This is a genomic window from Piscinibacter sp. HJYY11 (assembly GCF_016735515.1).
In the GTDB taxonomy this organism is placed as follows: domain Bacteria; phylum Pseudomonadota; class Gammaproteobacteria; order Burkholderiales; family Burkholderiaceae_C; genus Rhizobacter.
In genome coordinates this window covers 2,381,114-2,489,269 of sequence record NZ_JAERQZ010000001.1, presented here as the reverse complement: position 1 = coordinate 2,489,269, position 108,156 = coordinate 2,381,114, and the positions used below count along the sequence as shown (strand labels likewise).

Here is a 108,156-nt window from a genome sequence, read left to right as displayed (position 1 = left end):
TTCCTGCCCGGCATCGTGGCGCTCACCTGGGCCGGCTGGACGTTTGCGCAGGACTCGCTCGCCATCCGCGAGCAGACCTTCAACGCAGACCCGCTGCCGCTGTACCCCTTCAAGTTCATCATCCCCCTCGCCGGTGCGGTGCTGCTGCTGCAAGGGCTGGTGGAGATCGCGCGCTGCGTGATCTGCCTGCGCGACGGCGCCTGGCCCTCGCGTGAGGAAGACGTGGAAGAAGTCGACGTCGACAAGCTCAAGGAAATGGTCAACGTGAAAGACGAAGACATCGCCGCCCTCGACACCTACGCGCAGCGCCAGTCTCGCGAGGAGGGCCGGTCGTGATCAAGCTGCGACGCGAACTGTGGTTCGGCTTCATCCTGATGGGGATCATCATCGCCGGCGCGCTGGCGATGCTGGCCAGCGCCCCCGTCATCACCAACGGGCACATCGGCCTCCTGATGCTCTCGCTGGTGGTGGTGGCGATCATGCTCGGCTTCCCCACCGCCTTCACGCTGATGGGCATGGGCATGCTCTTCACCTGGCTCGCGTATGACCGCGACTGGCACAAGACGCTCGACCTGATGGTGCAGTCGGCCTACAAGGTGATGGCCAACGACGTGCTGATCTCGGTGCCGCTCTTCGTCTTCATGGGCTACCTGGTCGAGCGGGCCAACCTGATCGAGAAGCTCTTCAAGAGCCTGCACCTCGCGCTCGCGCGCGTGCCGGGCTCGCTGGCGGTGGCCACGCTCGTGACCTGCGCGGTGTTCGCCACGGCCACCGGCATCGTGGGCGCGGTGGTCACGCTGATGGGCCTGCTCGCCTTCCCGGCGATGCTGCGGGCCGGCTACAGCGTGTCGCTGTCGGCGGGCGCGATCACCGCGGGCGGCTGCCTGGGCATCCTCATCCCGCCCTCGGTGCTGCTGATCGTCTATGGCGCAACCGCGGGCGTGTCGGTGGTGCAGCTGTATGCGGGCGCCTTCTTCCCCGGCCTGATGCTCGCGGGGCTGTACATCGTCTACGTGATCATCATCGCCAAGCTCAAGCCGAGCATCGCGCCACCGCTCTCGGCCGCCGAGCGCGCGGTGCCGCTGCCGGCGCCCTTGGTGCAAGCGGGCCTGTCTGGCGAGCAGCGCGCGCTGCCGGCGCTGCTGAATGCGCTCAAGGGCCAGCGCAACCACGGCGTGCCCACCGGCTACCTGCTGCGCCAGCTCGCCGTGGTGCTGTTGCCGCTGGCAGTCTTCGTGCTCGCCTCGCTGTGGGGCCACCACCTCGCCACGCGGGCTGCGCCGGTCGAGGGCGCGACGGAGCTGCAGCAGATGGGCGTCGACAGCGCTGCGCCGTCGGCCACCGAGCGCAGCGGGCTGCAGGAGCCCGGCGGGCTGCAGGAACCCCAGAGCGAGGGCGGGCTGGCCGAGCCGCCGTCGGACGACAAGCCCGGTGGCCTGGCCGAGCCGCCATCGGAGCCGCAGGCGCTCTCGGAGCCTCCGGGCGCGCAGGCTTCCGAGCCCGCCAAGAGCGAGCCGTCCGCCAGCGTCAGCGAGCCGCCCGGGGCGGCGGCCGAGGCGGCCTCGCAGCCCGCCGCGGGTGCGGCCAGCGAGGCGCCGCGCGGCTACTGGGTCGGCTTCGGCATCGGTGCCGCCGCACTGCTCGGCTTCTACGTCCTGCTGAGCTTCAGCCGGCTCGAGATCTTCAAGATGCTGCTGTCGAGCTTCTTCCCGCTCGTGATCCTGATCCTCTCGGTGCTGGGCTCCATCGTCTTCGGCCTGGCCACGCCCACCGAGGCGGCGGCGGTCGGGGCCTTCGGCGGATTCATCCTCGCGGCGGCCTACCGGCAGCTCAACCTGCGCATGGTGAAGGAGTCGGTCTTCCTCACCGCCAAGACCTCGGCGATGGTGTGCTGGCTCTTCGTGGGCTCGGCGATCTTCTCGGCCGCGTTCGCGCTGCTGGGTGGGCAGGAGCTGGTCGAGCGCTGGGTGCTCGGCATGAACCTCACCAAGACCGAGTTCCTGATCCTCAGCCAGTTCATCATCTTCATCCTCGGCTGGCCGCTGGAGTGGACGGAGATCATCGTGATCTTCATGCCGATCTTCATCCCGCTGCTCGACAACTTCGGGGTCGACCCGCTGTTCTTCGGCCTGCTCGTCGCGCTGAACCTGCAGACCGCCTTCCTCAGCCCGCCGGTGGCGATGGCGGCCTTCTACCTGAAGGGCGTGAGCCCGCCGCACGTGACGCTGAACCAGATCTTCGGCGGGATGCTGCCCTTCATGGCGATCCAGGTGCTTGCGATCGTGCTGCTGTACATGTTCCCCCAGATCGGCCTGTGGCTGCCGCAGCTGCTCTACAAGTGAGCCGCGGGCGCATACTGCCGAGACGATGAGCCGCACGCCGATCGACTTCTACTTCGACTTCTCGTCGCCGTATTCGTACGTCGCGTCGGAGTGGATCGGCGCCCTCGCGGCGCGGCATGCGCGCACCGTGCGCTGGCACGCCATCCTGCTCGGCGCAACCTTCCAGGCGGCCGAACTGAAGAGCCCGGTGTCGCACCCGATCAAGCGCGAATACGCCATGCTCGACTTCGAGCGCTCTGCACGCTTTGCCGGCGTGCCGCTCACGATGCCGCAGCCTTTTCCGATCGCCACGCAAAACGCCGCCCGGCTCTTCTGGTGGCTGCAGGCGCAGGACGAGGGCCGCGCCATCGCGTGGGCGCACCACGCGTTTCGCGCCTACTTCACGCGCGGCGTGAACCTCAACGACCCGCCGGTGCTCGCCGCGCTGGCGCAGGAATTCGGTTTGCCGCAAGGGGAGGCCGAGGCCGTGTGGAGCGATGCGGCCTGGAAAGACAAGCTCAAGCAGGCGAACGAACAAGCGATCGCCGCAGGGGTGTTCGGGGCGCCGTTCTTCGTGATCGACGGCGAGCCGTTCTGGGGCAACGACCGGCGTGCGCAGATGGAGCGCTGGCTGGAGAAAGGCCCTTTCTAGACCTTGCGATCACGAATCTTCTGGAGGCATGTGCGATGAAGAGAACCGCCAAGGCCCTGGTCGATGACACGATGGCCCGCGTCACCACCTACACGGTGGAGCAGGCGCGCGAGATGCATGGGCAACCCGGTGTGCAGGTCGTCGATGTGCAGGATGTGCGCGAGCTGGAGCGCGAGGGGGTGATCCCCGGCAACGTGCCCGAGCCCGCCACCGACACCGAGTTCGTGCTCTTCGGCGACTCGGGCTGGCACTCGGCCCAGACCACGCAGGTGCTCACCGAGACCGGCGTGGCCCACACGCCGGCGCGCAAGGGCGCCGGCTGACCGTCAGGCCACTCAGGTCGCCCGCGCGGCCTGGGTGTCGACGCCGCACCAGGCGGCGTGCATGGTCTTCGGGCCGTCTGCGCCGCACCAGGCCGCCGGTGACCGGGGGGCGTCGGCGCCACACCATGCGGCGTTCTGCTGCGGCGCATCGGCACCGCACCACGCGGCCTGCTTGGCCTGGCGCTCGGCGCCACACCACGCCGCCAGGCCCTGGGCGCTCTCGGCGCCGCACCAGGTGGCCTGGCCGCCTGCAGCGTCACCGAACTCCCGGGCATACAGCGACTGCGTCATCTCGAAGGCCGACTGCAAGGCCATCGCATCCTCTTCGCCGCGCAGCCCGAAGTAGGGGTAGTGGTGCAGGAAGTAGCCGAAGATCGCCTCGCAATCGGCCGCGTACTTGCGCGTGTCGAGGATGTGCAGGTGCCAGAAGTGGTCCACCTCCTGGTCGGGCGCGAGCATCAGGTCGGGGTACTTCGCGTGCAGCGTCAGGTAGCGCTTGTAGGCCAGCGCGATGCGCTCGGCGTGTTCGGGCGTCCAGCCGTAGCCGTCTTCCTGGCGCGTCGCCTTGAACTTGATCGGGGTGAGATCGAGGGCGTCGATGGCCGAGAGCGTCTGCGCGAGGAGCTGGGGGTTCAGAGCAGTCATGTGTCCTCCATTGGCGATGTGTCGCACGCCATCGACACGACGACGTGTGACCGGGCCATGATGCGCCGCGTCGCACCGCAATAGCCACCCCCTAGAATTGACGTATACGTCAATCAGCATCCCTGGACGGTCCATGCCTGCACTCACTTCCAAGCTCAGCCCGAGGTCCGAGGAATTCAAGGTCAACGCCAGGGCCATGCGTGTTCTGGTGGACGCGCTGAATGCCCTGCTCGCAGAGGTGGCATTGGGCGGCGGCACGGGGCCCCGCGTGAAGCACGTGGCGCGCGGCAAGCTCTTGCCGCGCGACCGCGTGGAGATGCTGCTCGACCCCGACACGCCCTTTCTTGAAGTCGCGCCGCTGGCGGCGCATGGCATGTATGGCGGCGACGCGCCGGCCGCGGGTGTCATCGCCGGCATCGGGCGTGTGTCGGGTGTCGACTGCATGATCGTCTGCAACGACGCCACGGTGAAGGGCGGCACCTACTACCCGATGACGGTGAAGAAGCACCTGCGCGCGCAGGAGATCGCGCAGGCGAATCGACTGCCCTGCATCTACCTGGTCGACAGCGGCGGCGCCAACCTGCCCAACCAGGACGAGGTCTTCCCCGACCGCGACCACTTCGGCCGCATCTTCTTCAACCAGGCGCAGATGAGCGCGCAGGGCATCCCGCAGATCGCGGTGGTGATGGGCTCGTGCACCGCGGGCGGCGCGTATGTGCCGGCGATGAGCGACGAGTCGATCATCGTGAAGGAGCAGGGCACGATCTTCCTCGCCGGCCCGCCGCTCGTGAAGGCCGCGATCGGCGAGGTGGTGAGCGCCGAAGACTTAGGGGGCGGCGACGTGCACACGCGCCTGTCCGGCGTGGCCGACCACCTGGCGCAGAACGACACGCACGCGCTCGCCATCGCACGCAACGCGATGGCCCGCCTCAACTGGAAGAAGCCGCAGCCGCTCGCCTGCATCGCGCCGCGCGAGCCGCTCTTCGATGCAGCCGAGCTGCACGGCGTGATCCCCACCGACACCAAGAAGCCCTTCGATGTGCGCGAGATCATCGCGCGCATCGTCGACGCGAGCGAGTTCGACGAATTCAAGGCGCGCTATGGGCAGACGCTCGTCACCGGCTTTGCGCACATCGAGGGCATGCCGGTGGGCATCGTCGCCAACAACGGCGTGCTGTTCTCGGAGTCGGCGCAGAAAGGCGCGCACTTCATCGAGCTGTGCTGCCAGCGCAAGATCCCGCTCGTCTTCCTGCAGAACATCACCGGCTTCATGGTCGGCAGGAAGTACGAGAACGAAGGCATCGCCAAGCACGGCGCGAAGATGGTGACGGCGGTGGCCACGGCCAACGTGCCGAAGTTCACCGTCATCATCGGCGGCAGCTTCGGCGCCGGCAACTACGGCATGTGCGGCCGCGCCTACGACCCGCGCTTCCTCTGGATGTGGCCCAACGCGCGCATCTCGGTGATGGGCGGCGAGCAGGCCGCCAGCGTGCTCGCCACCGTGCGGCGCGACGGCATCGAGGCCAAGGGCGGCACGTGGAGCCTTGAAGAAGAGGCCGCGTTCAAGCAACCGATCCGCGAGCAGTTCGAGCGCCAGGCCGACCCGTACTACGCCACGGCCCGCCTGTGGGACGACGGCATCATCGACCCCGCCGACACACGCCGCGTGCTGGCGCTCGGCTTGAGCGCGAGCCTGAACGCGCCGATTCCCGATGCGAAGTTCGGCGTGTTCCGCATGTGAAGGAGGCCTGAGGTGAGCAGCTTGGACATCCAGCGCGACGGCACCGTCGCCCGCGTCTTCCTCAACCGGCCCGAGGTGCGCAACGCGTTCAACGACACGGTGATCGCCGAGCTCACCGCCGCCTTCACGACGCTCGGGCAGGACGGGCGGCTGCGCGCCATCGTGCTCGGCGGCCATGGCAAGGCCTTCTGCGCCGGGGCCGACCTGTCGTGGATGCGCGCGATGGCCGACTACAGCTGGGAGCAGAACCGCGCCGATGCGCAGGCGCTGGCCGACATGCTCTACACCGTGTGGCGTTGCCCGGTGCCGGTGGTAGGCCGCATCCATGGCGACTGTTATGCCGGCGGCGTGGGCTTGGCGGCGGTGTGCGACGTGCTGGTGGCCTCTGACGCGGTAGCGTTCTGCTTGAGTGAGGCCAAGCTCGGCCTGCTGCCGGGCACGATCAGCCCGTACGTGATCCGCGCCTTGGGTGAGCAGGCCTCGCGCCGCTACTTCGTGACGGCCGAGCGCTTCAGCGCAGCACAGGCGCACGCACTCGGCTTCGTGCACGAGCTGTGCAGCGCCGAGGCGCTCGATGCCAAGGTCGACGAGATCGTGGCCGCGCTCTGTGCCAACGGGCCGATGGCGCTGCGCGCCTGCAAGCAGCTCGTGCAGGACGTGGCCGGCGTGCCCGTCGACGAGGCCCTGCGTGCCGAGACCGCGCGCCGCATCGCCGACATCCGCGCGAGCGACGAGGGCCGCGAAGGGGTGCAGTCCTTCCTCCACAAACGCAAGCCTTCGTGGCTTGACGGAATGTGAACGGGTTGGATACCACGCAGCTTTTTGCCATCGCCGCGGCCCTGGGCTGGGCCAGCGGCCTGCGCCTGTACGCGGTGGTGTTTCTCACCGGCCTGGCCGGCACGCTCGGTTGGGTGCCGCTGCCGCCGGGCCTGCAGGTGCTGCAGAACCCGCTGCTGCTCGGCGCGAGCGGGCTGATGATGTTCACCGAGTTCTTCGCCGACAAGATCCCCGGCATCGACACCGTGTGGGACGTGCTGCACACCCTCGTGCGCATCCCCGCCGGTGCGGCGCTCGCCGCGGGCGTGTTCGGCATGGACGAGGCCTCGACGGCCGCGGCCGCCGCCGTGCTGGGCGGCCTGCTTGCGGCCACCAGCCATGCGGCCAAGGCCACCACGCGCGCGGCGGTCAACACCTCGCCCGAGCCGTTTTCGAACTGGGGCCTGTCGCTCGCAGGCGATGGTGCCGTGCCGCTGATGCTGTGGTTGTCGTGGGTGCACCCGTGGGTGTTCTTCGCGGGCCTCGCGCTCGCGGTCGTCGCGATGTTGGTGCTGATCTGGGTGCTGGCCAAGTTCCTGCGGCAATTGCTGCGGCGTTTCGCGCGCGCGATCCCAGCCTGAATGGAGACACGATGTTCAAAAAAATTCTGATCGCCAACCGCGGTGAGATCGCCTGCCGCGTGGCCGCGACCGCCAAGCGCCTGGGCATCCGCACGGTGGCGGTGTATTCCGATGCCGACGCGCGCGCCAAGCATGTGGCGGTGTGCGACGAGGCCGTGCACATCGGCCCCTCGTCGCCGAAGGAGAGCTACCTGCGCAGCGAGCGCATCCTCGCGGCCGCGAAGGCGACGGGTGCCGAAGCCATCCACCCCGGCTACGGCTTCCTGAGCGAGAACGAAGACTTCGCGCAGGCCTGCGCGGAGGCTGGCCTCGTGTTCATCGGCCCGCCCGCGTCGGCGATCCAGGCGATGGGCCTGAAGGCCGAGAGCAAGCGGCTGATGGCGAAGGCGGGCGTGCCGCTGGTGCCGGGGTATCACGGCGCCGACCAGGATCCTGCGCTCCTGCAGCGCGAGGCCGAAGCGATCGGCTACCCGGTGCTCATCAAGGCGAGCGCGGGTGGCGGCGGCAAGGGCATGCGCATCGTGGCGGCCGCGGGCGAATTCGCGCAGGCGCTCGCGTCGTGCCAGCGCGAGGCGCAAAACAGCTTCGGCGATTCGGCGGTGCTGATCGAGCGCTACGTGACCAAGCCGAGGCACATCGAGATCCAGGTGTTCGGCGACACGCAGGGAAACTGCGTCTACCTCTTCGAGCGCGACTGTTCGGTGCAGCGCCGCCACCAGAAGGTGCTGGAAGAAGCACCCGCGCCCGGCATGACCGAAGCACTGCGCCGCCAGATGGGCGAGGCTGCGGTGGCGGCGGCCAAGGCGGTGGGCTATGTCGGCGCGGGCACGGTCGAGTTCATCGCCGAACCCGCCACCGACGGCGGCCTGCGCTTCTACTTCATGGAGATGAACACCCGCCTGCAGGTCGAGCACCCGGTGACGGAGGCCATCACCGGCTTCGATCTCGTCGAGTGGCAGCTGCGCGTGGCGAACGGCGAGCCGCTGCCGGTGAAGCAGGAGGACCTGCGCATCCACGGCCACGCGATCGAGGCGCGCATCTGTGCCGAGAACCCCGACAAGCAGTTCATGCCGGCCACCGGCACGCTGCAGGTCTACCGCACGCCGCTGAGCAGCAGCTTCGAGCGAGCCGATATCCGCGTCGACGCCGGCGTGCGCGAGGGGGATGCGATCTCGCCCTACTACGACTCGATGATCGCCAAGCTGATCGTCTGGGGCGCCGATCGCGAGCAGGCGCTGGCCCGGCTGGATGCGGCTCTCGCCCAGACGCACATCGTGGGCCTGCACACCAACGTGGCCTTCCTGCGCCGTGTGGTGAAGAGCCGATCGTTCGCGCAGGCCGATCTCGACACCGCGCTCATCGAACGCGAAAAGGCGGTTCTCTTCGACACCCCACCGCTGGCCGCCGAGGTGGCCGCCGCCGGCGTGGTGGCGCATGCGCTGGCCGCCGAGCAGGCCTTGCAGGGCGACGACCCGTGGTCACGCCGCGATGGCTGGCGTCTCTTCGGTGGCGCACGGCGCCGCTTCGAGCTCGAGATCCAGGGCACGCACCAGACGGTGACCCTCGAGCGCGCCCACCGCGGCGGCGCGATGACGCTGGCCCTCGGCGAGCAGCGCTGGGCCTTCGCCGTGGCCTCGTCGGACGGTGAGCGCCACGAGGTGCAGCTCGGCGAGCGCCGCGTGCCGCTCGCCGTCTATGCCTTCGGCGAACGGGTGAGCGTGTTCGCACCCGACGGCGCGGCCACGGTGTCGGAAGTGGACGTGCTGGCCCACGCCGGTGAAGGCGCGGTGGAAGGCGGCAGATTGACGGCGCCGATGCCGGGCAAGGTCATCAGCTTCCTCGTGCAACCCGGCCAGGCGGTGACGCAGGGCCAGGCGCTGGCGGTGATGGAGGCGATGAAGATGGAGCACGCGATCGTCGCGCCACGCGATGGCAAGGTCGAGGCGCTGCTGTACGCGCCGGGCGATCAGGTGCCCGAAGGCGGCGAGCTCTTGAAGCTCAGTGCGTGAACGCTCAGCGGGTGACGACGCGCGGCCCGCGGCGCAGCCACTGCGTGGCACTGCGCCAGCTGCTTTCTTCCGGCTCTTGCGCGGGCGGGCGCGAAACGCCGAAGCCCGAGGTGTGGCGCGCCCATGCGGCGTCTTGCGGTGCATCGGCCTTCACGGCCACTTCGGGAGCGGCCAGCTTGCCGGCCTGCACGAACTGCCGTGCGAGCGAGACCAGTTCGCGGTTGCCCGAGGCCTGGCAGACGAAGAGCACCTCGCGGGCTTCGCCGGCATCGGACAGCATGGCCGGCACGTTGATCCCTTCTCCCAGGTCGCGCTTGAGGATGAAATGGATGCGTGCTGCGATGCGCAATTGAACTTGGTTCGACACAGGTCACTCCAGCAGTTGGAGTATCTTCATCCCGTGAGACAGGGGTCGCCATCCCTACTCGTGGGGGTCCGTGACTTCAGTCACCCATATTGAGGATTTGGTCATGTTTCCTAGCCATGTGACGCTCGTCGAGGTGGGCCCACGGGACGGTTTGCAGAACGAGAAACAACACGTCGCCGCAGCGCACAAGATCGAGCTGGTGCACCGCTTGCAGGCCGCGGGCCTGCGTGAGATCGAGGCCACCAGTTTCGTGAGCCCCAAGTGGGTGCCGCAGATGGCCGACAACGCCGAGGTGATGGCGGGCATCGTGCGCCAAGGCGGTGTGCGCTACGCCGTGCTGGTGCCCAACATGAAGGGGCTCGAAGCGGCGTTGCCGACCAAGCCCGATGAAGTGGTCGTCTTCGGTGCGGCGAGCGAAGCCTTCAGCCAGCGCAACATCAACTGCAGCATCGCCGAGAGCATCGAGCGTTTTGCACCGGTGGTCGCCGCGGCACACGACGCCGGCCTCAAGGTGCGCGGTGCGATCTCGTGCGCGCTCGGCTGCCCCTACCAGGGTGAGGTGAGTGCCGACGAGGTCGAACGTGTGGTGCGCCTGATGAAGGAGATCGGCGTCGACCATTGCGGTGTGGCCGACACCATCGGCGTGGGCACACCGCGAAAGGTGCAGCGCGCGATGGAGCGTGCGTTGAAGCACTACCCGCTGGTCGAGGTCAGCGGCCATTTCCACGACACCTACGGCCAGGCGCTCTCCAACATCTACGCCTGCCTCGAGCTCGGGGTGCACACCTTCGACGCGAGCGTGGCCGGCCTCGGAGGCTGCCCCTATGCGAAGGGTGCGACGGGCAACGTCGCCACCGAGGACGTGCTCTTCATGCTCAACGGGCTCGACATCTCGACCGGCATCGACCTCGATGCGCTGGTCGACGCCGGGGCGTACATCTCCGGGGTGCTGGGCCGCCCGCCGGTGTCGCGCGTGGGCCGTGCGATGCTGGCAAAGCGAGAGAAAGCGAACGCATGAGCGACATCGAACTGAACGACAAGCCGGAGGGCTTTCGCCGCGTCACGGCCCTGCTTGCCGAGAAGGGTCATCCGCACGCGCCGGTCTACCTCGACGTCACCGCACGCACTGCGCAGGAGGCCGCCGATGCGCTCGGCGTGCAGCTCGGCCAGATCGCCAAGAGCGTGATCTTCAAGCGCAAGCACGACAGCGCGCCGGTGCTCGTCGTCACCTCGGGCGACCTGCGCGTCGACGTGGAGAAGGTCGCTGCGCTCACCGGCCCGCTGGGGCGTGCCGATGCCGACTTCGTGAAGGCTGCGACCGGCTACTCCATCGGCGGGGTGTCGCCGGTGGGCCACCTCACGCCGCCGGTGATGCTGATCGACCGCGAGCTCGCACGTTTCGACGAGATCTGGGCTGCCGCCGGCCACCCCAACGGTGTCTTCAAGCTGACCCCCGCGCAACTGCAGGCGATGACCGGCGCACCGATGGCCGACGTCACGCCCTCGCCCTGACATGCCCGCCGCCACCGCACCCGTGCCGAGCCCCTGCATCAGCGTGTGCCGCATGCACCCGCAAAGCGGCCTGTGCGAAGGTTGCCTGCGCACGATCGACGAGATCGCCGCCTGGTCCACGCTCGACGACGACGCCAAGCGCCGGGTGTGGCGCCTCATCGAGCAGCGCCAGGCCGAACAACCCTTCTTCGACCTGCCCGCGCCATGAAGCACCTGCGTTTCAGCTTCGACCCGATCTCGCCTTACGCCTACCTCGCCTTCGAACGCTTGCCTCAGGTGCTCGAAGGCCTGAGCTACAGCGTGAGCCACGAGCCCATCCTGCTCGCCGGCCTGTTGCAGCACTGGGGCCAGAAAGGCCCGGCCGAGATCGCCCCCAAGCGCGACTGGACCTACCGCCAGGTGCTGTGGCTCGCCCATTCGCTGCAGCTTCCGCTGCAGATGCCGGCGGCGCACCCGTTCAACCCGCTCGCGCTGCTGCGCCTGCTGGTGGCCACGGCGCCGGCGGGCGGCACGCCCAACCGCTGGGCCTGCGAGCAGGTGCTGCACCACGTGTGGCGCGGCGGGGCCGATGCGACCGATGCCGGCCGGCTGGAAGCCCTGGCGCAGCGCCTCGCGCCGCAGCGTGACGTGGCGAGCGCGGAGGTGAAGGACGAGCTCAAGGCCGCGACCGCCGCGGCCGCCGCGCGGGGCGTCTTCGGCGTGCCGACGGTCGAGGTCGACGACAAGCTCTTCTGGGGCCTCGACGGCCTCGCGCTGCTGTCGGCCTACCTGCGCGGCGAGCCCTGGTTCGACGGGCCGGACTGGGCCTCGGTGTCAGCCATCCCGGCTGCCGTTCAGCGAAAACACTGATCTCGCAAGCCCTCGGGTTCTCGCATGAAGAAATGAACACTCAGGGTTGCCCCTGAGTTTGTCAGTTTCGTATCAGCGTCGTGTCAGGGCGGGGTCAGAGCCCGCCGTGACACTGCCTGATCCTCATCAATCGGGTGGGGTTCAATCGAGGAGAAATTCATGGCAGCTGCAAGCGCATCGAGCGCGCCGATGACCGGAGAGGAAAAGAAGGTCATCTTCGCCTCCAGTCTCGGCACGGTGTTCGAGTGGTACGACTTCTATCTGTATGGTTCGCTGGCGCCGATCATCGCCAAGCAATTCTTCGCGGGCCTGGACCCGACCTCCGCCTTCATCTTCGCGCTGCTCGCGTTCGCAGCCGGCTTCCTGGTGCGCCCGTTCGGCGCGCTGGTGTTCGGCCGCCTGGGCGACATGATCGGCCGCAAGTACACCTTCCTGGTCACCATCCTGATCATGGGTCTCGCGACCTTCATCGTCGGTGTGCTGCCGACCTACGCCTCCATCGGCGTGGCCGCGCCGGTCATCCTGATCGGCCTGCGCCTGCTGCAGGGCCTGGCGCTCGGCGGTGAGTACGGCGGTGCCGCCACCTATGTGGCCGAGCACGCGCCGCACGGCAAGCGCGGCGCCTACACCTCGTGGATCCAGACCACGGCGACGCTGGGCCTCTTCCTGTCGCTGATGGTGATCCTGGGCACCCGCACGGCGATGGGCGAACAGGCCTTCGGCGACTGGGGCTGGCGCATCCCGTTCCTGGTGTCGATCTTCCTGCTGGCCATCAGCGTGTGGATCCGGCTGTCCATGAACGAATCGCCCGCCTTCAAGAAGATGAAGGAAGAGGGCAAGACCTCCAAGGCGCCGCTGACCGAGTCGTTCGGCCAGTGGAAGAACCTGAAGATCGTGATCCTGGCGCTCGTCGGCCTGACCGCCGGCCAGGCCGTGGTCTGGTACACCGGCCAGTTCTACGCGCTCTTCTTCCTGACGCAGGCGCTGAAGGTCGACCCGTCGACGGCCAACATCCTGATCGCGGTGTCGCTCCTGATCGGCACGCCGTTCTTCATCGTGTTCGGCACGCTGTCCGACAAGATCGGCCGCAAGCCGATCATCATGGCGGGCTGCCTGCTGGCCGCGCTGACCTACTTCCCGCTCTTCGGCGCGCTGACCAAGGCCGCCAACCCCGAGCTGGCCGCGGCGCAAGCCAAGACCCAGGTGATCGTGACGGCGGACCCGAAGGAGTGCTCGTTCCAGGGCAGCCCGATCGCCCGCGAGATCGACTTCCGCACGTCGTGCGACATCGCCAAGCGCTACCTGGCGCAAAGCTCGGTCTCCTACGAGAACAAGGTCGGCACCGGCCCCGCCACCATCACCATCGGTGACAAGGTGATCACCGCGCCGGTGGGTACGGTGGTGAACTCGAAGTTCGACGAGGCCAGCGTCAAGTCGATCGCCGCCTTCAAGAAGGACGTGACCGACACGCTGAAGGCTGCGGGCTACCCGACCAAGGCCGCGCCGATCGCGTTCTTGAGCGGCCAGTGGTGGACCATCGTCGGCATCCTGACCATCCTCGTGATCTACGTGACCATGGTCTACGGCCCGATCGCGGCGATGCTGGTGGAGCTCTTCCCGACGCGCATTCGCTACACCTCGATGAGCCTGCCGTACCACATCGGCAACGGCTGGTTCGGCGGCCTGATGCCCACGACCGCGTTTGCGGTGGTGGCGGCCACCGGCAACATGTACAACGGCCTCTGGTACCCCATCATCGTGGCGCTCATGACCTTCGTGGTCGGCGTCCTGCTGGTGAAGGAAACCAAGGACGTGGACATCTACGCGAAGGACTGATGTCACCCCCGCGGCCCGTGCACCTGTCGTGCGCGGGCCGTTGAATCCCAACTCAAACTCAACTACCCGGAAGTACTCAGCATGTGGAAGATCGTTGTGGGTTTCGTCGCGATCGCGGCGCTGACGTTGTGGCTGCTCAGCAAGGGCGGCGACATCGACATGAGCGGTGAGAAGCACGGCATCGACACCTCGCACGCGCCTGCGGCGGCTTCCGCTCCTGCTGCTGCTTCTGCCGCTTCTGCCCCCAGCTCGGCCGCGTCGCAGTAACCAGAGAGCGACTCGCGCCTTCGGGCAACGCCGGCCAGTCCGATGGACTGAGCCGGCTTTTTGTTGCCTCGGCCCGTCTCAGGACGGCGCCGGCTTTGTCATGTCTGCACGCAACGCGTCGGGTGAGAGCCGCGCGACTTCACGCAGGCAGGGCAGGCACAGGCAGGCGCTGTAGTGCTCGCGCAGCAGCTGCAGGGTTTCGGCCGACAGGTCGATCGTGCCGCAGGCGCACGGCGTGGTGTCTCGCACGCCGCAGTGGAAGCCTCCGCCGCAGCGTGGGCAGCTTGCGTCGGCGGTGGAGCTCACCTCACGCGCGGCGACGGGCCAGCGCGGCTGTGGCGAGCGCCAGGCCGGCCAGCCAGACGAGGCCCAGCCCACCGCCGCCGGAGTCTCCGCCACCCCCACTGGCGGGCGGCGGCGTGGTGGCCACCTGGCCGGAAAGGGGCAGCACGCGGGTGAAGGTCGTGGCGCTGCCTTGCACGCGCATCGTCAGCGTGAGCGAGGCGGTGTAGGTGCTGGTGTTGGGCGCCGAGAAGCGCACCGAGACGCGGCAGGTGCTGGCCGTGGACACCGTGCTGGCCGCAATCGTCTGCGAGGTGCAGTTGTCAGACGTCACGTTGAAGCGTGCCGCGCCGCTGCCGGAAAGGGCCACGTTGGTGATGGTCAGCGTGCCGTTGGTGACGGCGTTGCTGAGGTCGACGTTCTGCGACAGCGTGTTGGTGTTGATGGCGCTCGGGCTGAAGCTGAGCGAGTCGACGCTGAGCTTGGGCGTGTCGGCGATGTAGGCCGCGATGTCCTGGAACTGCGTGGTGTTGAGCGCGCTGAACTGGCCCATCGAGCCGTTGTAGTTGCCGGCGATGGCGGCACCGAAGCGACCGGTGGCGCTGTTGAAGCTGACGGCGGTGAAGGGCGGGGTGGCCGTGATGGTGCCGGTCGCGATGCGGTTGCGCCGGTCGTGGATGGAGTGGCAGTTGGTGCACGAGCCGAGCTGCGCGTTGCCGGTCTCGCCGGGCGTGTCTTCGAAGAGCGCGCGGCCGGCGACCGGGTCGCCCGTGGTCTGGGCCCATCCGGGGCCAGCCCACAGCAGAAGGCACGCGAAGGCGGCGCCAGTCAGCAGCCAGCCGGTGGGAATGCGTTCGAGGAAGTTCATGCGAGCGGCGCACAGCGGCCGGTGATCGACGGTCCCCGGATTTCATCGCGCGCCCGATGCGGCGTCTGCACCAGGTTGTTACGCGGTGTTCGGGGCAGGGCGGGCATGTCGGTTGCCCGGTGTCACGCCCGGATGCGTCTGCTTACGTGGAGTGGCGGCCTGCCAACGCCTCGCAGCCCGCCGCTGGGGCTTTGTGCCGGAATCGCCAGGTGGCGTGCGTAAGCTCGCCCTTCGCTGCGGTCAGGTCGACCGGCGGCGCTTTCTCCCAGGAGTCACACACATGAACAAGATTTCTCTCGCCCTCGCCTCCTTCGTCGCCGCCGGCCTGCTGGCTGCCGGGCCTGCAGCGGCCCAGTCGTTCAGGCCGTCGTGGGCGGGTGCGTCGATCGGCAGCACCGACTACGGCACCGGCCTCAAGGTCTTCCTCGGCGGCAAGGTCACGCCCATCTTCGGCTGGGAAGGCCAGGTGGTGAGCCACGGCTCGGAAGACCTGCCGCTCGGCCGCAAGCACTCGGCCATGTCGCTGGGCGGCTCGGCCGTCGCGCGCTTCCCGCTCAACGCGCAGTTTGGTGCCTTCGGCAAGGCCGGCGTGCACTACCTGCGCGTCAAGCGCAGCGGCCCGGGCGTCAGCAGCGACAGCGACCTCGAGCTGGGCCTGGGTGCCGGCCTGCTCTTCAACTTCACGCAGACCGCCGCGCTTCGGCTCGAATACGAAAACATCGGCGGTGGCGATGGAGATTTCTTCTCCATCGGCCTCCAAGTCGGTTTCTGACAGCCCTCGGTCGACGAGCACGTCGACCGATCCCCGCGGGGATGCGGGCCGGCTTGGGACCGGCCCGGCGCTCGGCCAGCCGCGCTAGGTGAAGAGCGTCTTGTGCTGATCGCGCAGCACGTTCTTCTGCACCTTGCCCATCGTGTTGCGCGGCAGTTCGTTCATCACGAACACACGCTTGGGCACCTTGAAATTGGCGATGCGGCTCTTCAGCAACTGGAGCACCGCCGCATCGTCGAGTGAGGCGCCGGGCTTGGGCACCACGAGGGCCACGCCCACCTCGCCGAAGTCAGGGTGGGGCACGCCCACCACCGCGCTCTCGGCCACGCCGGGCATCTCGTTGATGAAGCCTTCCACCTCGGCCGGGTAGACGTTGTAGCCGCCCGAGATGATGAGGTCCTTGCTGCGGCCGACGATGGTGACGTAGCCACGTTCGTCGATGCGGCCGACGTCACCGGTCTTGAACCAGCCGTCTTCGGTGAATTCTTCCTTCGTTTTCTCGGGCATGCGCCAGTAGCCGGCGAAGACGTTGTCGCCCTTCACCTGGATGCCGCCGACCTCGCCGACGGGGCATGGGCCCTTGTCGTCTTGCACCCGCAGGCCGATGCCCGGCAGCGGGAAGCCGACCGTGCCGCCGCGGCGTTCGCCGTCTTCAGCGCGGTACGGGTTCGACGTGAGGATCGAGGTCTCGCTCATGCCGTAGCGCTCGACGATGGTGTGGCCGGTGCGCTCGCGCCATTCGTTGAAGGTCTCGATCAAGAGCGGCGCCGAGCCGGCCGTGAAGATCCGCATGTTGGAGCACGCTTCGCGCGTCAGGCCGGGTTCGGCCAGCAGGCGCACGTAGAGCGTGGGCACGCCCATGAAGACCGTGGCCTCCGGCAGGCGTGACACGACGAGCTTGGGGTCGAACTTGGAAAGCCACAGCATCTTGCTGCCGCTGATCAGCGCCGCCTGCGCCGCAACGAAGAGGCCGTGCACGTGGAAGAGCGGCAGCGCGTGGATCAGCACGTCCTTGCCCTGCTGCCAGCCCCAGTAGGCCGCGAGCGTCAGCGTGTTGGAGAGGATGTTGCCGTGCGTCAGCATCGCGCCCTTGCTGCGGCCCGTCGTACCACTGGTGTAAAGGATGCAGGCCAGGTCGTCGGCTTCACGCTCCACCGGCCTGTGCTGGTCGCTATGGTGCGCGGCGCGGGCGAGCAGGCTGCCGCTGCGGTCGTCGTCGAGCGTGTACACGTGCGTGGTGCCGGCCTTGAACGCGAGCTGGCTGATCCAGCCGAAGTTCTTGCTCGCGCAGACCACCACCGCCGGCTCGGCGTTGCCGATGAAGTACTCGATCTCGGCGGACTGGTAGGCGGTGTTGAGCGGCAGGTAGACGAAGCCGGCGCGCAACACCGCGAGGTAGAGCATCAGCCCTTCGACCGATTTCTCGGTCTGCACCGCCACCCGGCTGCCCTCGGGCAGGTTGAGCGAGGCGAGCAGGTTGGCCATCATCGCGCTGCCGCGCTCGAGGTCACGCCAGGTGTAGAAGCCCGGTGTGTCGAGCGTCTCGATCGCGGTGCGGTCGAGGTCCTCCGGAAAGCCGCCGCGAATTGCGGCAAAGATGTTGGAGTTGTGGCTCATGTCGCTATCTATTTCATTCGAGCGTGGCGCCTGACTTCTTCACGACCTCGCCCCAGCGTTTCACTTCCGCGCTCACGAAGCGGCCGAAGGCGTCGCCATAGAGGTTGGGCGTGTCGGTGCCGAGGCCGTTCCAGGTCTTCTTCAGCTCGTCGGAGCCGAGGGCCTTCTGCATCTCGGCGCGCATCGCGTCGATCAGCTCCTTGGGTGTGCCCTTGGGCGCCCACAGGCCGTACCAGGTGGCCACCTGGTAGGTCGGCACGCCGCCTTCGCCGCTGGTCGGCACGTCGGGGAAGCCGGGCGCGCGCTTGTCGCTCGCCACCGCCAGCGCCTTGATGCGGCCGCCCTTGATGTGCGCGGCCGAGGAGCCGAGGCCGTCGAACATCAGGTCGACCTGGCCGGCGATCAGGTCCTGCAGCGCCGGGCCGGCGCCGCGGTAGGGGATGTGCGTGATGAACGTCTTGGTCTGCAGCTTGAAGAGCTCGCCGGCCAGGTGGTGCGAGGTGCCGTTGCCGGCCGAGCCGTAGTTGAGCTTGGCCGGGTTCTTGCGCACGTAGTCGAGGAAGCCCTTGAGGTCGTTCACCGGCACCTTCTGCGGATTTACCACGATCACCTGCGGCACGCTGGAGATCAGGCCCACCGGGATGAAATCGGTCTCGATGTTGTATTCGAGCTTGGGGTACATGGCCGGCGCAATCGCGTGGTGCACCGCGCCCATGAAGAAGTTGTAGCCATCGGGTGCCGACTTGGCCGAGAGCGTGGCGCCGACGGTGCCACCGGCGCCGCCCTTGTTGTCGATGACGAACTGCTTGCCGGTGTTGCGGCTCATCGTGGCGAACAGCGGGCGGGCGAAAGCGTCGGTGCCGCCGCCGGCCGGGAAGGGCACGATGATGGTGACGGGCTTCGTCGGCCAGCCCGCCGCGGACTGCGCACGCACGAAGGGTGCGGCGAGCATGGCGCCGGCGCCCAGCGAGCCGAGGGTGATGAGGCGCCTGCGGCGCAGCAGGGGGTGCTCAGGGTGGGTCATGGTCGTCTCCTGTGGGGTGCGTGTGAGAGAGATCAAATCAAGGCGGCGACGGCGCGCGAATGCGCCACCTCGCCGTGCACGAACTGCTCGTGGCTGGCTTCGATTTTGTGAAGGTCGTAGAGGTAGTTGACCATCATGCCGAAGGATTGCTTCAAGCCTTTGCGCGACAGGTCCCCCATGGGGTTGAGGCGCTCCAGGCGCGCGCCGTTGTCGAGGTGGAAGCGGGCCACCGAATCACCGTGCGTCGTGGCCGCATGGTGCACGAGGTACGAGGCGCACAGCCGCGACAAGGCTTCGCTTGCCGGCTCGTCGAGCGCTTGCAGCTTGTTCGCGCTTGCGAGTGTCGAGAGGTCGCCGCCAGTTGCTTTGAGGAGCAGCTCGCGTGCGTCTGCCAGGCGCTCGGCCACGCTGCGCTTCAGGCCCTCGGGCGGCGGCGTGCCGGCCTGCAGCCACTTGGCGAAACCCGGGATGGGCGACAGCGTGCAGTAGCGGCGGATCTGCGGCAGCTCGCGGTGCAGCTGCTCGGCCACGCGCTTGATGAGGAAGTTGCCGAGCGACACGCCGCGCAGGCCGGGCTGGCAGTTGCTGATGGAGTAGAAGGCCGCGACCTTGAAGTCGCTCGGCGGCAGTGGCTGCGCGCGCTTGTCGATCAGCGGGGCGATCGCATCCGGCATCTCGGGCAGCAGCGCCACCTCCACGAAGATCAGCGGCTCGTTGGGCAGCTGCGGGTGGAAGAACGCGAAGCAGCGGCGATCGGGCTGCAGGCGGCGGCGCAGGTCGTCCCAGCCGTCGATCTCGTGCACCGCCTCGTGGCGGATGATCTGCTCCAGCAGCTCGGCGGGCGAGCGCCAGTCGACCTGCTGCATCTGCAGGAAGCCGGGGTTGAACCAGGACGAGAGCAGGTGGTGGAAGTCGCTCTCCAGCGCGCTCAAGCCCGGTTGCGCAGGCAGACGCGACAGCAGCTTGCGCCGCATCGCGACGATCTGTGCCGTGCCCCCCGGCGTGCGGTTGATGCGGCGAAGCAGCTCCTGCCGCGGCGGCTCGGCCAGGCGTGTCAGGCGGATCAGATTCTCCGGCGTGGGCTCCTGCGCGTAGGCCTGGGCCCCGTCGAGCACCGCCTGCGGGTCGGGGCTGAAGTCGGTGGAGAGCTTGTCGAAGAAGCCGGCCTGCTGCTCCTCGGGCAAGGCGCTGAAGCGCGAGACCAGCTGGCGCGCGATGGCCACGCTGTTGGCCTCGCCGCGCTCGGAGAGCAGGCGGTGGCAGTCGAGCAGCAGGCTGCGCAGCTGGCGGCCATCGGTCGCGCGGCGCGCGGCGGTCTTCAGTTCTTCAAGCATGTTGACTCCCCGTTTGATGAGCGCTTGCCTCCTGCTCGTCGGCGCGCAGGGCCTTCAACGCGGCCAGCTGCGCCATCAGGTGGTCGTGCATCAGTCGCTCGGCACGCGCGGCATCGCGCTGTTCGAAGGCGGCCATCAGCACGCGGTGTTCGTTGATCGAGTCCTCGATGCGGCCCGGCCGGTTGAGCTGGCGGCCGCGCAGCAGGCGCAGGAACGTGCGCAGCTCGTTGGTGGCGCGGTCGAGCCAGCGGTTGTCGGCGAGCGACTGCACCGTGCTGTGGAAGTCGTGGTTGGCGCGGTAGTAGCCGTCGATGTCGTGCGCGGCGGCGTGGCGCTCGAGCGTCTGGTGCAGCTGGCGCAGCCGGGCGATGTCGGCCGGCGTGGCCTTGCGCACCGCTTCGAAAGCGCAACGACCTTCCAGCAGGGCCATCACGGGGAAGAGCTCTTCGGCATCGTCTTCCGACATCTCGGTCACCCGGCAGCCCTGCCGCGGCACCAGTTCGACCAAGCCTTCGGCGGCCAGGACCTTCAAGGCCTCGCGCAGCGGCGTGCGGCTGATCTGCCATTGCTGGGCCAGGGCCAGCTCGTCGATCCAGTCGCCGGGTGCGAGCTGTCGCTCGAACACCATGTTTCGAAGGCGAGTAGCCACTTCTTCATGAAGTGATGATCGGCGTAGCGGTGTGACATCGACCATGGCATCGCCTGGGCAGGACCGGCTGATTCGGTGTCGCCAATCTACGCCTGGAAATTAATAATTACAACGAGGGTGAACCCCAAAACCCTGTTTGAGGCGTCAGTTCGGCTTGTGCTCCTGCCGGCGAGTTCTATGCTTGGTGCACTGCAACAAGAACCCGCCTCCCCATGGATGACCTGCGTGTGAGCGGCCCTGAACCCCAGGGCACCGTTCTCTACATCGAAGACCAGGACCTGAACTTCCTGCTGGTCCAGGCGCAGCTGGCGGCCACGCTGCCGGGGATCCACCTGATCCGCGCGGCGACCGGGGCGGAGGGTGTGGAGAAGGTCCGCAGCGAACGCCCTCAGCTGGTCCTGCTCGACATGCACCTGCCCGACACCGGCGGCCTGGAGGTGGTGCGCGCGCTCAACGTGGAGATCTCGCAGGGCCTGAAGGTCGCGCTGCTGACGGCGGACCACTTGTCGATGGACATCCTCAAGGCGATGAGCCTGGGCGCCTACGAATACTGGGTGAAGCCGATCAGCGCCACGCAGCTGGAGAAGGGCGTGCGCCGCGGGCTCGCCGCGGCGGGAGGGATTGACCCCGTCACCGGGGCGCGCCGCAATGGCGCCTCGCAGGGCGGCAGCGCGTCGCGCTATTGACGCTGTCGAGGGTGTGAACCCGGCCGCGCCGGCTCAGCGCAGCAGCGAGGCCTCGAGCCGCGTCACCATGTCGATGAGGCGTGGCCGCACCTCGTTGAGCAGGAAGTCCTTCGACAGGTTGAACGACGGCCCGCCGCAGTTGATGGCCATCGGCGGCAGCCCGCCGCCCGGCTGGAAGGCACGTGCGATGCCGTTCACGTCTTTCTGCCAGTCGCCGAAGGAGCAGGTGACACCGAGCGTGTTGTACTCGTCCATCGCACGGTTGATGCCGTCGCGGATGTCGGGCCAGGCCACTTCGTCGAGCTCTTGCACACGCTCCATGAAGTCCTGTCGTTCGCGGTCGGGGATGGCGGCGAGCCAGGCACGGCCGATCGCCGAGGTGGCAACCGGGATGCGCGAGCCCACGTCGAGGCTGAGCGTGAGGGCCGCCGAGCTGCGGCAGTTTTCCACGTAGATCATCGACAGCCGGTCGCGCGTGCCGAGCGACACCATCGAGCGCGACGCATCGGCCAGCTCCTGCATCATGGGCCGGGCGATCTGGCGCACGTCGAGCCGCGCGAGCATGGCGCTGCCGAGCGACAGCGTGGCGGTGCCCAGGCGGTACTTGCCGCTCTCCTCGACCTGGATCAGGTAGCCGAGCTTGGTGAGCGTGGAGGTGAGCCGCGACACCGTCGACTTGGGCAGCCGGCAGCGGGTGGCGATCTCCTGGTTGCCCAGCGCCTTGTCGCCCGAGCGGAAACAGGCCAGCACCTCGAGCCCGCGCGCCAGCGCCGTCACGAAATGGCGGTCTTCCTTCGGTTTGGGGGCGGAGCGGCTGCGTTCGATCCGGGCGTTCTTGGTCAGTGTGTCCATCGTCTGTCGGTCCCTGCAAAAGCGTCCAAAGTGGAACACAAATCCACAAATAGGAGCTTCTCGGATTCCCCAGTCCACCCGGGATGGGGTGGCGGGGAGCCTCGCGCTCCCGGGCTGAACGATCGCTTTTCGTCGGTGGAGACCACAAGTTGACAGCCTGCAGGCGTGAATGAACAATCGCCGTTCTGTTTTTACTTGCGGAATCTTGTTCCGCATTGCAGCACATCTCGCCGGGCGACGCAAGCACCCCGACCGAGGGCTGCGCCTCCCTAACGAGACGTCTGCATGGACCTGACCTTCACCCCCGAAGAACAAGCCTTCCGCCAGGAGGTGCGCGCCTTCGTGCGCGACAAGCTGCCCGCCTCGCTGCGCCACAAGGTGGTCAACAGCCTGCGCCTCACGCGCGACGACCATGTGATGTGGCAGCGCACGCTCCACGAGCGGGGCTGGGGCGGGCCCGGGTGGCCCAGGGAGCACGGCGGCCCCGGCTGGAACGCGGTGCAGCAGTACATCTTCGAAGAGGAATGTGCGGCCGCGGGCGCGCCGCGGCTCATCCCCTTCGGCATCAAGATGGTGGCGCCGGTGATCATGGCCTTCGGCTCGCCCGAGCAGCAGAAGCGCTTCCTGCCTGACATCTCGTCGGCCCGGAAGTGGTGGTGCCAGGGCTACTCGGAGCCGGGTTCGGGCTCCGACCTCGCATCGCTCAAGACCCGCGCCGTGCGCGGCTTCGACAAGGACGGCGACCACTTCGTCGTCAACGGCCAGAAGACCTGGACGACCCTCGGCCAGCACGCCGACTGGATCTTCTGCCTGGTGCGCACCGACCCGCAGGCCAAGGCGCAGCGCGGCATCAGCTTCCTCCTCATCGACATGAAGTCGCCCGGCATCACCGTGCGGCCCATCATCACGCTCGACGGCGCGCATGAGGTGAACGAGGTCTGGTTCGAGAACGTGCGGGTGCCCGCCGAGAACCTGATCGGCGAAGAGAACAAGGGCTGGACGTACGCGAAGTTCTTGCTCGGCCACGAGCGCAGCAACATCGCCGGCATCGGCATCAGCAAGCGCGAGATCGAGCGCTTGAAGCGTGTGGCGGCCACCGAGATGAAGAACGGCAAGCCTCTGCTGGAGGACCCGCTCTTCTCCGCCAAGGTCGCGCAGATCGAGATCGACCTGATGGCACTCGAGATGACCAACCTGCGCGTGCTCTCCGACGAGGCCAACGAGAAGGCCCCCGGCCCGGCCGCGTCGATCCTCAAGATCAAGGGCACGGAAATCCAGCAGGCGATCACCGAGTTGCTGGTGGCGGCCGTCGGCCCCTACGCCTTGCCCTTCAAGGCGGAAAACGAGAGCGACGAAGAGGGCGACATCGGCCCGCGTTATGCCGCCGGCCTCGGCGCCCACTACTGCAACATGCGCAAGCTCTCGATCTTCGGCGGGTCCAACGAGATCCAGAAGAACATCATTTCCCAACAACTGCTGGGACTGTAAACATGGACTTCTCCTTCAGCGAAGAGCAGCACCAGCTGCAAGACGCCATCAGCCGTTTCGTTCAAGGCGACTACAGCTTCGAGCGCCGCCACAAGATCCTGAAGAGCGCGGACGGTTGGAGCCGCGAGGTCTGGCAAGGCCTGGCCGACCTGGGTGTGCTGGCGATGAACATCCCCGAGGCCGATGGCGGCCTGGGTTACGGCCCGATCGAGACGCTGCTCGCCATGCAATCGGCCGGCCCGGCGCTGCTGTGCGAGCCGCTGCTCGACAGCGCCGTGATCGCGACCGCGCTGGTGCGTGACTTCGGCTCGCCCGAGCAGCGCGCCGAGCTGCTGCCCGCGATGGGCGGTGGCGAGCGCATCGTCGTGCTCGCGCATACCGAAGCGGCCGGGCGTGGCCAGCCAGTGTGGGTCGAGACGAGTGCGAAGAAGAGCGGTGATGGATACCTGCTCAACGGCCACAAGGCCGTCGTGTCGCTGGCACCTGCCGCAGACGAGCTGCTGGTCTCGGCGCGTATGAGCGGCCAGCCGGGGGAAGCGGACGGTGTCGCTGTGTTCCGCGTGTCCAAGGATGCGCCGGGCCTCGTGCTCAAGGCCTTCAAGACACTCGACGGTCGCCGTGCCGCCGACGTCGTGCTCACGGATGTGAAGGTGCCGGCCGCATCGCTGCTGGGCGCGCCCACGACCAGCGCCACCGCCGCGATCGATCGTGCCCTCGACATCGGCCTTGCCGCCCTCTGCGCCGAATCCCTCGGCGTGATGGAAGCCACCGTCAACGCCACCATCGAGTACCTGAAGACGCGCCAGCAGTTCGGCCAGCCCATCGGCCGTTTCCAGGCCTTGCAGCACCGCACCGCCGACATGCTCCTGCACCTGGAGCAGTCGCGCTCGATGGCCTACCTCGCCGCGATGCACTGCAACGTGGCCGACGACACCCAGCGCCGCAAGACCCTCTCGGCCGCGAAGGTGGTGATCGGCAACGCCTGCCGCTTCATCGGCCAGCAGTCGGTGCAGCTGCACGGCGGCATGGGCATGACCGAAGAGCTCAACGTCAGCCACTTCTTCAAGCGGCTGATGGCGATCGAACTCAGCTTCGGTGACACTGACACACACCTTCAACGGTTTGCCGCTCTCACCCAGCGCGACATCCCGCTCGCAGCTTGACGACAGGAGACAGACACATGGCCAACAAAGCCGCATTCCAGTGGGACGACCCCTTGCTGCTCGACCAGCAGCTCACCAGCGACGAACGCCAGATCCGCGATGCCGCGCGGGACTACTGCCAGGGCAAGCTCGCACCGCGCGTGCTCGAGGCCTTCCGCCACGAGAAGACCGACCCTTCGATCTTCCGCGAGATGGGCGAGCTGGGCCTGCTCGGCCCGACGATCCCCGAACAGTACGGCGGTGCCGCGCTCAACTACGTGTGCTACGGCCTGATCGCACGTGAAGTGGAGCGAGTCGACTCCGGCTACCGCTCGATGATGAGTGTGCAGAGCTCGCTCGTGATGGTGCCGATCAACGAGTTCGGCAACGAAGCGACCAAGCAGAAGTACCTGCCCAAGCTCGCGAGCGGCCAGTGGATCGGCTGCTTCGGCCTCACCGAGCCCGACCACGGCTCCGACCCCGGCAGCATGGTCACCCGCGCGAAGAAGGTGCAAGGCGGCTACAGCCTCACTGGCGCCAAGATGTGGATCAGCAACAGCCCGATCGCCGACGTGTTCGTGGTGTGGGCGAAAGACGAGGAAGGCGCGATCCGCGGCTTCGTGCTCGAGAAGGGCTGGAAGGGCCTGAGCGCCCCGGCGGTGCACGGCAAGGTCGGCCTGCGCGCCTCGATCACCGGCGAGATCGTGCTCGACAACGTGTTCTGCCCCGAGGAGAACGCCTTCCCCGAAGTGCGCGGCCTGAAGGGCCCGTTCACTTGCCTGAACAGCGCGCGTTACGGCATTGCGTGGGGCGCGCTCGGCGCCGCCGAAGACTGCTGGTTCCGTGTGCGCCAGTACGTGCTCGACCGCAAGCAGTTCGGCCGCCCGCTCGCGGCGAACCAGCTGATCCAGAAGAAGCTGGCCGACATGCAGACCGAGATCACGCTCGGCCTGCAGGGCTGCCTGCGCCTGGGCCGCATGAAGGACGAAGGCACGGCCGCGGTCGAGATCACCTCGATCATGAAGCGCAACTCGTGCGGCAAGGCGCTCGACATCGCCCGCCTGGCGCGCGACATGATGGGCGGCAACGGCATCAGCGACGAGTTCGGCGTGGCCCGCCACTTGGTCAACCTCGAAGTGGTCAACACCTACGAGGGCACGCACGACGTGCATGCGCTGATCCTCGGCCGGGCGCAGACCGGCATTGCCGCCTTCGCGAACTGAGGCGGCTCAGAGCGGGAGCTGGTAGCGCAACACCAGCCCCCGCCCTTCGGTCGACGGGTTGTCGGGGCCGAGACCGCGGCCGTTGGAGATGTGCAGCCAGCGCGCGCCGAGCGTCCAGCGGCCCGGCCCCATCTGCCAGGTGATCGACGGACCGGCCTGGAACATCCCGTTGTAGTGGGTGCCGCCGGCCGGGAAGCGGCGGTCGTAGAGCATCGGCGCGGCGCTCGCGTCCAGGTGAAAGCCACTCCGCACCCGCCAGCGCGCTTCGGCGCTGATGCCCAGCCCATGGCCGGGGCTGTGCAGGGTCTGCTCTGACAGCGTGTCGGTGAGCTGGGTGATCTCGCCTCGCGCGTGTTGCGCGACCAGGCCGAGGCGCAGCGTGAGCGGCCAACCGGCCACCTGCTTTTCGCGCAGATGCGCGGTGGCATTCGTGAGATGAAGCTGCCGGTTGGCGTGCAGGGGCTCGAAGCGTTCGAGCCCGACCTCCTGGATGTGCGTGGCCGGCGCATCGGCCAGCGTGAAGCCGCCGAACAGGCCGGTCAGCGTGAGAAGACCCCATGCCATGACAAAAGAACTCCGTGGTTGAGAGGCCTGCAGGGTGCCGGCAGGCGGCGCGGGGGTCTTGCCGCGTTTGAACGCTTGCTGGCCGAATTCGAAATCGGAACCGGGTTTCTAGAATTCCGCGGCGTTTCCACTCCCTCGGCGCCGCATGTCTTCGATCGAACTGCTGACGTTCCTGGCCGGCGCCTCGGTGGCCTTGTCGGTGGCCGTGGGGGTGGCGATGGCGGTGATGCCGGGCGTGTCACGCGCGGTGGTGGCCGTCGGCTGCCTGGCGGTGAGCGGCGCGGCCTACAGCCTCTTGCCCCTGCCGGCGGTGGTGCAGTCGACGGAAGAGCTGCGCTGGGCGCTGCGGGCCGTGGCCTGCTGCGGCGTGCCGCTGCTCTGGCTCGTGCTGCGCTTCCTGTTCGACGGGGTGAGCGACGCCCGTCCGGCGCTGGTGGGCAGTGCCGGCGTGGTGCTGCTCGTGGCGCTGGCCTCGGCCTGGCCGGGCCTGCGGCCGCTCTGGCTCGGGGCGCTGTCGGTGGGGCTGGCGGGCTTCGTGGTCCACATGCTGTGGCACCTGGCGGGGCGCCGCCGTGACGACCTGGACGAGTTCCGCCGCCGCATGCGCACGGCGCTGGCGCTGGCCTGCGTGGCCTATGTGGCGCTGGTGCTCGTGGTGTGTGCCGCCGGCCTGCGCAGGCTCGCACCGGTCGACGTGGCGGCCGCCTCCATCGGTGCCCAGACCTTGTTCAAGCTGTTCTGGCTGGCATTGGCCGTCGGCCAACCGAGCCCCTGGCGGCGCGTGCTGGACGTGGCGCGTGCCCCCGAGCCCCCGGTGCAGCAGGACCTGAGCACGGTGGGCGAGCACCGCAGCAGCGTCAACCAGGCGCTGGCCGCGCGGCAGGCCGAGTACGTGCTCGACACCGTGCGGCGCGAGGCGCTGTACCGCCGCCATGGCCTGGGGATTGGGGAACTCGCGACCATCGTCGAGCTTCCCGAGCACCGGTTGCGCAGCGTCATCAACGGCCACCTCGGCTTCAAGAACTTCGCGGCCTTTCTCAACCACTTCCGCCTGCGCGAGGCGGCCGAGCGCCTGCGTGACCCGGCGTTCGCACATCTGCCGGTGCTGACCATTGCGATGGACGCCGGCTTTGCCAGCATCGGCCCATTCAACCGCGCCTTCCGAGACGCCTTCGGTGCCACGCCCACCGACTACCGGCGCGCCGCGGCCTCTCCATCCGACGCCTGAACAAAGCGAAACCTTGGTGCGAATTGGGGTATTGCGCCAATAACTATACGTTCGTATAGTTACGGCCATGCCACGCCCGTCCCAAAACGTCGACCAGCTCCTGCTCGACGCCGGCCTCGAGCTCCTCCCGCAGACCGGCTGTGCCGGCCTGTCGGTGCGCAAGCTCGCCGACCACGCGGGGGTCAACCTCGGCATGTTTCACTACCACTTCAAGAACAAGGACACCTTCATCCGCGCCGTCCTGCAGCGGGTCTACGAAGAGATGTTCTCGGCGCTCACCTTGAAGGTGGACCAGAAGCGCCCGGTGCTCGACAACCTGCGGGCGGTGCTCGCGGTCCTGGCCCGCTTCGGGCGCGAGCAGCACCCGCTGTTGTTGCGCATGGCCGCCGACGCGATGGCGGGCGAGGCCGCGGTGATCGAGTTCTTCAGTGCCAACCTGCCGCGGCATGTGGCGGTGGTCTTGAGCCTGGTGATGCAGGCGCAGCGTGAAGGCCTGATCGTCGACGCCCCGCCGCAGGAGGCGATCGCCTTCCTCGCCGGTGCGGTGGGTGCGCCGGTGCTGATTGGCGGTGCGCTGGGCTCGCGCGCGCCGGCGCCGGTGGTGGCCGCCATCGAGCACCACGTGCTCTCGGATGCCGCAGTGGCGCGGCGCATCGACTACGCACTGCGCGGCCTGGCTGCGTGAGGAGGTTCACGATGACATGGCTCTTCAAACACCTGCTGAGCGGCGCGGCCGTGGGCGCCATTGCTGCCTGCACGGCCTCGGCACCCACGGGTTTTGCCGGTTATGCCGAAGGCGAGAGCGTGCGACTGGCCGCGCCCATCAGCGGCACGCTCACCAAGCTGCACGTGCAGCGTGGCGATGTGGTCGCGGCGAGCGCACCGGCCTTCGTCCTGGAGCAGGACAGCGAACGTTCGGCGCGCGAAGAGGCGCAGGCGCGTGTGCGCCGCGCCGAGCAACAGCTGGGCAACCTGCAGTCCGGCAAACGCCCCGACGAGATCGCCGCCCTGCGCGCGCAACTGGCGCAGGCGCAGGCGGCCTTCAACCTCTCGACGCGCGAGCTCGCCCGGGCCAGCGAGCTGGTGGCACAGAACTTCACCTCGCCCGCCAGCCTCGACGAAGCGCGTGCCGCGGTCGCACGCGACCAGGCGCGCGTGAACGAACTCCAGGCGCAGATCCGCCTCGCCGGCCAGGGCAGCCGCGTGCAGGAGATCGCCGCCGCGCAGCAGGAGGTGCTGGCCGCCAAGGCGCAACTCGCGCAGGCCGACTGGCGCGTGCAGCAGAAGACCCAGCGCATGCCCACGGCCGGCGACGTGACCGACGTTCTGTACCGCGAAGGGGAGTGGGTGCCGCAGGGCAGCCCGGTGCTCACCTTGTTGCCACCATCACAGGTGAAGGCGCGCTTCTTCGTGCCCGAGCCCGTGCTCGGCAAGCTGCAGCTCGGCCAGGCCGTCACGCTGCATTGCGATGGTTGCCCCGCGCCCATCAACGCCAAGGTGAGCTACATCGCGCGCGAAGCCGAGTTCACCTCTCCGCTCATCTACAGCAAGGAAAACCGGGCGACGCTCGTGTACATGGTCGAAGCTCGACCTTCGTCGCCGGATGACGCCAGGCGCCTGCACCCTGGGCAACCGCTGGAAGTGCGCCAGTGAACGCTCCACCGGTCATCGACGTGCGTGGCCTGACCAAGCGCTTCGGCGACCGGGTCGTCGTCAACCAGTTCGACATGCGCGTGCCACGCGGCCGCATCTACGGTTTCCTCGGCCCCAACGGCAGCGGCAAGACGACGACGATCCGCATGCTGTGCGGCTTGCTCACGCCCGACGAAGGCGAGGGCACCTGCCTCGGCCATGACATCCGCACCGAGGCCTTGAAGATCAAGCGCGAGGTCGGCTACATGACGCAGCGCTTCGGCCTCTACGAAGACCTGAGCATCGAGGAGAACCTCGACTTCATCGCACGTGTCTACGGCGTGGCCGACCGCAAGCGCCAGGTTGCCGAGACGCTGGAGCGCCTGGGCCTCACGACACGCGCGCAGCAGCTCGCCGGCTCGCTCTCGGGGGGATGGAAACAGCGCCTCGCCCTCGCCGCGTGCCTGATCCATGCGCCCCAGCTGCTGCTGCTCGACGAGCCGACGGCCGGTGTCGACCCTGCGGCGCGCCGTGATTTCTGGGACCAGATCCACGACCTGGCCGCCGATGGCCTGACGGTGCTCGTCTCCACGCACTACATGGACGAGGCCGAGCGTTGCCACGAGCTCGCCTACATCTCCTACGGCCGACTGCTCACGCGCGGCACGGTGGCCGAGGTGATCGCCGGTGCCGGCCTCGTCACCTGGGCGATCAGCGGGGAGCGGGTGGTCGACGTGGGGCATCGACTTCGGGCGGCGGCTGGCATCCGCACGGTGGCTCCTTTCGGCGCGACGCTGCATGTGAGCGCCGACAGCGAAGAAGCGCTGAAAGCCGCCACCGCCACGCTCGGCGAGGGCCTGCGCATCACGCCCATCGAACCCAGCCTCGAGGACGTGTTCATCGCGCTGATGCAGCAGGCGCAAGACAACTTCGCTGCCCCGCCATCATGAGCTGGGCGCGCCTGCTGGCCATCCTGCTGAAGGAGCTGCGCCAGGTGCGCCGGGACCGGCTCACCTTCGGGATGATGGTCGCCGTGCCCATCGTGCAGCTGATCCTCTTCGGCTTCGCGATCAACAGCGACCCCAAGCACCTGCCGCTCGCCGTGGTGGTGATGGACCAGAGCGAGCACACGCGCAGCTTCGTGGCGGGCCTCGAGAACTCGCGCTACTTCCGCGTGTCCGAGCGACCGGCCACGGTGCAGCAGGCCGACGAGCTGCTGGCCCAGGGCGCGGTGCAGTTCTCGCTCGTGATCCCGTCCGACTTCTCGCGCCGCCTGCTGCGCGGCGAGCGGCCGCCGCTCCTGCTGGCCGCCGATGCCACCGATCCTTCGGCCACCGGCGGCGCCATCGCGGCGCTCACGCAGGTCGCCCAGCGAAGCCTGGCACGCGACCTCACCGGCCCCTTCGCCGCGCTGCGCCCCACCGAGCTGCCCTTCGACCTGCGCGTGCAGCGCCGCTACAACCCCGAGGGCGTGACCGCCTACAACGTGGTGCCCGGTCTCATCGGCGTGATCCTCACGATGACGATGGTGATGATGACCTCGCTCGCGATGACACGCGAACGTGAGCGCGGCACGATGGAGAACCTGCTCGCCACGCCCGCCACGCCGCTGGAGGTGATGCTTGGCAAGGTCGCGCCCTACATCCTCATCGGCTACGTCCAGGTGGCGGTGGTGCTGGTGGTGGCGCGGCTGCTGTTCGACGTGCCGATGGTCGGCAGCCTGGGGCTGCTCTCGGCGGTGCTCGTGCTCTTCATCGCGGCCAACCTGGCGGTAGGTTTTACCTTCTCGACCATTGCCAAGAGCCAGCTGCAGGCCATGCAGCTGACGTTCTTCTTCTTCCTGCCCTCGATGCTGCTGACGGGCTTCATGTTCCCGTTCCGCGGCATGCCTGGCTGGGCCCAGGCCATCGGCGAGGCCCTGCCGCTCACGCACTTCCTGCGCGTCGTGCGCGGCATCCTGCTCAAGGGCAACGACGCGGCACAGATCCTGCCTCAGCTGTGGCCGATCGCCCTCTTCATGCTCGTGGCCGGGGCGGTGGCGCTGGCGCGCTACCGCCAGACGCTGGATTGAGTGCTACGCCAAAACGAACGACCGTTCGCTTCCGTTATCATGCCGCCCGCTGTCCGCGGGCACCTGGTTTTCAGAAGGTGCGGCACCACCAACAACACCAACGAGGGTTCCAAGCATGCATCGGATCGTGATCGTGGGTGGCGGGGCGGGAGGCCTCGCGCTCGCCACACAGCTCGGCAAGAAGCTCGGGCGCAAGAAGCTCGCAGAGATCACGCTGGTCGATGCCGCCCGCACCCATGTGTGGAAGCCGCTCCTCCACCAGCTGGCCGCCGGCAGCTACGACACGCACGCCGAAGAGATCGAGTTCCTCGCGCAGGCGCGCTGGAATTGCTTCCGCTTCCGCCTGGGCAGCCTGGTGGGCGTGGACCGGGCGAAGAAAACGATCCAGCTCGCCGCCAGCTACGACGAAACCGGCATGGAGATCACGCCGGCCCAGGAGCTCGGCTACGACACGCTGGTGATCGCGGTCGGCAGCCAGACCAACGACTTCGGCACGCTGGGCGCGGCCGAGTACACGATCAAGCTCGACAGCCCCCAGGCGGCGAAACGCTTCAACAACCGGCTCATCAACGAATGCATCCGCGCACAGAGCGTGCCGCGCGTGCCGGGCATGGGGCGCCTCACGGTCACCATCGTCGGAGGCGGGGCCACCGGTGTGGAACTGGCGGCCGAGCTGCATGCGGCCGCCCGCGTCCTGGCCCACTTCGGCCTCGACAACATCCACCCGGAGAAAGACCTGCAGATCGTGCTGGTGGAAGCGGCCCCGCGCCTGCTCTCGCAGCTGCCCGAGCGGCTGAGCGAATCGGCGGTGCGCGAGCTGCGCAAGCTCGCGATCGAGGTGCACACCAACGAGAAGGTGGTGGAGGTCACGGCCGACACGGTCAAGATGGCCAGTGGCAAGGTGATCCGCTCCACGCTCACGGTGTGGGCGGCGGGCGTGAAAGCGGCCGACTTCCTGAAGACGCTGGGCGGCGAGCAGCCGCTCGAGACGAACCGGCTCAACCAGCTCATGGTCAACGGCAACCTGCAGACCACGCAGGACCCGGACATCTACGCCTTCGGCGATTGCGCGGCCTGCCAGCAGCCGGACGGCACCTGGGTGCCGCCGCGCGCGCAGGCGGCCTACCAGCAGGCGATGTACCTGGTGAAGGCGCTGCCGCGGCTGATGAAGGGCGAGCCGGTCTCGCCCTTCGTCTTCCGCGACCAGGGCTCGCTGGTCTCGCTTTCCGAATATTCCTCGGTGGGCAGCCTGATGGGCAGCCTCACGCGCGGCAGCCTCTTCATCGAGGGGCGGCTTGCGCAGCTGATGTACTGGTCGCTGCACAAGCAGCATCAGCTCGCGCTCGGCGGCCTGCGCAAGACGGCCATGATCACGCTGTCGGAGATGCTCGACCGCACCTACCGGCCGCGCATCAAGCTGCACTGAGCGGCTTCAACTCATCCAGCGTTTGGTCGCGTCTTCCACCACGGCCGAGAGCGGCATGCCGCCCTTGCGACGGCTGCGCAGCCATTGCGCGTCGTTGCCCTCGTGCAGGGTGTCGCGGATGAGCTGGCTCGCGTTCAGCGCCTGCAGGTCGAGTGCATGCTCGTCGACGCGTGCGAGCGTGCGCAGGATGTCGTCGCGCAGCTTCTGACGTGTCTTCGTCTTCGGGTCGACGATCTCGCCGTCGAGGCCGAAGCGGCAGGCCTGGAAGCGGTTGAAGGTGTAGACGAGGTAGTCGTCTTCCTCGGGCTCGAAGGGCTTCTCTTCGCGCAGGTAGCGGCAGATGCACTGCAGGTAGCAGGCGAGGGCCGCGGCCTTGTCGACGGTGAGGGGCGTGTCGCACACCCGCAGCTCGATGGTGCCGAACTCGGGCTTGGGGCGGATGTCCCAGTAGAAATCCTTCATCGACTGCACGACGCCGGTGCTCGTCATCTTGTCGAAGTAGACGCCGAACTCGTCCCACGAGCGCACGAACGGCGCGCGGCCCGACAGCGGGAAGGCGAAGACGGAGTTGAGGCGGGCCGAGTCGAAGCCGGTGTCCACGCCCTGCACGTAGGGCGACGAGGCCGAGAGCGCGATGAAGTGCGGCACGTAGCGCGACAGCGCATGCAGCAGCCAGAGCGCGGTGTCGCCGTTCTCGCAGCCCACGTGCACATGCTGGCCGAAGACGGTGAACTGCTTGGCCAGGTAGCCGTAGAGCTCGCTGATGTAGTGGAAGCGGTCGGTCGGGTAGATCTGCTGCTCGCTCCAGTGCTGGTAGGCATGCGTGCCGCCACCGGCGATGCCGATGTTGAGCTTGCGCGCGGCGCGGCTGAGCTGCTGGCGCAGGTCGGTCAGCTCGGCGACGAGCGGCGCGTGCTGGCGCTGGATCGAGGTGCCGATCTCGATCATGCTGCGTGTGATCTCGGGCTTCACGTCCCAGGCGCCGGTGTGGCGCTCGAGCTCGCGCAGCAGGTCGTCGGCCTGCGGCGAGAGGTCGTGGTCGTGCATGCTGACGAGCTGCAGCTCGAGCTCGACGCCGAGCGTCAGCGCTTCGGAGGTGGTGAATTCGGCCAGTGACATGTCAGCTTCCCTTGGCTGCGGGTTGCGGGCACTCGTCGGCGAGCGACTGCAGCGACCACTTGGTGAGCACCGGGCCGACCAGGTGCGACAGCGTGGTGGCGATGAGCAAGGCCTGCAGCACGCCGCCGGCCACACCCGGGAATTGCGAGGCCCAGCCGAAGGTGTTGCCCGCGAGCAGCACGGCGAGGCTGCTCATCGGCTGCAGGGTGAGGGTGAGCGCGGCCGCCTGGCGCCAGCTGAGGGCGCTCAGCCGGGCGAGCAGGGCCACCGCGACACCCTTGCCCACCACGCGGGCCGCGAGAATGGCGATGACCCAGGGCCACAGCGTCGAGATGCCGTCGAGCGTGAAGAGCATGCCGAGTGCGATGAAGAGCAGCACGGTGAGCACCGCGCCGGCCGAGCCGAGCTGGGGCTCCACCGTCAGCATGTGGCCCATCTTCGAGCGCGCGGCCATGCCGGCGATCAACAGCGCGAGCAGCGGCGAGAGTTTCCATTGCGCCGCCACCATCGCCGCCAGGATCACGAGCGCGATCTGCAGCACCGGTGCGGCGGCAGCGTCGCGCAGCGGCTGGTTGAGCTTGGCGAGCAGCCAGCCGGCGAAGATGCCGAGCAGGAATGAGCCGCCGATCACCACCACGGCGTCGGTGATCACCGGCACCAGCTCATTGCCGATGTTCACGCTGCCGGCGGCGGCCACCACGTTCCAGGCTTTCAGCGCCAGCATGGCGAGCGCCGTGTTGATGGCGGTGATGATGAGCAGGCGCTCGGTGACCTGGCCACGCGAGCGCACCTCGTGCACGAGCACGAGGGTGATCACCGGCGACGTCGACATCGCCACCGCGCCGGCGAGCCAGGCCGAAGGCGCAGGGGCGCCGAGCGAGACGAGGGTGGCGGCCACGCACAGGCCGGCGAGCACCCCTTCGAGCACGCAGGTGAACGCGAGCCAGGGGTTGTCGATCAGCCAGCGCGGGCGAATGCGGCTGCCGAGCTCGAACACGAGCACGCCGATGGCGAGGTCGATGATCGGCTTCCACGGGTCGAGGTCGGTGCGGTCGAGCAGGCGCAGCGCGAGGGGGCTCGCGAGTGCGCCGGTGATCATGTGGCCCAGCATGCGCGGGGCGCGCAGCTTGCGGTGGAGCAGCTCGGCCAGCGCCACGGCGGCGAGCATCACGAGGGCGAAGCCGAGCACGGGGTCGGCGCCGCGCAGGCCCTCCAGCGTCCACAACGGGGCCGCAGAACCGGGTGAGCTTGAGAGCCAGCTTTCCAATGCAGTCATGCGGACAGGGTGGCAGGCAGCAGGCCTGCTCTTATTGGAAGGAGCGGCGGATCGTAGCGGAGCCCTGCGACACGGCAGCCGGGTGTCCAAGCACAGCAAAGGGGCTTGTCTTTATGATGCCGGCCCGCTCTTGAAATCGATCGCCGCGCCCCTACGTGCTGGCGCGGCCCATCGGTCAGAACCCCAGCGTCACACTGAACATCATGGAAAAAAAGACCCTTTCCTTCCAGGCCGAGGTCAAGCAGATCCTGCACCTCGTCACGCACTCGCTCTACTCCAACAAGGAAATCTTCCTGCGCGAGCTGGTCTCCAACGCATCGGACGCGTGCGACAAGCTGCGCTTCGAGGCGCTCAACAACTCCGCCTTGTACGAAGACGCGCCCAACCTCGAGGTGCGCGTGAGCTTCGACAAGGCGGCGAAGATCATCACCATCCGCGACAACGGCATCGGCCTCTCAGCCGACGAAGCGGTGGCCAACCTCGGCACGATCGCCAAGAGCGGCACGCGCGAGTTCATGGCCAAGCTGGAGGGCGACCAGAAGAAGGACGCCCAGCTCATCGGCCAGTTCGGCGTGGGCTTCTACTCGGGCTTCATCGTGGCGGATCGCATCACGGTCGAGTCGCGCCGTGCCGGTTTGCCAGCCGACCAAGGCGTGCGCTGGAGCAGCGAGGGCAGCGGCGACTTCGAGGTCGAGACCTTCACCAAGCCGACGCGCGGCACCGACGTGATCCTGCACCTGCGCGAGGGCGAAGAAGAATTCCTCAGCAGCTGGAAGCTGCGCTCGATCATCAGCAAGTACTCCGACCACATCTCGCTGCCGGTGCTGATGCAGAAGGAGGAGTGGGACGCCGAAAAGAGCGAGCAGGTCGTCAAGGACGAGTGGGCGCCGATCAACAAGGCCGCGGCGCTGTGGACCCGCAGCAAGAGCGACATCACGCCCGAGCAGTACGAAGAGTTCTACAAGCAGATCAGCTACGACACCGAAGCGCCGCTCGCGTACACGCACAACCGCGTGGAAGGCCGCAGCGAGTACACCCAGCTCCTCTACATCCCGGCCAAGGCGCCGTTCGACCTGTGGAACCGAGACAAGCGCGGCGGCGTGAAGCTCTATGTGAAGCGCGTCTTCATCATGGACGACGCCGAAGCGCTGATGCCGGTGTACCTGCGCTTCGTGAAGGGCGTGATCGACAGCGCCGACCTGCCGCTCAACGTCAGCCGCGAGCTGCTGCAGGAAAGCCGCGACGTGAAGGCCATCCGCGAAGGCTCCACCAAGCGGGTGCTGTCGATGCTGGAAGGCCTGGCCAACAGCGAAGACGAAGCCGAGCGCACGAAGTACGCCAAGTTCTGGAAGGACTTCGGCCCGGTGATGAAGGAAGGCGTGGGTGAGGACCACGCGAACCAGGAGCGGCTGGTGAAGCTGTTCCGCTTCGCATCCACGCACGCGGACGAAGGTGTGTCGCTCGCCGACTACCTGGGCCGCATGAAGGAAGGCCAGGAGGCGATCTACTACGTGACGGCCGACACGCTGGCGGCGGCGAAGAACAGCCCGCAGCTCGAGATCTTCCGCAAGAAGGGCATCGAGGTGCTGCTGCTCACCGACCGTGTCGACGAGTGGATGCTGAGCCACGTCTACGAGTTCGAGGGCAAGCCCCTGCAGAGCGTGGCCAAGGGTGCGATCGACCTCGGCAAGCTGCAGGACGAAGCCGAGAAGAAGCAGGCCGAGGAAGTGGCGACCGCGTTCAAGCCCGTGCTCGATCGGCTGAAGGACGTGTTGAAGGACCGCGCGAAGGATGTGCGTGTGACCACGCGCCTCGTCGATTCACCGGCCTGCCTGGTGGTGGAAGAGGGCGACATCAGCGGTCACCTCGCGCGCATGTTGAAGCAGGCGGGCCAGAACGCGCCGGCGCAGCAGCCGACCCTGGAGGTCAATGCCGACCACGCGCTGGTGAAGCGCCTGGAAGGCAGCGCGCATTTCGACGAGCTGGCGCACATCCTCTTCGACCAGGCGGTGCTGGCCGAAGGCGGCCATCTGGAAGATCCGGCAGCGTATGTGCGGCGTGTGAACGCCTTGCTGACGGCCTGAGTCAGAACACGGAGCCGCCGAGCGGCGGCTCCCGCATCGCGTCCAGCTGGTCGCGCAGACGGATGATCTGCTCGCTCCAGTAGTTGCGGTCGCCGAACCACGGGAAGGCGACCGGGAAGGCCGGGTCGGCCCAGCGGCGCGCGAGCCATGCGCTGTAATGGATCATGCGCAGCGCGCGCAGGGCTTCGATCATGCGCAGCTGGCGCCAATCGAAGTCCATGAAGTCTTCGTAGCCGGTGAGCAGCGCGGTGAGCTGCTGCTGCATCTGCTGGCGTTCGCCCGAGAGCAGCATCCACAGGTCTTGTACCGGCGGGCCCATCAACGCGTCGTCGAGGTCGACGAAGTGCGGGCCGGCCTCGGTCCACAGCACGTTGCCGACGTGGCAGTCGCCGTGCAGGCGGATCGGGCGGTAAGCGCCGGCGGCGTCGAAGCTGCGCTGCACCTCGTCGAGCACCTGGTCGACGGTCTGCTTCCACACCTGCTGCGTCTCGATGGCGATCAGGCCGGAGTCGAGCAGCCAGTCGCGCGGCGAGGTGCCGTGGCTGTCCAGGCTGAGCGTCAGGCGGTGCGTAAACGGCGTGCGGGCGCCGACCGAATGGATGCGTCCGATGAAGCGGCCGATCCATTCCAGCGTGGCCGGGTCCTCCAGTTCGGGTGCACGGCCGGATTGGCGGGGTGTCACGCTGAACCGATAAGCCTGGTCGTTGATCGAGAACGAGGGCAGGGTGGTGCCGTTCAACACCCGCGGTGCGACCACCGGGATCTCAGCCTCCGCGAGCTCAGCGGCGAACGCATGTTCTTCGAGGATCTGCGCGTCGCTCCAGCGGCCGGGTCGGTAGAACTTCGCGACCACGACGGGGCCGTCTTCCAGAAAAACCTGGAAGACGCGGTTCTCGTAGGAGTTGAGCTGGATCAGGCGACCATCACCACGCAAGCCCACCGTGTCGAGGGCGTCGAGCACGGCTTCCGGCGTCAGGCCGGCATAAGGGGTATCGCTGATCGTCGAGGGGGAGGGCATGGGCGCATCGTAAGCGCCTCGCCCGAGTTCAACGGCGTGAGTCGGTGCCGGTCGCAGGGCTGTCGACCACCACGCCAGCGACATCGTTTCCGCCGTTCAGCGATGACGGGCGGTCCGACAAGCCGATGAGGTCGCTGGCGGTGAAGGCGTCGAGGCGGCTGTCGGGGGCGAAGAACGAGTCCTGGAACAGCGACGAGTCTTGCCACAAGGCCGTGCGTTCGGCGCGCCGGTGGGCCACCGTGCTGGCAAGCGAGCTGCGCGCTTGGTTCAAGGTGTGCGGCGGCATCGGCTCCGGGGCGCGCGCCGCAGCGCCGCTGTGCGGCACCAGAAGCTGCAGTTCGGCCACCGAAGGCATGCGGTCGACCGGGCAACGCAGGTAGCGCACCCGGCAAGTCGACAGGACGGATTGCTTGATCTGCTGCGCGCGGTGCGAATGGCCGCGCTCGACGTCGAGGTCGACTGCGGCGAGCACACGCCCGTTGGCGCTGCACACCGCGAAGGTTACGTGGGTGGTGCCCAGCAGTTCGTACCAGTAGCGCACTTCGCTCGGGTCGGTGGGCTGGCAGAAGCGCACCAGCGGCAGCTTCGACAGGATGATGTGGTGCGGCAGCGCTTCGCGCAGCAGTCGGTAGATTCGCCGCTCGTCGGTGCTGAAGACGGGTCGGCCGGTCAAGGCCCATTCGATCGGCAGCGGCTTCGGTCGCGGTTTGCGGGCGCGCAGGACCACGACGATCAAGGCCAGAACGAGGACCGCGAGGACGCCGCCGACGGCAACAGCCCAATAAGTGTTAGGAAAATTCAGCATGACGTGTTCGGGTCATGCTAACCCTGGCCTCCGAGGGCTCCCATCCCCGACATGGGTGTGGGAATGAGCCGCAAACCCAGCAACGGCGCGGCCTGGCGGCCGATCGGTTGGATGCTTACTCCGACGCGGCGCGGTCGGTCTCTCCCATGTGAGCCTTGACTTCAGACACAGATTTCAGCCATGTGTTGAGGCGTTGCGCATGCAATTTGAGTTGGTAGTCGAACTCCGCGACCTGGTGGCCGACGAGTTCGCCGACTTGCGACGAAATGCTGTCGGGCGGCAACTTCAACCATGCTTCGGCTTCGGGGCCATCGCGTTCCACCGTGGCGCCGGCGTTGCGTGCGATCTTGAGCATGGCGGCGTTTTCGCTCAGCGCGTGGATGAACAAGCGTTCACAGCCTCGGTTGCGGGAGTGCAGCACTGCGTGCTCGAACAGGCGAGCGCCGTAGCCGCGGCCCCGCGCACGATGGATCACCGAGACCCCGAACTCAGCCGTCGCGGGAGCTTCGGGTTGCGTGGGCAGCGGCAGGTAGGCCAGGTGCGCCATGGCAATCAATTCGAGCTTGCGGTTGAAGATGCCGAACACCTCGTCGCGGTCGAAGTCGATCGACTCGACGTAGCGTTGCACCTGCTCGTCGGTCGCCGGGTAGCCGAAGCGCAGGTAGCGATCACTCTCGCTCAGACTCAGGATATGTGAAGCAATGCGCTCACGGTGCCTCTCAGCGAGCGAACGGATCGGAACCCAGGAAAGGCGATCCGGCGCGGGCGTTGCTGTCGTCTGGGAGTTGGAGGTGATGCTGGGGTCCATGCAAACCTCGTATTGGTGAAAACCCTAATTCTATCGTTCGAGAGCGGAAGCCGCCTGGAGCCTCGTCTGTCTGCCGGCTATGGCCATTCCGGTAGGGTTCCTCTTCGGATACACTAGAAGGCTTTCCCGTTCGGCTCTGGGAAGAACACCGCCGTCGATGCTTCGAGAGGCTGCCTCAATAAGCAGCACCGAGAACACTGCCGGTCAGCCATTGAGCCACATCCCGCCTCGCCTCACCAGGCAGGCACATCGAAAGATCCTCATGAAGACCTTCAGCGCCAAGCCGGCCGAAGTGACGCACGAGTGGTTTGTGATTGACGCCACCGACAAGGTGCTCGGACGTGTTGCCAGCGAAGTGGCACTCCGTTTGCGCGGCAAGCACAAGGCCATCTACACGCCTCACGTCGATACTGGTGATTTCATCGTCGTCGTCAACGCAGACAAGCTCCGTGTGACGGGCAACAAGGCCACCGACAAGGTGTACTACCGCCACTCCGGTTTCCCCGGTGGCATCTACGGCACCAAGTTCAAGGACATGCAAGCCAAGCACCCCGGCCGCGCGCTGGAAAAGGCGGTCAAGGGCATGCTGCCCAAGGGCCCGCTGGGCTACGCGATGGTGAAAAAGCTGAAGGTGTACGCCGGTGGTTCCCACCCGCACGCCGCCCAGCAACCCAAAGTGCTGGACATCTAAGGAGCGGCAATGATCGGAAATTGGAACTACGGAACCGGCCGCCGCAAGTCTTCGGTGGCTCGCGTGTTCATCAAGAAGGGCACCGGCCAGATCCTGGTCAACGGCAAGCCCGTGGACAAGTACTTCGGCCGTCAAACGTCCATCATGGTCGTGCGCCAGCCTCTCGTGCTGACCGCCAATGACGCGGCTTTCGACGTCAAGGTCAATGTGCACGGCGGTGGCGAATCCGGCCAGGCCGGTGCGGTGCGCCACGGTATTACCCGCGCCCTGATCGACTACGACGCCGCCCTGAAGCCCGAACTGAGCCGCGCCGGCTTCGTCACGCGTGACGCGCGTGAAGTGGAACGGAAGAAGGTCGGTCTGCACGGTGCCCGTCGCCGCAAACAGTTCAGCAAGCGCTGATACCTTCCCGTTCTGTGCGAAAAGGCCGCTTCCAGCGGCCTTTTTCATTGGTAGAGCTGCTTGCACACACCTGCAAGCTTTCGACACAGGCGCACCAAAAGGTGGCTCCTACAATCGCGCCTCCTCTAAACGCTCTGCCACCTAGAACAATCCCATGCGTTGGAAACTGCTAAGGCGACGGCTGTCGATCAGCGCTCCGCGCATGATCGTCCGCAGCCACCTGCCCTGGCCGTTGCGGTGGGCGGTGGTGGCGCTGGTCTTCGGCTTCTCCGCGGCGCTGTCCTTGTGGGCGTTTGAGTTCGGCAAAAGCATTGCGGGCCTGGATAAGGATGCGAAGGCGGAGCTCGCCGAACTGCGTGTCGAAGTGGCCAAGCTGCGCGAGGAGCGCGAGGGCGCCCAGTCCATCGCCAACACGGCACAGAGCCTGCTTAAGGCAGAGAAGGTTGCCCAGGAGCGCCTCGCACAGCAGATCAAGCAGGTCGAGTCCGAAAATCTGTCGCTGAAGGCGGACTTGGGGTTCTTCGAACGGCTGCTGCCGGCAAGTGCGACGGGCCTGAATGTGCGGGCCCTCCAAGCCGAGGCCTTGGCCCCAGGCCAACTGCGGTTTCAGGTGTTGATCATGCAAATAGGCAAGAATCCACCCGAGTTTGCCGGCCGTTACGACATTGTCCTGTCGGGCACACTGGGCGATAAACCTTGGACGATTTCCCAGCCCGGCGGGCCCAAGCAGTTGCAAGTGAAGCAGTCGGCCCGTCTCGAAGGCACCGTCAACTATCCGCAAGAGGCGGTCGTCAAGTCGGTGCAGGTCAAGGTGACCGACAACCAGGGCGGGGTCCGGGCGACCCAGACCGTCAAGTTGTGACCTTTCTTTCTCCGTCAATCTCCAATTTCCACCAGGAGCCATCACCATGTTTGCGAAGAAAAAGCAGCCTCCCATTCGCACCCTCATCGGCGAGGGCACGGTGATCCGCGGTGAATTGCAGTTCTCCGACGGTCTGCGCATCGATGGTGAAGTGCAAGGCGACGTGGTCGCCAGTGCGCTTGATACGAGCATCCTCGTCATCAGCGAGAAAGCCCGGGTGGTGGGCCGGGTGAAAGCCGGTCACGTCATCATCAACGGCCACGTCACTGGCCCGGTGCAAGCCGATGCGCTGCTGGAATTGCAGCCCAAGGCGGTGATCGTGGGCGATGTGAAATATGAAGCGCTTGAAATGCACCAGGGCGCCACCATTGAAGGTGAGTTGCGGCCGCTGAAGGCGGAAGAAAAGCCCGCAATGATCAAGTTGGCTGCGTCCAACGCCCAGTGAGGTCTTGCCCGGGGCGTGGATAATTGAGCCTTCGACTGGAAGGATTTCACATGAGCGCCCTGGCAAACGAAGTTCAATCCCCCGAGGCTGATGCACCGCCGGTGCCGCTGGTTTTCACCGACAGCGCGGCCAACAAGGTCAAGGAACTGGTCGACGAGGAAGGCAACCCCGACCTCAAGCTGCGCGTCTTCGTGCAAGGCGGCGGTTGCTCCGGCTTCCAGTACGGCTTCACCTTCGACGAAATCGTCAACGAAGACGACACCCAGATGAACAAGAACGGCGTCACCCTGTTGATCGACGCCATGAGCCTGCAGTACTTGGTCGGCGCCGAGATCGACTACAAGGACGACCTGCAAGGCGCCCAGTTCGTGATCAAGAACCCCAACGCGACGACGACTTGCGGCTGCGGATCGAGCTTCTCCGTCTGATCGACAGCACGTCGCGAATCCAGGCCGCCCCCGGGGCGGCCTTTTTTTTCAGGCGGGATACCAGGCGCCGAGCACGCGCGGGCCACTGGCCCCTGTCACGGCACTGAGGTTGCCCGGCAGACCGTGTGCATGGCGGTACGCGAGCCAGGCGAACGCCGCAGCCTCCACATGCTGCGCCGGCAGGCCGCGTGCATCGCTCAGCTTCACGGCCAGTCCGGGCAGGTGGTAGGCGAGGCGGCCCATCAGGTGCAGATTGAGCGCGCCTCCCCCGCAGACCAGCAATTCGGTGGCTCCCACCGCGTGGGCCTTGACCGCATCTGTACAAGTCACCGCGGTGAGCTCGCACAAGGTGGCCTGCACGTCGACGGGGTGGCACGGCCCGTGGGTGCGCAGGCGCTCCTCCAGCCAGCCCACGTTGAAGAGATCGCGTCCCGTGCTCTTGGGTGGCTGCTCTGCGAAATAGGGTTCTTGCAGCAGGAGGTCCAACAAGCCTTGTTGCACTGTGCCCTGAGCCGCCCACGCACCATCGGCATCGAAGCGCTGGCCGGTGTGTCGCAGGCACCAGAGGTCCATCAGCACGTTGGCCGGGCCGCAGTCGAAGCCGGTGGTGTCGCCGTTGGCCAGCAGGGCGGTGAGGTTGCTGATGCCGCCAAGGTTGAGCACCGCGCGCGTCTCGCCGGTCTGGCCGAAAAGCGCGCGATGGAAGGCGGCCACGAGCGGCGCGCCTTGGCCACCGGCGGCCACGTCGCGCGTGCGGAAGTCGGCCACCACAGCGATGCCGCTGCGTTCGGCGAGCAGACTCGGGTTGTTGATCTGCCACGTGTAGCCGAGACCCGGCCGGTGGCGCACGGTCTGGCCGTGGCTGCCGATCGCGCGCACCGCACGGGCGTCGAGGTTCAGGTGGGCAAGCAGCTCGGCCACTACCTCGATGTAGAGCGCCGCCAGCCGATTGGACGCCAGCGCTGAGCGGTGCAGTTCGTCCGCCCCGGAGGTGTTGAGCGCCAACAGCTCTTCGCGCAGCGCTTCGGGGAAGGCGCGGTAGGCGTGCGAGACCACCTTCGGAAAGCCGTTCGCCGAAAACTCGGCCAGCACGCCATCCACGCCATCGAGCGAGGTGCCCGACATCAGCCCTGCAAACAGTTCAGCCATGGCCGAATTGTGCAGCGCTGCGCGGCTTATTCGACCAAGGCGTAGCGCTGCGGGTTGGCCTTGGCCACGTCGAGCTGCTGGCGCAGCGACTGCGCGATGGTCATGAACCGCGCGCGCGATTCGGGTGAAAGCACCACGGCTTCGGAGGTCTTGGCGATCACCAGCGGGTCCTGGTGCTGGCCCTTGACTTTCACCTCGAAGTGCAGGTGCGGCCCCGTGGCCCAGCCGGTCGAGCCGACGGCGCCGATGCGCGTGCCCTGCTCGACACGCTGGCCCTTCTTCACGTCGATGCGGCTCAGGTGGGCGTAGAGGGTCGTGCGGTCATTGCTGTGAAGGACCTGCACCACGTTGCCGTAGCCGTTTTGCCAGCCGGCGAATTCGACGATGCCATCGCCCACGTTGCGCACCGGCGTGCCGGTCGGGGCGCCGTAGTCCACGCCCAGGTGCTGGCGCCAGACCTTGTGGATGGGATGCATGCGCATCGAGAACCCCGAGGTCACCCGCGAGAACTCCATCGGGCTCGCGAGGAACGCACGGCGCTTGCTCTCGCCGTCGAAGCCGTAATAGCCGCCCTTGGTGTGCGCGTCCTGGTACCAGACGGCCGAGTAGGAGCGGTTGTCGTTGATGAACTCGGCGGCAAGCACGCGGCCCGATGCCTGGTTCCAGGTGATGGGCTCGCCATCGGCGGTGAGCGCTTCGTAGACGACATGGAAGCTGTCGCCGCGGCGAAGCTCGCGGCGGAAGTCGATGTCGGTCGAGAACATCTCGGCCAGTTGCGTGGCCACCGGGTCGGGGATCTTGGCTTCGTCGGTGGCGGCGAAGAGTGAGCTGCGGATCGTGCCGGCGCCGGTGCGCACTTCACTCTCGAGCTTGGCGGTTTCCACGCCGGCGAGGAACTTGTCACCGATGCGGGTGATGCGCAGGCGCGAGAAGTGGGTGCCGAACTGCTCGCTGTTTTCTGCCGGATAACGGGCCACCAGTTCTTCGAGCACGCCCGATTCATCGATGCGAACCTGCACGATCTTGCCGGCGCGCCCTTCGAGCAGCTTGCGCGCCGTGCGGTCATTGCGGATGAAGGCTGCGGCCGCCACGTCGGCCACGCTCAGGCGCGACAGCAGGCTGTCGGCGGTGTCGGTGGCGCGGGTCAGGTCGTTGCGGTAGAGCTGCAGCGTGTGGCTGGCCAGGGCTTCGAGCTGCGACGAGATGTCTTCCGGTGTGACGATTTCCGTCACGATACGCCGCGGTAGGTCGGCCGCGTCGGGTGCCAGCGGGGCGATGCCGAAGGCGGTCACGCCAAAGCCCATCAGCCCGGTGACGATCAGGGACGTGAGGGTGCGCGGGTGGCGACCGATGAATTGGGTGAGGCGCGAACCGGCAGCCACCGCATCGCGCTCAAGCTTTTCCAAGGAACTCAATTTTGATCGGGGGGCACAGGGCCCCGAGCTGCAAACACCGCGTGAGGCGATGCTCTGGTTGATCTTCTCGTCCAGGGGCGTCCACTAGAATCGCGGTCGCCGTTGCGGACCCCATTCGCGGGGTGTTCCGTCGGGTGCGGCGCAGTATAAGCGGCACCCTTTTCTTACCCCGCATTGCTGACTCCCGGAAAACCCCTGAGGTTCCCTTTCTCCCATGTCTTTGTCAGAAGAAAAGACCTCCCCCCCTCCCAGGTACCCCGTCACCGACAAGGTCAAGGAGGCGCTGGCCATCAGCCGCCGCGGGTGCGATGAACTGCTTCCCGAGGCCGATTGGCTGGCCAAACTCGCCAAGTCAGAAGCAACGGGCGTGCCACTGCGCATCAAGCTCGGGCTGGACCCGACCGCGCCCGATATCCACATTGGCCACACGGTGGTGCTCAACAAGATGCGCCAGTTGCAGGACATCGGCCACCAGGTGATCTTCCTGATCGGGGACTTCACCTCCATGATCGGCGACCCCTCGGGGCGCAACACCACCCGCCCGCCGCTCACCCCCGAGCAGATCAAGGCCAACGCCGAGACGTACTACAAGCAGGCGAGCCTGGTGCTCGACCCGGCCAAGACCGAGATTCGCTACAACAGCGAATGGAGCGACCCGCTCGGCGCGCGCGGCATGATCCAGCTCGCCGCCCGTTACACGGTGGCGCGCATGATGGAGCGCAACGATTTCCACGACCGCTTCAAGGCCGGCACGCCGATCAGCGTGCACGAGTTCCTCTACCCGCTGATGCAGGGCTACGACTCGGTGGCGCTCAAGAGCGACCTCGAACTCGGCGGCACCGACCAGAAGTTCAACCTGCTGATGGGCCGCACGCTGCAGGCCGAATACGGGCAGGAGCCGCAGTGCATCCTGACGATGCCGCTGCTGGAGGGACTCGACGGCGTCGAGAAGATGTCGAAGAGCAAGAACAACTACATCGCGATCACCGAGCCGGCCAACGGCATGTTCGCGAAGATCCTGTCCATCAGCGACGAGCTGATGTGGAAGTACTTCACCTTGCTGAGCTTCAAGCCCGAGTCGGAAATCGCGAAGCTCAAGGCCGAGGTCGAGGCGGGCCGCAACCCGAAGGATGCGAAGGTGATGCTCGCCAAGGAGATCACCACGCGCTTCCACAGCGCGGCCGCGGCCGAGGCGGCCGAGGCCGACTTCAACAACCGGGCGCGTGGCGGTGTGCCCGACGAGATCCCCGAGGTGTCACTCAGTGGCGCGCCCCTGGGCATTGGTGCGCTGCTGAAGCAGTCGAACCTGGCACCGTCGACCACCGAAGCGGGCCGTCTCATCGACGGCGGCGGCGTGCGCATCGACGGCAGCGTCGTGAGCGACAAGGCCTTGAAGCTCGACGCCGGCACCTACGTCGTGCAGGTGGGCAAGCGCAAGTTTGCCCGCGTCACGCTGGCCTGATCGACATGCAGCGCCGCGCTGTCGTGTTGGGCGCACTGCTCGTCGCAGCAGGGGCCAGCGCCGCACCGAGCCCGGCCGAGCAGGCTCGCATCCAGCGTCTGATCGCCTACGTCGAAGGGCAGACCAGCGTGCGCTTCGTGCGCAACGGCTCGGCCTATTCGTCGAAGGATGCGGCCAAGTTCCTGCGCAGGAAGTTCGAGAAGATGGGCGAGCACGTCACCACGGCGCAGCAGTTCATCGACCAGATCGCCTCGAAGTCGAGCACCAGCGGCGAGATCTACCTGATCCGCTTCCCCGACGGCCGGCAGATCCCGGCCGCACGCTTCCTCGGCGACGAACTCGCCCGCATGGACCGCGGCGCATGATCGCCTTGATCCAGCGTGTGCGTGAGGCACGCGTGGAGGTGGCGGGCCGCATCACGGGCGAGATCGGGCAGGGCCTGCTCGTCTTCGTCTGCGCCGAGCCCGCCGACACCGAGGCGATCGTCGACAAGCTCGTCGCCAAGCTCCTCAAGCTGCGCGTGTTTTCCGACGAGGCCGGCAAGATGAACCGCAGCGTGACCGATGTTCAGGGCGGCCTGCTCATCGTCAGCCAGTTCACGCTGGCCGCCGACACCTCCGGCGGCAACCGCCCGAGCTTCACCAACGCCGCCCCGCCCGAGCTCGGCCGCCGCCTCTACGAGCGTGTGCTGGCCACCGCGCGCGCCCAGCACCCGACCGTGGGCGAAGGCGAGTTCGGCGCCGACATGCAGGTGCACCTGGTCAACGACGGCCCGGTCACCATTCCGATCACGCTGCGGGCCTGAAAAAGAAAGGCCGCCCGAAGGCGGCCTGGTCGCATTCAGACGGAACGATCAGTCTGCATATTGGCCATTGGCCTTGATGATCGGCGACCACTTGTTGATTTCGTCAGAGACGAACTTCTTGTGATCGGCCGGGTTCGAGCGTGCGTCGGTCACGATCACGGCGCCCAGCGACTCCTGGTTCTTGATGAAGCCGGGGTCCTTCAGCGCGACCTTGAGCGCGGCATTGACCTTGTCGATCACGGCCTTGGGCGTGCCCTTCGGTGCGTAGACACCGTGCCAGATCGTCACGTTGAAGCCCTTGAGGCCCGCTTCATCGAGCGTGGGCAGCTTGGACAGCGACGGGATGGCCAGTCGCTTGGTGGTCGTCACGGCGTAGGCCTTGATCTTGCCGCCTTCGATCTGGCCGGTGGTGTTGGTGGTCTGGTCGCACATGATGTCGACCTGGCCGCCGAGCAGGTCGTTCATCGCCGGCGCGGTGCCCTTGTACGGGACCGGCGTCATGTCGGCCTTGAGCACGCTCTGGAACAGCATGCCGCACAGGTGGGAGGCCGACCCGAGGCCTGCGTTGGCGATGTTGATCTTGCCCTTGTTGGCGTTGATCCAGGTCACCAGCTCGGCGTAGCTGTTGGCGGCGAGCGTGGGGCGGCCCACGAGCGTCATCGGCACTTCGTTGACGAGGCCTGCGAACTCGAAGTCGTCGAGCGGCTTGAACTGCAGGTTGCGGTACAGCGCCGGCGACGTGGCCATGCTCACGTGCGTGAGCAGCAGCGTGTAGCCGTCGGGCGCGGCCTTGGCGACCTTGGCGGCGCCCAGCGTGCCGCCGGCGCCGGCCACGTTGTCGATCACGATGGTGGCGTTGCCGAGCGGCTTGCGCACGGCTTCGGCGAAGTCACGCGCCACTTTGTCGGTGGGGCCTCCGGCAGCGAACGGCACGACGATGGTGACGGTCTTCTCCGGGTAGGCAAATGCACCGGTCGTTGCGAATGCCGCAGCGCAAGCGATCAGGAGCTTCTTCATGGCAGGTTCCCTTCGGGGGTTGATCGGACCCGCGAATGCTAGGAGCGCGCAGTTCTCACTGCATGGCGGGAATTACGTAGTGGTTGTACCCAGGCGCTGGGAACGTGACGCAACTCACCCGAGCTTGCGCGTGTCGTCGATCACCTTGCCGTCGTTGGGCAGGCTGCCCGGGGTGCACAGCTCCACCTCGCCGCGCAGCTTGGTCACGTCGCGGATCGCCTCGGCCAGCCGCTGGCGCAAAGACTCTTCGCGCGATGGGGTCTCCACCTTCAGCAGCATCTGGTCGTTGGCCATCTCGCCGCTCACCACCAGCCGCGCACGGCTCGCCTCCGGAAAGCGCTTGAGCACCTCGGCCACCTGGCCCGGGTGCACGAACATGCCGCGCACCTTCGCCGTCTGGTCGGCTCGGCCCATCCAGCCCTTGATGCGCGCGTTGGTGCGGCCGGTGGGGCATGGGCCGGGCAGGAAGGCCGAGAGGTCGCCGGTGCCGAAGCGCACCAGCGGGTAGTCGGCGTTGAGCACGGTGACCACCACTTCCCCGACCTCGCCGGCCGGCGCCGGGTCGCCCGTGCCCGGCCGCACGATCTCGACGATCACCCCTTCGTCGAGCACCAGGCCTTCGCGAGCCGCAGTCTCGTAGGCGATCAGGCCGACGTCGGCCGTCGCGTACGACTGGTAGGCCTCGAGGCCGCGCTCGCGCATCCAGTCGCGCAGCGCTGCCGGGAACGCTTCTCCGCTCACCATCGCCTTCTTCAGCGCGGGCAGGGAGACGCCGGTCTCGGCCGCTTTCTCGAGCGCGATGCGCAGGAAGCTCGGCGTGCCGGCGTAGCCATCGGGCTTCAGCTCCGTCATCGCCTGCAACTGCAGCTCCGTGTTGCCCACGCCGCCGGGGAACACGGTGCAGCCGATCGCATGCGCGCCGCTCTCGAGCATCGAGCCGGCGGGCGTCAGGTGGTAGCTGAAGCTGTTGTGCAGCAGGTCACCGGCGCGAAAGCCCGCGGCCCAGAGCGCACGCGCCATGCGCCAGTAGTCGCGGGCACGGCCCTCGGGTTCGTAGATCGGCCCGGGCGACTGGAAGACCCGCAAGGCCCCGCTGCCGCCACGCAGCGACCGCCAGCCAATCGCCGAGAAGCCGCCGAAGGGGTCGTGCGCGCGTTCGGCCTGCTGCCGTGCGAGCAGCTCGTGCTTGCGCGTGACGGGCAGGGCCACGAGGGCTTCGCGCGAGTTGACGGTGGCGGCGTCCACGCCGGCGAGGCGCTCGGCCAGCGCCGGCGTGCGCAGCGCTGCGGCCACCTGATGTGGCAGCGCGGCCATCAGCTGGGTTTCGCGCAGGGCCGGGTCGCGGTGCTCCAGTTCGTCGTAGAACTCAGTCATGCTCGTCACCCCAGGCGGCCAGCTGCTTCTTCAGCTCGGCCACGTAGTCGCGCAGCTCGCTGGAGGTCTTGATGAGCCGCGTGCGCCATTCCGGCGACCGCGCCGGCTTCTTCACCGTCTCGACCTTGAGCTGCGCACCGTCGACCGCGGCGCGCACGATGGCCAGGCCCCGCCGCTCGAAGGCGGCGCCGCGTGCGGTGAGGCCGGCCTCGCGCAGGTCGCGCGTCAGGCGTGCCAGCGCATCGACCGGCTTGAACGGCGGTGGCGCAAACCCCCAGCTCTCGTCGTCACTCATGCCGCTCTCCTCATGCCAGCCAGCGCTTGCGCCGCTTGTAGCTCTTCACGTCGCGGAAGCTCTTGCGCGCGTTGTCGTCCTTCGTGCCGCCCGTGCCGAGGTAGAACTCCTTCACGTCCTCGTTCTCGCGCAGCGCCTTCGCCTCGCCGTCCATCACCACACGGCCGTTTTCGAGGATGTAGCCGTAGTCGGAATACTTGAGCGCGATGTTGGTGTTCTGCTCGGCCAGGAGGAAGGTCACACGCTCCTTCGTGTTGAGGTCCTTCACGATCTCGAACACCTCGCTCACGATCTGCGGCGCAAGCCCCATCGAGGGCTCATCGAGCAGCACCATCTTCGGGTTGGCCATCAGCGCGCGGCCGATGGCGCACATCTGCTGCTCGCCGCCCGAGGTGTAGGCCGCCTGCGACGTGCGCCGCTGCTTGAGCCGCGGGAAGTAGGTGTAGACCTTCTCCAGCGTCTGCATCACCGCCGCCTTGCCGTCCTTGCGGGTGTAGGCGCCGGTGAGCAGGTTCTCCTCGATGGTGAGGTGCGCAAAGCAGTGCCGGCCTTCCATCACCTGCACCACGCCGCGGTTCACCATCTCGGCGGTCGAGAGCTTCTCGATGCGCTCGCCACGCAGCTCGATGCTCCCCTTGGTCACGTCTCCCCGCTCGCCGGCGAGCAGGTTGCTCACCGCGCGCAGCGTGGTGGTCTTGCCGGCGCCGTTGCCGCCGAGCAGGGCCACCACCTTGCCTTCGGGCACCTGCAGCGAGACGCCCTTCAGCACCAGGATCACGTGGTTGTAGATGACCTCGATGCCGTTGACGTTGAGGAGAACGCCGCTCATGCTCAGCTCTGGCAGTCTTCAGGCGTGCGGCGTGTGAGCTTCTTTTCCGCCGCGTACTTGTCGGCCGCCTGCTTGATCATCGGCTTGATGATCGACTGGTCGGCTTCGTACCAGTCGGAGCTGAAGTTCCACTTCTTGCCGTCCCAGGTGTGCAGGCGCGCCCAGACCGAGCCGCGGTGGTCGGCGCAGCTCGTGCTGATGGGGCGCATCACACCCGCGAAGCCCAGCGCGTCGAGCTTCTTCTGGTCGAGCGCCAGGTTCTCGTAGCCCCAGCGGGCCTGCTCGCCGGTCATCACCTTGCCCTTGCCGAAGCGCTCCTGCGCCCGCTTCACGCCTTCGACCGCAAGCATCGCCGCGACCAGGCCGCGCATGTAGAGCACCTGGCCGACTTCGTCCTTCGGGCCGGTGCCCTGGCCCTTGCCATGCACGTCCTTCAGGATGTCCTGCGTGATCTTGGCGTTGGGCTCGGCGCCGTGCTGCAAGGCGAGCGCGTTGTAGCCCTTGGCGCCATCGCCCACGTCGCGCACGTCGGGCTCGGCGCCGGCCCACCACACGCCGTACATCTTGTCCCGCGGGTAGCCAGTGGCCACCGCTTCCTTGAGCGCGGTGGAGTTCATCACGCCCCAGCCCCACAGGAAGATGTAGTCGGGCCGGCTCTGGCGGATCTGCAGCCAGGTGGCCTTCTGCTCCACGCCCGGGTGGGCGACCGGCAGCAGGCTCAGCTCGAAGCCGTTCATCTTGGCGCGCTCCTGCAGGAGCGCGATCGGCTCCTTGCCGAAGGGGCTGTCGTGGTAGACGAGCGCGATCTTCTTGCCCTTGAGCTTGTCGGCGCCGCCTTCCTTCTTGGCCACGTGCTGCACCAGCACGTCGGCCGCGTCCCAGTAGGTGCCGGTGAGCGGGAAGTTCCACTTGAACACCATGCCGTCGGTGCTCTCGCTGCGGCCGTAGCCGGCGGTGATGAGCGGGATCTTGTCGCCCGGCGCCTTCTCGGTGAGCGCGAAGGTGATGCCGGTCGAGAGCGGCTGGAACACGGTGGCGTTCTTGCCCTTCAGGCGCTCGTAGCACTCCACGCCCTTGTCGGTGGCGTAGCCGGTTTCGCACTCTTCGTAGCTGATCTTCACGCCGTTGATGCCGCCCTTGGCGTTGACGTATTTCAGGTAGTCGACGTAGCCGTTGGCGAAGGGCACGCCGTTGGGCGCATAGGCCCCGGTGCGGTAGACCAGCACGGGGAAGAACTGCTCCTTGGCCTGGGCGTGGGCCGGCGTGCCGGCCACGGTCGCGGCCAGCGCGGCGGCGGTGAGGGCGAGGGTCTTGAGCGTCGTCATGTCTGTCTCCAGGGGTGTGTGCACTCGGGTGCGGTTGTCGTCGGGGACTCAGTCAGCGTCAATGGGGAGTCAATGCGGGAAGGGCCAGAGCCGGAGCTTCTCTTTGGCGGTCGACCACAAGCGGGCCAGGCCATGCGGCTCCACGATCAGGAAGAACACGATCAGCGCCCCGAAGACCATGAAGGTCAGGTGCGCGGCAAGCGCGGTGTCGAAGCCCAGTGCGACCGTGAGGTTGTCGAGCACGATGGGCAGGATGACGATGAAGGCCGCGCCGAAGAAGCTGCCCATGATCGAGCCGAGTCCACCGATGATCACCATGAAGAGCAGCTGGAACGAACGGTCGATGTTGAAGGCCGCCGGCTCCCACGAGCCCAGGTGCACGAAGCCCCACAGGGCCCCGGCCACGCCCACGAAGAACGAGCTGACCGCAAACGCGGTGAGCTTGGCGTAGACCGGGCGGATGCCGATCACCGCGGCGGCCACGTCCATGTCGCGCATCGCCATCCAGCTGCGGCCGATGTGGCTGCGCACCAGGTTCTTCGCGATGAGGGCGAAGACGAGCACGAAGCCCAGGCAGAAGAGGTACTTCTGAGCCGGTGTCTCGATGGGGAAGCCGAACACGTTGAGCCCCGCGACGTTGACCGAGCCCGACGACGAGTTGTTGGTGAACCACTTGATGCGCAGGAAGGCCCAGTCGGTGAAGAACTGCGCCGCGAGCGTGGCGACCGCAAGGTACAGCCCCTTGATGCGCAGCGACGGGATGCCGAAGAGCACGCCCACCACGGTGGCGCACACGCCGCCCATCAGGATGGCCACCACCACCGGCATGCCGTCGACGCGCACGAAGAAGTTGTAGGCCGCGTAGGCGCCCACCGCCATGAAGCCGCCGGTGCCGAGCGAGATCTGCCCGCAGTAGCCGACGAGGATGTTGAGGCCGAGCGCCGCGAGCGAGAGGATGAGAAAGGGGATCAGGATCGCGCGGAAGAGGTACTCGGGCGCGACGAGCGGCACCGCCACGATCGCCAGCAGCACCAGCCCCCAGATCGCCACCCGGTCCTGCAGGATGGGGAAGACCTGCTGGTCGGCGCGGTAGCTGGTCTTGAACTGGCCGTTTTCGCGGTAGAGCATGTGGGTCTCCTTGTGCGCTCAGACGCGGTCGATGATCTTCTCGCCGAAGAGGCCTTGCGGCCTGACGAGCAACACGATCAACACGACGACATAGCCGAACCAGATCTCGATGCCGCCCCCCACCATCGGCCCGATGAACACTTCCGACAGCTTCTCGCCCACGCCGAGCAACAGCCCGCCGATGATGGCGCCCGGCACCGAGGTGAGCCCGCCGAGGATGACGACCGGCAGCGCCTTCAGCGCCAGCACCGACAGCGAGAACTGCACCCCGAGCTTGCTGCCCCAGATGATCCCGGCCACGAGCGCCACGAAGCCCGCCACGCTCCACACGATCACCCACACGCGCGAGAGCGGGATGCCGATCGACTGCGCGGCCTGGTGGTCGTCGGCCACCGCGCGCAGTGCACGGCCGGTGGCGGTGTACTGGAAGAAGATCGACAGCGCCACCACCAGCGCGGCCGCGATCACCGCCGCGTAGAGGTCTTCCTTGTTGACGAGGATGCCGCCCTGGAAGGTGCTCTCCAGCAGGAAGAGCGGGTCTTTCGGCAGGCCGACGTCGATCTTGTAGATGTCGCTGCCGAAGATGGTCTGGCCGAAGCCGTCGAGGAAGTAGGTGATGCCGAGCGTGGCCATCAGGAGCGTGATGCCTTCCTGGTTGACGAGCTTGCCCAGCACGAGTTTCTCGACCAGCCAGGCCACGAGCACCATCACCGCCATCGCCGCGACGAAGGCGATCAGGTTGGCGATGAGCTTGCTGTCCAGGCCCAGCAGCTTGGGTGCCCACTCGGAGAAGCGCGCCATCGCGAGCGCCGCAAAAAGCACCATCGCCCCCTGCGCGAAATTGAAGACGCCCGAGGCCTTGAAGATCAGCACGAAGCCGATGGCGACGAGGCCGTACAACATGCCTGACATCAGGCCGCCGATGAGTGTTTCCAGAAAGAATCCCATGGTCAGTGTCCTGCGCCGAGATATGCGTTGATGACCTCGGGATTCGCACGCACCTCGTCGGGCGTGCCGTCGCCGATCTTGCGGCCGTAGTCGAGCACGACAACGCGGTCGCTGATGTCCATCACCACGCCCATGTCGTGCTCGATCAAGACAATGGTGGTCCCGAACTCGTCGTTCACGTCGAGCACGAAGCGGCACATGTCCTGTTTCTCCTCGACGTTCATGCCGGCCATCGGCTCGTCGAGCAGCAGCACCTGCGGCTCCATCGCGAGCGCGCGGCCGAGGTCCACGCGCTTTTGCAGGCCGTAGGGCAGGCGGCCGACGGGGGTCTTGCGGTAGGCCTGGATCTCGAGGAAGTCGATGATCTTCTCGACATAGGCGCGGTGGGCGATCTCCTCGCGCTCGGCGGCGCCCCATCGCAGCGCTTGCTGGAAGAGGTTGCTCTTCATCTTGAGGTTGCGGCCCGTCATCAGGTTGTCGATGACGTTCATGCCCTTGAAGAGCGCGAGGTTCTGGAAGGTGCGCGCCACGCCCATCTCGGCCACCTGGCGCGAGTTCATGTGCCTGAACGACTGGCCGCGCAGCGTGATCGAGCCCTGCTGCGGCGTGTAGACGCCGTTGATGCAGTTGAGCATGCTGCTCTTGCCGGCGCCGTTGGGGCCGATGATGGCGCGCACCTCGTGCTCGCGCACGTCGAAGCTGATGTCGGTGAGCGCCTTCACGCCGCCGAACGACAGCGAGATGTTCTCCACCTTGAGGATCACGTCGCCGATCTTGCGAGCACTCATGTCAGGCCGCCTTCTTCATCGCCGGGAAGGTCTTCGCATCCTCGATGCGCAGCGTGGCCGAGACCGTGCCGCTGCGGCCGTCCTCGAACTTGACCGCCGTCTCGATGTACTGCTCGGTCTTGCCGCCATACAGCGCATCCACCAGCACCTGGTAGCGCTCGCCGATGTGGCCACGCCGCACCTTGCGCGTGCGGGTCAGCTCGCCGTCGTCGGCATCGAGCTCCTTGTGCAGGATGAGGAAGCGGCTGATCTGGCTGCCCGCGAGCTTGTCGTCGGCCGCCAGGTCGGCGTTGACCTGCTCGATGCAGTCGCGCACCAGCTCGTACACCTCGGGCTTCTGCGCCAGGTCGGTGTAGCCGGCATAGGGCAGGTTGCGCCGTTCGGCCCAGTTGCCCACCGCTTCCATGTCGATGTTGACGAAGGCACAGACGCGGTCGCGCTTGTCGCCGAAGGCCACCGCCTCCTTGATGAAGGGGAAGAACTTGAGCTTGTTCTCCACGTACTTGGGAGCAAACATCTCGCCGGCCAGCGTGCGGCCCACGTCCTTCGCACGGTCGATGATCTTCAGATGGCCTTGTGCATCCATGAAGCCGGCATCACCGGTGTGGTACCAGCCCTCGGCATCGAGCACCTCGGCGGTCGCCGCCTCGTTCTTGTAATAGCCCCGCAGCAGGCCCGACGAGCGCACGAGGATCTCGCCGCTGTCCTTCACCTTGATTTCCACGCCTTCGATCGGCACGCCCACGGTGTCGGCACGCGCCTGGTCGTCGGGCTGCAGGCAGACGAAGACGGCGGTCTCGGTCGAGCCATAGAGCTGCTTCAGGTTGACGCCGATCGAGCGGTAGAAGGTGAAGAGGTCGGGCCCGATCGCTTCGCCCGCGGTGTAGGCCACGCGCACGCGCGAGAGGCCGAGCGTGTTGCGCAGCGGGCCGTAGATGAAGAGGTTGCCGAGCGCGTAGCGCAGCTTGTCGAGCGCACCCACCGGCTTGCCGTCCATCAGCGCCGGGCCCACGCGGCGCGCCAGGTCCATGCAACGCTTGAAGAGCCATCGCTTGGGCGCGCTTGCGTCTTCCATGCGGATCATCACCGTGGTGAGCAGGCCTTCGAAGATGCGCGGCGGCGCGAAGTAGTAGGTGGGCCCCACTTCACGCAGGTCGATCGACACCGTGTTGGCCGACTCGGGGCAGTTGACGACGTAGCCGCAGGCCAGCCACTGCGCATACGAGAACACGTTCTGCCCGATCCATGCGAGCGGCAGGTACGCCAGCACCTCCTCGCGCTCGGTGAGCTTGTCGAAGCGGGCGCCGGCGACGGCGCGGTCGATGAGCGAGAGGTGCGTGTGCACCACGCCCTTCGGGTTGCCGGTGGTGCCCGAGGTGAAGAACATCGCGGCCACGTCGCCGGGCTGGGCCTTCGCGATCTCGGCGTCGACGAAGCCCGGGTGGGTGCTCTCATGCGCGCGACCGTCGGCGACCAGCGCATCGAGCGCTGCGAGGCCCGGCTCGCTGTAGTGGCGCAGGCCGCGCGGGTCGTCGTACCAGATGCGTTGCAGCCCGGGGCATTGCGCACGGATCTCGAGCAGCTTGTCGACCTGCTCCTGGTCCTCGACGATCGCGAAGCCGACCTCGGCGTTCACCAGCGGGAACACGAACTCCTGCGCCGCCGCATCCTGGTACAGCGGCACGGGGACGGCACCGAGCGATTGCGCCGCGAGCAGCGTGGCATAGAGGCGCGGCCGGTTGTCGCCGATCACCACCACATGCTGGCCGCGCTGCAGGCCCGCGGCGGCCAGGCCACCGGCGAGCGCGCGCACGAGCTCGGCGAGCTGCTGCCACGAGAGCGTCTGCCAGATGCCGAACTCCTTCTCGCGCAACGCGGGCGCCGAAGGCCGCTGGGCGGCATGCTGCATCAGCAAGCGCGGAAAGGTGGTGTTCGCCACGGCAACCTCGTCTCTCGCGGAGTGGGTGTGTGCCGCGAATGTAGGAGCAGGTTTGACGCCAAGATGTCGTTCTGACGACAATCCTAGGGACTCCCCCCTTGGTTCTTTCCCGCAATGGAAAAGATGCGACGTGCACCCGAGGTCTTGGCTCCCAGCTCCACGCCGCTGCACACACGCGCACGTGTGCCCACGGCTGCGGAGCTGGCCGACATCCCCTGGCTCAAGACCCTGCAAGCCGATGAACACGCGCGTGCCGTGGCCGATCTCAGGGTGGTGAACGTCGACACCGGCGAGCTGGTGAGCCGCATCGGCCGCCCGGTGACCTACTGGTTCGGCGTCATCGATGGCCTGCTCAAGATGAGCAACGACTCGGCGACCGGCATGCCCATCACCTTCACCGGCGTGCCGCCCGGCGGCTGGTTCGGCGAAGGCACGGTGCTCAAGCGCGAGCTCTACCGCTACAACATCCAGGCCTTGCGCAAGAGCGTGGTGGCCGGGATCTCGGTCGACACCTTCCACTGGCTCATCGACCGCAGCATCCCGTTCAACCGCTTCGTGATGAACCAGCTCAACGAGCGGCTCGGCCAGTTCATCGCCGCACGCGAGATCGACCGGCTGAACGACCCCGACGTGAAGGTCGCGCGCAGCCTCGCGGCGCTCTTCCATCCCACGCTGTACCCGGGCGTGGGCACGCTGCTGCGCATCACGCAGCAGGAGTTGGGCTACCTGGTGGGCCTGTCACGCCAGCGGGTGAACGAAGCCCTGCACGCGCTGCAGGCGCTCGGGCTGATCCGCATCGAATACGGCGGGCTGCGGGTGCTCGACCTCGACGGGCTGCGGCGCCAGACGCAAGGGCCGTCGGTCGACCGCGACTGACCCGTCTCACGCTCCGGCGTCCTGCAAGTTCGCCACGAACCACTGCCACACCGCGCGGACCGCTGGCTCGCGTTCGCGCCCCGGCAAGGCCACCAGGTGATAGGCGCCGGTGGCAAGCGTCGGCCCGAAGGGTTGCACCAGCGCGCCGCTGCGCAACTCGTCGGCGAGCAGCGTGGTGCTGAGCAGGCCCACGCCCTGGCCGCCCAGCACGGCTAGCACGGCGTGGGTCTCGTCCGAAAACGACAGCGTGGGTGGGGCCGACGGGCGGCGCAGGCCGGCTTCGCGGTACCAGCGCTCCCACGTGGCGGGGGCTTTCGCGTGGGGCTGCCAGTCGAAGTGCACGAGCTTGTGACGCGCCAGCTCGCCCGGCCGGCGCAGGCCGAGCAGCGGGCTGCACATCGGCGCGTAGTGCTCGAGGCGCAGGCGTTGCACCGCGAGGCGGGGCCAGCGGCCGTCGCCATAGCGGATGGCCAGGTCGGCATCGCCACGCGCCAGGTCGGCCACTGCTTCGGTGGCGTTGAGGCGCAGGTCGATGTCGGGGCAGGCGGCGCGCAGGGCCGCCATGCGTGGCAGCAGCCAGCGCGCGGCAAACGCGGTGTTGGTGGTGAGCGTGACCATCTGGCCGGCGGCCTCGCGCCGCAGTGCAGCGAGCCCGGCCGCGATGGCGTCGAGCCCTTCCGTCACCGCCTGGTGCAGGCGTTGCCCGGCCGGGGTGAGCTCGAGCCGGCGCGGCAGCCGCACGAAGAGGGCGCAGCCGAGTGTTTCTTCGAGCGACTTCACCTGGTGGCTGATCGCGGTGGGCGTGAGCGAGAGTTCGGCAGCCGCGCGCAGGAAGCTCATGTGCGCGGCGGCCGCTTCGAAGGCGCGCAGCGCGTGCAGCGACGGCAGGCGCCGGACCGGTCGGGCAACAGATGAATCAGATTCAGCCATGGCCGAAAAATCATCGTTTGTCGCGCCGCTGTCAAGCTCCTATCGTGCAGCTCATCCCCTCAACCCTGGAGCGTTCGAAGATGAACCTGATTCAGTTGATCAACCCACCCGCGCTGTACGACCCGGTGCCCAACGGCTACTCGCACGTGGCCGTTGCCGAGGGCGAGGCCTTGCGCCTCGTGCTGGCGTCGGGCCAGGGTGGTGAAGACCGCGAAGGCCGGCTGCTGCCGACGTTTCGCGAGCAGCTCCGCCAGGCCATCGACAACATGCTGGCCGCACTCGCGGCCGCCGGCGTGGCGCCGGGCGACGTGGCGCGCACGCTCGTCCTCGTGGTCGACCACACCGAGGAGAAGCTGCACATGATCGGCGAGGAATTCGACCGCGTGTGGGGCCCGGCACTCAAGCCCGCGTGCACGCTGGTGCCGGTGCCGCGGCTCGCGCTCGACGGTATGCTGATCGAGATCGAGGCCACCGCGATCCAGCGCCAGCCCGTCACCGCCTGACCGTCACTGCGTGAAGAGATCGGCGGGGCGGCCGAGCGGGCGGTAGGTGTCGATCGTGTTGAACACCTGCGGCGCAAGGCGCGTGGTGCGGCGGCGGGCGTAGACGTCGACGTCGGCCCGCGCCAGGTCGCCGAAGCCGCAGTGCGTGAGGCGCGAGAGCTCGGCTACCGTCGTCTGGTAACCCTGGATCGGCTCGGGCACGTCGTCGAACGTGGTGGCCTGCGGCTTCATGCCGCGCTTCTTGATCAGCGCGGCCACCGCTTCGTCCTGCTTCACGAGGAAGGCCAGCGAGCGCAGCGCCTGCGTGCCCGCGTCGACGACCGTCCACGCGATCACCTTCCAGAAGGCGAGCGGGATCTGCACGCCGCGGTAGAGCGGGTCCTCGTCGGTGAAGAGACAGCCCGAGAAGACCGACACCTTGTGGTCGTGCGCGTTGGCCGTCTGCAGCACGTGGTCTTCGACCTGCAGCCACCAGCCGGTGTTGAGCTCGGGCATCTGTGGCGAGCAGTTGGTCCAGTGGAAGGTGTCGGCTTCGCCGCGGCCGGATTGCGCGTCGGTCTCGCCCCAGGCCGGGTCGAGGCGGCGCACGAGGTGGCCGCGCTGGAAGCCCGAGCCCTTGTAGAAGGTGTTGCCGATCTGCAACTCGGCGGTGATCGGCGGCGTGAGGCCCTGGCGTTCGTCAAACCACCATTCGTCGGGCTGGCGCTGGCCGAGGTGGCGCTCCTGGCGTCCGTCGATGTTGACGGCGGTCCAGAAGGCCAGGCGCCGCGACGGGTTCATCAGGATGCTGAAGTGCTGGTAGGGCAGCAGCGGCACGCTCGCGAGACCCCGCATCGACGACGCAAGCGTGGGCAGTGGCACGGTCACGTCGAGGAAGCCGGCGTCGTAGCCAGGGCGGTTGCCGTAGTCGGGGTCGAGCGGGCGCCAGGACTGCGGTGTGGTCGTCATGCGGGCTGGCCCTCGAGGGCTTGGGTGGCGGCCGCGGCGAGTTGCTCGCGGCGGATGCCCAGGCGTGCAAAGGCACGCGCGGCAATCGAGAACTGCTCTTCCGCCACGGCAAGCAGGATGTCGGCGCCGGCGAGCGGCTGGCGTGCCTGGCGCCGGGGCATGTGCACCAGCCGCTGGATCAAGGCCTGGCCCGAGGGCGCAGCACGGTACAGCATGCCGCGTGCCTTGGCACTGTTTGCCACCTCGGGCTCGCTGGGCGGCACGTTCAAGCCCACGCTGCCCAGCGCGTCGGTGAACTGCGCCTGGATGGCCTCGGCAAACGCCTCGCGGCTGAGCCCCAGGCGCGCAAACACCTCGCGCGACGAGCCGTCGGGCAGCTCGAGCGAGGCGAGCACGAGGTGCTCGGAGCCCGGCTCGGCGCGGGCGATGTTTTCAGCAGCGGTGCACAGGCGCGCGATCGTGCGCATGTCCTGCCACCTGACCTTCAATGTCGTGAACATGGCGCTCCCTGCAGATGGATCAGCGATGGAGATGCGACAGGCGCCGGTGGGCCGCCTGCTTGGTGACGCCGAGCGCTTCGGCGATCTGGGCCCATGACCAACCTTGTTTCAACGCCAGCGTGACGGCACGTGCCTCGTACTGGTCGGCGAACTGCCGCAGCGCCACCACGGCGGCCAGCGCCTCGGCGACGTGATCGGGGTGGGGAAGGTGTCGGGTCAGGTCCATGTCGTCAATGATTGTTGACGCTCATCCGCCTGTCAACATATGTTGACGAGCGAGAGGCGTCTTTGTCCCGCGGCATCCTCCCCCAATGGTGTGCTGGCGGCGCTGGGAGGCGGTGGGTATCCTGCCGCCTCACATGAGGGAGAGAACAACGAGTGACCGTCCACGAGGCGGCACCGACAACGTCGCAGGGCCTGAGGCCGAGGCGCGCCAGACGATCGAGCTGCTCCAGCTCGCGCGCGGCATGGCTGCGCTCGCCGTGGCGGCATACCACCTGTCCCAGCAGATCGCCCGGGAACTGCCCGCGCTCGGCCGTCCCTTCTGGGATGTCGCGCGGCATGGGCACCTGGGTGTCCAGTTCTTCTTCGCGCTGAGCGGCTTCATCATCCTCTATGCCCATGCCGCAGACGTGGGGCGCCCCAGCCGCTTGGGCACTTATCTGCACAAGCGCGCCGTGCGCATCTACCCCCTCTACTGGATCGTGCTCGCCCTCGTGGCGGCGGGCATCCACCTGAAGGGCGCCAACGGCCTGGCCGATGTGTCGTCGGCCACCAGTTGGCTGTCGCAGGTGCTCCTGTTGAAGCTCGACACCTCGCGGTCGGTCGTGGGCCAGGCGTGGACGTTGTTCCACGAAGTGTTCTTCTACCTGCTGTTCGCGCTGGCCATCCTGCACCGCCGGCTGGGCGTCCTGGTGCTGGCGACATGGTTCCTGTGCTGTCTTTGCCTGTGGGAGATCCAGGACAACGTCCAGGGTGTGCGGGACGTGCTCCTCGGTGTCAACAACCTCTTCTTCCTGGCCGGCATGCTGGCCTTCTGGATGGCGCCGCGCCTGGGCCTCACGCTGGCGAGGTTTGCATTCGCCGGCGGCGCCGTGCTGTTCCTGTGGGGCACGACGGCATTTCCCGAGCCCGACCCGACGCGCGTCGCGGCCGAGATGACCTGGCTGCTGTCGTTCGTCCTCGTCATCGCCGGAGGCTGTGCGCTCGAGCGCCACGGTGCGTTTGGCAGGCTGCCACGGTGGATGACCTTCATCGGCGATGCCTCGTACTCCATCTACCTCATCCACTGGCACGTGCAGACCTACGCGCTGCGGTTCGCCCGAGAGCTGGGCCTGGCCGACCTCATGCCCGGCCGTGCGTTCTGGATCGTGGTGCTGGGCCTTTCGGTGCTGGTGGGCTGTGCGCTCTACGTCGCCGTCGAACGCCCGCTGCTGGGTTTTCTGAAGCGCGGGCGCCCACCAATCGCGAGGCAGTCGGCCTGGTCCTCCCGCTGACGACGAGGGGAAGGCCGCGTCGGTGAGAATGGCGGGGCCCATGAACGACCACGACCCCGCCCTGCAGCGCCTGATCGACCAGGTGCAAGCGGCCCGCCACGACGGCCGTCACCTCGACATCCGCGGCGGCGGCACCAAGAGTTTCTATGGCGAGGCCGCGCAAGGCGAGCCCTTGCACCTGCGCGAACTGAGCGGCATCTCGAGCTACGAGCCGAGCGAGCTCGTCGTCACCGCGCGGGCCGGCACGCCGCTCGCCGAACTGGAGGCCACGCTCGCCGAATGTGGCCAGTGCCTGCCTTTCGAGCCGCCGCATTTCATGGCGGGCGGCACGGTGGGCGGGATGGTGGCCGCGGGGCTCTCGGGCCCGTCGCGTGCGTCGGTGGGTGCGGTGCGCGATTACGTGCTCGGCGCTTCCATGCTCAACGGCAAGGCCGAGGTGCTCAGCTTCGGCGGCCAGGTGATGAAGAACGTGGCGGGCTACGACGTGTCGCGCCTGCTGGCGGGATCGATGGGCACGCTGGGCGTCATCCTCGAGGTCTCGCTCAAGGTGCTGCCGATCGCGCCGGCCACCGCCACGCTGCGTTTCCAGATGGACCAGGTGGCTGCGCTCGACCAGCTCAACCGCTGGGGCGCGCAGCCGCTGCCCCTCAACGCCAGCGCCTGGTGGGACGGCACGCTGCTCGTGCGCCTGCGCGGCGCGCTCGCGGCGGTGCAGTCCGCCATCGCGACGATGGGCGGCGAGGTGATCGACCCGGCGCTCGCCAGCCCCTTCTGGAACGGCCTGCGCCACCACACCGACGAATACTTCACCAAAGCCCAGGCGGCGGTGAACGGCGGCACGGTGTCGTTGTGGCGCGTCTCGCTGCCGCCCACTGCCAAGCCGCTCATCCTGCCGGGCGAGCAGCTCATCGAGTGGCACGGCGCGCAACGCTGGCTGTGCACCTCGGCCTCGGGCGCCAAGGTGCGCGAGGCGGCGTTGCGCGGCGGTGGGCATGCCACGCTCTTCATGTCGCAGCACAAGCAGGCGGGTGTGTTCGCGCCGCTCAAGGCGCCGCTCGACCGCATCCACCGCGAGCTGAAGAAATCATTCGACCCCGATGCGGTGTTCAACCGCGGTCGTCTGTACCCGGGGCTCTGAGCCGACGCCATGCAGACGAAGCTTGCGCCCGAATTCAAAGGCACGCCCGACGGCGACGCGGCCGAAGCCATCCTGCGCAAGTGCGTGCACTGCGGCTTCTGCACCGCCACCTGCCCGACCTACCAGCTGCTGGGCGACGAGCTCGACGGCCCGCGAGGCCGCATCTACCTGATGAAGCAGGTGCTCGAAGGCGAGCCCGTCACGCAGAGCACGCAGCTGCACCTGGACCGCTGCCTCACCTGCCGCAACTGCGAGAGCACCTGTCCTTCGGGCGTGCAGTACGGCCAGCTGGTCGACATCGGTCGCAAGGTCGTCGAGGCCAAGGTGCCGCGCCCGCCGAAGGAGAAGGCGGTGCGCTGGTTGCTGAAGGAGGGCCTAACCTCGCCGCTCTTCGGGCCGGCGATGAAGCTCGGCCAGATGGTGCGCCCGCTGCTGCCGGCGGTGCTGAAGGGCAAGGTGCCTCCGAAGCCGGCAGAACGCGCCCACCAGTGGCCCACGCGCGAGCACCCGCGCAAGGTGCTGATGCTGATGGGCTGCGTGCAGCCGTCGATGATGCCCAACATCAACAGCGCGACCGCCCGTGTGCTCGATGCGGCCGGCATCCAGACGCTCGTGGCCGACGACGCCGGCTGCTGCGGCGCCATCCGCACCCACCTCGCCGACGTGGACGGTGGCCGCGACGACATGCGCCGCAACATCGATGCGTGGTGGCCGCTGGTGAGCGCCGGCAAGGTCGAGGCGATCGTGATGAACGCGTCGGGCTGCGGCGTGACGGTGAAGGACTACGGCCACGCGCTCGCGGCCGACCCGGCCTATGCCGACAAGGCCGCGCGCATCAGCGAGCTCACCAAAGACCTGAGCGAGCTGCTCGAAGACATCGCTCCGAAGCTCAAGACACGCCTGCGCAAGCCCAAGGCCAAGCGCCTCGTGTTCCACCCGCCGTGCACGCTGCAGCATGGCCAGCAGCTGCGCGGCGGTGTCGAGACGCACCTCGCGGCCCTCGGCTACGACGTGCAGCTCGCCTCCGCCGAGAGCCACCTGTGCTGCGGCTCGGCGGGCACCTATTCGGTCTTGCAACCCGAGCTCGCCACGAAGCTGCGCGACCGCAAGCTCGGCCACCTGCAGGCCAGCGAACCAGAAGTGATCATCTCGGCCAACATCGGCTGCATCCAGCACCTCCAGACCGGCACCGGCACGCCGGTGCGGCACTGGATCGAAGTGCTGGACGACGCCCTGATGTGATGACGACCCCTCGGTTGCGGAGTACCGCAACCGATCCCCCGAGGGGATCGGGCCCGGCTTCGGGCGGCCGGGCGCTCGGGCCCGCACGCCCGCGAACGCTCATTTGACCGGCGCCACCTCGAAGGTCACCTCATGCCGCCCGACACGCTTGAGCGTGTCCGCCACCTGGATGATGAGCCGGTGGCTGCCTTCGGGCAGGCTGGCGTTGGGCGCTTCCACGCCGGTCGGCGTGACCTTCGCATGGGCCGCGAGGCGCTCGGTCACGTCGAGCCGCAGTCGGCCGTAGAGCACGCGGAACGTCGACAGGTCGATGCTCGCTCCATCGCTCGCCGACCAGCGCACGACGATGTTGACGGCGCCGGCCAGCGGGCGCTTCACGTCGGGCGACAGCAGCTCGATCGTGGGCGCTCCGGGCATCGGCAGCGCCTTGGTGGCGTAGGCGGGGGCGGCGGCGTCGCGCTTCGCTTCTTCGGCGGTGACGAGCTCGAAGGCCTGCACGGGCCAGGCGGACATGGCGACGCAGAGCGCCGCGAGGAGGCGGGGTGGGGTCCAGCGTTTCACGGGTCGATCTTGCAACAGCTCCGCGCGGCGGTGCGCGCGCACGTTGCGATGGTGCGGCGTATTCCACGCGCCTGGCAGCTGACCAAGGTCATCGCCACAGGCGCCCGCGGTCGGCGATAAACGGTGCCATGTGCCGATGGCTCGCATTCCTCATGTTCGCGCTCCTGGCGACGGGTGCGCAGGCCGAAGACCGCGCGCTGCTCATCGGCGTGGGCCAGTACCGCGACCGTGGCATGGGCGCCGACCTGCCGGGCATCGAGCTCGACATCGGCGTGATGAAGGACGTGGCCGAGAGCCTCGGCTTCAAGCCAGCGGCGACAAAGGTGCTGCTGAACCGCGAGGCCACGCTCGCGGCCGTGCGGCAGACCTTGCAGCAGTGGCTGGTGGACGGCACCACCGCCACCGACCGCGTGCTCATCTACTACAGCGGCCACGGCACGCAGCTGCCCGACGAAGACGGTGACGAGGACGACGGCCTCGACGAAGCCTGGACCTTGCACGACATGGCGCCCGCCAGGCGCAACGGCCGCGCCACGCTCGACGGCGTGCTGCTCGACGACGAGCTCGCCGCCACGCTCGCGCGCATCCCGAGCCGCCAGGTGCTGGTGCTGGTCGACGCCTGTCACAGCGGCACCTCCACCCGCTCCGGCCTCGGGGTGCTGCCGCGCCTGGGCGTGCAGCAGGCGATGGCCAAGTACTACCCGTTGCCGCAGGGCGAGGCGGCACCGGTGCCCACGGTGAAGCGCCTCGGGGTGCGCGGCGACAACCACCTCGCGGTCAGCGCGGCGCGCGATGCCGAGCAGTCGCTCACCACCGAGCGCGGCAGCGTGTTCACCATGGCCTTGCGCGAAGCGGTGGCGGCGCGGCGCGAGGCGGGGCAGGTGTCGATGCGCGAGCTGTGGCAGGAGTCCTCGACCTTCATCGCCTCGCGGCTCGACGGGCCGCTGCGCTTCCATCCGCAGCTCGACGGCAACCTGGCCATGGCCGACTGGCCGGTCCCCTTGCCCTCGCTCGCCGATGGCGGTGGCGCGGCCTGGCGCAAGCTCGAGCAGCTGGCCGCGGGTGCAGGGGGCGTGCGTGTCGCGTTCCGCCAGCCACGTTATGCGGAAGGCGCGCCGATGCAGCTCGAAGTGCGCACCGCGCAGGCCGGCCACCTCAACGTGCTGAGCGTGGGGCCGGATGGCGTGCCGCTGGTGCTGTTCCCGAATGGCCAGCATCGTGCGCAGGCGGTGAAGGCCGGTGCGGTGGTGAAGCTGCCCACGCCCTCGATGAAGATCGGCTTCACCGCCGGCCGCCCGTTCGGCGCCACGCTGGTGGTGGCCGTCGTGACGCGCGAGCCGCTCGACCTGCACACGTTGGCCGATGGCGAGCACGACGAGCAGGGCGTGCTGCGCGAGGTGGTGGGCCAGCTGTCCGAGCGGGGGCTGCAGCAGCTCCAGGCCGTGCGAGCGAAGTCCGCGAAGGGCTATGCCGCCGGCACCGCCCTCGTGCGCGTGTGCCCCGCGGCGGGCGAGTGCCGCTGAGCCGCACATCGCACACGAGCGAGGAAGCCGCACGAGAACACAGCGCGATGACACGCGCATGACATGCCCCCGGCGCGCGAGGGCCATGTCGGGCCCTGCCAACGATTGCGGGTTGTCACGGATCTGTCGTCAAGCCGGAAGGGGTGGCTTGGTGGAATCGCCTGAGTCTTGAACCGCAAGACCGCACTCCTCAACTCGCAGTCCCACTCCTCATGAAGAAGACCCTGCTCGCCCTCTCGCTGCTCACCGCTTTCGCCGGTGCGGCATCGGCCCAATCCAGCGTGACGATCTTTGGCGTGATCGACGCCAACCTGCGCCAGATCGACAACAACGGCGTCAAGGTGCGCCAGCTCGGCACCGACGGCCTCTCCAGCAGCCGCCTGGGCTTCCGCGGCACCGAAGACCTCGGCGGTGGCCTGAAGGCCGGCTTCTGGCTCGAAGCCGCGCTCAACCCGGACGACGGCACCATCAACAGCAGCGGCAAGTTCTGGCACCGCCGCTCGACCGTGAGCCTCGAAGGCGGTTTCGGTGAAGTGCGCCTCGGCCGCGACTTCACGCCCACCTACACCGCGATCGGCGCCTACGACGCCTTCGGCGACAACGGCGTGGGCAAGATCACCAACCTGCAGTCGCGCCTGACCGGCACCGTCAACACCACCAGCCGTGCCGACAACGAAGTGCAGTACTTCCTGCCCAAGGACATCGGCGGCGTGTACGGCAACCTCGCGGTGGCCGCGGGCGAAGGCACGGTCGGCAACAAGTACGTCGGCGGCCGCGTCGGCTATGCGGGCGGCCCGCTCGACGTGTCGGTGGCCTATGGCCAGACCGATGCCAACGCGACCGAAGACAAGTACAAGGCCACGACCGTCGGCGCGGCCTACAACTTCGGCTTCCTGCGCCTGCTCGCCTCCTACTCGCAGTTCAAGTTCCTGGTGCGCGAAGAGAAGCTCTTCAACGTGGGCGCCACGGTTCCGGTGGGCGCTTCGGGCCTGATCCGCGCCTCGTATGGCCGTGCCGACCTTTCGGGCGGTGCCGCCGGCAGCACCACCGCCAACGATGCCGACGCCGACCTGCTGGCCATCGGCTACGTGCACAACCTGTCGAAGCGCACCGCCCTCTACGGCACCTATGCGCAGATCAGCAACAAGGGGGCCCAGACCTTCGCGGTGGGTACCACCACCCCGGCCCTGCCCGGCGGCAAGAAGTCGAACGGCCTCGAGCTCGGCCTGCGCCACGCGTTCTGATCGACATTCCTCAGCGTGTGTTGAAGCCGGCCCTCGGGCCGGCTTTTTTCATGGTGCAGGTTCACGGCACCGAGGGGTGGCAGGCGCAGGCGTGTTCGGCAGGGGCGCTCATGAAGGCGTCGAGGATGGCGCAAGCCCGGTCGCTGCTGGCGCCCTGGCACTGCTTGCGCAGCGCGACGAGCTGCCGCTCCAGCGTCTTCAGCGCGGCCAGGTGGCGCCGCACGCGCTCGATGTGGTCGTCGAGCAAGGCATCGACCGCGTGGCACGACTGCTCGGGCGTCTGCGCGTAGTCGATCAATTGCCGCACCTCGCTGAGCGGGATGTCGAGCGCGCGGCAATGGCGGATGAACTGCAGCCGCGCCAGGTGGCGCGGTGCGTAGTGGCGGTAGCCGGAGGCGGTGCGCTCGGGCGCGTCGAGCAGGCCTTCGCGTTCGTAGTAGCGCAGCGTCTGCACGTCGCAGCCGGCGGCGGTGGCGAGTTCACCGATCTTCATCACAAGACCCCTTGGCAGGCCGGAACTTGACCTTGTAGCGACTATAGGGTTTGCAATGGCGGCATCGTGATGTCGAAGGTGAAAGCCATGTCTGCTTCCTGTTGTCCCCCGTCTCCGCCATCGGCCGACCCGCGCGTGCGCCGCGCGCTGTGGATCGCGCTCGTGGTCAATGCCGCGATGTTCGTCGTCGAAGTGGCGGCGGGCCTGTCGGCCGGCTCGGTCTCGCTGCTGGCCGACGCGGTCGACTTTTTCGGCGATGCGGCCAACTACGGCGTGTCGCTGGTGGTGCTGGCGATGGCCACGCGCGTGCGGGCGCGCGCGGCGCAGCTCAAGGCCGCGTGCATGGCGGCCTTCGGCGTCTTCGTGCTGGCGCGGGCAGCGTGGGCGCTGCAGACCGGCGAGGTGCCCGAGCCCGTGACGATGGGCGTCGTGGCGCTCGCGGCGCTGGCGGCCAACGTCGGCGTGGCACTGCTGCTGTTCCGCTACCGCGGGGGCGACGCCAACATGCGCTCGGTCTGGATCTGCTCGCGCAACGATGCCATCGGCAACTTGGCCGTGGGTGCGGCCGCGCTCGGTGTCTTCGGCACCGGCACCGCCTGGCCCGACCTGGCCGTGGCGGCGTTCATGGCAGTGCTTGCGATCACCGGCGCGGTGACGGTGTTCCGCCAAGCCCGCGCCGAGCTGCGCGGCGCGCCACCCGCTACGCCGTCACACGCTTGCCATTGAGCCAGAGGCCGACCCAGGTGCGCCGCACCGCGAGCTGGTAGCTGGCGACGAGCAGCGCCGTGGCGACGACGTTGATGCCGATGTACTTGACGGCCCAGTGCCACGGCAACAGCATCACTGCGGTCTGCAGGGCCGCCACCAGCGGCAGGTGGGCGATGTAGATCCAGTACGAGGCGTCGGCGAGGTAGCGCACCGCGGCGTTGGCCTTCGAGAAGAAGCGCAGGCCGAGCCCGATGAAGGCCAGCGTGCTCGCGACCAGGCCGATGCCGTAGGCCACGGCGTAGGCCGCCTTCGGGACGAGGTCGGTGATCGGCACGATGCCGGGGTGCGTCCTGGCCGAGAAGAGCGCGACGAGGCCCCCGAGCGCCCCCAGCACGCCGTACCACGCCCAGCGGCGCGCCAGCACGTCGAGCAGCCCGCGCTGCCGCCCGAGCGCCCAGCCGATGCCGAACACGTAGCCGTAGACGAAGAGCGGGCCCAGCGGCGGGATCAGCGTGTAGCCCGGCGTGGGCACGCCGAGGATGACGATCCAGTCCGGCGTGAGGAAAAGCGCCAGCGCCACCGGTGCGGCCAGCAGCAGCGCATCGGCCGGCGTGGCGAGCACCCGCCGCAGCAGCCGGTCGAGCCGGGCCCCATCGGCATCGACACGCCGCCACAGCCCCCGCGCGAGCAGCGTGAGGCCGTACAGCCACAGCAGCACGTACAGGAACCACAGGTGCAGGAAATTGGGCTTGGTCTCCTGCATGAACGGCGGCAGCGGGTCGGGCAGCACGCCGCCGTGGCGCCGGGCCACCGCCCACGTCACCACCGCGACGATGGCGATGAAGCACAGCACCCAGCCCACCACCAGCGGCCCGAGGATGCGCTGGGCGCGGTTGCGGCAGAAGCCGCCCACCCCTTGCCGCGCGAGCAGCTGCTGCGCGAAGAAGCCCGCCACGAGGAAGAACACCGGCATGCGGAACACGTGGATCGCGTACATCACGAGCGACATCACCGGGCTCTGCTGCGTGTCGGCGATGGGCCAGAGGTGCGGCATCAGCTCCACGCCGGGGATGAACGACAGCGTGGCGTGCAGCACGATGCCCAGCAGCAGGGCGCTGGCCCGCACCGCGTCGAGCGCGTGCAGGCGTGCGGCCGGCGCCGCCACCGCGTCGGCGGCGGCCGCCATCAGGCCGGGCTGTCGAGGCCGCGGCTGGCAGAGGCAGCGCCGACGGCGCCGAGGAAGCCCGCGATCACGAGCACGTACCAGAGCGGCAGCGTGCTGGTCTCCCCCACGACGAGCGAGGCGGCACGCAGCACCAGCCCCGCAGCCGAGGCGAGCGCCAGCGCGAGCAGGGCCCACGCGATGAACTGGGAGAGGCCCCGGATCTGTGCCGTCTTCGCGCCGATGACGAAGAGCACGAAGCCGAGGATGGACAGCAGCGGGAACAGCACCCACAAGGTCGCGTCGACCGATCCGGTGATGAGACCGAGCGGCGCGGCGACGAGCACCCCGCCTGCGAACAGGCCCAGGGCCACCATGAAGGCGCCCGCGATCAGCAATGCCATGTGGTTCTCCCCGTGTGGCTGTGGTCGCAGGATCTTCTCACGGGCATCCGCACGAAGGCTAGGACGCGTGCCCCTCCGCCGCCAGCGGTTCGGGCCGCGTGCGCAGCGCCCACATCACGCCCGCCACCAGCAGCGCGATGCCGGCAAGCGTCTCGGGCGCGGGCCACTGGCCCCGCAGGACGAAGGCATAGCTCAGCGCCGCCAGCGTCTCGAACACGATCAGCTGCCCGGCCAGGCTGGGCGGCAGGCGCTGGCTGGCCTCGTTCCAGCACACCGTGCCGAGCCACGAGGCGAAGAGGCCGATCGCGAACATCAGCAGGAGGAAGTCGCCCGCGCGCGGCCCGAAGGGCATGGGGAAGGCATCGCCACTCACGGCATTCCAGAGCCACACCGCGGCATAGCCGGCGAGCGCGAGCGGCAGCGTGGCCAGGCCTTGGGCCGTGGCCCAGCTGCGCGGGTTGCGGTCGGGGTGGGCGCGCAGCCATTCGGCATTGCGGATGGGGTACCAGGTCCAGCACACGACGGCGCCCACCGCGAGCAGCGCACCCAGCGTGTAGCGCCCGAGGTCGGCCGCCGGGTCCTGCTGCAGGTGGCGGATCTCCACGTGGTTGACGAGCGCGATGCCGGCGGCGATGAGCCCGAGCGAAGGCAGCATGCGGCCCCAGGGCATCTTCGCTTCACGGCGGTGGCCCTGGCGCTCGGTGCGCAGGTTGGCGGTGATCGCGATCACGACCGGCAGCGTGCCGATGATCATGGTCGGCAGCGGCCCGCCTGCGCGCTGGATGCTGCTTGCGAGAAAGAGGTAGTAGATGACGTTGCCGACGGCGGCGAGCTTCAGCGCCTCGCGCCAGTCGCTGCGCGTGAGCTCGCGCAGGTGCGCGCGGTCGAACCACGCGAGCGGCAGCGCGATCAGGCCGAAGGCGAGGTAGCGGCCGAACGACTGCAGCGTGGCGGGGTACTCGGGCAGCATCAGCGGCCCGACGAAAACGAGGCCCCACATCAGGCCGGCGGCCAGGGCGAACAGGAATCCAGCGGTCATTCGCGCAGTGTCGGTCAGGCGCGCGGGCGGGGTCTTGTCTGAAATTGCGGCTGCACCTGCTGCCGGTAGCGTGCCGGCGTGACGCCGTGCATGCGGGCGAAGCGCTTGGTGAGGTGGGCCTGGTCGGCCAAGCCGACGGCGGGAGCGACCTCGGCGGGCGCCATGCCGGCGGCGAGGTGCTGCTTGGCGCGTGCCAGCCGCACCGCCATCAGCATCTGGTGCGGCGTCACGTGGTAGCGCTGCTTGAAGCGGCGCAGGAAGTGGAAGGGGCTGAGCCCGGCCTCGGCGGCCAGGCGATCGAGCGTCAGCTCGCTGGCGTAGTCGTCGTGCATCAGCGCGAGGCTGCGGGCGAGCGCGCTGTCGTTCGCCGTCACACGCTCGCGCAGCGCCCGGTCGACCTGGGCATGCGGGCGCAGCGCGCCCAGCAGCTCGGCGAGGGCGCTGTCGCTCGCCAGCGCGTCGGGGGCATGCCACAGCGCGGCGAGCCGCGCGCTCACGCGCTGAGCCGCGGCGGGGTCGTGGGCAGTCGCGTCGGCAAACCACCAGCGCTCGCCGGTCACCGCCTGCAGCAGCGCCTCATCCAGGTAGACCATGCGGTAGCGCCAGCCCTGGTCGGTCTCGGCGCGGCCGGTGTGCAGCTCGCCGGGGTTCATCAGCACCAGCGTGCCCGGCGAGGCCAGGTGCTCGGCGCCGCGGTAGCGAAAGCGCTCCACGCCGGCGTCGATCACGCCCAGCCCGAAGGCTTCGTGCAGGTGCGGGTCGAAAGCGTGCCGCACGATGTGCGCCCGGTACAGCTCCACGCCCGCGCGCGCCGGCCGCTTGAATTCGGCGGCGTCGAGCGGGCAGTCGAAGGTGTCGGGCACGGCGTTCATGGCCGCGAGATGATCGCAGGCCTTGCGCCGCCGCGCACGCGGGCTTCAGCCGAGGAGGGCCGGGTTGTGCCGCCAGAGCCAGAAATTGAGGGCCGCGGCGAAGCTCACCCACGCGAGGTAGGGCAGCAGCAGCGCCGCCGCCCCGGGCTTCACCCGCCAGAACGCGAGGACCGTCGCCACGATCAGCAGCCACAGCAGCGCGATGTCGGCCATCGCGAGCGCACCTTGCTGCCAGGCGAAGAAGAGCCAGCTCCACAGCGCGTTGGGCACCAGTTGCACCACGTACAGCACCAGCGCCGTGCTGCGCGCCGGGCCCGGCGGGCTGCGCCACACCCACCAGGCGGCCACGGCCATCGCGGCATACAGCACGGTCCAGACCGGGCCGAAGAGCCGCGCCGGTGGCGCCCAGTCGGGCTGCTCCAGCTGGCGGTAAAAGTTGCCGGCGTCGGCCGAGGCAATGCCGCCGATCACGGCGACGGCCACGCTCAGCGCCAGCCAGGCGGCGAGGCCGGCCCAGGGGTGGCGCGGCGAAGGGAGGGTGAGGCTCGTCATCGGCCGAGTGTCGGCCGGGATGAACACCCGCGACACCGGTGCGGATTCCACGGCCGGCCCGTGCACCCCCGGCCCAGGTGGAGCCGGGCGCTCAAGCGGCGCGCGCCTGAGCCGATAACGGCAGGACGGTGGCCGGGAGGGCCAGGGTCTCATGGCCGCGCCACCGTGATCTGGAGTGTCATGCTGTCCTTCGTGTCGTCTCGTACCTGGCCCACGGCCCGCATGGACGACGCCCTGCGCCGCCGCGCGCTCCGGCGCATGCGCCTGACGGTGCCGATGTACCTGCTGTCCGCCGTGTTCACCGGCTGGGCGTATGCCCTCGGCTTGCTGCCGCTGTGGGCGGTGCTGGTGCAGGCCGCGGCCTGGGCGAGCTTCGTGCTCGCCTTCCATGTGCTGCTGTCGTCGGGCGTGGTGTGGCTGCGCGACGACCCCATGCTCGTCTTTCCGCAGGTGCTGTGCGGCATCGCCTCGATCGCGCTGTGCTACGCCGTCAACCCGGCGTGGCGCGGCTACACGCTGCAGATGCTCTTCGTCGTGCTGGTGTTCGACATGCAGCGCCTGAGCCGGCGCCAGATCGTGCTCGCCGGATGGCTGGCGGTGGGCGCGATGCTGCTCGCGGTGCTGGGCTCCGCGTTGATCGGCCATGGCGGCGACGAGTTCGTCGAGGGCCTCTTCTTCGTCGGCATGGCGGCGGTGCACGTGCCGGTGCTTTCGTACCTCGCGGGCGAGGTGCGCGGCATCCGCCTGCGCCAGGAGCAGAGTCACCGTGAGCTCGACACGGCGCTGGCGCGCCTGTCCGAGGCCTCGCTGCGCGACACGCTCACCGGCGCCTACAACCGCCGGCACGGCCTGGCCTGCCTGGAGCTCGAGCTCAAGCGCCAGGGCCGTCGCGAGGCGCCTTGCGCGGCCGCCCTCATCGACCTCGACCACTTCAAGCAGGTCAACGACCTGGCCGGCCACGAAGCCGGCGATGTGGTGCTCAAGACCTTTGCCCGCCTCGCACACGAGGCCTGCACGTCCGACGATGTGTTCATCCGCTGGGGTGGCGAGGAGTTCCTGATGCTGCTGGGCCGCGGCACCGACGCCATCGAGCGGCTCGAGGCCTTGCGCGTGCGCGTGGCCACGCACGACTGGAGCCGCGTCGTGCAGGGCCGCACCATCACCTTCTCGGCCGGCGTGGCGTTCACCAGGCCTGGCGACGATGCCGCGGCCGTGCTCGCGCGCGCCGACCAGGCGCTCTACGACGCGAAGCACGGCGGGCGCAACCGCGTGTGCCAGGCGCCGGCGCACGATGTGACGGCGCATGGCTGAGCTGCAGCGCCCACGGCGAGTGCCGGCCCGCCTGTGGGTCTGGCTGCTCGGCGACGACCCCCAGATGCAGCGCCGGCTGTGGCTCGCGCTGATCGCCGCCTTGCTTTACGGCGTGTGGTTCATCGGCTTCCTGGCGTGGTCGCTGTGGCGCGGCGAATTCGATCCGATGGTCTGGGTCTTCCTGGCCAACGAGATCGGCGGCATGTCGTTCTACGTGGCCATGCGCGCCGGCTGGACGCGCCGCCTGAAGGACCCGGCGCTCGTGTTGCCGCAGATGCTCTATGCCGGCATGAGCTGCGCGATCGCCTACGTGGCCCTGCCCGTCATGCGGCCGGGCGTGTGGCAGCTCGCCTGCCTGGTGCAGGTGTTCGGCCTCTTCAACCTGCGCCCGAAGGCGCTGCTCGTGAGCGGCTTCAGTGCCGCGGCGATGCTGCTGCTGGCCGCCTGGCTGTCGTTCGTGTTCGGCATCGGCGACACCTCGCAGGCCACGGCGATGCAGGCGGTGTCGGGCGCGCTGATGCTGTGCCTGCTCACGCTCGCCTCGGCCCACCACGCCAAGGCGCGCAGCCGCCTGCGCGAGACCCGCGCCCAGCTCGCCGATGCGGTGCGCCGCACCGAGCTGCTGGCCACGCGCGACCCGCTCACCGGCCTGTCGAACCGGCAGCACACGCAGGACCAGCTGCTGCTCGACCTGGCCCGGCACAACGATGGCGGGCCGCCGCTGTGCCTGGCCTTCATCGACCTCGACCACTTCAAGGGCGTCAACGACACGCACGGTCACCCGGCCGGCGATGCGGTGCTGCAGCGCTTTGCCGCCGAAGCGCAGGCCGAGCTGCGCGAGATCGACCTGCTGGCCCGCTGGGGCGGCGAGGAGTTCCTGCTCGTGCTGCGCGACACCGGCGATGCCGAGGCCGCGGCGGGCGTGTTGTCGCGCATCCGCGCCCGTCTCGAAGCAGCGCCGCTGGGGTGGGGCGATGGCGACGAGCCGGTCTCGATCCGCATCCGCTTCTCGGCCGGCGTGGCCGCGCGCGAGCCGGGCGAGTCGCTCGACGACGCGGTGCAGCGCGCCGACCGGGCGCTCTACCGCGCCAAGGCGCTCGGCCGCGGCCGCACCGAGCGAGCCGATGCCGCACGCCACGGCGAAGCGCAGCCCGAGCTCGACGCGCTGACGATGTGGTGAGTCAGTTCAGTCGCAAGGCCTGCGCGCGCTGACCGAGCCGCTGCGCCCAGGCGCTGCGAGGCCGCTGGGCCAGGCGCTCGTGCGCCAAGCCCCGCGCGAGGGGCACGTCGCCGCTGCGCAGGGCCGCCTCGATCAGGGTCAGGTCGATCAGGTCGCGCTGCGCATGGCTGCCGCCGAAGCGGTGCGCCTGCGGGCGGATGCCCCGCAACAGCGCCGCCGCCTTCGCGTGATCGCCTTCGGTGAACGCCTTCACCGCCAGCACCGCCGGGTGGCCCACCTCACGGGTGAACACCGCGTTGTCGCCGTCGCTGTCCATCGCCGCGCGTTGCGCCTCGAGCAGCTGCTGCTGGGCCACCGCCATGCCGGCGTTGCTGAAGGCGAGCATCGCGTGCAGGTCGTTGAAGGCGTAGTGGCCACTTGCCGCATGCGGCAGCCAGCGCTCGGCGATGGCCTGCCAGCGGCCACCCACGTCGACACCGCGCAGCTGCAGGCGCCACAGCATGGCGCTGGCGTCGATCAGGTCGAGCACGACCGAGGAGCCGGTGCCGCCGATTGCGCGGTCGTAGAGGCGCAGCACCTCGGCGTGCTCGTCGAGCTCCAGGTGGAAGAGCGCAAGGTGCCACCAGTTGTGGGTGGCGAGGAAACTCCCGTCGGCCCAGGTGTCGCTCGTCGTCTGCAGCCAGGCGATGCCCGCGCGCGGGTCATGCCGCATCTCGTGCACATGGGCCACGGCATGCCAGCCCCAGCTGTCGTGCGGCTCCAGCTCCACGCTGCGCCGGCCCTGGCGCTCGGCCTCGACGTACTGGCCGCATTCCTCCAGCCCGAAGGCGTGCATGCCCAGCACCGCGTGCCAGCCGGGCACGGCCGCGTCCCACGCGGGCAGGGCGCGCGCGATGCGGTCGCGCAGCATGCGGCTGTCGCCGCGGAAGAAATCAAGCTGGTGGCCGACCTGCAGCGCGAGCGTGTCGCGTGGGTAGCGCAGGCTCAGGTCTTCGAGCTGCAAGGCGGCTTCGCGCCAGTGGCCGTGGGCGAGCGCACGGGCGGCGGCGAGGTGGCGCTGCTCGCGGTCGTCGGCCGGCAGCGTGGCGGCAGCGTCCAGCGCGGCGCGCGCGGCCGGCAGGGCCGGGGCTTCGGTGCCGAGCAGCATCACCCATGCCTTGAAGGCGTGGGCCATGGTCATGTCGGGGCTCAGCGCGATGGCCTGGTCGATGGCGGCCAGCGGGTCGCCGACCATGCACAACAGCTCGCGCGCGGCGCGTTCGTAGGCGTCGAGGCTTGGCGGGGTGGCGTTGCTGATGCGGTGGCCTTGGGGGTCGATGAGGTTCATGTCGTTCTCCTCGTGGGGTCAGCGGCGGGTGGACACGTCGCGCAGCATCAGCATGTCCAGCACGCGCGCCGAAGCGCCGGGCCAGAAGCCGTTCTCGCGCGCATGATGCGCTGGGTTGCGGAAAGTGCCGAACACCATGTCGATGACGGGCAGATCGGCGTAGTTGAAGCGGTGCACGCCCTGTGCGTGGTGCAGCGAGTGGCTCTCCGGCCGCTGCACCAGGTAGCCCAGCCAGCGCGGCGTGCGCAGGTTGGCGTGCTGGAAGATCGCGAGGAAGGTGATGAAGAGCATCGCCGGCGTGGCCGCCGCGGGCGGCAGGCCGAGCAGGGCGAAGGCGATGCTGTTGACGAGCGTCCAGCCTGCCATGTCGAGCGGGCTGAACCAGAAGGCGCTGCTCACGTCGAGCCGCTCGGCACTGTGGTGCATCTGGTGCAGCAGGCGCCACAGCGGCGTCACCGCGTGCATCGTGCGGTGGTAGGCGTAGCCCATCACCTCGTAGGCCAGCACGCCGGCGGCGGCCGCAGCCCCCGTCGGCCAGGCCGAGAGGTCGAGGAGCCGCAGCGGCGCGAGCGCCTCGGCCCACAGCAGCGGCAGGTACGACGAAACCATCAGATAGGCGAAGAGCGCCGCGAGCGACCGCGCCCACCAGCCGCGCACCGGTGGCAGCGGCCGGGCCGGCGCGAGCCGCTCCCACAGAAAGAGGCCGATGAGGAGACCGAGCACGCTGAGCGTGAGCGGGTCGATGAGAATGTCGATCGGGGTGGGCATGACGGAGGTCCCTGGAGGTCTGTGAACGGACCGGCATCGTCGGCTGCCTGTGCCTTCGGCACCAAAGCCGATCCGGCCACGACCCGTTCAAAACTGCCAGGAGTTGGTTGCCATGCCCGAGCCGCTTCGCCCCATCACCGTCGCCCTGCTCGCCACGCCGGCGGTCAGCGCAGCCACCCTCTACGGCTTCTACGACACGCTGCACAGCACCCGCCGCGACTGGCACATGCTGCACGGCGGGCCCGACACGCCCTCGCCCTTCCGCCCGCTGGTGGTGAGCGCGGACGGGCAACCCTTCGAGGGCGGCAACGGCGTGCGCATCACGCCCGATGCGAGCTTCGCCGACTGCCCGCACCCCGACGTGGCGGTGATCACCGACCTGATGATCCCGCCCGGCACCTCGCTCGCCGGCCTCTACGACGCCGAGGTGGCCTGGCTGCGCGGCGCCTACGACGCGGGCGCGACGCTGGCCTCGGCCTGCTCGGGCGCGCTGTTGCTTGCCCGCACCGGCCTGCTCGACGGCCAGGAGGCCACCTCGCACTGGGCCTACTGCGACCTGCTCGCGCGCGAGTACCCGCGCACCCGCTGGCAGGCCGAACGCGGCCTGATCGTGGCCGGGCCGCAGCAGCGGCTCATCATGGCAGGCAGCGGTGTGGCGTGGCACATGCTGGTGCTCGCGCTGATTGCGCGTTATGCCTCGCCGGATGACGCGATGCAGGTCGCGCGCATCAACCTGCTCGACCTCAACAGCACGAGTGCCACCGCCTATGCCTCGCTCACCCGCGGCCCGCGTGCGGCCGACGAGCTGGTCGCGCGCTGCCAGCTCTGGGCCGCGTCCAACTACCGCGAGGAATCGCCGGTGGCACAGATGCAGGCACTTTCAGGTCTGCCCGAACGCACCTTCAAGCGCCGCTTCCTGCAGGCCACCGGCATGACGCCGCTCGAGTACGTGCACACCGTGCGGCTGGAAGAGGCCAAGCAGATGCTGGAGTCGACCGACCTGCCGGTCGAGGCCATCGCGCTCGAAGTTGGCTACCAGGACGCAAGCTTCTTCGGGCGCCTCTTCCGCCGCAGGGTGGCGCTGACGCCGGCGCAGTACCGCAAGCGGTTCGCGCCGCTGGGCGCGCAGCTCCGGCGCGCGGCGTCGGTCTAGGGCAGGCCCTAGGCCTGGCGCAGGCGCCAGAGCACGTCCAGCACGAGCTCGGTCGACGGCTCCCGCGCGCCGCTGCGGTGGGCGATGCCGAGCGGGCGCCACAGCTTCGGCCGCAGCGGCAGCATGGCGATGCGCTGGTCGACCTGTGCGGCGGTGGCCTCGTGCGGCAGCAGCGCCGCGCCGTAGCCGGCCGCGACCAGGCTCTTGATCGCATCGTTGTAGTTGAGCTCGATGCGCGGGCGCGGCTGCTCGCCGGCTTCGGCGAACCATTCAGCGGTGAGCCGCGAGAGCCGCGTGCTCGCGTCGTTCAGGATCAGCGGCTGCTGTGCGAGCCAGGCGGGCGTGGCGTGGCTCGGGGCCTTCCAGGAGGCGGGCACGAAGGCCATCACCGGGTCGCGCCGCCAGGGCTGCACCTTGAGGCCCGCGCCCGCGGCCTGCGGCAGCGCGACCAGGCCGATGTCGAGGGTGCCGCCGGCCAGGCGGGCCATGGTCTCCTGCGAGGTGAGCACGGCCACCTGCACGTCGATGCCGGGGTGGTCGCGCGACAGCGCCTCCAGTGCCTGCGGCAGCAGGTGGGCGAGCACGCCGGTCGACGCGCCCACGCGCACGCGGCCGGTGCGCCCCTCCACCAGTCGCTGCACTTCGTCGAGCGCAGCGTCGGCATCGGCCAGCAGGCGGCGCGCGCGCTCGATCAGCGCGGCGCCGGGTCCGGTGGGCGCGACCTGGCCGCGGTTGCGCAGGAGCAGCGGCGTGTCGAGGCGCGATTCCAGCTCCGACACATGCAGGCTCACCGTCGGCGGCGCGAGGTGCAGCGCACGCGCGGCAGCGGCAAACGAGCCGAGGTCGGCGATGGTGACGAGGGTGCGCAGGCGGTCAAGGTCGAGTTCACGCATGGTTCGTGAATTCTGAAGATGGCGATTGTGAAAAGCAACTTTTCTTAATCATGCGCGGCGACCAAGATCTCGCCATCCCATCGACATCCCGCACGAGGCGCACATGACACCTGTTGTCTTCATCGACGGCGACCAGGGCACGACCGGCCTGCAGATCCACGCCCGCCTGCAGGGCCGAACCGCCCTGCGCGTGCTGACCCTGCGCGCCGACCGCCGCAAGCACCCCGGCGCCCGCGCCGAGGCGCTGAACCATTGCGACATCGCCATCCTCTGCCTGCCCGACGACGCGGCGCGCGAGGCGGTGGCGATGATCCACAACCCGGCTGTGCACGTGATCGATGCGAGCTCGGCGCACCGCACTGCGCCGGGCTGGGTGTATGGCTTCCCCGAGATGGACGATCGCCAGGCCCAGCGCATCGCGCAGGCCACGCGGGTCTCGAACCCCGGCTGCTACCCCACCGGCGCGGTGGCGCTGCTGCGCCCGCTGGTCGAAGCCGGGTTGGTGCAGCATGACCACCCGCTGACGATCCACGCGGTGTCGGGCTACTCGGGCCGCGGCCGCGCGGGCGTGGACGAACACGAAGGGCCGAATGCGGCGCAGGCGCTGCCGTTCCAGGTCTACGGGCTCGGCCTGCAGCACAAGCACGCGCCCGAGATGGCGGTGCACGCCGGCCTCAAGATGCGGCCCATCTTCGTGCCGGCCTACGGCGCCTATCGCCAGGGCATCGTGCTGACCATCGCACTGCACCTGCGGCTGCTGCCGGCGGGTGTCGACGCACAGCGGCTGCGCACGGCACTGGCTGCGCACTACAGCGGCTCACGCCATGTGGAGGTGCTGCCGGCGGGAGCGTCGAAGGCGCTGGAGCGGCTCGACCCGCAGGCGCTCAATGGCACCAACGACCTTCAGCTCGCGGTGTTCGACAACGCGGCGCAGGGGCAGGTGCTGCTCACGGCTGTCTTCGACAACCTCGGAAAAGGCGCGTCAGGTGCGGCGGTGCAAAACCTCGACCTGATGCTGGAGCACCTGCAGATGCAGAACGCCCAGCGTCAGCTCAATGCTGCGTGACGACGATCGGGGCACCTTGGGTGATGATCATCGTGTGCTCGTACTGCGCTGACAGGTTGCCGGGCGCCCCCACGAGCGTCCAGCCGTCATCGGTTTCCGTCACGCGGCGGCTGCGCGTGGAGAGAAAGGGCTCGATGGTGATCACCAGCCCTTCGGTCAGCACACGCTTGTCGCTCGGGTCGTAGTAGCCGGCGATGTGCTCCGGCGCCTCGTGCAGCGAGCGGCCCACGCCGTGGCTGCCCAGGTTCTCGATGATGCGGAAACCGTAGCTGCGCGCCGTGCGCTCGATGGCCGCGCCGATGCGGTTGATCGGCTGGCCGGCACGCGCCTCCTTCATGGCCGCGGCGAGCGCCATGCGGGTGGCGTGGCACAGGCGTGTCTTCTGCGCGTTGGTGGGCGGCACCACGCGCGTGCCGCCGGTGTCGGCCCAGTAGCCGCCGAGTTCGGCCGACACGTCGACGTTGAGCACGTCGCCGGCGCGGATCACCCGGTCGCCGGGGATGCCGTGGGCCGCCTCTTCGTTGATGCTGATGCAGGTGTGGCCGGGGAAGTCATAGGTCAGCCTGGGCGCCGAGCGCGCGCCGTGCTCGGCCAGCCAGCGCTCGCCGAGAGCATCGAGCTCGCGGGTGGTCATGCCGGGCTCGGCGGCGTCGAGCATCTTCTGCAGCACCATCGAGACCACGCGGCCGATGCGCTGCAGTCCGGTGACGTCGTCCTGGGTTTCGATGGTCATGGCGGCACTCCGGGGAAAGGTGGGCATGCTACCCGCCGGCGCCTGAAAAATATTTGTCGAGGGGTTGTCGATTTCCGGGGTGCTCGTTCGACTAGGAGATAGGTCCAACCCCCGCAAGGAGACTCCCGTGAAATTCCTGTGCCTCGTCTACCTGTCCCAAGAACGCATGGACGCGCTCACCCCCGAGGAGCAGCGCACGCTCGACCGCGACTCGATCGCCTACGACCAACGGCTGGAGGCCGAGGGCGTCCTGCTCGGCTCGCTGCCGCTCGATTCGAGCCGCAAGGCGGTGTCGCTGCGGCGGGTGAAGGGCTGCCTCACCCAGACCGAGGGGCCGTATGTCGAGACCAAGGAGGTGCTGGGCGGCTGGATCCTGGTCGACGTGCCCTCCATCGACGACGCGCTGCGCATTGCGGCCAGCATCCCGGTGGTGCAGTACGGCGGGGTGGAGGTGCGCCCGGTCTACCAGATGCAGGCGTGATCCACGTTGGCTGAGCCGGTCGCCGCGCAGGAGATCGAGACGGTCTACCAGGCCGAGTCTCGGCGTGCGCTCGCCACCCTGATCCGCCTGCTCGGTGACTTCGACCTTGCCGAAGAGGCCTTGCAGGATGCCTTCGAAGCCGCCTTGCAGCAGTGTCCGCGCGAGGGCCTGCCCGCCCATCCGCGTGCATGGCTGGTGTCCACCGGCCGCTTCAAGGCGATCGACGCGCTCCGCCGCCATGCACGCTTCACGCCCTGGGACGAGGTCGCCGAACAGGTGATGGCGATGGCTGCCGACCCGCCGCCCGACGAAGAGCTGATCGCCGACGACCGGCTGCGCCTCATCTTCAACTGCTGCCACCCGGCGCTGAACCTTGATGCGCAGGTCGCCCTCACGCTGCGCGAGGTGTGCGGGCTCTCGAGCGAGCAGATCGCGCATGCGTTCCTGGTGCCGCTGCCCACGATGGCGCAGCGCCTGGTGCGCGCCAAGACCCGGATCCGTGTCGCGCGCATCCCCTACGAAGTGCCGCCGCGCGAGGCGCTGGCCGAGCGGCTCGACGCGGTGCTGCGGGTGGTCTACCTCGTCTTCAACGAAGGCTACAGCGCGAGCTCGGGCGAGGCGGTGACGCGCCACGACCTGAGCGCCGAAGCCATCCGCCTCGGCCGGCTGCTGCTGGAGCTGCTGCCCGACCCCGAGGCGCGTGGCCTGCTCGCGCTGATGCTGCTGCATGACGCGCGCCGCCATGCGCGCACCACGCACGACGGAGAGATGGTGCTGCTGGCCGACCAGGACCGGCGCCTGTGGGACCGGGCCCGGATCGACGAGGGCGTGGCGCTCGTCACCGAGGCGCTGCGCAGCGGGCGGTTCGGGGCCTACACCTTGCAGGCGGCGATTGCGGCGGTGCATGCGGAAGCGCTCGATGCGGCCTCGACCGACTGGCCGCAGATCGTCGGCCTCTACGACGTGCTGCAACGGGTGGATGCGTCGCCGGTGGTCGCGCTCAACCGCGCGGTGGCGATCGGCATGCGCGACGGGCCTGCCGCCGGCATCGCCGCGGTCGACGCCGCGATGGCCTCGGGTGCGCTCCGGCAGTACCACCTGGCCCACGCAGCGCGGGCCGACTTCCTGCGCCGCGCCGGTCGGCTGCCGCAGGCCCGCGAGGCTTACGAGACCGCGCTCGGCCTCGCCAAGCAGGCGCGGGAGATCCGCTTCCTGCAACGCCGACTCGACGAATGCCGCCCCGACGGAACCCCGACATGACGACCCCCGACGACGACCTCACCCGCTTCGAAGCCCATGGCGCACCGCCCTTGCCCCTGCCACGGCACGAAGGCCGTCTGCTGCACGATGGCGCCTCGATCTGGCATGCGAGCTTCGGCGATGGCCCGCCTGTCGTGCTGCTGCACGGTGGCTATGGCCACGCCGGCAACTGGGGCCACCAGGTGCCGGTGCTGCTGGCCGCGAGCTTCCAGGTGATCGTGATCGACAGCCGCGGCCACGGCCGCAGCACGCTTGGCGACGGTGCCCTGAGCTACGAGCGCATGGCCGCCGACACGCTTGCCGTGCTCGACCATCTCGCGTCGCCACCGGCCACGCTCGTGGGCTGGAGCGACGGCGCGGTCATCGCGCTGATCGCCGCGTTGCAGGCGCCCGCGCGTGTGGCCGGCGTGCTCTTCTTCGGCTGCGCGATGGACCCGAGCGGCCTGCGCGACGACATCGAGTTCACGCCGGTGCTGCAGCGCTGCATGCGGCGCCATGAGTTCGACTACGCGGCGCTGTCGCCCACTCCCGGGGCCTTCGAGACGCTGCGCGCGGCGCTGCAACCGCTGCACCAGGACGAGCCGCACTACAGCGCCGGGCAGCTTGCACGGGTGAGCGTGCCGGTGAGGGTGGTGCACAGCGAGCACGACGAGTTCATCCGCCGCGAGCACGCGCTGTACCTCGCGCGTGTCATCCCCGGCGCCACGTTCCGCGAGCTGCCGTCGGTGGGCCACCTGGTGCCGCTGCAGCGGCCGGACGTCTTCGATGCGGCGATGCTGGACTTCGTGAACCGCGCCTAGTCGCCCACGCGAAACGCGAGCGTCACGAAGCCGCTGTCCCAGGTGTCGGGCGCTGTGGCCGAGAGGCGCAGGTCGGTGCCGCGCAGCAGCCAGTTGGCGGCCAGCGGCACGGTGAAGCTCACGCGCCCTTCGCCATCGGTTTTCTTCCAGATGCCGATCGGGCTCACGTCGTTCTGCAGCTCGACGGCGACATCACGCAAGGGCTGCCCGTCGCGCAGCACCTGGAAGCGCACGGTGTCGCCGGCCTTGAGGGGCTGCAGGCCGCTCTCGAGCAGCACGTCCATCGCCATGCCGGTGGGCGTGGCGCCCTCGGCTGTGTTGGCGCGCCGGCCGGGCAGCTCGATGCGCGCGTGCTTCACGTAGCGCTCGCGCCACGGCAGGCCGCGCGATTGCAGCTCGGCCCACGCCGCGCGCACGGCCGGCGAGGCGTTGACCTCCTTCAGGTAGACCTCGACGGTGGCCGGCGCGATCTCGATGTCGAAGGGCTGCTGCTGCGCCCAGCAGGTGACCGGGCCCAGGCCGCCGGGCCGCGCCTTCAGCGTCAGCGCCTGCAATGTCTCGCCCGCGGCCTGCAGCGGCACGGCCTTTGCCCCAGCCCGGCGACACCCCTGGTGGCGCAGCGAAGCTTCGCCCACGGTGAACTCGTGGTGCGGGAAACGGTTGCCCGTGCCGAGCCTGAGCGATACCTCGCCGGGCCTCGCCGCCGGCAAGGGTTCGAACCAGGTGTCGTGGGCGAGGGCAGTGCCGGCGCACACGGCGCCGGCAACGATCAACAGCAGACGAGGAAGGAGCGAGGCCATGAGCGAAAGCGATTGTCGTGGGGCAGCCGGTCCTACTTACGCGCAAGCCGAGCGACTGGATGCCGCGGTTTTCAAGGGCCTCGACAGCATTGCGTTGAAAGACGACCCGATCGAGCCGAGCTGGATCCTCGAAGGCCAGCCGCATGCGCGCAGCGGCTGCCATTCCACCAACACCGACGGCTGGGCCGCCACGCATGTGTGGGAATGCAGCGGCGGGCGCTTCCGCTGGCACTTCGGCGTGGAGGAGACCGTGCTGATCCTCGAAGGCGAAGTGCGCGTGACCGATGCGAAAGGCCGCACGCAGTGGCTGGTGCCGGGCACCGTGGCCTATTTCCCCACGGGAACGTGGTGGGAATGGCACATCCCGCAGCATGTGCGCAAGCTGTCGTTCAACCGGCGGTCGGTGTTGCCGCCGGCGCGCTTTCTCGGCCGGGCCTTGGGCGTGTTGCTCAGGGTCTTCACCCGACCGACCGTTCCCCGACTTCAACCCACCATCAAGGAAACCTCATGAGCTTCTTCAGCAAGATCCTCGACAAGCTGGGCCTCAAGGATGCGCAAGCCGCCGCCCCCGCCGACCCGGCGGCCACCGTGCCCGCGGCGGTGACGGAAGCTGCGCCTTCACCGGCCGCCGTGGCGCCTGCGCCGGCGCAGGAAGTGGTCAACCCGATCGCGGTCGTCGACGTGGTGGCGCAACTGGAGAAACGCGCCGCGGCCAACCCGCAGAAGCTCAACTGGCGTACCTCCATCGTCGACCTGCTGAAGCTGCTCGACATCGACAGCGGCCTCGAGGCGCGCAAGGCGCTCGCCAAGGAGCTCTACTGCCCCGACGAGCTGATGGGCGACTCGGCCAAGATGAACATCTGGCTGCACAAGAACGTGCTGGCGCACATCGCGGCCAATGGCGGCAACATTCCGAAAGAGCTGACGGACTGAATGAAAAATGCCCCCGCCGCTTTCGCGACGGGGGCATGAAGAGCGGCCACCCGCAGCCGCTCGCTTCTGGACAGTGCTTAACGAACCTTGCCAGCCTTCCAGGCGTTCAGCAAGGTGTCATACGCGATGGTTTCGCCCTTGGGCTTCTCGTTGGCCAGCTTGGCCCACGGGGCGCCCTTGTCGCTCAGGTACTTCTTGGGGTCTTCCTTCTTGTTGAGCTTGGGGGCGCAACGGGCCATGCCGGCGCGCTCGAGGCGGGCCATCACCTGGTCCATCTCTTCGGCGAGGTTGTCCATCGCAGCTTGCGGGGTCTTCTCACCCGTCACGGCGACGGCCACGTTCTTCCACCAGAGCTGCGCGAGCTTGGGGTAGTCGGGCACGTTGGTGCCGGTCGGCGTCCAGGCCACGCGGGCCGGCGAGCGGTAGAACTCAACCAGGCCGCCGAGCTTCGGTGCCAGGTCGGTCATGGCCTTGCTCTGGATGTCCGACTCGCGGATCGGGGTCAGGCCGACGATGGTCTTCTTCAGCGACACGGTCTTGGCCGTCACGAACTGCGCATACAGCCACGCAGCGGCGGTGCGGTTTTCATCGTGCTTGTCGAAGAAGGTCCACGAGCCCACGTCCTGGTAGCCGTTCTGCATGCCTTGCTTCCAGTACGGGCCGTTCGGACCGGGGGCCATGCGCCACTTGGGCGTGCCGTCGGCGTTGACCACCGGCAGGCCGGGCTTGGTCATGTCGGCGGTGAAGGCGGTGTACCAGAAGATCTGCTGCGCGATCTGGCCTTGGGCGGGCACGGGGCCGGCTTCGCCGAAGGTCATGCCGGTGGCTTCCTTCGGGGCGTACTTCTTCATCCAGTCGACGTACTTGGTGAGTGCGTAGACAGCGGCGGGCGAGTTGGTCGCGCCACCGCGGGAGACAGAAGCGCCGAGCGGCGTGCAGCCGTCGGCCGAGGCACGGATGCCCCACTCGTCGACCGGCTTGCCGTTGGGGATGCCGATGTCGGCGGTGCCGGCCATCGAGAGCCACGCGTCGGTGAAGCGCCAGCCGAGCGACGGGTCCTTCTTGCCGTAGTCCATGTGGCCGTAGATGGGCTTGCCGTCGATGGTCTTCACGTCGTTGGTGAAGAAGTCCGCGATGTCTTCGTACGCGCTCCAGTTGAGCGGCACGCCCAGGTCGTAGCCGTACTTCTTCTTGAAGCGGTCCTTCAGGTCGGCACGCGCGAAGAGGTCGGCACGGAACCAGTACAGGTTGGCGAACTGCTGGTCGGGCAGTTGGTAGAGCTTCTTGTCGGGGCCGGTGGTGAAGCTGGTGCCGATGAAGTCTTTCAGGTCGAGGCCGGGGTTCGTCCACTCCTTGCCCTTGCCGGCCATGTAGTCGGTCAGGTTCATGATCTTCCCGTAGCGGTAGTGGGTACCGATCAGGTCAGAGTCGGAGATCCAGCCGTCGTAGATCGACTTGCCGGACTGCATGGAGGTCTGCAGCTTTTCGACGACGTCACCTTCCTGGATCAGGTCGTGCTTGACCTTGATGCCGGTGATTTCTTCGAAGGCCTTGGCGAGCGTCTTCGATTCATATTCGTGCGTGGTGATGGTCTCGGAGACGACCGAGATTTCCTTCACGCCCTTGGCCTGCAGCTTCTTGGCTGCTTCGATGAACCACTTCAACTCGGCCGTCTGCTGCTCCTTGCTGAGCGTGGACGGCTGGAACTCGCTGTCGATCCACTTCTTGGCTTCGGCCTCGCCGGCCCATGCGCTCTGGCCCATGACCAGAGCGGCAGCGGCCAGGGCCACAGCGTTCAAGCGCAATTTCATGTCTGTCTCCTGAATGCTTCCCATTGCTCAAGATGGCACGACGGCTGGGAAGTGGTGGCCGGGTGCCTTTTCGAAAAACTTCTCTTGTGTGACCCTTCAGCCTTTGCGCATGATCAACGCCAGCAGTGCCATCGAGATGACAAAGCTGATCCAGATCGACGGTTCGTTCTCCAGGCTCAGCCACGTCATCAGCTTCTCGCTGACGGCAACGAAGGCGAGGTTGACGTAGGCGGCGGTGAGGAGGCCGATGAAGAGGCGGTCGCCTCGGGTGGTCTCCATCGGGAGCCAGCCCTTGCGCATGGTTGTGGGGGACTTCAATTCCCACACCGTCATGGCGATCAGCATCAGCACGATGGTGGTGAAGAAGATCGCGACGGGGGGCGTCCAGGCCATCCACTCGAACATGTGTCAGTGCTCCGTATGCGTTGTTTCGGCGCGGGCTGGGGCCGATGTGGACCGGGCTCCGCTCATGTCCCCCGGAATGGGCTGCGCCCATTCCTCCTCCTTTACTTCGCTGCGCCCGGTCCCCATCACCCCCGGCTGGAGACGATGGTGGCGGGCGAGGAGGTGGGTTGTTGCAGTTGTGTTCATCACACGCGGCCCATGGCGAAGCCCTTGGCAATGTAGTGACGGACGAACCAGATCACGATTGCGCCCGGGACGATGGTCAAGACACCCGCTGCGGCGAGCACACCCCAGTCCATGCCGGAGGCGCTGACGGTGCGGGTCATCGTCGCGACGATGGGTTTCGCATCGACGCTCGTGAGCGTGCGGGCCATCAGCAGCTCGACCCAGCTGAACATGAAGCAGAAGAAGGCGGCCACGCCCACGCCGGCCTTGATCAGCGGGATGAAGATGGTGAGGAAGAAGCGCGGGAAGGAATAGCCGTCGATGTACGCCGTCTCGTCGATCTCGCGTGGGATGCCGCTCATGAAGCCTTCGAGGATCCACACCGCCAACGGCACGTTGAAGAGCAGGTGCGCGAGGGCCACGGCGATGTGCGTGTCCATCAGGCCGAGCGTGGTGTAGAGCTGGAAGAACGGGAGCAGGAACACCGCCGGCGGCGTCATGCGGTTGGTCAGCAGCCAGAAGAAGACGTGCTTGTCACCGAGGAAGCGGTAGCGGCTGAACGCATAGGCCGCGGGCAGCGCCACCAGCAGCGAGATCACCGTGTTGATGGCCACGTAGATCAGCGAGTTGATGTAGCCCGAGTACCAGCTCTCGTCGGTGAAGATCGTCTTGTAGTGCTCCCAGGTGAAGTCCTGCGGGATCAGGCTGAAGGTGGACAGGATCTCCGTGTTCGTCTTGAACGACATGTTGACCATCCAGTACACCGGCAGGATGGCGAACAGGAGGTACGCGACCAAGAAGATCGAGCGCTTGCGGAAGCGTTTCTCATCCATGGGATGCCTCCGTCTTGTTTTGCGTGCCCACGCGCTGCATCCAGTTGTAGAGGATGAAGCACAGCAGCAGGATGATCAGGAAGTAGATCAGCGAGAAGGCAGCCGCCGGGCCGAGGTCGAACTGGCCGACAGCCTTCTGCGTGAGGTACTGGCTCAGGAAGGTCGTCGCATTGCCGGGGCCACCGCCCGTCAGCACGAAGGGCTCGGTGTAGATCATGAAGCTGTCCATGAAGCGCAGCAGCACCGCGATCATCAGCACGCCCCGCAGCTTGGGCAGCTGGATGTAGCGGAAGACCGCGAACTTGCTCGCGCCGTCGATGCGGGCGGCCTGGTAGTACGCGTCGGGAATGGCGCGCAGGCCGGCGAAGCAGAGCAGGGCGACAAGCGGCGTCCAGTGCCACACGTCCATCACCAGCACCGTGAGCCACGCGTCAGTCGCATACCCCGTGTAGCTGTAGTCGATGCCGAGGGCCGCGAGTGCGGCGCCGAGCAGGCCGATGTCGGTGCGGCCATAGATCTGCCAGATGGTGCCGACCACGTTCCAGGGGATCAAGAGCGAGATGGCGACGAGCACCAGCACCAGCGACGACTTCCAGCCCTGGGCCGGCATCGAGAGTGCGAGGCAGATGCCCAGCGGGATCTCGACCAGCAGCACCGAGAACGAGAAACCGATCTGGCGCAAGAGAGCGCCTTGCAGGTCTTCGTCGCGCATCACCGACTTGAACCACTCGGTGCCGACGAACACGCGCCGCTCGGGCGAGATGATGTCCTGCACCGAATAGTTCACCACCGTCATCAGCGGCAGGATGGCCGAGAAGGCCACGCACAGGATGACGGGCAGGATCAGGAACCACGCTTTCTGGTTGATCGGCTTCATGCCACCAACTCCTCGTTCTTGTAGTAGCAGGTGTGCGTGCCTTTGACGCCGAACCACGCGGCATCACCGACGGCCGGCGGCGTGGTCTCGGGCGAGAGGCGGGCGCGGATCACGCTGTCGCCCGACTTCGCGGTGACGAGCCAGTAGGTGCCGACGTCCTGCCGTTGTGTCACCACCGCCTGCAGGGCGCCCGGGGCGCGCGGCTCGGTGAGCGTCACGTATTCGGGGCGCACGCCCAGCGTGTCGGCCCCTTCGGGCGCACCGGGCACGATGGCGGCCGGCAGGAAGTTCATGCCCGGCGAGCCGATGAAGTGGCCGACGAAGGTGTGCTGCGGCCTTTCGAAGAGCTGGTCGGCGCTGCCGATCTGCACCGCCTTGCCACGTGTCATCACCACCACCTCTTCGGCGAAGGTGAGCGCCTCGACCTGGTCGTGCGTCACGTAGATCAGCGTGAGCTTCAACTCATGGTGGATCTGCTTGAGCTTGCGGCGAAGCTGCCACTTGAGGTGCGGGTCGATCACGGTGAGCGGCTCGTCGAAGAGCACCGCGCTCACGTCTTCGCGCACCAGGCCGCGGCCGAGCGAGATCTTCTGCTTCTGGTCGGCCGACAGGCCGGCCGCGCGGATGTCGAGCTGGTGGCTCATCTCCAGCATCTCGGCGATCGTGCCGACGCGCTGCTTGATCTTGTCGGGCGAGACACCGCGGTTCTTCAGCGGGAAGGCCAGGTTCTCGGCCACCGTCATCGTGTCGTAGATGACGGGGAACTGGAACACCTGGGCGATGTTGCGCTGCTGCGGCGTCTGCTTCGTGACGTCGGTGCCGTTGAACTTCACCGTGCCGTGCGAGGGCGTGACGAGGCCCGAGATGATGTTGAGCAGCGTGGTCTTGCCGCAGCCCGAGGGGCCGAGCAGTGCATACGCGCCGCCGTCGCGGAAGGTCATCTTCAGGGGCAGCAGCGCGTAGTCCTCATCCTTCTGGGGATTCGGGCGGTACGAGTGCGCGAGGTCGAGGTCGATGCGGGCCATCAGGTCATCCCCCGCGTGGGCGCGACGAGCAGCGCGCCGCTGGCATCGAACACGTAGACCTGCGCCGGGTGCAGGTAGAGCGTGATGTTCGAGCCGAGGTCGAAGAAATGCACGCCGGTGAGCTGGGCGACGAGTTCGCCGACCGCCGTCTCCACGTGCACAAAGGTGTCGGAGCCCGAGATCTCGGCCAGCTCCACCTTGCCGGGCAGGGCCACGTCGCCGGGGCGTTGCGTGATGTGCAGCGCGCTCGCACGCACGCCGATGGTCAGGTTGGCGGTGCTGGCCGCCGGCAGCGGCACCGAGAGCTGCACGCCGGCCGGGAGGGAAACGCCGAGCGAGGCGGCATTGCCTTCGATCAGGTTCATCGGCGGGTCGCTGAACGCACGCGCCACGCGGATGGACTTCGGCTTGTGGAACACATCGGCGGTGGGGCCGTACTGCAGCAGCTCGCCAGCATCCATCACCGCGGTGTAGCCGCCGAGCAGCAGCGCTTCGGTGGGCTCGGTGGTGGCGTAGACGACGGTCGAGTCGCCGGCGGCGAAGAGCTGAGTCAGCTCGTCGCGCAGTTCCTCGCGCAGCTTGTAGTCCAGGTTCACCAGCGGCTCGTCGAGCAGCATCAGCGGGGCGTTCTTCGCGAGCGCGCGGGCCAATGCCACACGCTGTTGCTGGCCACCGGAAAGCTCGGCCGGCAGGCGCTTGAGGAAGGGCTCGATGTGCAGCTTGGCCGCGAGCTCCTGCACGCGGTTGGCAATGCTCTTGTCGCCGCGCAGCTTGAGCGGCGAGGCGATGTTGTCGAACACGCTCATCGACGGGTAGTTGATGAACTGCTGGTAGACCATGGCGACATTGCGCTCGCGCACCGGCATGCCGGTCACGTCCTTGCCGTCCACGCGCACCAGGCCGTGGCTGGGCGCATCCAGCCCCGCCATCAGGCGCATCAGCGTGGTCTTGCCCGCCTGCGTGGCGCCGAGCAGCACGGTCACCGCGCGCGGTGCGAGCGTCAAATCCAGCGGGTAGAGGTGGGTCTCGGGGCCCACGATCTTGTCGACCCGCTCCAGGGTCAACTCCATTGCGTCGTCCTCACGTTGTCTCCGGTCTTCATCGATTCGTCGGGCCAGCGCGCGGCCCACCAGCGGGCGACGTTCTGGCGTTGTGCTTCGCTCAGGTGCAGGCCGAGCTTGGTGCGGCGCCACAGCACGTCGTCGGCGCTGCGCGCCCATTCGTGGTCGTGCAGGTAGACGAGCTCGGCCTCGTGCAGGCCGGTGGCGATCTCTTCACCGAGGCCCTGGCTGCCGGCGACCATCTCGATGCGCGAGCCGTAGCAGCGCGCCATGCGGCGGCGGGTGTCGGCGTGCCATTGGGGGTGGCGCTTGGCGAGCTGGGCGTCGAAGCGCTCGAAGTCGGTGTCGGGCCGCTGCGGCGGGCCGATCCAGGCGCTGAGGTCGCCGCCGGGCAGGTAGGCATTGGCCGTCCACGCAGGCTGGCGGTTGCCGAGGCGCTTGCACAGGCCGTCGGACGCTTCTTCGGCCAGCTTTCTGAATGTCGTGATCTTGCCGCCCCACACCGTGAGCATCGGGGCGCCGTTCATGTCGTAGTCGAGCATGTAGTCGCGCGTCACCGCCGAGGCGTCGCTGCTCTCGTCGCCGAGCAGCGGGCGCACGCCGGCGTAGGTCCACACCACGTCGGCCGGCACGATGGGCTTGGCGAAATAGCGGCTCGCCTGCTCGCAGAGGTAGGTGACCTCGCTCGCGTCGATCTGCGCCTTGCCGATGGGGCTGTCGCTTTCCACATCGGTGGTGCCGATCAGCGTGAACTCGCCTTCGTAGGGGATGGCGAAGATGATGCGGCGGTCGGTGTTCTGGAAGATGTAGGCGTGGTCGTGGTCGAAGATCTTCTTCACCACGATGTGGCTGCCCTTCACCAGGCGCAGCGATTTCGTGTCCTTCAGGTGCGCGTGTTCGTGCAGGAACTGCGCGGCCCAGGGGCCGGCGGCGTTGACGAGCGCCCGCGCGTGCCAGTGCTGCGTGGCGCCGGAGGCATCGGTCAGCGTGAGCTGCCAGCCCCGGTCGGCGCGGCGCGCCTCGGTGCAGCGCCAGCCGGTGAGCACGTTCGCGCCGTGCGCGGCAGCGTCGATCGCGTTCAGCACCACGAGGCGTGCGTCGTCGACCCAGCCGTCGGAGTAGACGTAGCCCTTCCTGAACTGCGGCTTGAGCGGTGCGCCGACCTTGTGCCGGCGCATGTCGATCACCTCGGAGCCGGGCAGCACCTCGCGGCGGGCGAGGTGGTCGTAGAGGAAGAGGCCGGCGCGGATCATCAGCGAGGGCCGCATCGACGGGTCGTGCGGCATCACGAAGCGCAGGGGCCACATGATGTGCGGCGCGCTCTTGAGCAGCACCTCGCGCTCGGCAAGCGCCTTGCGCACCAGCGAGAACTCGTAGTACTCGAGGTAGCGCAGCCCGCCGTGGATCAGCTTGGTCGACGACGACGAGGTGTGCGCCGCGAGGTCGTCCTTCTCGCACAAGGTCACCGACAGCCCGCGCCCGGCGAGGTCGCGTGCGATGCCGGCCCCGTTGATGCCGCCGCCGACGATGAGCACGTCGCACTCGCGTCGGGCGGGCGGTTGGGCGGCGGGCACGGCCGTGTCGGCTGCGCCCGTGTGGCGGTGATTCAAGCTGTCTCCGATCAAAAAGGGTGACCGTTTGCGCCGGCCGGTGGGTTCAAAGCCCCGTTTCGTTCATGGAAACGCGGACTAGGGCACAGGCGTTTTCGGTTTGTGTTCGTTTGTTTTCCTCTTTTTTCTTTTTAGCCCACAAACGAACGGCGCGCAAGGGCGGATTCCACCCCTCTCGAAAGTCCTCATCACCGGCTACGCTCGCGCCCCAGACTTGGCCTACCTGCGTTCGCATGACCCCCAATCCCCGACAAGCTCTCCTGATCCAGGAGGTGCGCAACCGCGGTGCCGTGACCGTGGAAGCCCTGGCCGAACAGTTCGGCGTGACCCTGCAGACCGTGCGCCGCGACGTGAAACAGCTGGCGGCCGCCGGGCTGCTGGCGCGCTTCCACGGCGGCGTGCGGTTGCCGACGTCGACGACGGAAAACATCGCGTACCGGCAACGCCAGCAGCTCAACGAGCAGTCGAAGCAGCGGATCGCGCGGGCGGTGGCGGCGGCCGTGCCGGAGGGGTGCTCGCTGATCATCAACATCGGCACGACCACCGAGGCGATCGCGCGCGAGCTCCTGCATCACAAGGGGCTGCGGGTGATCACCAACAACCTCAATGTCGCAGCGATCCTGTCGGACAACCCGGCGTGCGAGGTGATCGTGGCGGGCGGGGTGGTGCGCTCGCGCGATCGCGGGATCGTGGGTGAGGTGACGGTCGACTTCATCAGCCAGTTCAAGGTGGACATCGGGCTGATCGGCATCTCCGGCATCGAGGATGACGGGACCTTGCGTGACTTCGACTACCGCGAGGTCAAGGTGGCGCGGGCGATCATCGAGCACTCGCGGCAGGTGTGGCTGGCGGCCGACCACTCCAAGTTCAATCGGCCGGCGATGGTGAAGCTGGCGGGGCTCGACGAGGTGGACATGCTGTTCACGGACGAGGCGCCGCCGGAGCCGTTTCCTTCTTTGCTCGCCGAAGCGGGCGTGCAGTGCGAAGTGGCGAGCTGACCCTCGCGCTGCCCAGGAGAACCCCATGACCTACCTACTCGCCCTCGACCAGGGCACCTCCAGCTCCCGCAGCATCGTCTTCGACAAGGACGGCCACATCGTCGCGATGGCGCAGCGCGAGTTCCGCCAGATCTATCCGCAGCCGGGCTGGGTGGAGCACGATCCCAAGGAGATCTGGGAAACGCAGCTCGCAACCGCCAAGGAAGTCCTGCAGAAAGCCAAGCTGCTGGCCAAGGACATCGCCTCCATCGGCATCACCAACCAGCGCGAGACCACACTCGTCTGGAATCGCAAGACCGGCGAGCCGGTCTACAACGCCATCGTCTGGCAGGACCGCCGCGCCGAGCCCACCTGTGCCGAGTTCCGCGAGCGCGGACTGGAGCCGCTCTTCCGCGAGAAGACCGGGCTCATCATCGACGCCTACTTCTCGGGCACCAAGCTCAAGTGGATCCTCGACAACGTGGCCGGCGCACGCGAGGCGGCACAGAAGGGCGAGCTCGCCTTCGGCACGGTCGACACCTGGCTCATGTGGCAGCTCACCGGCGGCAAGGCGCACGTGACCGACGTCAGCAACGCCTCGCGCACGCTGATGCTCGACGTGCGCAGCAACACCTGGGACGACGAGCTGCTGAAGGTGCTGGGCGTGCCGCGCAGCATGCTGCCCGAGGTCAAGCCCTCCTCGCACCTCTTCGCGCACACGCTGCCCGACCTGCTCGGTGCATCGTTGCCGATCGGCGGTGTGGCCGGCGACCAGCAGAGCGCGCTCTTCGGCCAGGCCTGCTTCCGCCCCGGCCTCGCGAAGAACACCTACGGCACCGGCTGCTTCATGCTGATGCACACCGGCGCCAACTTCCAGCTCTCGACCAATGGCCTCGTGACGACCAGCGCCGCGCAGCCGACCAAGACGCCCGAGTTCGCCCTCGAAGGCAGCGTCTTCATCGGTGGCGCGGTGGTGCAATGGCTGCGTGACGGCCTCAACGCCATCAAGGCGAGCGGCGAGGTGCAGCAGCTCGCCGAAAGCGTGCCCGATTCGGGCGGCGTGATGTTCGTGCCGGCCTTCACCGGCCTGGGCGCGCCGTACTGGAAGGCGGACGCCCGTGGCGCGATCGTCGGCCTCACGCGCGGCACGACCGTCGCCCACATCGCGCGGGCCGCGCTGGAGAGCATCGCGTTCCAGAGCGCGGCGCTCTTGCAGGCGATGAGCCGCGACGCGGTGGCCGCGGGCGGCTCGCCGGTGGCCGAGCTGCGCGTCGATGGTGGGGCGTGCGTCAACAACCTCCTGATGCAGATCCAGGCCGACCTGCTGGGCATCCCCGTCGTGCGGCCGAAGGTGATCGAGACCACGGCGCTGGGCGCGGCCTACCTGGCGGGCCTCTCGAGCGGCGTCTACAAGAGCCTCGACGAGCTTTCCGCGCAGTGGCAGGTCGACCGCACGTTCCGCCCCACGCTGCCGCGCGAGCGGGCGCAGGAGCGCATGGCGCAGTGGGAGCACGCCGTGCGCATGGCCACCGCGGCCTGAACGCAGCGCCGCAGAGCCCCCTTCGACGGGAGGGTGCTGGCCCGGCTGGCGATGTTGCAGCGCAATACTCCACCACCCTGTCGGTGTGGAAGGAGTGGCGAGATGCTCGAAGGCCTGAAACGTGTTGCCGGTCGCATCGTCGGCAAATCGGGGCTGCCGCGCGACCTGAGCGCGGAAGACCGGCTGCTGCTGTCGCGCATCCGCGCCGACAAGCTCACCTACCTGTCGGACAAGAAGCTGGTCAGCCTGCTCAGCACCGTGCGCAGCATCGAGGCGGCCGGCTTGCCTGGTGTGTTCATCGAGGCGGGCTGCGCCCTCGGCGGCTCGGCAATCCTCATTGCCAACGTGAAGCGCACCGAGCGGCCCTTCGAGGTGTACGACGTCTTCGGCATGATCCCGCCGCCCACCCAGGAGGACACACCCGACGTCCACCTGCGCTACCAGACCATCGTGCAGGGCCAGTCCACCGGCATCGCCGGCGACCCGTACTACGGCTACCGCGACGACCTCTACGACCTGGTGCAGGCCAACCTCTACCGCTACGGTGTGGACCCGCAGCGCGACGGGGTGACGCTGGTCAAGGGCCTGGTGCAGGACACGCTGCACCCGAGCGCAGCGGTGGCCTTCGCGCACGTCGACGTCGATTGGTACGAGCCGGTGAAGACCTGCCTGCAGCGCATCTTTCCGCAACTGGTGGTGGGCGGCAGCATCATCCTCGACGACTACCACGACTGGGGTGGCTGCCGGAAGGCGACCGACGAGTTCCTGCGCGGCGTGACCGGCACCTTCATGCTCGACGACCGTGCGGGCTCGTTGCGCATCACGAAAGTCGATCACCGGCACTAGGGATTAATCGCCGCCCCGACGGGTGACACTGTATATTCATACAGTGAACACCCAAGACAAGCTCGCCATCCTGGCCGACGCCGCGAAGTACGACGCCTCGTGCGCGTCGAGCGGCACCGAGCGCCGCGATTCGCTTGGCGGGCGCGGCCTCGGCTCGACCGAAGGCATGGGCATCTGCCACAGCTACGCGCCCGATGGGCGCTGCATCTCGCTGCTCAAGGTCCTGCTCACCAACTTCTGCCAGTACGACTGCCTGTACTGCGTCAACCGTGTCACGAGCAACGTGCCACGCGCACGCTTCAGCATCGACGAGGTGGTGCAGCTCACGCTCGACTTCTACCGTCGCAACTGCATCGAAGGCCTCTTCCTCAGCTCGGGGATCATCCAGAGCCCCGACTACACGATGGAGCAGGTGGTTGAGGTGGCGCGTGTGCTGCGCGAGGAGCACGACTTCCGCGGCTACATCCACCTGAAGACCATCCCCGATGCGGCACCCGAGCTGCTGCAGCGCGCCGGCCGTTATGCCGACCGGCTGAGCATCAACATCGAGCTGCCCACCGAAGCCGGCCTCGCCTCGCTGGCCCCCGAGAAGGACGCGCCGGCCATCAAGCGCTCGATGGCGCGGCTGCGTGTGCACATCGACGACGCGAAAGAAGCGAAGCAGGCGGCCGAGGCCGTGGTGTCGATGCCGCAAGCGAAGCCCAGGCGCGCGCGGCCCGAGCGCTTCGCACCGGCCGGCCAGAGCACGCAGATGATCGTGGGCGCCGACGCGGCCGACGACCGCGCCATCCTCGCGACGAGCGCGCAGCTCTACGGCGCCTACCGCCTGCGGCGCGTGTACTACTCGGCCTTCAGCCCCATCCCCGATGCGGCCTCGTCGCTGCCGCTCAAGGCGCCGCCCCTCGTGCGCGAGCACCGGCTCTACCAGGCCGACTGGCTCATGCGCTTCTATGGCTTCGGGCACGAGGAGATCGTCGCGTCGAACGACGGCCTGCTGCGACTCGATGTCGACCCCAAGCTCGCCTGGGCGCTGGCGCACCGCGAGCGCTTTCCGGTCGACCTGAACCAGGCGCCGCGCGAGCTGCTGCTGCGCGTGCCCGGGCTCGGCGCCAAGGCGGTCGAGCGGGTGCTGGCCGCGCGGCGCGTGCGCCGCCTGCGCAGCGACGACCTCAAGCGCCTGCGCGTGCCCCTGGCCAAGGTGCTGCCGTTCCTCGTGCTGCCCGACCACAAGCCGCTGGCCCTCGACGATGCGCAGGTGGCCGCGAAGCTGACGCCGGCACCGGTGCAGGCTGCGCTGTTTGCCTGAGAGCTGGTCATGTCGCAGGTCCGCATCGCGCTGGAAGGCGAGATCGATTGGGACGGCTTTCGCGCCGCCGCCCGACGACTCATCACGCAAGGCGTGCCGCCCGAAGACGCCAGCTGGTCGACCGGTACCGAGGCCGATCTCTTCGACGCCCCGCCGGCAGCGGTACTGGCTGGGCCCACCGAGGCCAGCGCCACCGTGCCCGCCGCCTTCGTCGACCTCTGCGAGCGCGTGCGCCTGCACCGCGATCCGTCGCGCTTCGCGCTGATGTACCGCCTGCTGTGGCGCCTGCAGCACGAGCCCGCGCTGCGCCACGACCCGCTCGACGCCGATCGCCTGCGCGCGCAGGCCATGGCCAAGGCCGTGCAGCGCGACGTGCACAAGATGCGCGCCTTCGTGCGCTTCCGCCCGGTGAGCGATGGGCAGGCCGAGCCGTTGCATGTGGCGTGGTTCGAGCCCGAGCACCACATCGTCGAAGCCAATGCGCCGTTCTTCATGCGCCGCTTCACGCACATGCGCTGGGCCATCCTCACGCCGCGGCGCAGTGTGCGCTGGGATGGCCGCTCGCTCACCTTCGGCCCCGGCGCCGTGCGCGACGACGCGCCGCCGCCCGATGCGGGCGAGGCGCTGTGGCTCACCTACTACCGCCACATCTTCAACCCCGCGCGGCTCAAGCTCGACCAGATGCGCAAGGAGATGCCGCGCCGCTACTGGCGCAACCTGCCCGAGGCCGAGCTGATCTCGGAGCTTTCGGCACATGCCTTGCCACGCACGGGGAGCATGGTAGATGCGCCGCCCACCGTGCCGCGGCGGCGCATCGCCATCCACTCGGCCCTTCTGGCGATGGAGGAACTCGTGAGCCGCAGCTCTGCATCGAAACCCCTGCCGAACGACCCGCAGAAGGCGCTCGCTGCCTTGCGTGTGGCGACCGACCGTTGCCGCGAGTGCCCGATCGGCGAGCACGCCACGCAGTCGGTGTTTGGCGAAGGGCCGGTCACCGCGCGGCTGATGGTGGTGGGCGAGCAGCCCGGCGACAAGGAAGACCTGCAGGGCCGCCCCTTCGTCGGCCCCGCCGGGCACCTGTTCGACAAGGCGATCGACGACCTCGGCTGGGACCGCACGCAGATCTACGTCACCAACGCGGTGAAGCATTTCAAGTACGAGTTGCGCGGCCAGCGGCGCATCCACAAGACGCCCACGCAGCGCGAGGCCGCGGCCTGCCTGCACTGGCTGGAAAGCGAGATCGAGCAGGTGAAGCCGCAGGCGCTGATCGCGCTGGGCGCCACCGCCACCCGCTCGCTGATCGGCCATGCCGTGCCGGTGCTGAAGGCCCGCGGCACCTGGCTCACGGGGCAGCATCAGCTGCCGGTGCTGGTGACGGTGCACCCCTCGGCGCTGCTGCGGGGCGACCCGGCGCAGCGTGAGGACGAGTACCGGCAGTGGCTGGACGACCTGGCGCAGGCCGCCCGGTACATGGGCGGCGCCACGCGTTGAGCGCGGCGCCGGGCCGGGCCTACCAGCGGTAGCTCACCGTGCCGACCACGTTGCGGCGCGCGCCGTACCAGCAGTCGCCACGGTTGCCGCAACTCGCGACATAGACCTTGTCGGTCAGGTTGCTCACATTGAGGGCGGCGCGCCAGTGCGTGCTTTCCCACGCGATCATCGCGTCGAGCAGGGCGAGCGAGGGCACGGTGGGCGCGGCGCCGTCGCGGTAGTCCGACAGGTAGCGCACGCCGGCGCCGAGCGAGAGACCGTCGACGCCGAGCGTCGTCAGCTTCCACTTGCCCCGCACGTTGGCCTGGTTGCGCGGCATCTGCTCGAGCTTCACGTCGAGGTCGGTGTAGGTGTAACTGGCGATGAGGTCGAAGCTGCGCGAGAAGGCGGCGGTGAGATCCACCTCGAAACCAGTCGCCTTGATTTCACCCAGCTGGTTGAAAGTGCCGGGCGTGGGCTCCTGGATCTGGTTGACTTCGCGCACATCGAAGGCGGCCACGTTCAGCTTCAGCTTGTCGGTGGGCTCGGCCTTCACGCCGACTTCCCACTGCTTGCCCGTGAGCGGCTTGAAGGTGGTTGAGCCGCGGTTGGCCTGCGGCGTGAACGATTCGCTGTAGCTGACGTAGGGCGAGACGCCCAACGGGGCTGAGTACAGCAGCCCCACGCGCTTGGTGGTGGCCTTGTGATTCTGCGCATCGTCGACGCCGCCCACACCCCCACCTTCGGTCACGTTGCGTGCGCGGTCGTGGCGCAGGCCGAAGGTCACCAGCCAGTCGCGCGCGAAACGCAGCTGGTCCTGCAGGTAGAGGCCGACCTGCGTCTGTGTCGACTTGGCTGCAGGGCCGAACGCGGGCGGCGTGTAGGCCGGGTACACCGGGTTGTAGACATCGATCAGCGGCACGGTCGACGAGTCTTCGAATGCGCTGGAACTGCTCTTCTTGTAGTGGGCGGCGTCCAGGCCGGCGAGCAGCTCGTGCTGCACCGGGCCGGTGGCGAACTTCGCGAACAGGTTCTGGTCGACGGTGAAGAGCTTGGTGCGGTTGATGTTGCCGTAGGCATAGCGGCCGAGCAGGCGCTGGCCCACCGGGTCGGCATCCCACCCGCCGGGTGTGCTGAACGAGTCGCCGTAGAGCGAGCGGTAGTCGACGTCGGTCTTGGTGTAGCGCAGGTTCTGCCGCAGCATGAGCGCCTCGCTGAACTTGTGCTCGAACAAGTAGCCGATGAAGTCGCGGTCAGTGTCGTAGCGGTCCCAGTCCGGGTCGCCGATGAAGCGATGGGTGGGGATCTGGCCGTTCGGGTTCGGCGCCACGGTGCCGGCCCAGGGGAAGAACTGCGAGGTGGAGCCGGTGCGGTCGCGCTGCGAGAGCAGCTGCAGCGTGAGCGCCGTGGCGGCGCTCGGCTTCCAGGTGAGCGACGGGGCGATCAGTGCGCGGTCGTCGCGCACGTGGTCGACCTGCGTGTCGGCGTCGCGGCCGACGGCGATCAGGCGGTAGAGCCACTCGCCGCTGGCGGTGAGCGGGCCCGTCACGTCGGCTTGCACCTGCTTGCGGTTCCAGGTGCCGAGCTGCACGCCGATCTCGCCTTGCGCTTCGGCCTGCGGGCGCTTGCTGACCATGTTGATCACGCCGCCGACGGTGCCCTGGCCGTAGAGCATGGCGGCCGGGCCACGCAGCAGCTCGATGCGCTCGAGCGTGAAGGGCTCGGTGCGCGCGTTGCTCGTGTACCAGTCGAAGTTCTTGCGCAGGCCGTCGAGGTACTCGTCGGGGTAGCCGCCGCGCACGCGGATGGAGTCGGTGCGCGAGTCCAGGCCGTAGGCGTCTGGACGCACGCCGGCGGCATAGTTGAGCGCGTCCTGGATGTTGGTGGCGCCCTGGTCGACGATCAGGTCACGCGTGAGCACGGTGACGGACAGCGGCGTGTCCTTCAGCGGCGTGTCGGTCTTGGTGGCGGTGGTGGCGCGCCGGGCCTTGTAGCCATTGACCGGGCCGGTGGGACTCTCGGACCGTGCCTTGACGGTGATGGTCGGCAGCGCCGGGGAGTTCACGATGCCGCTCGGGACGCCTGCGGCCGCTGGTGCGCTGGCGGCTGCGCTTGCGGCGGGTGCAGCGACGGGCGCCTGCTCCTGTTGCGCGTGGGCGGCCAACGACGACAAAGCCGCCATCACGCCCAGGGCGATGGCGGCCATCCGGGGTGAATCCCCCGGGTGGTTCTTGGAGTTCATGGTGAGGCTCTCTTCAGTGGACAAAAGGGGGTCATGCAGGGGGTGACTCGGCCACCGGCACGAGCGAGCGCAGCGCGCGCTTGAGCCCCGCGGTGCTCGGCGTCTCGACGAAGACGCAGCGCTTGCCGGTGCGTTTGCAGTGGTCCTTCACGCGCCAGTAGGCGTCGTGGCTGATGCAGCCGGTCTGGCAGATCACGAGGTCGGCGGCGGCGAGCGTGGCGTCGAGCTGGGCGGGGTTGTCTTCCTCGCCGCCGTCGTGGTGCAGGAAGCGGCCGCCGGTGCGTTCGATCAGCTGGCGGTAGACGGGCACGCTCGCCGGGCGGCCGCCGACGCACAGCACGGCGCGGTCGGCGAGGGCGGCCGGGTCGGGCAACTCGACCCCCGTGGGCGTGGCCTCGGCCTGTGGTGGGCGCTGCAGGGCCTGCATGAGCTCGTCGATGCGGGCGCGCGCACGTTCGAGCTCGTGCTGGGCCTGCATCAGCGTGCGCTCGGTGTCGTGCAGCCGGCTCAGCAGGCGCTCGTTGTCGAGCACCAGCGCCTGGCGGGCCTTGAGGCCCGGCACGGCGTCTTCGAGCGTCTGCAGCTCCTGGCGGAGTGACGCGATCAGCGTGTCGCGGCCGATGAGTTGCGCGCGCAGCTGCACGATCTGCGACTGCTGGTGTTCGTGCCGCTGGCGGTGCTCGTCGGCCTGGCGGGTGTTGCGCTGTTGCGCGGCGGCGAGCTCGCGGCCGAGCACGCCGTTCTCGTGCACCACCGCTTCGAAGTGCTGCAGGTCGACACGGCGTGCCACGCCGACCTGGTGCTGCAGCATGTGCACGTCGCCCAGCACCTTGTGCTCGAGCTCGGGTGTGCAGCGCGGGTGGGTGAGCGTGGCCCAGAAGGCGCCGGCGAGGTCCCGCCCGGCGGAGGCGGCCTGCCACCAGGCGGCGAGGCCTTCGGTGGTCTTGGCAAGCGCGGCCTGGCGCAGCGCGATCATGCAGCGGCGGTCGAGCTCGCGTTGCACGGCGTCGGCGATCGGCGTGCGGCGGCGGCACTCGGCGATCACGCCGCAGTGCAGCTCGTAGTCGTCGGCCAGCGCCTCACCCGACAGCACCTTGTCGACGATGCGGCGCAGGGCGGGCAAGGGCAGGCACACGCCGACGACGGGGCAGTGCGCATGCGCGTCGAGCTCCCACAGGCGACGTCGGCGCGAGCCGGCCTTGGGCTTGAGCGTGGGCAGCGAGAGCACGGTGGCGCCGGTGGCGGCCGCGGCCTGCATCACCAGGGCGTCGAGCGCAGCGTCGTGCTCGTGAGGGGCGTTGGGGTTCTGGCACATGGGGCCTCCGCTCAGCGTGCGTCTGTCAGCGGGAAGAGAAGGCGAGGTCGCAGCGCAACTGCTCGAGCAGCGCCATCGGGATCACGCGCCGCCACGCGTACTGGTCGTGCTCGCAGCCGATGGACGCGTCGGCGCCGGCCAGCAGCGCCACGCGCAACGGTGCAGGGAATTCGAAGCGCAGGAAGTGCACCGCCGAGAGCCGGTGGAGGTGGCGGTCGGGCAGGTCTTCGTTGGCCTGGGCGTAGACGCGGGGCAGGCGCGGCAGCTGCACGTAGAGGCGGTGCGAGGCCTCGTTGAGCATGGGCAGGCTGCGCACGCGTTCGTCGGCATCGGGCAGGCCGATGAGGAGCGTGGCCTTCCAGTGGCGGCCGTCGGGGCGCAGGTGGGCGTAGAGGGCGCGTTCGCGCTCGCGGGCTTCGAGGGAGCTGTCGCCTTCGGCACGCAGCACCTCGTCGATCTGGTGCTCGAGCGTCAGGTCATCTTCGAACTGCAGCCACATCGCCGGGCCCAGCGCGAGGCTGCGCGAGCGGCGGTGTGCGGCGAGCTGCCGGCGCTGGGGGTGCCGGATGGGCGCTTGCAGGAGAGAAGACGCCAGCGGAGAGGTTGCAGTGAGCATGGTCCAGCCTGTGGTCGTGTGTGGAGCACGGCTGGCACGAGGCTGGCGAATGCGATGGTTCGCACTTTAAATGCGAATAGTTCCTATTTGCAAGTATGGAAAAGAAAACCCGCCGGCCTGTGAGGCGGGCGGGTCATGCAAAGCGAGCGCGGGCCGAGCGCCGGGCCGCTCCCAAGCCGGCCCGCAATCCCCTTGGGGGATCGTCCGGCGTATGCGCCGGGCGAGGGGCCGACATGACTAGTCCTCGAGTTCGGATTTCGCCATTTCCACGTCGAGGCGCTCCATCGCATCGAGCGGCTCGCAGGCGGCGGCGTCGGCGTAGAGCTTCTCCGCTTCCTTCATCTTCTTGTCGCCTTCGAGCATCACGAGCCCGTTGGCGTACTCGACCATCGCGATCGCCGAAGCCGGGTTGAGCTTGATCGCGGTCTTGAAGGCGGCGAGGCCGGCGTCCTTGCTTGCGCCCTGCGTGCGGGCGAGCAGCGAGCCCACCTTGTCGATCACCTCGGCGTGGAAGGTGCCCAGCGCGATGTGGGCGTCGGCGTGCTTGGGTTGCAGCTTGATGGCGGTCTCGAGCGCGGCCTTCACCTTGGACCCGAGGCCCTGCGTCAGCGCCTTGGCGACGCTGATGCCCTGGCTGTAGCGGCCGAGGGCGTAGGCGGCCAGGTAGAAGGCGTTGGCGTTCTTCGGCTCTTCGGCCATCTGCGCCTCGGCGCGCTCGGCCACTTCGAGGAAGAGCGCGAGCTTGGTCTTCTCGCTCTTCTCCAGGTAGTTGGCGTAGATGCACTGGGCCTTGTTGGCCACCGTGATGCCGGCGCCGCCCGCCTTCAGGCCCGCCTCGACCGCCTTCTGGAAGTCGCCTGCGTGGTACAGCGCCCAGGCGGCCAGCACCTTGTCGTCCTTCGGCAAAGGCTCGGCGTCACCCGCATGCAGGCGGGCCCACTTCTTCTTCAGCGTGGCGGCGTCGTAGGTGTATTCGGCGGCGTCGTAGGGGAAGGCGGTCCACTTGGCCATGGGTGTCTCCTGTCAGGGCTTCTGGTAAGGGCCCACCAGACCGAGCAGGTGCTCGCGCTGGCCGGGTTCGAGGTAGGGCATCAAGAGGCTCAGCACGTGGAAGGCGCCGCGCAGGAGGGCGGGGCCGGCGCTGTCGGGCTCGAGCGCGTTGCGCGGGTCGCGCACGTATTCGTACGAGAGCCAGTAGGTGAGCACGACCACCATCGCGGTGGCGGTGGGGTCGGCGGCGCGGCTGTCGAGCTTGATCGCGTTGCCGCGCGAGAGCCCGTCGAGCACGGCCTTCACGGCCAGCGTCTTGTTCTTCAGCACGACCTGGAAGTGCGTCTCCAGCTTGCGGTTCTTGCTGAGCAGGTCGTTGAGGTCGCGGTAGAGGAATCGGTAGCGCCAGATCAGCTCGAAGAGCATGTGGAAGAAGAGCCAGGCGTCTTCCACGTTGCGCACGTCGTCGGCGGCGTGCAGCAGCTGCGTGAGCGCTTCTTCGTAGCGGCCGAAGAGCGCGTTGATCAGCTCGTCTTTGGCGGGATAGTGGTAGTAGAGGTTGCCGGGGCTGATGTTCAGCTCGGCCGAGATCAGCGTGGTGGAGACATTGGGCTCGCCGAAGCGGTTGAACAGCTCCAGCGTCACTTCGAGGATGCGCTCGGCTGTGCGCCGCGGTTTCTTCGGGGGAGGGGCCATGTCTCGGAGGCTCTAAGCGGTGCCGGCGAATCTAGCACCGGGCGGGGCGGCGGTGGGGCGCCGCGAGCGAGAAAAGAGCGGGCTGCCTACAATCCGCGCCCTCATGTCCGCCGTCTCGTTCCAGAACGTCAGCAAGCTTTACCGCACCGCCGGCCGCGAAGTGCGGGCCCTGGATGGGGTGAGCTTCAACATCGAGCCGGGCGAGTTCTTCGGCCTGCTCGGGCCCAACGGGGCAGGCAAGACCACCTTGATCACCATCCTCGCGGGCTTGACGCGTGCCAGCGGCGGCAGCGTCTCGGTGCTCGGCCACGACGTGGTGACCGACTTTGCCGCCGCGCGCAAGGCGCTCGGCATCGTGCCGCAGGAGCTGGTGTTCGACCCCTTTTTCAGTGTGCGCGAGACGCTGCGCATCCAGAGCGGCTACTTCGGCGTGAAGAACAACGACGCCTGGATCGACGAGCTGCTGCAGGGGCTGGGCCTCGCCGACAAGGCGGACGCCAACATGCGCCAGCTCTCCGGTGGCATGAAGCGCCGTGTGCTGGTGGCGCAGGCGCTGGTGCACCGGCCGCCGGTGATCGTGTTGGACGAGCCGACGGCGGGTGTCGACGTGGAGCTGCGGCAGACGCTGTGGCATTTCGTGGCCCGGCTCAACAAGCAGGGCCACACGGTGCTGCTGACGACGCACTACCTCGAAGAGGCCGAAGCGCTGTGCGGCCGCATCGCGATGTTGAAGCTCGGCCAGGTGGTCGCGCTCGACCGCACCTCGGCGCTGCTCGCCGGCACCGCCAGCACGATGATGCGGTTCAAGATGGACCAGGCGCTGCCGGCCGAACTCACCTCGCATGCCCGCGTGACCGGGCGCATCGTGCAGGTCACCGCGCACGACACGGCGGAGGTCGAACGGGTGTTGCAGATCCTGCGCGCGCACGGCTGCCAGCCCGAAGACCTGGAGATCGGCCGCGCCGACCTCGAAGACGTGTTCCTCGAGATCATGCAAGGCGCACCGAGGACGCTCGAGCAGGTGCAGGTGGCCGTATGAAGATCGTGCTCGAGGGCGCGCGCACGCTGATCTACAAGGAGATGCTGCGCTTCTACAAGGTGAGCTTCCAGACGGTGGCCGCGCCGGTGCTCACCGCGGTGCTGTACCTGCTGATCTTCGGCCACGTGCTCGAAGGCCGGGTGACCGTGTTCGGCGAGGTCGGCTACACGAGTTTCCTGATCCCGGGCCTCGTGATGATGAGCGTGCTGCAGAACGCGTTCGCCAACAGCAGCTCGTCGCTGATCCAGAGCAAGATCACCGGCAACCTCGTGTTCCTGCTGGTCACGCCGCTCAGCCACTGGGCCTGGTTCGTGGCCTACGTGGGAGCGTCCATCATCCGCGGCGTGGCGGTGGGCCTGGGCGTGCTGCTGGTCACCGTGTGGTTCGCCCCGCCGCCGATTGCCAACCCGCTGTGGATCATCGTCTTCACGCTCTGCGGTGCCGCGATGATGGGCGCGCTGGGCCTGGTGGCCGGCCTCTGGGCCGAGAAGTTCGACCAGATCGCCGCCTTCCAGAACTTCATCGTCATGCCCATGACCATGCTCTCGGGCGTGTTCTATTCCATCAAGTCCTTGCCGGCGTTCTGGCAGGGCGTGAGCCACCTGAACCCCTTCTTCTACATGGTCGATGGCTTCCGGCACGGCTTCTTCGGGGTGAGCGATGTGTCGCCGTGGACCAGCCTCGCCATCGTCGGCGCCAGTCTGGTCGTGGTGTGCGCGCTGTGCCTGCATTTGCTGCGCATCGGCTACAAGATCAGGTCCTGAGGCGATAATCCGCACCCTCATGGCCGATCCCACCCCCGCCGACGTCGAGCGCTACATCGCGCAAGGCCTTGCCTGCGACCACCTGCAGGTCGAAGGCGACGGGCGCCATTTCTTCGCCACCATCGTCTCGGCCGAGTTCGAGGGCAAGAGCCGCGTGTCGCGCCACCAGCGGGTCTACCAGGCCCTGGGCGATAGAATGCGCGAGCAAATCCACGCGCTGTCCATGAAGACGCTGACCCCGGCCGAGTGGGCTTCCAACGCCTCGTCGGCCTCCAACCACCACCATTGAATCGCGCCGCAGTGTGCACTGCGGCTGGCGGGCCTGCTGCCTGCGGGTCCGTGAGCCGGGTGGGCATGGCGGCTGAAAGCCCCACATGGACAAACTCCTCATCAAAGGCGGCCGCCAACTCCAGGGCGAGGTGATGATCTCGGGCGCGAAGAACGCGGCGCTGCCCGAACTCTGCGCGACGCTCCTGACCGCCG

General features: G+C 68.2%; 114 protein-coding genes (2 of these 114 only partly in view). 60 read left to right on the top strand and 54 right to left on the bottom strand.

Annotation, left to right across the window (positions count from 1 at the left end; genetic code table 11):
* The 4 genes in view from JI745_RS11445 to JI745_RS11430 are tightly spaced (at most 35 nt apart) and all read left to right on the top strand, a layout consistent with a single transcriptional unit that may run on beyond the window.
* Positions 1-336 carry the 3' portion of a TRAP transporter small permease subunit gene (locus JI745_RS11445; protein WP_201806313.1) on the top strand. 294 nt of this gene lie to the left of the window's left edge, so 336 of the gene's 630 nt are visible here — the last part of the coding sequence; the start codon falls outside the window, past its left edge; it ends in the stop codon at positions 334-336.
* Positions 336-2,342 (top strand): TRAP transporter large permease subunit, encoded by a 2,007-nt coding sequence (locus JI745_RS11440; RefSeq protein WP_201812491.1) that lies wholly within the window; start codon positions 336-338, stop codon positions 2,340-2,342. Before JI745_RS11445 ends, JI745_RS11440 begins: the two co-directional genes overlap by 1 nt.
* Positions 2,343-2,367: 25 nt before the next feature.
* A complete protein-coding gene (locus JI745_RS11435; protein WP_201806311.1) occupies positions 2,368-2,973 on the top strand; it encodes a 2-hydroxychromene-2-carboxylate isomerase in 606 nt (201 codons plus the stop codon).
* A gap of 35 nt (positions 2,974-3,008) precedes the next feature.
* Positions 3,009-3,296, top strand: coding sequence for a rhodanese-like domain-containing protein (locus JI745_RS11430; protein ID WP_201806309.1), 288 nt, complete (start codon positions 3,009-3,011; stop codon positions 3,294-3,296).
* 12 nt (positions 3,297-3,308) lie between these two features.
* On the opposite strand, the gene JI745_RS11425 is transcribed toward JI745_RS11430, so the two are convergent.
* Positions 3,309-3,941, bottom strand: a complete 633-nt coding sequence (locus JI745_RS11425; RefSeq protein WP_201806307.1) for a hypothetical protein — start codon at positions 3,939-3,941, stop codon at positions 3,309-3,311.
* A 133-nt stretch (positions 3,942-4,074) separates the two neighbouring features.
* On the opposite strand from JI745_RS11425, the gene JI745_RS11420 reads away from it, so the two are divergent.
* Genes JI745_RS11420 through JI745_RS11405 form a run of 4 tightly spaced genes read left to right on the top strand, consistent with a single transcriptional unit; the run spans position 4,075 to position 9,088 of the window.
* The gene (locus tag JI745_RS11420) at positions 4,075-5,682 is read left to right on the top strand and encodes a carboxyl transferase domain-containing protein (RefSeq protein ID WP_201806305.1); all 1,608 of its coding nucleotides are present in this window, start codon (positions 4,075-4,077) and stop codon (positions 5,680-5,682) included.
* Between the two features lie 12 nt (positions 5,683-5,694).
* Positions 5,695-6,480: an enoyl-CoA hydratase/isomerase family protein gene (locus JI745_RS11415; protein WP_201806303.1), complete on the top strand. Its 786-nt coding sequence runs from the start codon at positions 5,695-5,697 to the stop codon at positions 6,478-6,480.
* Positions 6,477-7,079: a DUF4126 domain-containing protein gene (locus JI745_RS11410; protein WP_201806301.1), complete on the top strand. Its 603-nt coding sequence runs from the start codon at positions 6,477-6,479 to the stop codon at positions 7,077-7,079. Before JI745_RS11415 ends, JI745_RS11410 begins: the two co-directional genes overlap by 4 nt.
* An 11-nt stretch (positions 7,080-7,090) precedes the next feature.
* Entirely contained in the window at positions 7,091-9,088 is a 1,998-nt protein-coding gene (locus JI745_RS11405) for an acetyl/propionyl/methylcrotonyl-CoA carboxylase subunit alpha (RefSeq protein WP_201806299.1), read from the top strand.
* Between the two features lie 4 nt (positions 9,089-9,092).
* On the opposite strand, the gene JI745_RS11400 is transcribed toward JI745_RS11405, so the two are convergent.
* Positions 9,093-9,455 carry a hypothetical protein gene (locus JI745_RS11400; protein ID WP_201806297.1) on the bottom strand — a complete coding sequence of 121 codons (363 nt, stop codon included), beginning with the start codon at positions 9,453-9,455 and terminating at the stop codon, positions 9,093-9,095.
* Between the two features lie 103 nt (positions 9,456-9,558).
* Here JI745_RS11400 and JI745_RS11395 point away from each other — a divergent pair, with 103 nt between their 5' ends.
* The 6 genes from JI745_RS11395 to JI745_RS11370 all read left to right on the top strand — a co-directional run bounded on the left by JI745_RS11395 (position 9,559) and on the right by JI745_RS11370 (position 13,919).
* Entirely contained in the window at positions 9,559-10,473 is a 915-nt protein-coding gene (locus JI745_RS11395) for a hydroxymethylglutaryl-CoA lyase (RefSeq protein ID WP_201806295.1), read from the top strand.
* The gene (locus tag JI745_RS11390) at positions 10,470-10,967 is read left to right on the top strand and encodes a YbaK/EbsC family protein (RefSeq protein WP_201806293.1); all 498 of its coding nucleotides are present in this window, start codon (positions 10,470-10,472) and stop codon (positions 10,965-10,967) included. Before JI745_RS11395 ends, JI745_RS11390 begins: the two co-directional genes overlap by 4 nt.
* Position 10,968: 1 nt before the next feature.
* Positions 10,969-11,175: a DUF1289 domain-containing protein gene (locus JI745_RS11385; RefSeq protein ID WP_201806292.1), complete on the top strand. Its 207-nt coding sequence runs from the start codon at positions 10,969-10,971 to the stop codon at positions 11,173-11,175.
* Positions 11,172-11,816 (top strand): 2-hydroxychromene-2-carboxylate isomerase, encoded by a 645-nt coding sequence (locus JI745_RS11380; protein WP_201806291.1) that lies wholly within the window; start codon positions 11,172-11,174, stop codon positions 11,814-11,816. Before JI745_RS11385 ends, JI745_RS11380 begins: the two co-directional genes overlap by 4 nt.
* 159 nt (positions 11,817-11,975) lie before the next feature.
* On the top strand, positions 11,976-13,652 hold the full coding sequence (locus JI745_RS11375) for an MFS transporter (RefSeq protein WP_201806290.1): 1,677 nt from the start codon (positions 11,976-11,978) through the stop codon (positions 13,650-13,652).
* Between the two features lie 81 nt (positions 13,653-13,733).
* Positions 13,734-13,919 carry a hypothetical protein gene (locus tag JI745_RS11370; protein WP_201806289.1) on the top strand — a complete coding sequence of 62 codons (186 nt, stop codon included), beginning with the start codon at positions 13,734-13,736 and terminating at the stop codon, positions 13,917-13,919.
* Positions 13,920-13,997: 78 nt separating this feature from the next.
* Here the strand turns inward: JI745_RS11370 and JI745_RS26375 are convergent, their stop codons facing one another.
* The gene (locus JI745_RS26375; protein WP_201806288.1) at positions 13,998-14,225 is read right to left on the bottom strand and encodes a cysteine-rich CWC family protein; all 228 of its coding nucleotides are present in this window, start codon (positions 14,223-14,225) and stop codon (positions 13,998-14,000) included.
* Position 14,226: 1 nt separating this feature from the next.
* Positions 14,227-15,069 carry a hypothetical protein gene (locus JI745_RS11360; protein WP_201806286.1) on the bottom strand — a complete coding sequence of 281 codons (843 nt, stop codon included), beginning with the start codon at positions 15,067-15,069 and terminating at the stop codon, positions 14,227-14,229.
* Positions 15,070-15,349: 280 nt separating this feature from the next.
* On the opposite strand from JI745_RS11360, the gene JI745_RS11355 reads away from it, so the two are divergent.
* Positions 15,350-15,841 carry an outer membrane beta-barrel protein gene (locus JI745_RS11355; protein ID WP_201806284.1) on the top strand — a complete coding sequence of 164 codons (492 nt, stop codon included), beginning with the start codon at positions 15,350-15,352 and terminating at the stop codon, positions 15,839-15,841.
* Positions 15,842-15,925: 84 nt separating this feature from the next.
* Here the strand turns inward: JI745_RS11355 and JI745_RS11350 are convergent, their stop codons facing one another.
* Genes JI745_RS11350 through JI745_RS11335 form a run of 4 tightly spaced genes read right to left on the bottom strand, consistent with a single transcriptional unit; the run spans position 15,926 to position 20,510 of the window.
* Positions 15,926-17,458: a malonyl-CoA synthase gene (locus JI745_RS11350; RefSeq protein ID WP_201806282.1), complete on the bottom strand. Its 1,533-nt coding sequence runs from the start codon at positions 17,456-17,458 to the stop codon at positions 15,926-15,928.
* Positions 17,459-17,471: 13 nt separating this feature from the next.
* Positions 17,472-18,482: a tripartite tricarboxylate transporter substrate binding protein gene (locus JI745_RS11345; RefSeq protein ID WP_201806280.1), complete on the bottom strand. Its 1,011-nt coding sequence runs from the start codon at positions 18,480-18,482 to the stop codon at positions 17,472-17,474.
* A 32-nt stretch (positions 18,483-18,514) separates the two neighbouring features.
* Positions 18,515-19,816 carry a malonyl-CoA decarboxylase gene (locus JI745_RS11340; protein ID WP_201806278.1) on the bottom strand — a complete coding sequence of 434 codons (1,302 nt, stop codon included), beginning with the start codon at positions 19,814-19,816 and terminating at the stop codon, positions 18,515-18,517.
* Positions 19,809-20,510 (bottom strand): GntR family transcriptional regulator, encoded by a 702-nt coding sequence (locus tag JI745_RS11335; RefSeq protein ID WP_201806275.1) that lies wholly within the window; start codon positions 20,508-20,510, stop codon positions 19,809-19,811. Before JI745_RS11335 ends, JI745_RS11340 begins: the two co-directional genes overlap by 8 nt.
* A 167-nt stretch (positions 20,511-20,677) precedes the next feature.
* Between JI745_RS11335 and JI745_RS11330 the strand changes: the two genes are divergently transcribed.
* Positions 20,678-21,151, top strand: coding sequence for a response regulator (locus JI745_RS11330; protein WP_201806273.1), 474 nt, complete (start codon positions 20,678-20,680; stop codon positions 21,149-21,151).
* Between the two features lie 33 nt (positions 21,152-21,184).
* On the opposite strand, the gene JI745_RS11325 is transcribed toward JI745_RS11330, so the two are convergent.
* Positions 21,185-22,003, bottom strand: a complete 819-nt coding sequence (locus JI745_RS11325) for an IclR family transcriptional regulator (protein ID WP_201806272.1) — start codon at positions 22,001-22,003, stop codon at positions 21,185-21,187.
* A 285-nt stretch (positions 22,004-22,288) separates the two neighbouring features.
* On the opposite strand from JI745_RS11325, the gene JI745_RS11320 reads away from it, so the two are divergent.
* From JI745_RS11320 to JI745_RS11310, 3 genes are read left to right on the top strand one after another with little or no spacing between them, the layout of a single operon-like run.
* Positions 22,289-23,491, top strand: a complete 1,203-nt coding sequence (locus tag JI745_RS11320) for an acyl-CoA dehydrogenase family protein (RefSeq protein ID WP_201806270.1) — start codon at positions 22,289-22,291, stop codon at positions 23,489-23,491.
* Between the two features lie 2 nt (positions 23,492-23,493).
* Entirely contained in the window at positions 23,494-24,654 is a 1,161-nt protein-coding gene (locus JI745_RS11315) for an acyl-CoA dehydrogenase family protein (protein WP_201806269.1), read from the top strand.
* Positions 24,655-24,671: 17 nt separating this feature from the next.
* Positions 24,672-25,856 carry an acyl-CoA dehydrogenase gene (locus JI745_RS11310; protein ID WP_201806267.1) on the top strand — a complete coding sequence of 395 codons (1,185 nt, stop codon included), beginning with the start codon at positions 24,672-24,674 and terminating at the stop codon, positions 25,854-25,856.
* Positions 25,857-25,862: 6 nt separating this feature from the next.
* Here JI745_RS11310 and JI745_RS11305 read toward each other — a convergent pair whose 3' ends face one another.
* Positions 25,863-26,420 carry an acyloxyacyl hydrolase gene (locus tag JI745_RS11305; RefSeq protein ID WP_201806265.1) on the bottom strand — a complete coding sequence of 186 codons (558 nt, stop codon included), beginning with the start codon at positions 26,418-26,420 and terminating at the stop codon, positions 25,863-25,865.
* A 145-nt stretch (positions 26,421-26,565) separates the two neighbouring features.
* Here JI745_RS11305 and JI745_RS11300 point away from each other — a divergent pair, with 145 nt between their 5' ends.
* From JI745_RS11300 to JI745_RS11275, 6 genes are all read left to right on the top strand, one after another.
* The gene (locus JI745_RS11300) at positions 26,566-27,648 is read left to right on the top strand and encodes an AraC family transcriptional regulator (RefSeq protein WP_201806263.1); all 1,083 of its coding nucleotides are present in this window, start codon (positions 26,566-26,568) and stop codon (positions 27,646-27,648) included.
* Positions 27,649-27,715: 67 nt separating this feature from the next.
* Positions 27,716-28,333 (top strand): TetR/AcrR family transcriptional regulator, encoded by a 618-nt coding sequence (locus JI745_RS11295; RefSeq protein ID WP_201806262.1) that lies wholly within the window; start codon positions 27,716-27,718, stop codon positions 28,331-28,333.
* A gap of 11 nt (positions 28,334-28,344) precedes the next feature.
* Complete coding sequence (locus JI745_RS11290; protein WP_201806261.1) at positions 28,345-29,301, top strand: HlyD family secretion protein; 957 nt, start codon at positions 28,345-28,347, stop codon at positions 29,299-29,301.
* Positions 29,298-30,230 (top strand): ABC transporter ATP-binding protein, encoded by a 933-nt coding sequence (locus tag JI745_RS11285; RefSeq protein WP_201806260.1) that lies wholly within the window; start codon positions 29,298-29,300, stop codon positions 30,228-30,230. The genes JI745_RS11290 and JI745_RS11285 overlap by 4 nt, the downstream gene beginning before the upstream one ends.
* Positions 30,227-31,351: an ABC transporter permease gene (locus tag JI745_RS11280; RefSeq protein WP_201806258.1), complete on the top strand. Its 1,125-nt coding sequence runs from the start codon at positions 30,227-30,229 to the stop codon at positions 31,349-31,351. The genes JI745_RS11285 and JI745_RS11280 overlap by 4 nt, the downstream gene beginning before the upstream one ends.
* 115 nt (positions 31,352-31,466) lie before the next feature.
* Positions 31,467-32,777 carry an NAD(P)/FAD-dependent oxidoreductase gene (locus tag JI745_RS11275; RefSeq protein WP_201806255.1) on the top strand — a complete coding sequence of 437 codons (1,311 nt, stop codon included), beginning with the start codon at positions 31,467-31,469 and terminating at the stop codon, positions 32,775-32,777.
* Positions 32,778-32,783: 6 nt separating this feature from the next.
* Here the strand turns inward: JI745_RS11275 and JI745_RS11270 are convergent, their stop codons facing one another.
* A complete protein-coding gene (locus tag JI745_RS11270; protein ID WP_201806253.1) occupies positions 32,784-33,896 on the bottom strand; it encodes a YbdK family carboxylate-amine ligase in 1,113 nt (370 codons plus the stop codon).
* Position 33,897: 1 nt separating this feature from the next.
* Positions 33,898-35,172, bottom strand: a complete 1,275-nt coding sequence (locus JI745_RS11265) for a cation:proton antiporter (protein WP_201806252.1) — start codon at positions 35,170-35,172, stop codon at positions 33,898-33,900.
* Positions 35,173-35,375: 203 nt separating this feature from the next.
* Here JI745_RS11265 and htpG point away from each other — a divergent pair, with 203 nt between their 5' ends.
* Positions 35,376-37,256, top strand: a complete 1,881-nt coding sequence (htpG, locus tag JI745_RS11260; protein ID WP_201806251.1) for a molecular chaperone HtpG — start codon at positions 35,376-35,378, stop codon at positions 37,254-37,256.
* A 1-nt stretch (position 37,257) separates the two neighbouring features.
* Here the strand turns inward: htpG and JI745_RS11255 are convergent, their stop codons facing one another.
* The 3 genes from JI745_RS11255 to JI745_RS11245 all read right to left on the bottom strand — a co-directional run bounded on the left by JI745_RS11255 (position 37,258) and on the right by JI745_RS11245 (position 39,887).
* The gene (locus JI745_RS11255) at positions 37,258-38,274 is read right to left on the bottom strand and encodes a serine/threonine protein kinase (RefSeq protein ID WP_201806250.1); all 1,017 of its coding nucleotides are present in this window, start codon (positions 38,272-38,274) and stop codon (positions 37,258-37,260) included.
* Positions 38,275-38,302: 28 nt separating this feature from the next.
* Positions 38,303-39,001 carry a DUF2726 domain-containing protein gene (locus JI745_RS11250; protein ID WP_310738750.1) on the bottom strand — a complete coding sequence of 233 codons (699 nt, stop codon included), beginning with the start codon at positions 38,999-39,001 and terminating at the stop codon, positions 38,303-38,305.
* A gap of 193 nt (positions 39,002-39,194) precedes the next feature.
* Positions 39,195-39,887 carry a GNAT family N-acetyltransferase gene (locus JI745_RS11245; protein ID WP_201806244.1) on the bottom strand — a complete coding sequence of 231 codons (693 nt, stop codon included), beginning with the start codon at positions 39,885-39,887 and terminating at the stop codon, positions 39,195-39,197.
* A 262-nt stretch (positions 39,888-40,149) separates the two neighbouring features.
* Between JI745_RS11245 and rplM the strand changes: the two genes are divergently transcribed.
* The 5 genes from rplM (at position 40,150) to erpA (ending at position 42,715) form a co-directional block, all read left to right on the top strand.
* Positions 40,150-40,578, top strand: coding sequence for a 50S ribosomal protein L13 (gene rplM / locus JI745_RS11240; RefSeq protein ID WP_201806242.1), 429 nt, complete (start codon positions 40,150-40,152; stop codon positions 40,576-40,578).
* 9 nt (positions 40,579-40,587) lie between these two features.
* Positions 40,588-40,980 carry a 30S ribosomal protein S9 gene (rpsI, locus tag JI745_RS11235; RefSeq protein ID WP_201806240.1) on the top strand — a complete coding sequence of 131 codons (393 nt, stop codon included), beginning with the start codon at positions 40,588-40,590 and terminating at the stop codon, positions 40,978-40,980.
* Positions 40,981-41,134: 154 nt separating this feature from the next.
* Positions 41,135-41,842 carry a DUF6776 family protein gene (locus JI745_RS11230; RefSeq protein WP_201806238.1) on the top strand — a complete coding sequence of 236 codons (708 nt, stop codon included), beginning with the start codon at positions 41,135-41,137 and terminating at the stop codon, positions 41,840-41,842.
* Between the two features lie 46 nt (positions 41,843-41,888).
* The gene (locus JI745_RS11225; RefSeq protein WP_201806236.1) at positions 41,889-42,287 is read left to right on the top strand and encodes a polymer-forming cytoskeletal protein; all 399 of its coding nucleotides are present in this window, start codon (positions 41,889-41,891) and stop codon (positions 42,285-42,287) included.
* Between the two features lie 50 nt (positions 42,288-42,337).
* Positions 42,338-42,715: an iron-sulfur cluster insertion protein ErpA gene (gene erpA / locus JI745_RS11220; protein WP_201806234.1), complete on the top strand. Its 378-nt coding sequence runs from the start codon at positions 42,338-42,340 to the stop codon at positions 42,713-42,715.
* Between the two features lie 48 nt (positions 42,716-42,763).
* On the opposite strand, the gene JI745_RS11215 is transcribed toward erpA, so the two are convergent.
* Together JI745_RS11215 and JI745_RS11210 are read right to left on the bottom strand one after the other, a co-directional pair.
* Complete coding sequence (locus JI745_RS11215; RefSeq protein WP_201806233.1) at positions 42,764-43,864, bottom strand: anhydro-N-acetylmuramic acid kinase; 1,101 nt, start codon at positions 43,862-43,864, stop codon at positions 42,764-42,766.
* 26 nt (positions 43,865-43,890) lie between these two features.
* Entirely contained in the window at positions 43,891-45,270 is a 1,380-nt protein-coding gene (locus JI745_RS11210) for a M23 family metallopeptidase (RefSeq protein WP_236674963.1), read from the bottom strand.
* 223 nt (positions 45,271-45,493) lie between these two features.
* On the opposite strand from JI745_RS11210, the gene tyrS reads away from it, so the two are divergent.
* Genes tyrS through dtd form a run of 3 tightly spaced genes read left to right on the top strand, consistent with a single transcriptional unit; the run spans position 45,494 to position 47,546 of the window.
* Complete coding sequence (tyrS, locus tag JI745_RS11205) at positions 45,494-46,741, top strand: tyrosine--tRNA ligase (protein WP_201806232.1); 1,248 nt, start codon at positions 45,494-45,496, stop codon at positions 46,739-46,741.
* 5 nt (positions 46,742-46,746) lie between these two features.
* Positions 46,747-47,106 (top strand): DUF5329 family protein, encoded by a 360-nt coding sequence (locus JI745_RS11200; protein ID WP_201806231.1) that lies wholly within the window; start codon positions 46,747-46,749, stop codon positions 47,104-47,106.
* Positions 47,103-47,546, top strand: a complete 444-nt coding sequence (dtd, locus tag JI745_RS11195) for a D-aminoacyl-tRNA deacylase (RefSeq protein ID WP_201806230.1) — start codon at positions 47,103-47,105, stop codon at positions 47,544-47,546. Before JI745_RS11200 ends, dtd begins: the two co-directional genes overlap by 4 nt.
* 48 nt (positions 47,547-47,594) lie before the next feature.
* On the opposite strand, the gene JI745_RS11190 is transcribed toward dtd, so the two are convergent.
* From JI745_RS11190 to JI745_RS11150, 9 genes are all read right to left on the bottom strand, one after another.
* Complete coding sequence (locus tag JI745_RS11190; RefSeq protein ID WP_201806228.1) at positions 47,595-48,563, bottom strand: tripartite tricarboxylate transporter substrate-binding protein; 969 nt, start codon at positions 48,561-48,563, stop codon at positions 47,595-47,597.
* Positions 48,564-48,677: 114 nt separating this feature from the next.
* Positions 48,678-49,937, bottom strand: coding sequence for a phenylacetate--CoA ligase family protein (locus tag JI745_RS11185; RefSeq protein ID WP_201806226.1), 1,260 nt, complete (start codon positions 49,935-49,937; stop codon positions 48,678-48,680).
* Positions 49,930-50,232: a hypothetical protein gene (locus JI745_RS11180; protein WP_201806224.1), complete on the bottom strand. Its 303-nt coding sequence runs from the start codon at positions 50,230-50,232 to the stop codon at positions 49,930-49,932. The genes JI745_RS11185 and JI745_RS11180 overlap by 8 nt, the downstream gene beginning before the upstream one ends.
* Before the next feature lie 10 nt (positions 50,233-50,242).
* On the bottom strand, positions 50,243-51,061 hold the full coding sequence (locus tag JI745_RS11175; RefSeq protein ID WP_201806222.1) for an ABC transporter ATP-binding protein: 819 nt from the start codon (positions 51,059-51,061) through the stop codon (positions 50,243-50,245).
* A 2-nt stretch (positions 51,062-51,063) separates the two neighbouring features.
* Positions 51,064-52,386, bottom strand: a complete 1,323-nt coding sequence (locus tag JI745_RS11170) for an ABC transporter substrate-binding protein (protein WP_201806219.1) — start codon at positions 52,384-52,386, stop codon at positions 51,064-51,066.
* A 69-nt stretch (positions 52,387-52,455) separates the two neighbouring features.
* Complete coding sequence (locus JI745_RS11165; protein WP_201806217.1) at positions 52,456-53,514, bottom strand: branched-chain amino acid ABC transporter permease; 1,059 nt, start codon at positions 53,512-53,514, stop codon at positions 52,456-52,458.
* Positions 53,515-53,532: 18 nt separating this feature from the next.
* Positions 53,533-54,462: a branched-chain amino acid ABC transporter permease gene (locus JI745_RS11160; RefSeq protein WP_201806214.1), complete on the bottom strand. Its 930-nt coding sequence runs from the start codon at positions 54,460-54,462 to the stop codon at positions 53,533-53,535.
* Between the two features lie 2 nt (positions 54,463-54,464).
* Positions 54,465-55,250 carry an ABC transporter ATP-binding protein gene (locus JI745_RS11155; RefSeq protein WP_201806212.1) on the bottom strand — a complete coding sequence of 262 codons (786 nt, stop codon included), beginning with the start codon at positions 55,248-55,250 and terminating at the stop codon, positions 54,465-54,467.
* A 1-nt stretch (position 55,251) separates the two neighbouring features.
* Positions 55,252-57,159, bottom strand: coding sequence for a long-chain fatty acid--CoA ligase (locus tag JI745_RS11150; protein WP_201812489.1), 1,908 nt, complete (start codon positions 57,157-57,159; stop codon positions 55,252-55,254).
* A gap of 153 nt (positions 57,160-57,312) precedes the next feature.
* Between JI745_RS11150 and JI745_RS11145 the strand changes: the two genes are divergently transcribed.
* Positions 57,313-58,065, top strand: a complete 753-nt coding sequence (locus JI745_RS11145; RefSeq protein ID WP_201806210.1) for a Crp/Fnr family transcriptional regulator — start codon at positions 57,313-57,315, stop codon at positions 58,063-58,065.
* 6 nt (positions 58,066-58,071) lie between these two features.
* Here the strand turns inward: JI745_RS11145 and JI745_RS11140 are convergent, their stop codons facing one another.
* Positions 58,072-58,995, bottom strand: a complete 924-nt coding sequence (locus JI745_RS11140; RefSeq protein ID WP_201806208.1) for a LysR substrate-binding domain-containing protein — start codon at positions 58,993-58,995, stop codon at positions 58,072-58,074.
* A gap of 80 nt (positions 58,996-59,075) precedes the next feature.
* On the opposite strand from JI745_RS11140, the gene JI745_RS11135 reads away from it, so the two are divergent.
* Entirely contained in the window at positions 59,076-59,498 is a 423-nt protein-coding gene (locus JI745_RS11135; RefSeq protein WP_201806207.1) for a RidA family protein, read from the top strand.
* Between the two features lie 3 nt (positions 59,499-59,501).
* Here JI745_RS11135 and JI745_RS11130 read toward each other — a convergent pair whose 3' ends face one another.
* From JI745_RS11130 to JI745_RS11120, 3 genes are read right to left on the bottom strand one after another with little or no spacing between them, the layout of a single operon-like run.
* Positions 59,502-60,446 carry a DNA/RNA non-specific endonuclease gene (locus tag JI745_RS11130; RefSeq protein ID WP_201806205.1) on the bottom strand — a complete coding sequence of 315 codons (945 nt, stop codon included), beginning with the start codon at positions 60,444-60,446 and terminating at the stop codon, positions 59,502-59,504.
* A complete protein-coding gene (locus tag JI745_RS11125; protein WP_201806203.1) occupies positions 60,443-60,946 on the bottom strand; it encodes a Clp protease N-terminal domain-containing protein in 504 nt (167 codons plus the stop codon). Before JI745_RS11125 ends, JI745_RS11130 begins: the two co-directional genes overlap by 4 nt.
* Before the next feature lie 19 nt (positions 60,947-60,965).
* Positions 60,966-61,172, bottom strand: a complete 207-nt coding sequence (locus tag JI745_RS11120; RefSeq protein WP_201806202.1) for a helix-turn-helix domain-containing protein — start codon at positions 61,170-61,172, stop codon at positions 60,966-60,968.
* A 133-nt stretch (positions 61,173-61,305) separates the two neighbouring features.
* Here JI745_RS11120 and JI745_RS11115 point away from each other — a divergent pair, with 133 nt between their 5' ends.
* The 3 genes from JI745_RS11115 to glcF are packed head-to-tail and all read left to right on the top strand — an operon-like array spanning position 61,306 to position 64,822.
* Entirely contained in the window at positions 61,306-62,442 is a 1,137-nt protein-coding gene (locus tag JI745_RS11115; protein ID WP_201806201.1) for an acyltransferase, read from the top strand.
* Between the two features lie 40 nt (positions 62,443-62,482).
* A complete protein-coding gene (gene glcE / locus JI745_RS11110) occupies positions 62,483-63,580 on the top strand; it encodes a glycolate oxidase subunit GlcE (RefSeq protein ID WP_201806199.1) in 1,098 nt (365 codons plus the stop codon).
* Positions 63,581-63,589: 9 nt separating this feature from the next.
* The gene (gene glcF / locus JI745_RS11105; RefSeq protein WP_201806198.1) at positions 63,590-64,822 is read left to right on the top strand and encodes a glycolate oxidase subunit GlcF; all 1,233 of its coding nucleotides are present in this window, start codon (positions 63,590-63,592) and stop codon (positions 64,820-64,822) included.
* Between the two features lie 99 nt (positions 64,823-64,921).
* On the opposite strand, the gene JI745_RS11100 is transcribed toward glcF, so the two are convergent.
* Positions 64,922-65,335, bottom strand: coding sequence for a hypothetical protein (locus JI745_RS11100; RefSeq protein WP_201806196.1), 414 nt, complete (start codon positions 65,333-65,335; stop codon positions 64,922-64,924).
* A 200-nt stretch (positions 65,336-65,535) separates the two neighbouring features.
* Here JI745_RS11100 and JI745_RS11095 point away from each other — a divergent pair, with 200 nt between their 5' ends.
* A complete protein-coding gene (locus tag JI745_RS11095) occupies positions 65,536-66,906 on the top strand; it encodes a caspase family protein (protein ID WP_201806194.1) in 1,371 nt (456 codons plus the stop codon).
* Between the two features lie 212 nt (positions 66,907-67,118).
* A complete protein-coding gene (locus JI745_RS11090; RefSeq protein ID WP_201806192.1) occupies positions 67,119-68,150 on the top strand; it encodes a porin in 1,032 nt (343 codons plus the stop codon).
* A 61-nt stretch (positions 68,151-68,211) separates the two neighbouring features.
* Here the strand turns inward: JI745_RS11090 and cadR are convergent, their stop codons facing one another.
* A complete protein-coding gene (gene cadR, locus JI745_RS11085; RefSeq protein WP_201806190.1) occupies positions 68,212-68,643 on the bottom strand; it encodes a Cd(II)/Pb(II)-responsive transcriptional regulator in 432 nt (143 codons plus the stop codon).
* A gap of 87 nt (positions 68,644-68,730) precedes the next feature.
* On the opposite strand from cadR, the gene JI745_RS11080 reads away from it, so the two are divergent.
* Positions 68,731-69,369 carry a cation transporter gene (locus JI745_RS11080; RefSeq protein ID WP_201806188.1) on the top strand — a complete coding sequence of 213 codons (639 nt, stop codon included), beginning with the start codon at positions 68,731-68,733 and terminating at the stop codon, positions 69,367-69,369.
* On the opposite strand, the gene JI745_RS11075 is transcribed toward JI745_RS11080, so the two are convergent.
* From JI745_RS11075 to JI745_RS11055, 5 genes are read right to left on the bottom strand one after another with little or no spacing between them, the layout of a single operon-like run.
* Positions 69,344-70,537, bottom strand: coding sequence for an acyltransferase family protein (locus JI745_RS11075; protein WP_201806186.1), 1,194 nt, complete (start codon positions 70,535-70,537; stop codon positions 69,344-69,346). The two genes, JI745_RS11080 and JI745_RS11075, sit on opposite strands and share 26 nt — an antisense overlap.
* Positions 70,537-70,917 (bottom strand): hypothetical protein, encoded by a 381-nt coding sequence (locus JI745_RS11070; RefSeq protein WP_201806184.1) that lies wholly within the window; start codon positions 70,915-70,917, stop codon positions 70,537-70,539. The genes JI745_RS11075 and JI745_RS11070 overlap by 1 nt, the downstream gene beginning before the upstream one ends.
* 58 nt (positions 70,918-70,975) lie before the next feature.
* Positions 70,976-71,956: a DMT family transporter gene (locus JI745_RS11065; protein ID WP_201806182.1), complete on the bottom strand. Its 981-nt coding sequence runs from the start codon at positions 71,954-71,956 to the stop codon at positions 70,976-70,978.
* 14 nt (positions 71,957-71,970) lie between these two features.
* Positions 71,971-72,828, bottom strand: a complete 858-nt coding sequence (locus JI745_RS11060; protein ID WP_201806180.1) for an AraC family transcriptional regulator — start codon at positions 72,826-72,828, stop codon at positions 71,971-71,973.
* Between the two features lie 45 nt (positions 72,829-72,873).
* Positions 72,874-73,380, bottom strand: a complete 507-nt coding sequence (locus JI745_RS11055; RefSeq protein WP_201806178.1) for a TspO/MBR family protein — start codon at positions 73,378-73,380, stop codon at positions 72,874-72,876.
* Positions 73,381-73,560: 180 nt separating this feature from the next.
* Between JI745_RS11055 and JI745_RS11050 the strand changes: the two genes are divergently transcribed.
* Together JI745_RS11050 and JI745_RS11045 are read left to right on the top strand one after the other, a co-directional pair.
* Entirely contained in the window at positions 73,561-74,691 is a 1,131-nt protein-coding gene (locus JI745_RS11050; RefSeq protein WP_201806176.1) for a GGDEF domain-containing protein, read from the top strand.
* Positions 74,684-75,871: a diguanylate cyclase gene (locus JI745_RS11045; RefSeq protein WP_201806174.1), complete on the top strand. Its 1,188-nt coding sequence runs from the start codon at positions 74,684-74,686 to the stop codon at positions 75,869-75,871. The genes JI745_RS11050 and JI745_RS11045 overlap by 8 nt, the downstream gene beginning before the upstream one ends.
* A gap of 1 nt (position 75,872) precedes the next feature.
* On the opposite strand, the gene JI745_RS11040 is transcribed toward JI745_RS11045, so the two are convergent.
* Both JI745_RS11040 and JI745_RS11035 read right to left on the bottom strand, forming a co-directional pair.
* Positions 75,873-77,198: a tetratricopeptide repeat protein gene (locus tag JI745_RS11040; RefSeq protein WP_201806172.1), complete on the bottom strand. Its 1,326-nt coding sequence runs from the start codon at positions 77,196-77,198 to the stop codon at positions 75,873-75,875.
* Between the two features lie 18 nt (positions 77,199-77,216).
* On the bottom strand, positions 77,217-77,966 hold the full coding sequence (locus JI745_RS11035; protein ID WP_201806170.1) for a sterol desaturase family protein: 750 nt from the start codon (positions 77,964-77,966) through the stop codon (positions 77,217-77,219).
* A gap of 112 nt (positions 77,967-78,078) precedes the next feature.
* Between JI745_RS11035 and JI745_RS11030 the strand changes: the two genes are divergently transcribed.
* Positions 78,079-79,119: a GlxA family transcriptional regulator gene (locus JI745_RS11030; RefSeq protein WP_201806168.1), complete on the top strand. Its 1,041-nt coding sequence runs from the start codon at positions 78,079-78,081 to the stop codon at positions 79,117-79,119.
* An 8-nt stretch (positions 79,120-79,127) separates the two neighbouring features.
* Here the strand turns inward: JI745_RS11030 and JI745_RS11025 are convergent, their stop codons facing one another.
* On the bottom strand, positions 79,128-80,012 hold the full coding sequence (locus JI745_RS11025) for a LysR family transcriptional regulator (protein ID WP_201806166.1): 885 nt from the start codon (positions 80,010-80,012) through the stop codon (positions 79,128-79,130).
* Between the two features lie 103 nt (positions 80,013-80,115).
* Between JI745_RS11025 and argC the strand changes: the two genes are divergently transcribed.
* Entirely contained in the window at positions 80,116-81,078 is a 963-nt protein-coding gene (argC, locus tag JI745_RS11020; protein WP_201806164.1) for an N-acetyl-gamma-glutamyl-phosphate reductase, read from the top strand.
* Here argC and map read toward each other — a convergent pair.
* Positions 81,065-81,811 (bottom strand): type I methionyl aminopeptidase, encoded by a 747-nt coding sequence (map, locus tag JI745_RS11015; RefSeq protein ID WP_201806162.1) that lies wholly within the window; start codon positions 81,809-81,811, stop codon positions 81,065-81,067. The two genes, argC and map, sit on opposite strands and share 14 nt — an antisense overlap.
* A gap of 127 nt (positions 81,812-81,938) precedes the next feature.
* Between map and JI745_RS11010 the strand changes: the two genes are divergently transcribed.
* The 3 genes from JI745_RS11010 to JI745_RS11000 are packed head-to-tail and all read left to right on the top strand — an operon-like array spanning position 81,939 to position 84,352.
* The gene (locus JI745_RS11010; RefSeq protein WP_201806159.1) at positions 81,939-82,292 is read left to right on the top strand and encodes a YciI family protein; all 354 of its coding nucleotides are present in this window, start codon (positions 81,939-81,941) and stop codon (positions 82,290-82,292) included.
* A gap of 6 nt (positions 82,293-82,298) precedes the next feature.
* A complete protein-coding gene (locus tag JI745_RS11005; protein ID WP_201806157.1) occupies positions 82,299-83,552 on the top strand; it encodes an RNA polymerase sigma factor in 1,254 nt (417 codons plus the stop codon).
* Complete coding sequence (locus tag JI745_RS11000) at positions 83,549-84,352, top strand: alpha/beta fold hydrolase (RefSeq protein WP_201806155.1); 804 nt, start codon at positions 83,549-83,551, stop codon at positions 84,350-84,352. Before JI745_RS11005 ends, JI745_RS11000 begins: the two co-directional genes overlap by 4 nt.
* Here the strand turns inward: JI745_RS11000 and JI745_RS10995 are convergent.
* A complete protein-coding gene (locus JI745_RS10995; protein WP_201806153.1) occupies positions 84,349-85,152 on the bottom strand; it encodes a DUF4198 domain-containing protein in 804 nt (267 codons plus the stop codon). The two genes, JI745_RS11000 and JI745_RS10995, sit on opposite strands and share 4 nt — an antisense overlap.
* Between JI745_RS10995 and JI745_RS10990 the strand changes: the two genes are divergently transcribed.
* Positions 85,151-85,663 carry a cupin domain-containing protein gene (locus JI745_RS10990; protein ID WP_201806152.1) on the top strand — a complete coding sequence of 171 codons (513 nt, stop codon included), beginning with the start codon at positions 85,151-85,153 and terminating at the stop codon, positions 85,661-85,663. The genes JI745_RS10995 and JI745_RS10990 overlap by 2 nt on opposite strands.
* Positions 85,660-86,085 carry a DUF3597 domain-containing protein gene (locus tag JI745_RS10985; RefSeq protein WP_201806151.1) on the top strand — a complete coding sequence of 142 codons (426 nt, stop codon included), beginning with the start codon at positions 85,660-85,662 and terminating at the stop codon, positions 86,083-86,085. The genes JI745_RS10990 and JI745_RS10985 overlap by 4 nt, the downstream gene beginning before the upstream one ends.
* 77 nt (positions 86,086-86,162) lie before the next feature.
* Here the strand turns inward: JI745_RS10985 and JI745_RS10980 are convergent, their stop codons facing one another.
* From JI745_RS10980 to glpD, 7 genes are all read right to left on the bottom strand, one after another.
* Entirely contained in the window at positions 86,163-87,896 is a 1,734-nt protein-coding gene (locus JI745_RS10980; RefSeq protein ID WP_201806150.1) for an ABC transporter substrate-binding protein, read from the bottom strand.
* A 96-nt stretch (positions 87,897-87,992) separates the two neighbouring features.
* Positions 87,993-88,301 carry a DUF2160 domain-containing protein gene (locus JI745_RS10975; protein WP_201806149.1) on the bottom strand — a complete coding sequence of 103 codons (309 nt, stop codon included), beginning with the start codon at positions 88,299-88,301 and terminating at the stop codon, positions 87,993-87,995.
* Between the two features lie 185 nt (positions 88,302-88,486).
* Positions 88,487-89,299: a carbohydrate ABC transporter permease gene (locus tag JI745_RS10970; RefSeq protein ID WP_201806148.1), complete on the bottom strand. Its 813-nt coding sequence runs from the start codon at positions 89,297-89,299 to the stop codon at positions 88,487-88,489.
* Positions 89,292-90,176, bottom strand: a complete 885-nt coding sequence (locus JI745_RS10965) for a carbohydrate ABC transporter permease (RefSeq protein ID WP_201806147.1) — start codon at positions 90,174-90,176, stop codon at positions 89,292-89,294. The genes JI745_RS10970 and JI745_RS10965 overlap by 8 nt, the downstream gene beginning before the upstream one ends.
* A complete protein-coding gene (locus JI745_RS10960) occupies positions 90,173-91,201 on the bottom strand; it encodes an ABC transporter ATP-binding protein (protein ID WP_201806145.1) in 1,029 nt (342 codons plus the stop codon). The genes JI745_RS10965 and JI745_RS10960 overlap by 4 nt, the downstream gene beginning before the upstream one ends.
* A complete protein-coding gene (locus JI745_RS10955; RefSeq protein WP_201806143.1) occupies positions 91,201-92,271 on the bottom strand; it encodes an ABC transporter ATP-binding protein in 1,071 nt (356 codons plus the stop codon). Before JI745_RS10955 ends, JI745_RS10960 begins: the two co-directional genes overlap by 1 nt.
* Positions 92,262-93,872: a glycerol-3-phosphate dehydrogenase gene (glpD, locus tag JI745_RS10950; protein ID WP_201806141.1), complete on the bottom strand. Its 1,611-nt coding sequence runs from the start codon at positions 93,870-93,872 to the stop codon at positions 92,262-92,264. Before glpD ends, JI745_RS10955 begins: the two co-directional genes overlap by 10 nt.
* A gap of 233 nt (positions 93,873-94,105) precedes the next feature.
* Between glpD and JI745_RS10945 the strand changes: the two genes are divergently transcribed.
* From JI745_RS10945 to JI745_RS10925, 5 genes are all read left to right on the top strand, one after another.
* On the top strand, positions 94,106-94,870 hold the full coding sequence (locus tag JI745_RS10945) for a DeoR/GlpR family DNA-binding transcription regulator (protein ID WP_201806139.1): 765 nt from the start codon (positions 94,106-94,108) through the stop codon (positions 94,868-94,870).
* Positions 94,871-94,895: 25 nt separating this feature from the next.
* On the top strand, positions 94,896-96,389 hold the full coding sequence (gene glpK / locus JI745_RS10940) for a glycerol kinase GlpK (protein WP_201806138.1): 1,494 nt from the start codon (positions 94,896-94,898) through the stop codon (positions 96,387-96,389).
* Between the two features lie 102 nt (positions 96,390-96,491).
* Complete coding sequence (locus JI745_RS10935; RefSeq protein WP_201806137.1) at positions 96,492-97,235, top strand: TylF/MycF/NovP-related O-methyltransferase; 744 nt, start codon at positions 96,492-96,494, stop codon at positions 97,233-97,235.
* Positions 97,236-97,278: 43 nt separating this feature from the next.
* Positions 97,279-98,541: a putative DNA modification/repair radical SAM protein gene (locus JI745_RS10930; RefSeq protein WP_201806136.1), complete on the top strand. Its 1,263-nt coding sequence runs from the start codon at positions 97,279-97,281 to the stop codon at positions 98,539-98,541.
* 9 nt (positions 98,542-98,550) lie between these two features.
* Positions 98,551-100,032 (top strand): UdgX family uracil-DNA binding protein, encoded by a 1,482-nt coding sequence (locus tag JI745_RS10925; RefSeq protein WP_201806135.1) that lies wholly within the window; start codon positions 98,551-98,553, stop codon positions 100,030-100,032.
* Positions 100,033-100,051: 19 nt separating this feature from the next.
* Here JI745_RS10925 and JI745_RS10920 read toward each other — a convergent pair whose 3' ends face one another.
* The 5 genes from JI745_RS10920 to JI745_RS10900 all read right to left on the bottom strand — a co-directional run bounded on the left by JI745_RS10920 (position 100,052) and on the right by JI745_RS10900 (position 105,870).
* The gene (locus tag JI745_RS10920; protein WP_236674962.1) at positions 100,052-102,253 is read right to left on the bottom strand and encodes a TonB-dependent siderophore receptor; all 2,202 of its coding nucleotides are present in this window, start codon (positions 102,251-102,253) and stop codon (positions 100,052-100,054) included.
* 31 nt (positions 102,254-102,284) lie between these two features.
* Entirely contained in the window at positions 102,285-103,568 is a 1,284-nt protein-coding gene (locus tag JI745_RS10915) for a DUF2325 domain-containing protein (RefSeq protein WP_236674961.1), read from the bottom strand.
* Positions 103,569-103,593: 25 nt separating this feature from the next.
* Positions 103,594-104,184 carry a DUF3501 family protein gene (locus JI745_RS10910; RefSeq protein ID WP_201806134.1) on the bottom strand — a complete coding sequence of 197 codons (591 nt, stop codon included), beginning with the start codon at positions 104,182-104,184 and terminating at the stop codon, positions 103,594-103,596.
* A 237-nt stretch (positions 104,185-104,421) separates the two neighbouring features.
* Positions 104,422-105,195 carry a hypothetical protein gene (locus JI745_RS10905; protein WP_201806133.1) on the bottom strand — a complete coding sequence of 258 codons (774 nt, stop codon included), beginning with the start codon at positions 105,193-105,195 and terminating at the stop codon, positions 104,422-104,424.
* Between the two features lie 12 nt (positions 105,196-105,207).
* Positions 105,208-105,870, bottom strand: a complete 663-nt coding sequence (locus JI745_RS10900) for a TetR/AcrR family transcriptional regulator (RefSeq protein ID WP_201806131.1) — start codon at positions 105,868-105,870, stop codon at positions 105,208-105,210.
* Positions 105,871-105,973: 103 nt separating this feature from the next.
* On the opposite strand from JI745_RS10900, the gene JI745_RS10895 reads away from it, so the two are divergent.
* From JI745_RS10895 to murA, 4 genes are all read left to right on the top strand, one after another.
* Complete coding sequence (locus JI745_RS10895) at positions 105,974-106,909, top strand: ABC transporter ATP-binding protein (protein ID WP_201806129.1); 936 nt, start codon at positions 105,974-105,976, stop codon at positions 106,907-106,909.
* Positions 106,906-107,673: an ABC transporter permease gene (locus tag JI745_RS10890; RefSeq protein WP_201806127.1), complete on the top strand. Its 768-nt coding sequence runs from the start codon at positions 106,906-106,908 to the stop codon at positions 107,671-107,673. Before JI745_RS10895 ends, JI745_RS10890 begins: the two co-directional genes overlap by 4 nt.
* A 19-nt stretch (positions 107,674-107,692) precedes the next feature.
* Positions 107,693-107,962: a BolA family protein gene (locus JI745_RS10885; protein ID WP_201806125.1), complete on the top strand. Its 270-nt coding sequence runs from the start codon at positions 107,693-107,695 to the stop codon at positions 107,960-107,962.
* Positions 107,963-108,047: 85 nt separating this feature from the next.
* Positions 108,048-108,156 carry the 5' portion of a UDP-N-acetylglucosamine 1-carboxyvinyltransferase gene (murA, locus tag JI745_RS10880; protein ID WP_201806124.1) on the top strand. It continues 1,151 nt past the right edge of the window, so 109 of the gene's 1,260 nt are visible here — the first part of the coding sequence; its start codon is at positions 108,048-108,050; its stop codon lies beyond the right edge, outside the window.

What these genes read in the sequence shown, in the direction of transcription:
- JI745_RS11435 (WP_201806311.1), top strand. Translation starts at nt 2,368, where the DNA reads ATGAGCCGCACGCCGATCGACTTCTACTTCGACTTCTCGTCGCCGTAT.
- JI745_RS11430 (WP_201806309.1), top strand. Translation starts at nt 3,009, where the DNA reads ATGAAGAGAACCGCCAAGGCCCTGGTCGATGACACGATGGCCCGCGTC.
- JI745_RS11425 (WP_201806307.1), bottom strand. Translation starts at nt 3,941, where the DNA reads ATGACTGCTCTGAACCCCCAGCTCCTCGCGCAGACGCTCTCGGCCATC.
- JI745_RS11420 (WP_201806305.1), top strand. Translation starts at nt 4,075, where the DNA reads ATGCCTGCACTCACTTCCAAGCTCAGCCCGAGGTCCGAGGAATTCAAG.
- JI745_RS11405 (WP_201806299.1), top strand. Translation starts at nt 7,091, where the DNA reads ATGTTCAAAAAAATTCTGATCGCCAACCGCGGTGAGATCGCCTGCCGC.
- JI745_RS11395 (WP_201806295.1), top strand. Translation starts at nt 9,559, where the DNA reads ATGTTTCCTAGCCATGTGACGCTCGTCGAGGTGGGCCCACGGGACGGT.
- JI745_RS11390 (WP_201806293.1), top strand. Translation starts at nt 10,470, where the DNA reads ATGAGCGACATCGAACTGAACGACAAGCCGGAGGGCTTTCGCCGCGTC.
- JI745_RS11385 (WP_201806292.1), top strand. Translation starts at nt 10,969, where the DNA reads ATGCCCGCCGCCACCGCACCCGTGCCGAGCCCCTGCATCAGCGTGTGC.
- JI745_RS11380 (WP_201806291.1), top strand. Translation starts at nt 11,172, where the DNA reads ATGAAGCACCTGCGTTTCAGCTTCGACCCGATCTCGCCTTACGCCTAC.
- JI745_RS11375 (WP_201806290.1), top strand. Translation starts at nt 11,976, where the DNA reads ATGGCAGCTGCAAGCGCATCGAGCGCGCCGATGACCGGAGAGGAAAAG.
- JI745_RS11370 (WP_201806289.1), top strand. Translation starts at nt 13,734, where the DNA reads ATGTGGAAGATCGTTGTGGGTTTCGTCGCGATCGCGGCGCTGACGTTG.
- JI745_RS11360 (WP_201806286.1), bottom strand. Translation starts at nt 15,069, where the DNA reads ATGAACTTCCTCGAACGCATTCCCACCGGCTGGCTGCTGACTGGCGCC.
- JI745_RS11355 (WP_201806284.1), top strand. Translation starts at nt 15,350, where the DNA reads ATGAACAAGATTTCTCTCGCCCTCGCCTCCTTCGTCGCCGCCGGCCTG.
- JI745_RS11350 (WP_201806282.1), bottom strand. Translation starts at nt 17,458, where the DNA reads ATGAGCCACAACTCCAACATCTTTGCCGCAATTCGCGGCGGCTTTCCG.
- JI745_RS11345 (WP_201806280.1), bottom strand. Translation starts at nt 18,482, where the DNA reads ATGACCCACCCTGAGCACCCCCTGCTGCGCCGCAGGCGCCTCATCACC.
- JI745_RS11340 (WP_201806278.1), bottom strand. Translation starts at nt 19,816, where the DNA reads ATGCTTGAAGAACTGAAGACCGCCGCGCGCCGCGCGACCGATGGCCGC.
- JI745_RS11335 (WP_201806275.1), bottom strand. Translation starts at nt 20,510, where the DNA reads ATGGTCGATGTCACACCGCTACGCCGATCATCACTTCATGAAGAAGTG.
- JI745_RS11330 (WP_201806273.1), top strand. Translation starts at nt 20,678, where the DNA reads ATGGATGACCTGCGTGTGAGCGGCCCTGAACCCCAGGGCACCGTTCTC.
- JI745_RS11325 (WP_201806272.1), bottom strand. Translation starts at nt 22,003, where the DNA reads ATGGACACACTGACCAAGAACGCCCGGATCGAACGCAGCCGCTCCGCC.
- JI745_RS11320 (WP_201806270.1), top strand. Translation starts at nt 22,289, where the DNA reads ATGGACCTGACCTTCACCCCCGAAGAACAAGCCTTCCGCCAGGAGGTG.
- JI745_RS11315 (WP_201806269.1), top strand. Translation starts at nt 23,494, where the DNA reads ATGGACTTCTCCTTCAGCGAAGAGCAGCACCAGCTGCAAGACGCCATC.
- JI745_RS11310 (WP_201806267.1), top strand. Translation starts at nt 24,672, where the DNA reads ATGGCCAACAAAGCCGCATTCCAGTGGGACGACCCCTTGCTGCTCGAC.
- JI745_RS11305 (WP_201806265.1), bottom strand. Translation starts at nt 26,420, where the DNA reads ATGGCATGGGGTCTTCTCACGCTGACCGGCCTGTTCGGCGGCTTCACG.
- JI745_RS11300 (WP_201806263.1), top strand. Translation starts at nt 26,566, where the DNA reads ATGTCTTCGATCGAACTGCTGACGTTCCTGGCCGGCGCCTCGGTGGCC.
- JI745_RS11295 (WP_201806262.1), top strand. Translation starts at nt 27,716, where the DNA reads ATGCCACGCCCGTCCCAAAACGTCGACCAGCTCCTGCTCGACGCCGGC.
- JI745_RS11290 (WP_201806261.1), top strand. Translation starts at nt 28,345, where the DNA reads ATGACATGGCTCTTCAAACACCTGCTGAGCGGCGCGGCCGTGGGCGCC.
- JI745_RS11280 (WP_201806258.1), top strand. Translation starts at nt 30,227, where the DNA reads ATGAGCTGGGCGCGCCTGCTGGCCATCCTGCTGAAGGAGCTGCGCCAG.
- JI745_RS11275 (WP_201806255.1), top strand. Translation starts at nt 31,467, where the DNA reads ATGCATCGGATCGTGATCGTGGGTGGCGGGGCGGGAGGCCTCGCGCTC.
- JI745_RS11270 (WP_201806253.1), bottom strand. Translation starts at nt 33,896, where the DNA reads ATGTCACTGGCCGAATTCACCACCTCCGAAGCGCTGACGCTCGGCGTC.
- JI745_RS11265 (WP_201806252.1), bottom strand. Translation starts at nt 35,172, where the DNA reads ATGACTGCATTGGAAAGCTGGCTCTCAAGCTCACCCGGTTCTGCGGCC.
- htpG (WP_201806251.1), top strand. Translation starts at nt 35,376, where the DNA reads ATGGAAAAAAAGACCCTTTCCTTCCAGGCCGAGGTCAAGCAGATCCTG.
- JI745_RS11255 (WP_201806250.1), bottom strand. Translation starts at nt 38,274, where the DNA reads ATGCCCTCCCCCTCGACGATCAGCGATACCCCTTATGCCGGCCTGACG.
- JI745_RS11245 (WP_201806244.1), bottom strand. Translation starts at nt 39,887, where the DNA reads ATGGACCCCAGCATCACCTCCAACTCCCAGACGACAGCAACGCCCGCG.
- rplM (WP_201806242.1), top strand. Translation starts at nt 40,150, where the DNA reads ATGAAGACCTTCAGCGCCAAGCCGGCCGAAGTGACGCACGAGTGGTTT.
- rpsI (WP_201806240.1), top strand. Translation starts at nt 40,588, where the DNA reads ATGATCGGAAATTGGAACTACGGAACCGGCCGCCGCAAGTCTTCGGTG.
- JI745_RS11230 (WP_201806238.1), top strand. Translation starts at nt 41,135, where the DNA reads ATGCGTTGGAAACTGCTAAGGCGACGGCTGTCGATCAGCGCTCCGCGC.
- JI745_RS11225 (WP_201806236.1), top strand. Translation starts at nt 41,889, where the DNA reads ATGTTTGCGAAGAAAAAGCAGCCTCCCATTCGCACCCTCATCGGCGAG.
- erpA (WP_201806234.1), top strand. Translation starts at nt 42,338, where the DNA reads ATGAGCGCCCTGGCAAACGAAGTTCAATCCCCCGAGGCTGATGCACCG.
- JI745_RS11215 (WP_201806233.1), bottom strand. Translation starts at nt 43,864, where the DNA reads ATGGCTGAACTGTTTGCAGGGCTGATGTCGGGCACCTCGCTCGATGGC.
- tyrS (WP_201806232.1), top strand. Translation starts at nt 45,494, where the DNA reads ATGTCTTTGTCAGAAGAAAAGACCTCCCCCCCTCCCAGGTACCCCGTC.
- JI745_RS11200 (WP_201806231.1), top strand. Translation starts at nt 46,747, where the DNA reads ATGCAGCGCCGCGCTGTCGTGTTGGGCGCACTGCTCGTCGCAGCAGGG.
- dtd (WP_201806230.1), top strand. Translation starts at nt 47,103, where the DNA reads ATGATCGCCTTGATCCAGCGTGTGCGTGAGGCACGCGTGGAGGTGGCG.
- JI745_RS11190 (WP_201806228.1), bottom strand. Translation starts at nt 48,563, where the DNA reads ATGAAGAAGCTCCTGATCGCTTGCGCTGCGGCATTCGCAACGACCGGT.
- JI745_RS11185 (WP_201806226.1), bottom strand. Translation starts at nt 49,937, where the DNA reads ATGACTGAGTTCTACGACGAACTGGAGCACCGCGACCCGGCCCTGCGC.
- JI745_RS11180 (WP_201806224.1), bottom strand. Translation starts at nt 50,232, where the DNA reads ATGAGTGACGACGAGAGCTGGGGGTTTGCGCCACCGCCGTTCAAGCCG.
- JI745_RS11175 (WP_201806222.1), bottom strand. Translation starts at nt 51,061, where the DNA reads ATGAGCGGCGTTCTCCTCAACGTCAACGGCATCGAGGTCATCTACAAC.
- JI745_RS11170 (WP_201806219.1), bottom strand. Translation starts at nt 52,386, where the DNA reads ATGACGACGCTCAAGACCCTCGCCCTCACCGCCGCCGCGCTGGCCGCG.
- JI745_RS11165 (WP_201806217.1), bottom strand. Translation starts at nt 53,514, where the DNA reads ATGCTCTACCGCGAAAACGGCCAGTTCAAGACCAGCTACCGCGCCGAC.
- JI745_RS11160 (WP_201806214.1), bottom strand. Translation starts at nt 54,462, where the DNA reads ATGGGATTCTTTCTGGAAACACTCATCGGCGGCCTGATGTCAGGCATG.
- JI745_RS11155 (WP_201806212.1), bottom strand. Translation starts at nt 55,250, where the DNA reads ATGAGTGCTCGCAAGATCGGCGACGTGATCCTCAAGGTGGAGAACATC.
- JI745_RS11150 (WP_201812489.1), bottom strand. Translation starts at nt 57,159, where the DNA reads ATGCAGCATGCCGCCCAGCGGCCTTCGGCGCCCGCGTTGCGCGAGAAG.
- JI745_RS11145 (WP_201806210.1), top strand. Translation starts at nt 57,313, where the DNA reads ATGCGACGTGCACCCGAGGTCTTGGCTCCCAGCTCCACGCCGCTGCAC.
- JI745_RS11140 (WP_201806208.1), bottom strand. Translation starts at nt 58,995, where the DNA reads ATGGCTGAATCTGATTCATCTGTTGCCCGACCGGTCCGGCGCCTGCCG.
- JI745_RS11135 (WP_201806207.1), top strand. Translation starts at nt 59,076, where the DNA reads ATGAACCTGATTCAGTTGATCAACCCACCCGCGCTGTACGACCCGGTG.
- JI745_RS11130 (WP_201806205.1), bottom strand. Translation starts at nt 60,446, where the DNA reads ATGACGACCACACCGCAGTCCTGGCGCCCGCTCGACCCCGACTACGGC.
- JI745_RS11125 (WP_201806203.1), bottom strand. Translation starts at nt 60,946, where the DNA reads ATGTTCACGACATTGAAGGTCAGGTGGCAGGACATGCGCACGATCGCG.
- JI745_RS11120 (WP_201806202.1), bottom strand. Translation starts at nt 61,172, where the DNA reads ATGGACCTGACCCGACACCTTCCCCACCCCGATCACGTCGCCGAGGCG.
- JI745_RS11115 (WP_201806201.1), top strand. Translation starts at nt 61,306, where the DNA reads ATGAGGGAGAGAACAACGAGTGACCGTCCACGAGGCGGCACCGACAAC.
- glcE (WP_201806199.1), top strand. Translation starts at nt 62,483, where the DNA reads ATGAACGACCACGACCCCGCCCTGCAGCGCCTGATCGACCAGGTGCAA.
- glcF (WP_201806198.1), top strand. Translation starts at nt 63,590, where the DNA reads ATGCAGACGAAGCTTGCGCCCGAATTCAAAGGCACGCCCGACGGCGAC.
- JI745_RS11100 (WP_201806196.1), bottom strand. Translation starts at nt 65,335, where the DNA reads ATGTCCGCCTGGCCCGTGCAGGCCTTCGAGCTCGTCACCGCCGAAGAA.
- JI745_RS11095 (WP_201806194.1), top strand. Translation starts at nt 65,536, where the DNA reads ATGTTCGCGCTCCTGGCGACGGGTGCGCAGGCCGAAGACCGCGCGCTG.
- JI745_RS11090 (WP_201806192.1), top strand. Translation starts at nt 67,119, where the DNA reads ATGAAGAAGACCCTGCTCGCCCTCTCGCTGCTCACCGCTTTCGCCGGT.
- cadR (WP_201806190.1), bottom strand. Translation starts at nt 68,643, where the DNA reads ATGAAGATCGGTGAACTCGCCACCGCCGCCGGCTGCGACGTGCAGACG.
- JI745_RS11080 (WP_201806188.1), top strand. Translation starts at nt 68,731, where the DNA reads ATGTCTGCTTCCTGTTGTCCCCCGTCTCCGCCATCGGCCGACCCGCGC.
- JI745_RS11075 (WP_201806186.1), bottom strand. Translation starts at nt 70,537, where the DNA reads ATGGCGGCCGCCGCCGACGCGGTGGCGGCGCCGGCCGCACGCCTGCAC.
- JI745_RS11070 (WP_201806184.1), bottom strand. Translation starts at nt 70,917, where the DNA reads ATGGCATTGCTGATCGCGGGCGCCTTCATGGTGGCCCTGGGCCTGTTC.
- JI745_RS11065 (WP_201806182.1), bottom strand. Translation starts at nt 71,956, where the DNA reads ATGACCGCTGGATTCCTGTTCGCCCTGGCCGCCGGCCTGATGTGGGGC.
- JI745_RS11060 (WP_201806180.1), bottom strand. Translation starts at nt 72,828, where the DNA reads ATGAACGCCGTGCCCGACACCTTCGACTGCCCGCTCGACGCCGCCGAA.
- JI745_RS11055 (WP_201806178.1), bottom strand. Translation starts at nt 73,380, where the DNA reads ATGACGAGCCTCACCCTCCCTTCGCCGCGCCACCCCTGGGCCGGCCTC.
- JI745_RS11050 (WP_201806176.1), top strand. Translation starts at nt 73,561, where the DNA reads ATGCTGTCCTTCGTGTCGTCTCGTACCTGGCCCACGGCCCGCATGGAC.
- JI745_RS11045 (WP_201806174.1), top strand. Translation starts at nt 74,684, where the DNA reads ATGGCTGAGCTGCAGCGCCCACGGCGAGTGCCGGCCCGCCTGTGGGTC.
- JI745_RS11040 (WP_201806172.1), bottom strand. Translation starts at nt 77,198, where the DNA reads ATGAACCTCATCGACCCCCAAGGCCACCGCATCAGCAACGCCACCCCG.
- JI745_RS11035 (WP_201806170.1), bottom strand. Translation starts at nt 77,966, where the DNA reads ATGCCCACCCCGATCGACATTCTCATCGACCCGCTCACGCTCAGCGTG.
- JI745_RS11030 (WP_201806168.1), top strand. Translation starts at nt 78,079, where the DNA reads ATGCCCGAGCCGCTTCGCCCCATCACCGTCGCCCTGCTCGCCACGCCG.
- JI745_RS11025 (WP_201806166.1), bottom strand. Translation starts at nt 80,012, where the DNA reads ATGCGTGAACTCGACCTTGACCGCCTGCGCACCCTCGTCACCATCGCC.
- argC (WP_201806164.1), top strand. Translation starts at nt 80,116, where the DNA reads ATGACACCTGTTGTCTTCATCGACGGCGACCAGGGCACGACCGGCCTG.
- map (WP_201806162.1), bottom strand. Translation starts at nt 81,811, where the DNA reads ATGACCATCGAAACCCAGGACGACGTCACCGGACTGCAGCGCATCGGC.
- JI745_RS11000 (WP_201806155.1), top strand. Translation starts at nt 83,549, where the DNA reads ATGACGACCCCCGACGACGACCTCACCCGCTTCGAAGCCCATGGCGCA.
- JI745_RS10990 (WP_201806152.1), top strand. Translation starts at nt 85,151, where the DNA reads ATGAGCGAAAGCGATTGTCGTGGGGCAGCCGGTCCTACTTACGCGCAA.
- JI745_RS10995 (WP_201806153.1), bottom strand. Translation starts at nt 85,152, where the DNA reads ATGGCCTCGCTCCTTCCTCGTCTGCTGTTGATCGTTGCCGGCGCCGTG.
- JI745_RS10985 (WP_201806151.1), top strand. Translation starts at nt 85,660, where the DNA reads ATGAGCTTCTTCAGCAAGATCCTCGACAAGCTGGGCCTCAAGGATGCG.
- JI745_RS10980 (WP_201806150.1), bottom strand. Translation starts at nt 87,896, where the DNA reads ATGAAATTGCGCTTGAACGCTGTGGCCCTGGCCGCTGCCGCTCTGGTC.
- JI745_RS10975 (WP_201806149.1), bottom strand. Translation starts at nt 88,301, where the DNA reads ATGTTCGAGTGGATGGCCTGGACGCCCCCCGTCGCGATCTTCTTCACC.
- JI745_RS10970 (WP_201806148.1), bottom strand. Translation starts at nt 89,299, where the DNA reads ATGGATGAGAAACGCTTCCGCAAGCGCTCGATCTTCTTGGTCGCGTAC.
- JI745_RS10965 (WP_201806147.1), bottom strand. Translation starts at nt 90,176, where the DNA reads ATGAAGCCGATCAACCAGAAAGCGTGGTTCCTGATCCTGCCCGTCATC.
- JI745_RS10960 (WP_201806145.1), bottom strand. Translation starts at nt 91,201, where the DNA reads ATGGCCCGCATCGACCTCGACCTCGCGCACTCGTACCGCCCGAATCCC.
- JI745_RS10955 (WP_201806143.1), bottom strand. Translation starts at nt 92,271, where the DNA reads ATGGAGTTGACCCTGGAGCGGGTCGACAAGATCGTGGGCCCCGAGACC.
- JI745_RS10945 (WP_201806139.1), top strand. Translation starts at nt 94,106, where the DNA reads ATGACCCCCAATCCCCGACAAGCTCTCCTGATCCAGGAGGTGCGCAAC.
- glpK (WP_201806138.1), top strand. Translation starts at nt 94,896, where the DNA reads ATGACCTACCTACTCGCCCTCGACCAGGGCACCTCCAGCTCCCGCAGC.
- JI745_RS10935 (WP_201806137.1), top strand. Translation starts at nt 96,492, where the DNA reads ATGCTCGAAGGCCTGAAACGTGTTGCCGGTCGCATCGTCGGCAAATCG.
- JI745_RS10925 (WP_201806135.1), top strand. Translation starts at nt 98,551, where the DNA reads ATGTCGCAGGTCCGCATCGCGCTGGAAGGCGAGATCGATTGGGACGGC.
- JI745_RS10920 (WP_236674962.1), bottom strand. Translation starts at nt 102,253, where the DNA reads ATGAACTCCAAGAACCACCCGGGGGATTCACCCCGGATGGCCGCCATC.
- JI745_RS10915 (WP_236674961.1), bottom strand. Translation starts at nt 103,568, where the DNA reads ATGTGCCAGAACCCCAACGCCCCTCACGAGCACGACGCTGCGCTCGAC.
- JI745_RS10910 (WP_201806134.1), bottom strand. Translation starts at nt 104,184, where the DNA reads ATGCTCACTGCAACCTCTCCGCTGGCGTCTTCTCTCCTGCAAGCGCCC.
- JI745_RS10905 (WP_201806133.1), bottom strand. Translation starts at nt 105,195, where the DNA reads ATGGCCAAGTGGACCGCCTTCCCCTACGACGCCGCCGAATACACCTAC.
- JI745_RS10900 (WP_201806131.1), bottom strand. Translation starts at nt 105,870, where the DNA reads ATGGCCCCTCCCCCGAAGAAACCGCGGCGCACAGCCGAGCGCATCCTC.
- JI745_RS10895 (WP_201806129.1), top strand. Translation starts at nt 105,974, where the DNA reads ATGTCCGCCGTCTCGTTCCAGAACGTCAGCAAGCTTTACCGCACCGCC.
- JI745_RS10890 (WP_201806127.1), top strand. Translation starts at nt 106,906, where the DNA reads ATGAAGATCGTGCTCGAGGGCGCGCGCACGCTGATCTACAAGGAGATG.
- JI745_RS10885 (WP_201806125.1), top strand. Translation starts at nt 107,693, where the DNA reads ATGGCCGATCCCACCCCCGCCGACGTCGAGCGCTACATCGCGCAAGGC.